Origin of the sequence: Duganella sp. BJB476, assembly GCF_003416895.1 — a bacterium.
GTDB lineage: Bacteria > Pseudomonadota > Gammaproteobacteria > Burkholderiales > Burkholderiaceae_D > Rugamonas.
Genome location: NZ_QVIO01000010.1, coordinates 57,672 through 173,014, shown reverse-complemented (window position 1 = coordinate 173,014; position 115,343 = coordinate 57,672). Strand labels below are relative to the sequence as shown.

Sequence of the window (115,343 nt, the reverse complement as noted above, 5' to 3'; positions counted from 1 at the left end):
TTGCCGCACCGGGTCTATGATGGAACGGGCCAGTGGCGTCGGCACCATCACGTGGCCCTGGCGTTCGAACAGCGGATCGTCGAACAACTGGCGCAGCCGGTTCAGCGCGTGGCTGATGGCGGGCTGGGTCAGGTTCATCTTCAGGCTGGCGCGGGTGATGCTGCCTTCCGCGTAGATCGCCTCGAAGACGATGAACAGGTTGAGATCGACCTTGGATATATGCATGAAATTTATTCGGCTCAATTAAAACTATTCATTTGATGAATTATAGGCCGGACGTTAAGCTGGTGCGTGTTTTGATCTGGAGCTGGAAGAAAATGGGACAAATTTATCTGGTGCGCCACGGGCAGGCTTCGTTCGGCAGCGCCAATTACGACCAGCTGTCGACGCTGGGCTACGAGCAGGCGCGCTTGCTGGGGCAGTGGTATGCCAACAGTCGCCAGTCCTTCCAGCGGGTGGTGGTGGGCGGCATGGCGCGTCATCGCCAGACCGCCGATACCTGCCTGGCCGAGCTGCCGAAAGCCCAGCTGGCCGACACCGAGTGGATCACCGATCCCGGCTTCGCCGAATTCGATCATCTCGAAGTGCTGCGGCGCCATTGTCCGGAAGTGGACGACGCCGTCGCCTTCCATCAGATGCTGGCGCAGCACGAAGAGCCGCAGCGCGCGCTGGAGCATCTGTTCCGCGCCGCCATGCAGCGCTGGATGAGCGGCTGGCATGACGACGACTACAGCGAGACCTGGCCGGAATTCCGCCGCCGCTGCGTGGGCGCGCTGGAACGGCTCGATACCGACAGCAGCAAGCAGGCCACCATCGTGTTCACCTCCGGCGGCGTGATCGCCACGCTGATGCAGCACCTGCTTGGCTTGCAGGACTATCAGGTGATGGAGCTCAGTTGGACATTGGCCAATTGCGCCGTCACCAAGCTGCTGCAACGCCCCGGTCAATTCACACTCAGTTACCTGAACAACTACTCGCACCTGGAATGGCTGGGACAACCCGGCGCCGTCACCTACCGATAAGGACCGCATCATGGATTTCGACTACAGCCCGAAAGTAAAGCAACTCCAGGCCAGGCTGACGGCCTTTATGGACGAGCATATCTATCCGAACGAAGCGCGCTTCCACGCCGAGATCGACGCCAACCGCGTTGCCGGCGACGCCTGGGTGCCGACCGTGGTGATGGAAGAACTCAAGCTCAAGGCGCGCGCGGCGGGCTTGTGGAATCTGTTCCTGCCCGATTCCAAGCACGGCGCCGGCCTGACCAACCTGGAATACGCGCCGCTGTGCGAGATCATGGGCCGCGCCGTGTGGGCGCCGGAAGTGTTCAACTGCTCGGCGCCGGACACCGGCAACATGGAAGTGCTGACCCGCTACGGCACCGAGGCGCAGCAGCGCGAGTGGCTGGAGCCGCTGCTCGATGGCCGCATCCGTTCCTGCTTCGGCATGACCGAGCCGGACGTCGCCTCGTCCGACGCCACCAACATCGCCAGCTCCATCGTGCGTTCCGGCGACGAGTATGTGATCAACGGTCGCAAGTGGTGGTCCTCCGGCGGCAACGACCCGCGCTGCAAGGTCTTCATCTTCATGGGCAAGAGCGATCCGGATAACCCCAACCGCCATGTGCAGCAGTCGATGATACTGGTGCCGCGCGATACGCCGGGCGTCAACGTGCTGCGCCACCTGCCGGTGTTCGGCTTCGACGACGCGCCGCACGGCCACGCCGAAATCGTGTTCGACAACGTCCGCGTGCCGGCCTCCAACCTGCTGCTGGGCGAGGGCCGCGGTTTCGAAATCGCCCAGGGCCGCCTCGGGCCTGGCCGCATCCACCACTGCATGCGTTTGATCGGCCTGGCCGAGCGCGCGCTGGAGCAGATGTGCCGGCGCAGCTTGAGCCGCGTCGCTTTCGGCAAGCCGGTGGCGGAGCAGGGCGTGACGCTGGAGCGCATCGCCGAGTCGCGCATCATGATCGACCAGGCGCGCCTGCTGGTGCTCAACGCCGCCTACATGATGGACACGGTGGGCAACAAGGTCGCGGCCAAGGAGATCGCCATGATCAAGGTGGCGGCGCCGGCGATGGCCTGCAAGGTGATCGACTGGGCGATCCAGGTGCAGGGTGGCGGCGGCATGGCCGATCCTTTCCTGGCCTCGGCCTACGCCGGCGCGCGTTCGCTGCGCCTGGCCGATGGTCCGGACGAAGTGCACCGCAGCCAGATCGGCAAGATGGAGCTGGCCCGCTACAAGGCCCCGCGCAGCCACTGAAGCCGGTGTTAGAATCGCCGCATGGATGACGCCCCGGACCACAACTCGAATGCAGCACCGTTGACGGAAGCGCCGCCGCGCCGCAGCCGGCGCAAAAGCGGCGGCACCACGCTGCGCGACGTCGCCAAGCTGGCGGGCGTGGCGCCGATCACCGCCTCGCGCGCGCTGAACACGCCGAACGCGGTGTCCGACGCCATCCTGCTGCGGGTGCGGGAAGCGGTGGAACAGACCGGCTACGTGCCCAATATGCTGGCCGGCGGCCTGGCCTCGCGCAAGAGCCGCCTGGTGGCGGCGGTGGTTCCCACCATCTCCGGCAACGTGTTCCTGGAGATGGTGCAGTCGCTGACGGCGTCGCTGGCGGCGTCCGGCTACCAGCTGATGCTGGGCCAGTCGGGCTATGAAGACTCGCGCGAGGACGAACTGCTGGAGGCCATCATCGGCCGCCGTCCCGACGGCGTGATACTGACCGGTATCATGCGCTCGCCGCAGGGCCGCCGGCGCCTGCTCACCAGCGGCATCCCGGTGGTGGAGACCTGGGACCTGACGCCCGATCCTATCGACATGCTGATCGGCTTTTCCCACGAAAAGGTGGGGGAGGCGGTGGCGCGCTACCTGCACGCGCGCGGCAAGCGTCGCGTCGCCACGCTGAGCGCCAACGACCAGCGCGCGATGCGCCGCATGAAGGCCTTCTCCGACACCGCCATCGCCCTCGGCATGGCGGCGCCGGGCGAGAGCGCCGTGCCGGGCTGGGTGGTGCCGGCGCCGACCAACGTCGGCCTGGGCCGCAGCGGCCTGCGCGAACTGCTGGCCCGCCATCCCGACATCGACGCGCTGTTCTGCAGCTCGGACATGGTGGCGCTGGGCGTGCTGACCGAAGCCCAGGCCAAGGGCATCGCCGTGCCGGACCGGCTGGCCGTGGTCGGCCTGGGCGATCTGAGCTTCTCGCGCGATTTGCAGCCGGCGCTGACCACCGTGCGCATCGACGGCGCCCGCATCGGCAGCACCGCCGCCCGCTTCATCATCGAACGCTCGCAGGAACGCGAAGTGAGCGACAGCATCCTCGACATCGGCTTCTCCATCATCGAACGCGACAGCGCCTGACGCCTGTTACAAATCGGTTCGCCCCCATTTCTGAAAATTATTGACATCTCCTGGCCACCGGACTAACCTAAGTCATCGTACAACTGGTACCGGTACCATCACACTGGCACCAGAGGCATTTCATAGGGGAGACCCCGTTTAAGCTGATGAAATGGTACGGCGCGGGAGTTCGGTGGTGTGGCCTAAGCTGTTGTTAAACGCCTACACATCGTACAACTGAATGGGATTACGCAGAGCAGTTTTTATCTGTCAATTAGGGGACAATAGTGTTTAACAAAAATTACAAGCATCAAAACATGCATCCAACGACCATGACCACCATCAAGATGACGCCCTTGGCGTCGGCCCTGGCGCTGGCGCTGTTTGCCATGGGCGCCCAGGCGCAGGAGCAATCGAGCGCCAAACCCGGCCAGCTGGAAACCGTGGTGGTGACCGCCAACAAGCGCGTCGAAAAACTGGAAAGCGTGCCGATGGCCATCTCGGTCATGAGCGAGAAGGAAATCCAGCGCACCAACGTCCGCGAGATCGAGGACGTGGTCAACATGATGCCGTCGCTGACCATCAGCTCCGGCACCACCGCCGCCAACAACGCCATCTTCATGCGCGGCATCGGCACCGTCTCGGTCGGCATCGGCGTCGAGTCGGACGTGGCCGTCATCATCGACGACATCCCCATCGCCACCCAGTTCCAGGCCTTCAAGGACCTGGCCGACATCACCCGCATCGAAGTGCTGAAGGGGCCGCAGAGCACGCTGTTCGGCAAATCGGCGGTGGCCGGCGCGATCAACATCGTCACCAAGCCGCTGTCCGGACCGATGGTTTATCGCGGCAGCACCTACCTGACCAGCGACCATGAATGGCGCGTGAACGCCTCGATGGGCGGCCGCATCAACGACCAGTTCGCGATGCGCATCGCCGCCAGCGACACGCGCCTGCCGGGCACCTTCCACAACCTGACCGACGGCCGCGACGTCAACGGCTCGGGCGGCAAGACCTTCCTGGCCAAGCTGCAATGGACGCCGCTGGATAACGTCTCGGTCGACCTGACGCCGCACTACAACTACATGGAAAACACCCGTGGCGTGACCGCCATCAACGGTTTCGTCCTGCGCACCGGCTCGGCCGCGGCGGGCAACCTGGTGTCGACCCCGGTGGGCACGAACGGCGTTTATCTCAACGGCAATCCGCTGCTGCCGGCCGGCACGGTGCTGGCCGGGATCGACGTCAACGATCCGAACAACCGCAACGTGCGCCGCGACTTCCCGACCGGCCTGGTCTCCAGCGACCGTGGCACCGGCCTCAAGCTGACCTACACCTTGCCCAACGATGCGCAGCTGATGTCGATCACCTCGGTGGACAAATACCTGGCCAACGACTTCCGCGACCAGGACTTCGCCGACGTGCCGACCATCGCCGAAACCGGCAAGACCGCGCTGACGCAGGGGAACAACCAGTACGGCACCTACGACATCCGCGCCAAGACGCAGGAGATCCGCTACGTCTCGCCGGACAAGGGCAGCTTCAAGTACGTGGCCGGCCTGTGGCTGGCGCATAACGAGATCTACCGCCACTTCATCCGCGGCTACTGCGTGGCGCCGACGCTGTGCAACGCCAACTCCAACTCCAGCCCGACCAACTACTACACCGACATCTACAACACCAACAAGGCCTTGTTCGGCCAGGCCTCGTGGGAGTTCGCCCCGACCTGGACGCTGGAGGCCGGCTTGCGCAGCAACCAGGAAATCTCGGGCTTCCACTATGCGCGCAACTACTACACCAACCAGGTGGACCGCGCCAGCTTCGTGCCCGGCGCGGTGGGCGTGGACCAGTTCCAGAGCACCGGCAATTCCGACCGGTCCTATACCGGCAAGGTCAGCCTGCAGAAGCAGCTGACGCCGGAGGTGATGGTGTACATGATGGGCGCGACCGGCTACAAGGGCAAGGCGTACGACGTGACGTCCGGCCTGAAGGCGGTGGCGGCGTTCCCGGTGAGCCCGGAGACCAGCCAGACCATGGAGATCGGCGCCAAGGCCAATCTGTTCGACAACCGCATGTCGCTGGCGGCCACGGTGTACAACTCGGAGTTCTTCAACTACCAGCAGAACGTGACCTACGTGCTGCCGAACGATCCGACCATCTACAGCCAGCTCAATTCGATCCCGCGCATCCGCACGCACGGCTTTGAACTCGACGCCAACCTGCTGGCGGCCAAGGACCTGACCATCAACGCGGCGCTGGCGTTCACGCTGCCGACGATCGAGAAGTGGGCCAACGGTCCGTGCTATGCCGACACCACCAACGTCGCGGTCGGCACGACCAAACTGGCGGCCAATGGTTCGATCGCCGGCCAGAACACCAGCTGCTTCCCGATCGCGCCTGGTTCGACCACCGGCGTGCAGAACCTGGACCACAGCACCTTTCCGGGTACGCCGAAGATCAAGCTGAACCTCGGCGCCAACTACGAGTTCCCTGTGCCTGCGCTGCCGGTCAATGGTTTCGTCAACCTCAACGTGCGTTACCAGGACAAGTACTACACCAACATCAACAACGACCCACGTTCGTTCAACGCCGGCTACAGCATTACCGACCTGGGCTTTGGCGTGAAGGACCCGAAGGACCGTTACGGCATCAGCTTCCGGGTGAACAATCTGTTCGACCGCTTCTACATCCCGAACGCCAACGCCAGCGGCCCGACCTTCCGCACCGGCCCGACCGGCACCTCGCCGGCGGTGACGGTCAACAACTGGGTGCCGCCACGTGACGTGTTCCGCTACTTCAGCATCAAGCTGGACGTGAAGTACTAACACCGGGGTCAAGTCTGACATTCGGACACGAGCTCTACCGTAGCAGCCTGCTACTGTAGAGCTCGTGTCCGAATGACAGACTTGACCCTCGATTGTTTTGCGGGCTGTATGCGCATACAGTATAATTCTAGCATGACGCAAACCGCCCAACACGGCTTTATCCTGACTCGCCACTGGCAAGACGCGGACTATGGGACGGAGATCGAATTCTGGCTGGCGACCGACGACGGCCCGAAAAAGATCCGCCTGACCGCCCAGACTTCGGTGGCTTTCGCCGAGGCCCGGCAGCGCTCGGCCATCGAGGCGCTGATCGACGACAAGTCCGGCATCGAGCTGCGCGAGCTGGCGCTGAAGACCTTCGAGCAGGAACCGGTGGTCGGCATCTACGCCTCCCGCTACAAGCAGCTGACCGCGCTGGAACGCACCTTGCGCGAGCACGGCATCAAAATGCTTGAGGCCGATATCCGTCCGCCCGAGCGTTACCTGATGGAGCGCTTCATCACCGCCGCCGTGCAGTTCGAAGGCGGCCGCGTGGAGGGCGCCGGCGTCATCCACAACTGCAAGCTCAAGCCCGCGCCCGAGTACCGCCCCAAGCTGAAAATGGTGTCGCTCGATATCGAGACCAGTGCCTTCGAGGATTTGTATTCGATCGCGCTGGAAGGCTGCGGCCAGCGCCAGGTCTACATGCTGGGCGCGCCGCAGGAGTCGTCGCAAGAGATCGACTTCGACCTGGAATACTGTGCCACGCCGCGCCAGCTGATCGAGAAACTCAACGCCTGGTTCGTGCGCCACGATCCCGATGTGCTGATCGGCTGGAACGTGGTGCAGTTCGACCTGCGCGTGCTGCAAAAAAACGCCGACAAGCACAAGATCCCGCTGGCGCTGGGTCGCGAGCGCAAGACCATCGAGTGGCGCGAGCATCCCGGCAAGCAGGGCTATATGTTCGCGCCGGTGGTCGGCCGCATCGTCCTCGACGGCATCGATGCGCTGAAGGCGGCGTCTTGGACCTTCCCGTCCTTCAGCCTGGAGAACGTGTCGCAGGCCATGCTGGGCGAGGGCAAGGACATCGGCGACGTCTACGACAAGATGGCCGAGATCGAACGCCGCTTCCACGAAGACAAGCCGGCGCTGGCCCACTACAACCTCAAGGACTGCGAGCTGGTCACGCGCATCTTCGACAAGGCCAACCTGCTGGCCTTCATGATCGAGCGCGCCACGGTGACGGGCTTGCAGGCCGACCACCTGGGCGGATCGATCGCCGCCTTCGGCCATCACTACCTGCCGCGCATGCATCGCGAAGGCTATGTGGCGCCCAGCGTGGGCGACGTGTCCGGCGGCGCCTCGCCGGGCGGCTTCGTCATGGACTCCAAGCCCGGCCTGTACGACTCGGTCGTGGTGCTCGATTACAAAAGCCTGTATCCCTCCATCATCCGCACCTTCCTGGTCGATCCGGTCGGCCTGATCGAAGGCGAAAACGCCGCCGACCAGTCGACGGTGGTGGAGGGCGTCAACGGCACCGTGTTCTCGCGAACGCGCCACTGCCTGCCCGAGATCACCACGCAAATCTGGAAGCAGCGCGACGCCGCCAAGCGCGCCAAGAACGAGCCGTTGTCGCAAGCCTTGAAGCTGCTGATGAATTCCTTCTGCGGCGTGCTGGGCGCGACCGAATGCCGTTTCTTCAATCCGCGCCTGGTCTCCTCGGTCACGCTGCGCGGCCACCAGATGATGAAGCAGACCCGCGAGCTGGTCGAGGCGGAAGGCTACGACGTGATCTACGGCGACACCGATTCCATCTTCATCTGGCTGAAAAAGGAATACGCAAACAGCGAGGCGCTGGCCATCAGCGAAGGACTGGCCGGCAAGATCAACACCTGGTGGCGCACCATGCTGATGGAAAAACACGGCCTGGAATGCCATCTCGAAATCGAGTTCGACACGCACTATCAAAAGTTCTTCATGCCGACCATCCGCGGCACGGAGACGGGCAGCAAGAAACGCTACGCCGGCCTGACCATCAACGCCAAGGGCGAAGAAGAGGTCATCTATCGCGGCCTGGAAGTGGCGCGCAGCGACTGGACGCCGCTGGCGCAGCAGTTCCAGCAAGGCCTGTTCACGCGCATCTTCAAGGACGAGCCCTACCAGGAATTCGTGCGCGACTATGCGCGCAAGACCATGTCCGGCGACTACGACGAGCTGCTGGTGTACCGCAAGCGCCTGCGCCAGCGGCTGGACGAATACAAGGTCAACGTGCCGCCGCAAGTGCGCGCCGCGCGTTTGGCCGACGAGTACAATCAGGCGCAGCATCGCCCGCTGCGCTACCAGAACGGCGGCTGGATCAGCTACGTGATGACCACCAGCGGCCCCGAGCCGACCGAAGTGATGCGCTCGAATATCGACTACGAGCACTATCTGACCAAGCAACTGCAGCCGATCGCCGATTCCATCCTGCTGCCGATGCACGACAGTTTTACCAGCCTGACCACGGCGCAAGCCAGCCTTTTCTAAACGGAGATAGCATGAGCGATTTCAAGAAACTGCACGACGGAAGTAAACTGCTGCACCTGCCTAACGCCTGGGACGCCGGCAGCGCAAGATTGTTTGAAAGCCTGGGCGCGCCGGCCATCGCCACCACCAGCGCCGGCGTGGCCTGGGCCGCCGGCTATGCCGACGGCGGCCAGATGCCGGCCGAGGTGGCGATCAACGTCGCCGCCAGCATCGCCCGCGTGTTGACGGTGCCGCTGTCGGTGGATATCGAAAACGGTTATTCGGACGACGCCAGCGCGGTCGCGCAAACCGTGCTGCGCCTGATCGAGGTCGGCGTTGCCGGCATCAACCTGGAAGACGGCAAGGACGCGCCGCAATTGCTGGCCGCGAAAATCACCGCCATCAAGAGGCTGGCGGCGCAGTCGGGCAAGGAGATCTTCATCAACACCCGCACCGACGTTTATCTGAAAGGCCTGGCGCCGGAAGGTGAACGCGTGGCCGAGGTGCTGAAGCGCGCCGCGCTCTACAAGGAAGCCGGCGCCGACAGCCTGTTCGTGCCGGGCATCTGCAAGGTCGACGAGATCAAGGCGGTGGTGGCCGGCGCCGGCTTGCCGGTCAATGTGATGGACTGGCCGGGCGTGCCGTCCGCTGACGAACTGCACCAGTTGGGCGTGCGCCGCCTGAGCGCAGGCTCGGGTATTTCGCAAGCCTTGTGGGCGGTCGCCGCCGGCATGGCCAAGGACTTCCTGGCCACCGGCAGCGCCGGTCCACTGGTTGAAAAAGCGATGCCGTACGGCGACCTGCAAAAGCTGTTTATCGCCTGAGCTGATTACGCCGGTTGACGGCCACCGCTGACGGCGCGGCGGTTGTCGAAGCTGTAGGCGCCGGCGCCGAAGGCCACCACTTGCAGCAGGCCGCCTGCCATGGCGATGTTTTTCAGCAGGTGGATCATCTGGTTCTGGTCGCCCACCGCGTGGTGGAAGGCCAGGCCGGTGACGATGGAAAACGCCGCCAGTCCGGCCGCCACCAGGCGGGTCTGGATACCCAGTGCCAGCAGCAGGCCACCGCCCAATTCGACGGCGATGGCGATCACCAAAGCCAGCATCGGCAACGGCAGGCCGGACGAGGCGATATAGCCCATCGTGGCGGCCGGCGCGGCCAGCTTGCCGATGCCGCTCATGACGAAGATGGTGGCCATCAGGACGCGGCCGATTGCAGGGATGACGGAAGTGTTAGCGTTGTTCATGATATTTCCTTTTCGTGAGTTGGATTACATCAAATTTGCCGAGCGCAGTTGAGTGCCGATGCGTTCGATTTCTGTTTCGCCTTGCGCCAGTGCGGCCTCGCTGGTGTGTACCGAGTAATAGCCTGTGACCAGTTCGTGCGGATGTTTGACCGCCGAGCCGAGCACGAATTCCGTCGCGCCTTCAGCGACGAAGTCGATGGCCTGGCCGCCTTCCTCGAACACCGCCAGCTCGCGGCCGATCACCGCGTCGCCCACGTGCAGCGCACCGTCCGCCACCGCGACCCAGGCCACGTCATGGCCGGCTGGCGGCTGATAGCTCCAGCGTTCGCCATCACGCAGCTTCACGTGCAGATAGGTCAGCGAAGCGCGCGGCTGGATGCGGCTGGCGGCGTCGCCGTAGCTGCCGAGGATCACCCGCGCAGGGCCGCTGCTGGTCACGTGCTCCGCCGCCAGGTACTGGCTGTGCGCCGGACCGTTTTCATCTTCCGGCGGCAGTGCAAGCCACAGCTGGAAGCCGTGCACCGGCACGTTCTCGGCGGGACCGCCGTCGTGCCAGACGCCATTGCCTGCGCTCATCCACTCGACGCCGCCGGTGTGCAGCACGCCTTCGCTGCCGGTGGTTTCGCGGTAAGCCATCGCGCCTTCCATGATGACGGTGGTGGTGGCGATGCCGGAATGCGGATGCATGCCCATCTTGCCGCCACGGCTGGCTTCCATGCGGAAGCGGTCGAGGAAGACGAACGGTTTGATCAACTGGCCCACGTCGCCGGGACTCGCCAGGCGGGTGATGGGGCCGCGGGTGTTGCCTTTGGTGCGGAATGCGATGTTGCGGTTCATTTGCTTGCTCCTTGTTTGTTGCAGTGCATGGAGAGCATCTTAGGTCGGCGCTACCCATCTGAATAGCCTATATAATTGGATGGATAGTATCCAAGGAGTAGATATATGCTTGACGCCATGTCGATGGACCAGCTGCGCACTTTTATCGCCGCAGCGGACGAAGGAAGTTTCTCGGCCGCCGGCCGCAAGCTGCGCCGGGCGCAGTCGGTGGTCAGCACCACGCTGGCCAACCTGGAGCAGCAGGTGGGCTTCGCGCTGTTCGAACGCACCGGCCGCTATCCGCAGCTGACCGAGGCAGGCAGGGCGCTGCTGGAGCAGGCGCGCGCCGCCGTCGGCGGCATGGATGCGTTCAAGGCTAAGGCGCGCACGCTGGCCGAGGGGCTGGAGCCGGAACTGGCGGTGGCCGTCGATGTGATGTTCCCGATCGCCACGCTGACGGCGGCGGTGCAGGCGTTCAAGGCGGAATTTCCCACCACGCCGCTGCGGCTGTACGTGGAAGCGCTGGGGGCGGTGGTGCAGCCGCTGCTCGCCGGCAGTTGCCGGGTGGCGATCATCGGTTCACTGCCGGAAATCCCGCCCGGTTGCGCGGCCGAATTCCTGCTCAGCGTGACGGCGGTGTGCGTGGTGGCGCCATGCCATCCGCTGGCTGCGGCGCCAGGGGAGATTCCGCAAGTGCAAGCCGCGCAGCACGTGCAACTGGTGCTGACCGACCGCTCGACGCTGACGGCCGGCCGCAACTTCGGCGTGGTGGCGGCGCAGACCTGGCGGCTGGCCGACCTCGGCGCCAAGCATGCCTTCCTGCGCGCCGGCCTGGGCTGGGGCTATATGCCGCTGCACATGGTGGAGGAAGACCTGCGCACCGGCAAGCTGGTGCGCATCGCGCTGGAGGCGCATGCGCCGCTGGGGCCGGGCTTCTCGATGCACGCCATCCACATGCGCGACCATCCGCCCGGTCCGGCCGGGCGGTGGTTCGTCAACCAGTTGAAGCTGGCCTAGACGGCAGACTTTCTGCGCGCCGCGACACCGAGCAGGGCAAGTCCGGCCAGCAGCATGCCGTAGGTTTCCGGCTCAGGTACTGCGTTGAGCACGCCTACTTCGAAAGAGGCATTGTGTCCGTTGCCAGCCAGGTTGCTCCACAGAAGCTGTCCTTGGCCGAGTGAGGCGGTCGACGTGCCTTTCCAGTGCAGGGCATCGCCGACTGCGCTGGGGACCCAGCCGGTGTAAGAGCCGTTGGAGTAGTCCAGTAAGGTAGGACCATTATGTCCGCCGCTGCTGGTGTTATAGGAGGTGAATGGACCGATCGGCAATGAACTCGGGTCGCCGACAAAGTTGGTCAGGGGCGTGGGCGTGCCCGCGTGGCCATCGCCAAAGATGAACCAGTTGAAGTTCTGGCCTGCTGCCCAGCTGGAATCGTGGTTGTCCAGTGTCAGGGTGAATTCGTAGGTGTAGGTCGTGCTGCCGGTGATCGAGTAATTCAGGGTGATCGGCGAGGCCTGGGCGGCCAGTGGCAGCGCCAACGTGGCCGCCAGCGAGAGCAGCATTTTGCGGAAGATCGAGTTCATGGGAGGCATATCCTTTAGACGATCATGAGTGTTGTAATATTGATATTTCTCCGCAAGTGTATTTGATAAATGACAAAAATGATATCTTTTTGTCGCCAGCCACTGTAGCAAAAAACAAACATTTTTCCGCCGCCGGTGCTGGCCGCCGGTGACGGCGTTTGTTCTTTTCCGGGCGGTCAAATTTGCTTGATGTTTAAATTATTTCCTCATAGGAGAGCGGCGGCTTTTCGCCCGTTCGCTAACTGTCAGTTACAAGTTTCCACTAGGAATAGCGGTTGATCACTGAGAAACTTGGTTACATTTTCCTTACAATTTAGTGTGGTGTTGTCTTTGACAGACGGGTTCGCCGATCACAGAATCGGCCTCACACCGGCTTATGAAAACGCTAATTTTTAGGCGTTTTCAACCTTGGCAACGTGCTACAGCGCGCGGCCGAACGGACGGTGTGGTGTTAGCGGTATCCCTCTAACCTGTGTGTAAAGGAAAAAACCATGACTTTGAATAAAGCAATGATGGCGTTGTTGCTGTCCCTGGTCGGCGGTGCGGCGATGGCCGTGCCGCATTCCGCGACCGTTGACTTCTCCAAGGGGCTGGAAGGCTGGTGGGGCATGCAGCCCCTCGACGGCAACGGCGGTTCCGGCATCGACACCGGCATGGGCCATGGCGCGCCGGCCCTGCGCACCGTGATCGAAAACTTTGGCGTGACCTGGGGCACCAGCCACAACCAGGCCTTCCTCGGCGATTACACCAAGCTGCCGGGCGTGACCCTGGGCCTGGATATTTCAGCGCAGCAGATCTACTTCTTCAACCGCGAGGTGTCGCGCAACGTGATCGTCGAGCTGCGCGACTACGACAACACGCCTTCCGGCTTGCCGTACACCAGCGTGTTCTACAACCTCGGCAGTATCGATTCGACCAAGGGCTGGCAGCATTTGTCGGTGACTATCGGTGACACCAACTCGACGGTGCTGCCTGCCGGTTGGGGCGGCTACGGCGGCCCCGATGCGCATGGGCCGACGCTACCGGCCGGCCGCACCTTCGCCAGCGTGCTGGCCAGTGTCGATGAGGTCGTGTTCACGACCTTGCAGCCCGGATATCTCTACGGCTACACCAACTTCGACATCGCGATCGACAACGTGAGGATCACCGCCGTGCCGGAACCATCGACTTACGGCATGCTGATCGGCGGCATGGCACTGGTCGGCTGGATGGCGCGCCGCAAAGCGCGGTCGGTGGCGTAAGCCTGTCGGATTTATCTGGATGCCGGCGGCGGCAGTTCCGCATACTCCTTGAGCAGTACGGAAAATTCCCGCACGCCGGCTGAGCCCAGCCAGGTCCACATTTTCTCCACCTGGGCGGTGTGGGCGGCGTAGTAGCTGGCGCTGGCGGCCAGCCAGATGTGGTCGGAAAAAATCGGCTGCGGCAGCCTGACGATGGCGCCCTTGTACTTTTGCGCGATGTAGGCGTCCATGTCGTTCGGCGAGGTGACTGAGACCGCGAAGCCGTCGATTCTGTTGAGCCTGAGCTTCTCGAGATTGCGCGCGATATCGACCGCGCCGCTGTCGATTTTCAGGCCCAGGCCCTGCATGCGGGCCTTGTAGCTCGACCCCAGGGTGATGCCCAGCGGGCGGTTTTGAAAATACCGGGAAGGGTCGGTGGTGGGCGGTATCCGGTCGGCGCTGCGGACGAAGACGATGATGTTCAGCGCCAGCGCGCGCGCAGTGTCCGGTTGATGGTTTTTGTCGAGCGGGAAGACGATGCCGGCGGTGTTCGCGGCGCTGGAGTCCATCGGGGCGAACGCTATTTCGCCGGCGATCAGGGCCGGCTTGATGCGCATCACCGGCAGGCGTTTCAAGTCCGCCTGGCATCCCGTGCTGGCGGCGAAGCGCTGCACCAGTTCCGCCGACGCGCCGGGCTTGGCCGGTACTTCGGCGCCGGTTCCCAGCCAGTATGGAGGCCTTTCCTGGTCAAGGTAGCCTACTCGTACCGGTTCGCAGGCCGCCGCCTCATGGGCCAGCCCGATGCTGATGGCGAAACTCACCGCGAAAATGCCGAATTTCATGAATCGTCCAGATGCCAACAATAATTATTGACAGCATTATGACAGTAGCGATCCTGATACGCGCGCCTGGATGTCAGTCCAGCGACCACACATAGGTCATGGTCGCCCAGACCGGCTCGCCCTGGCCGTCGCTGCCGGCCGGTTTGAACTTGCACTGTGCGAGCGCTTTGCGCGCCGCCTTGTCGAGATCGGGGAAGCCGCTGGACTTCTGTACTTTCGATTCGAGCACCCGGCCGTCATTCCCCACCAGCAGCGCCAGCAGCACCGAGCCGCTTTCGCCGCTCAGGTAGGAATTGGCTGGATATTTGGGCGGCACGCAAGCGCGTGCATCGACGATGACGGCGGTGCGCGGTGCGGCACGGCTGGCGCTGGCGGTATTGGTGCTGGCGGCCGGCGGCGCGCTGGCCCGGCTGGCGTCCGCCACGGGCTTGGCCTCGCTGCGCGCAGGCTCGGCCGCGACCGGACGCTCAGCCTCCCGGACCGCTTCGGGCGCTGGCGCGGGTTTGGCTGCCAGCGCCGGCGCTGGTGGTGCGGCACTCGCCTTTGGCGCTTCAACCGCTTTGGCCGGTTCGGCTGCTTTCGCCGGCAAAGGCGGCTGCTTGGCGGTGGAAGCCTGGGCAGGCACGTCCAGCTTGTGCAGACCCAATCCCATGCTCTTCAACATGGCGGTCAGGCGCTCGTATTCGGAGGCCTTGCTGGCGGGGGCCGGCGCCGGCGGCGCTTTTGGCGCTGCGGCAGGCTTTGGTATCTCGGCCGAGTCCACTCCCAGGCCGGACGGCCCCGACACCTGGATCTCGCGCACGCCCGACGACTTGGTTTTGGCGTCATTGCTCGTGGCCGGAGCCAATGGTTCCGGGGCCGGGGCATACATGGCCGCCTGTTCAAGGCGCATCATCGATTGGTTGTCTTTCCAGACCAACCATAAGACCAGTGCGATGGCCACGAATAAGAAACCGATCAGCAGGGCGGTATTGCGTACGCTGCGGCCTTGCGCGTGCTTGTGGATGAAGGCGAGCCAGGCATCCATGCTTTTCCCTGGCTTGCGAGCCGACGTTCCCGGCGCCGGGCGGCTGGCCCGGCCCGACTCGTCCATGTCAAACGGCGTATAGACGACGGTGGGGTCGCTCAGGTCGACGGTGCTGTGCACGCCGAAATGCATTTCACGGGCGCGCTGCTCGCTCAGGATCTGCAAATCGTACAGTTCCCGTTGATCCGCATCAGACAACACGCTGTACGCGGCGTTCAAGCGCGCCATCATTTGCTCGGCATGATGGTTCCCGCTATTTTTATCGGGGTGATGCTTTTGAGATAGTGAACGATAGGCGGCGCGGATGACCTCTGGGGGGGCGTCGCGCGTGACGTTGAGACTCTCGTAATGGCTGTGAAGTTTTGTCATCGAATATAGCCCAGAGGACCAGGAACTTGCAATTTTGTTCAGTGATGCAAGATACTATATTGAAATCAATGCTGAAACTCAGTTCAGTGCTTAGGTTTTGAAAAAATGGCTTAAATACAACAGTTGTGGAATACACACCTGTCGGCGCCGGTGCTCATCGGCGAAGAATAGTGATATGGGAGGGGCGGGAATTTGGTCGGGGTGAGAGGATTCGAACCTCCGGCCTCTGCGTCCCGAACGCAGCGCTCTACCAGGCTGAGCCACACCCCGACGATGGAATAATTACATCAGAATTTTGCGCATTTTTCAACCGTACACGGGCGACAAGACTTGCTCGTTATCAACCCATTTGTGACTAAATGCCAACGCCTGTCGCACGAATGGCAGGTTTCTTGCTTTGCAAAAAGATCAAGATGGTTAATATAGTTAAATATATTAATACGCATTATTTTGGGGCGGCGCCCTCACTGATATGGGAAGGTCTGGCATGAAGATACGGCAAAAGATGATGTGCAGCTCGGTGGCTGCGGCGATGGCGGTGATGGCGGGCCCGGTGTGGGCACAGACCAAACCGTCCGACGAGATCGAAGTGGTCAAGGTGACTGCGCAAAAGCGCAAGGAAGATCCGGCCAAGGTGGCGATGAGCATCACCGCCGTCACCGGCGCCCAGCTCCAGGCCGAGCATGTGAACGACTTCACCGACCTGACCCGCGTGGTGCCCAACATCTCCTTCACCGCCGCCAGCGGCAACGGCGGCGCCGGTCCCGGCACCGAGAACATCGAGATCCGCGGCATCAGCTCGACCGCCGGCGCGGCCACCGTCGGCATCTACCTGGGCGATGTCTCCATCACCGTCGGCAACGTCTACACCATGGGCACGGTCGAGCCGAAGTTCTTCGACATCGACCGCGTCGAAGTATTGCGCGGGCCGCAGGCCACCTTGTACGGCGCCAGTTCGATGGGCGGCACCATCAAGTTCGTGCCGAACGAGCCGGACCTGAAGGAACGCGAATTCACCACCTACGGCGAGCTGTCCAACACCAAGGGCGGCAGCGGCAACTACGCGGCCAATATGGTGGCCAACTTCCCGCTGATACAGGACGAGCTGGCGCTGCGCATCGGCGTGCAGGCCCAGCACACGGGCGGCTACATCAACCAGGTCGACAGCGACGGCAACGTCCTGGCCAACAACATCAACAAGCTCAGCGACCAGGAAATGCGGGTGGCGCTGAAGTGGAAGCCGATCCGTTCGGTGACGATCACGCCGTCGGTCTATTATCAGAAGGTGGATGCGAAAGACATCGCCGCCTTCAACCTCGACCGGCCTTTCTACCAGGCGCAGAAGCAGGTCCGCGAACCGTCCAAGGATACGCTGCTGACCCCGAGCGTGACCGTCAACTGGGACCTGGGCGCGATGGACCTGACCTCGGCCACCAGCTACTTCGAGCGCAAGTTCGACCGCACGCAGAACGGCTCGGCCTACAACAGCTATTCGCTGTCGACCTTCCTGACCTCGACCGAGGATGGCGGCAAGGCGCCGCCGGAACTGATCGCGGCGATTGCCGGCCTGCCGTCGGCGGTCTACCTGAACAACCAGGTGCGCCAGGTGTCGCAGGAATTCCGCCTCGCTTCGCGGCCCTACGACGCCAGCGTGTCGCCATGGACCTGGCTGGCCGGTACCTACTTCTCCAACCAGCACACCAACATCATCGAGAACGATCCGATCTTCGGCGTGACCGACACCTTCAAAAGCTTCGGCTTCGACATCGCCGACCCGGACCTGCTGCCGGGCGCGCGCCCCGGCCAGTTCCCGAACGATAACTCGTTCGCCGGCGCCTTCCACTTCCGCGAGAAGCAAAGCTCGATCTTCGGCGAGCTCAATTACTACTTCACGCCGACCGTGCACGCCACCGTGGGCGCGCGCTACCTGAAGGCCGATTCCACGCTGGACCAGCGCAACGGCAACTACCTGGCCGGCGCCGGCAACAACAGCAGCGCCGCCTCGTCGTCCAAGGCCTTCACGCCGAAGTACGCGCTGACGTGGGAGGTCAATCCGACCAACACCGTCTACACCAGCGTGGCCAAGGGCTTCCGCCTGGGCGGCAACAACATCTACGTGCCGCCGACCACCTGCTCGCAGGACCTGGAAGCGAATGGCCTGACCAAGGGCCCGGACTCGTATTCGGCCGACAGCCTGTGGAGCTACGAAGTGGGCAGCAAGTCGCGCTTCCTCAACAACCGCGTGACGCTCAACGCCGACGCGTTCTACGTGAAGTGGAAGAACATCCAGCAGGGCGTCTACCTGCCGACCTGCGCCTACACCTACAACGCCAACGCCGGCGACGCCACCAGCAAGGGCTTCGAGTTCGACATCAAGGCCAAGCCGCTGCCGGGCCTGACGCTGACGGCGTCGGCCGGCTACGTCAAGGCCGAGCTGTCCAACGACGAGGGATCGCGCAACGGCGTGGTTGGCGCGGTGGCCGGGGCGCAAGTGCAGGGCGTGCCGAAATATAACGCCGCCTTCAACGCCACCTACAACTTCGCGGCGTTCGGCGACAAGAGCGCGTATGTGATGGGCGGCATGCAGTGGGTGGGCGCCAGCAAGGGCTCGCTCAATCCCGTGCAGACCGACTACGACCGCCCGGCCTACCACAGCACCGACTTCAGCGCCGGCATGTCCTTCGACCGCTACAACGTGAGCGTGTTCATCAAGAACGCCTTCGATACCGACACGGTGATCCAGCATCCGCAGGTGGCGTCCATCGTGCAGGGCTACCGGCTGGCGCCGCGCAGCATAGGCGTGAGCGTGGCGGCGAAGTTTTAAGTGGCGCTGCAGTTCATGCGCTTCGCCGCGTGTTATGCCTTTCTATTCGCTTGGGTGGGGTTCGTGCCGACCGCGTATGCGGAAAGCCAGGGCTTCTTCAAACCAGTCGACGTACGGCCGCACCAGGACCAGTTAGGCGCGATAATCAGGATTACGCGCTTTACTGGTCAGGCAGAACTCCGACGCGGCCATCTGCTGATCAAGGCGGACCGGGTGGTAGTGATCGACTATGCGCGCGGCTATCAGTACATCGCAATCACCGGGATGGATGGCGTGCGGTTTTCCAACGACAGACCAGCGGGTGAACCACCGCAGTGGAGGTCCGATCGTGCCCGCCTAGTGGAAACGGAGCCTGCGCCGGATAGTCCGGCATCGGCAGCCGAAGCCAGGGCACTTCGCAACGGCGTCGGCACCGGTTTTTTCTGGTCGACGCACGGCGAGACAACCGGCAACGTCCATGCGGAGGCCAATTTGACTTATCTGGACGCGAGTGATGATCTTGCAGAACAAGACTATGTTCAATTGGCGAAATTTTATACCACCCTTGCAGGGCAGGGGTGGCACGAGGCTGAGGCCAGTCTCGGCAGCCTGTATTCCAGTGGCTCGGGCGTCCCTCGTAACCATTCCATGGCGGTGAAATGGTATCGTCTTGCGGCAGAGGGCAATGATCCTCGTGCGCAGACGCTATTGGGATACGCCTATGATGTAGGGCGCGGCGTCGCCCAGAATAAGGGCCGGGCGCTTCGGTTGTACTTGCAGGCCGCTGAACAGAACGATCCTCCTGGACAATTCAATGTCGCCTATGCCTATCATCATGGCGACGGAGTGCGCCAGGATTTCGCTGTGGCTGCAAGTTGGTACCGCAAGGCGGCCGAGCAAGGGGACTCGAACGCCGCTCTGGAACTGGGGCAGCTCTACCTATTGGGCGCCGGCGTAGCGCATGATCCGGCTCAGGCAGTACTATGGTTTCGGCAGGCCGCGCAGTGGGGTAATGTGCTGGCGCTGAATCAAATGGGTATCGCTTACGAGAATGGGGCGGGAGTGTCAATGGATTTGACGATAGCTGCGGCTTGGTATCGACGCGGCGCGGACTTGAACGACCCCGACGCCCAATCCAATTTGGCCAATCTGCTGGAAGAAGGTGTGGCAGGCCATGCTGGTAAAACCGAGGCGTACAAATGGTGGCAGATCATCCAGCGAAATGCCGGCGCCAGCGATTCGGCCCGTTCGGACGCGCGGCAAGCATTACTGCGGCTGACGGCTATCATGAGTCCGGGTGAAATAGCGAAAGCGCAAGACGCGTTCAGTGAGTGGCAGCGAAATTTTAAGCGATAATGCTGCCTTTGAATTTCTCGCAAAGGCAGCATCATGAGTATCACGATTTATCATAACAACGCCTGCGGCACTTCGCGCAAGACGCTGGAGGCGATACGCGCCACCGGCGTCGAGCCGGAGATCGTCGATTACGTGAAGAACCCGCCGTCGCGCGAAGCCTTGAAGGCGATGATCGCCAAGGCCGGCCTGACCGCGCGCGCCGCGATGCGCGACAAGGGCGACCTGTACGACGAACTGGGCCTGGCCGACGCCACGCTGTCCGACGACGCGCTGCTGGACGCGATGACGGCCCATCCCATCCTGATCAACCGCCCGTTCGTGGTGACCGACAAAGGCGTGCGCCTGTGTCGTCCGTCCGAGCTGGTGCTGGAACTGCTGTAACGATGAATACGCTGCGCCGGCTAGGTCGGTTGATACTCGCCGTCATGATGGTCCTGGCGCCGGCGGCGCATGCGGTGCCGGTGCCGGAAGGCTGGGACCTGACGTTCAAGGCGCAGCGGGCGGAGGCACCACCGATCCGGCGCGGATGGAACGATACGTTCAATCTCTACCAGCAGATCGACAAGCGCGGCTGGCAGATCCGTTATCTGCTCCAGCAGGTGCCACTGGACAGTCTGGATGCCGCCGTGTTCGTGCAGGGGACGATGCATCGGCAGGGACTGTTCGTCCAGGGCGAGCGCGCGTACTTGATGTTGGAGCGCGGCTACTCGTCGTTCGACGTCCGCCCGGTCAATCCCGACGACGCGCGCCGCCTGATCCGGCAATACGCGCAGCACAACGGGCCGGCGACGATGGCCAACCTGGCCTCGAACGACGCCATACACTGCACCCCCAAGGTCGCCAGCTCGGTGGTCAGCCTGGTCCTGGACGGCAAGGCCAAACAGTATTGGTTGTCGGGCGCGGACTATTGCGAAATTCAGGTTGATCTGCTGGCGCCGCTCAAGGAAATGCTGTGCGGTGGGCACTGCTACGCGAGCAAGATGGTCGACCTCTGGGCCGGAGCGCTTGAGCGCGACATCACGAACCTGCCGGCCACCGGCCCGGTGACGGGCGCGGCGCCGGGCGACGCGCGCACCGGCCTGAGGTCGCGCGCGCCGGTGCTGCAGGACGCCGCCGCCGTATTGCGCGACGGCGGCACGGCCGAGGCCATGTGCTACCAGCTCAATCAGCTGCTGGACTTGCCGTCACCCACGGAAAAGGGGCGCGGGCGCAATTACAAAGATGGCGACGATGCGGAAATCACCGCCGCCATGCTGGCGCTGCTGGGACGGCTCGATGCGAGCTGCACTTACAAGACCGGATCGCCGTTGCTGCATGTGCTGGTCCGGCGCAGCCCGCTCACCGTGATTGAGCTGGCGCTGCAGCGCGGTTTTCCGGTGAACCAGATCGACTATCACACGCCGCTCGACGAGGCGATTTTCGAAAAGCGTGAGGACGTCCAGCAAATACTCAGACAGGCCGGCGGCGTGCAGCACACCACGGCCGGCAAGTAAGCGCGGCCACAAATAAAAACGGCGCCTGAGGCGCCGTTGTCGTTTAGTGCGTGCGGTGGACCGAGAAGTGGGCTAGCTGCAGCAGCGATTCCTTGTAGACGCTGTCGGGCAGGTCGGCGATCGCGGCGGCGGCGCGTTCGGCCGCCGTCACGGCTTGCTGGCGCGTGTAGTCCAGTGCGCCGCTGGTGGTGATCGCCGCCAGGATGGTGTCGAAGTGCTGTTCGTCGCCTTGCTCGATGCAGCTGCGCACCAGCTCGCGCTGTTCCGGCGTGCCGTTTTCCATCAGGTAGATCAGCGGCAGGGTCGGCTTGCCTTCGCGCAGGTCGTCGCCGACGTTCTTGCCGATTTCATTGGCGTCGCCGGCGTAGTCCAGCACGTCGTCGATCAGCTGGAAGGCGGTGCCCAGCGAGCGGCCGTATTCGCCGGCCGCTTCGATCTGCGTGTCGTTGCAGCCGGAGATCAGCGCGCCCAGCTCGGCCGCCGCTTCGAACAGCTTGGCGGTCTTGGAGCGGATCACCTGCAGATAGCGTTCCTGGCTGACGTCCGGGTCGTGCATGTTCAGCAGCTGCAGCACTTCGCCTTCGGCGATGACGTTGGTGGCGTCGGACAGGATCTGCATCACGCGCATATTGTTCAGGCCGACCATCATCTGGAAGGCGCGCGAGTACAGGAAGTCGCCCACCAGCACCGAGGCGGCATTGCCGAACAGGGCGTTGGCGGTGGCGCGGCCGCGGCGCAGCGACGATTCGTCGACCACGTCGTCGTGCAGCAGGGTGGCGGTGTGGATGAACTCCACCACGGCGGCCAGCTCGTGGTGCGCCGTGCCTTTATATGCGTAAGCGTTGGCCACCAGCAGGACCAGCACCGGCCGGATGCGTTTACCGCCGGCGCTGATGATGTATTCAGCAATCTGATTGACGAGACTGACCTCGGAATGCAGTTTCTGGCGGATCACCGTGTTGACCGCGTCCATGTCGGCGGCGATCGTGTGGGCGATATTGTTTTGAGTGGCGTTTTGGGTAGCGGCAGACAAGGCGAACCTGTGCGGTAGACTATGGGTGCCGCGATTATACGTCATGCCCCCGCAGACAGGGGCATTGGGCCCTGTTCATGGCAACATGTTTGCCAAATATGTAACGCATGGACAGCGGCAAAATTGTCGACATACCACGCCCGCTGGCATTTGTGAATAGTTTTTGACGCGAAATCCCATCCCATGTATAATCAGCGGTTCCCCGGTTTCCATGCCTGCCTCGCAAGGGTCTTGCAAGGACATCGGACGAAATTTTCTTAAACATTTGATGAGGTTTCAAATCATGTACGCGGTCATAAAAACCGGTGGCAAACAATACAAAGTTGTCGCTGGCGAAAAACTTAAAGTAGAACAGATACCGGCAGACATTGGTTCCGAACTCACCATCGATCAGGTCCTCGCCGTTGGCGAAGGCGAGAGCATCAAATTTGGTGCTCCTCTGGTTGAGGGTGCAAAGGTACTGGTTACTGTTGTGGCACACGGTCGTCACGATAAAGTGAAGATTTTCAAGATGCGTCGTCGTAAGCACTACCAGAAGCATCAAGGCCATCGCCAAAATTACACCGAAATCCAAATCGTATCGATCAACGGCTAATCGCCGTTTGCCCGAGAATTAGTATCCAAGGAGTCTTAAATGGCACACAAAAAAGGCGGCGGCACAACGCGAAATGGTCGTGACTCAGAATCAAAACGCCTCGGCGTTAAGGTTTACGGCGGTCAATCGATCAATGCTGGTGGCATCATCATTCGTCAACGCGGCACGCCAGTGCGCGCCGGCGAAGGTGTTGGCATGGGCAAAGACCACACCCTGTTCGCTCTGGTGAACGGCAAGGTCAAGTTCGTAGTCAAGGGCGAAGGTTCGAAGCAATTCGTTACCGTCGTTCCAGCGTAAATAACGCTACCCGGCCCGGTGCGCTAGCCGCACGGGTCGTTTTGTAAGGCGCAAGCCTTCAATCGAAAGGCTCTGCCCACGGTAGGGCCTTTTTAGTTTTATGGCGGTACATCATGAAGTTTATCGACGAAGCAAAAATTGAAGTAATCGGTGGTGACGGCGGCAATGGTTGCGCCTCGTTTTGCCGTGAAAAATTCCGCCCGTTCGGCGGCCCTGACGGCGGCGACGGCGGCAAGGGTGGCTCGATCTGGGCCGTAGCGGACCGTAACATCAATACCTTGGTCGATTTCCGCTTCTCCAAAGTCCACCGCGGTAAAGACGGCGAATCCGGCCGCGGCGCCGATTGCTACGGCAAGGGCGCGGACGACATCCATCTGCGCATGCCGGTCGGCACCCTGATCATCGACGATCTGTCCGGCGAGATCCTGGCCGACCTGACCGAACACGGCCAGATCGAACTGCTGGCCAAGGGCGGCGAGGGCGGCTGGGGCAACATCCACTTCAAGACCTCGACCAACCGCGCCCCGCGTCAAAAGACCGAAGGCAAGGAAGGCGAACGCCGCGACATCCGTCTGGAACTGAAGGTGCTGGCCGACGTCGGCCTGCTGGGCATGCCGAACGCCGGCAAGTCGACCTTTATTTCGGCCGTATCGAACGCGCGTCCCAAGATTGCCGATTACCCGTTCACCACCTTGCACCCGAACCTGGGCGTGGTCCGCGTGTCGCACGAGAAGAGCTTTGTGATCGCCGATATTCCCGGCTTGATCGAAGGCGCTTCCGAAGGCGCCGGCCTGGGCCACCAGTTCCTGCGTCACTTGCAGCGCACCGGTCTGCTGCTGCACATCGTCGACCTGGCGCCGTTTGAAACCAACGTCGATCCGGTCAAGGAAGCCAAGGCCCTGGTCAACGAACTGAAAAAGTACGACGAAGCGCTGGTCGACAAGCCGCGCTGGCTGGTGTTGAACAAGCTGGACATGGTGCCGGAAGAAGAGCGCATCAAGCGCGTCAAGGACTTCGTCAAGAAGTTCGGCTTCAAGGGCCCGGTGTTCGAGATCTCCGCGCTGAGCCATGACGGCACGCAGGAGCTGGTCAACGCCATCCAGAAACACCTGGAAGCGAAGCGTCACAGCGAGCAGCGCGCGGAAGAAACCCAGATGACGGAAGAGGCGCGCGGCATCTCCTCCATCGATCCGGACGATCCTCGCTTCAAGATCCTCGACTAAGATCCTCGACTTATCCTCTGCATTACCGGCATAATCAGTTATCAGCTGATTATGCCTTTCCATCTCGGCGCCGTCCTGCCACCGCAGGGCCGGCGACCGTTAGCGGCAAAGCAGGGCAAACCGCCCGCCAAATCACAGCACTGAACCCCATACGCTTGTTTTGAGAACGCTTTTGTAAAGCCCGTGTCCATGAATTCTGTCATCCAAAAAGCTACCCGCATCATCATCAAGGTCGGCTCGTCGCTGGTTACCAACGACGGCCGTGGGCTGGACCACGCCGCCATCGCGCGCTGGGCCGCGCAGATCGCCGGCCTGCGGGCCTTGGGCAAGGAAGTGGTGCTGGTCTCGTCCGGCGCCATCGCCGAAGGCATGTTGCGCCTGGGCTTCGAGCAGCGCCCCACCGACATTCACGAATTGCAGGCCTGCGCCGCCGTCGGCCAGATGGGCCTGGCGCAGATCTATGAAACCAGCTTCCGCGCGCACCAGCTGGGCACGGCGCAAGTGCTGCTGACGCACGCCGACCTGGCCGACCGCGAACGCTACCTGAACGCCCGCTCGACCCTGACCACCTTGCTGCGCCTGGGCGTGGTGCCGATCATCAACGAGAACGACACCGTGGTCACCGATGAAATCAAGTTCGGCGACAACGACACGCTGGGCGCGCTGGTGGCCAACCTGATCGAGGCCGACGCGCTGATCATCCTGACCGACCAGCAAGGCCTGTTCAGCGCCGATCCGCGCAAGGACCCGGCGGCGGTGCTGATCCAACACGGCCGCGCAGGCGATCTGGCGTTGGAGGCGATGGCCGGCGGCGCGGGCAGCAGCCTGGGACGCGGCGGCATGCTGACCAAGATCCTGGCGGCCAAGCGCGCCGCCAAGTCGGGCGCGCATACGGTGATCGCCTATGGCCGCGAAGACAATGTGCTGGGGCGTCTGGCTAGTGGTGAAGCGATCGGCACCGAGCTGGCCGCGCAGACCGGCCACCTGACGGCGCGCAAGCAATGGATGGCAGATCACCTGCACACGGCGGGCCAGGTGGTGCTGGACGCCGGCGCGGTGCAGAAGCTGAGCAAGGAAGGCAAGTCGCTGCTGCCGATCGGCGTGGTGGAAGTGAAGGGCGAGTTCGGACGTGGCGCGGTGATCACCTGCGTCGGCGCGGACGGCGCGCCGGTAGCGCGTGGACTGTCGAACTACACCAGCGCCGAAACGCGCCGCATCATGCGCAAGCCATCGAGCGAGATCGAATCCATCCTGGGCTTCGTCGAAGGCCAGGAACTGATCCACCGAGACAACCTCGTACTGGTTTAAATGCCGTCTGGCGCAGGCGTCTTGCTGCGGTAGTCGCACAAGTCTAGCTGCATGCAGTTCCAGCACTCCGGCTTGCGCGCCTTGCAGGTGTAGCGGCCGTGCAGGATCAGCCAGTGGTGGGCATCCTGTAAAAATTCCTTCGGCACGAATTTGAGCAGCTTCTGTTCGACGATGTCGACGTTCTTGCCCGGCGCCAGGCCGGTGCGGTTGGAGACGCGGAAGATGTGCGTATCCACCGCCATTGTCGGTTCGCCGAAGGCTGTGTTCATCACCACGTTGGCGGTCTTGCGGCCCACGCCCGGCAAGGCTTCCAGCGATTCGCGGTCGCGCGGCACTTCGCCGCCATGCAACTCCACCAGCATCCTGCACGTCGAAATGACGTTCTTGGCCTTGGTCTTGTACAGGCCGATGGTCTGGATGTAGGTCTTCAATTCCTCCTCACCCAGATCCAGTATGGCCTGCGGCGTGTTCGCCACCGGGTACAGCTTGCGCGTGGCCTTGTTGACGCCGACGTCGGTCGCCTGCGCCGACAACAGCACGGCGATCAGCAGTTCAAACGGCGTCGTATATTCAAGTTCGGTTTCAGGCTTGGGATTGGCGGCGCGGAAGCGCACGAACATTTCGTAGCGTTTGGCTGGATTCATTCTTGTTGGTTCTGTTCTTTTTTGAGGCGCGCGCGTTCCATTGCGGCGGCGATGATGGCGCGCTTGCGTTCCTTCTCGGCTTCGCCGGCGGCGTCGGCCGGATCGAGCGCGTGTACCGCCGCCATCTTGGCTTCGGCCTTGGCGGCCAGGCGGGCGTCGTTTTCGTCCTTGTCGCGCTGCAGGCGCAGGGTGCGGAAGTCGTGCCGTTCGCGCGCTGCTTCGGCGTCGGCCTGGCGCCAGGCGGCCCAGCCGGTGGTCTCGGTGACCGGGTACATGACGATGCAGTCGACCGGGCATGGGTTGACGCACAGGTCGCAGCCGGTGCACAGGTCGGGCACGACGGTGTGCATCAGCTTGGCCGCGCCGACGATGGCGTCCACCGGACAGGCCTGGATGCACAGCGTGCAGCCTATGCATAGCGACTCGTCGATGTAGGCCACCGCGCGCGGCCGCTCCAGGCCGTTGACGGGATTGAGCGGAATGACCTTGCGGCCCGTCACCGACGACAGCCGGGCGATGCCTTCCGCGCCGCCGGGTGGGCACTGGTTGATCTCCGCCGCGCCGGCGGCGATCGCTTCCGCATACGGACGGCAGCCGTCGTAGCCGCACTTGGTGCACTGCGTTTGCGGCAGGACGTCTTCGATGCGGTCGGCTAAGGTGGTGGGGGCGGTGGGCTGCACGGCGAACTCATTGCGATAAAACGACATTATCCGATATCTGCACCGCCCGGCGCCAAAAACCTTATTCGGAGCGCGGTTTCGACGGCCACACGCGGCGCACGGTCTGCCGCTCCAGCTCCTCGGCGTGCAGGCTCAGGGCCGGCTTGATCAGGTCGCTGCGGCTGACGATGCCGATCAGCTGGCGCGTGTGCGCGTCGCTGACCACCGGCAAGCGCTCCAGCTGGTGCACCGCCAGCCGCGTCGCCAGCGCGCGGCAGGTCTCGTCGGCCAGCGCGAAGATCGGCACGTTCACGCCGAACAGCTCGTAGACGTGCTGCGCGCCGGCGGCGCGTTCGCTGTCCAGGGCCGCGCGGTCGAGCATGCCGAGCAGCGCGCCGTCGCGCGTGACGGGGAAGGCGCGGTGCCGCTGCGCCGGGCCGAAGTGGCTCAGCAACACGTCGGCGATCGGCGCCTGCCCGTCGATGCTGACGGGGACGGACGTCATGACTTCGGCCACGCTGTGGCGCTCCATCGGATCGATGCCGTATTCGCGGTAGATGTGATGGCCGCGGCGGGCGATCTTTTCGGTCAGGATGGAGCGGTGCATGGTGATCACCGTGAACGCATAAGCCACGGTGGACGTGGCCAGCACCGGCAGCAGGGCATTGACGTCGTGAGTCAGCTCGAAAGCGAACACCACCGCCATCACCGGCGCGCGCATCATGCCGCCCAGCGTGGCGGCCATGAACACCAGCGGCCATACGGCCGGCGAGCCGCCGGGCAGGTAGGGGCCGAGCAGCGCGCCCAGGCCGGCGCCCAGCATCAGCAGCGGCGCCAGCACGCCGCCGGAGGTGCCCGAGCCCAGCGCCAGCAGCCAGATCACGGCCTTGACGAGCAGCAGGGCGGCGATGGCGCTGGCGGCCAGGTGGTTGTTGAGCAGGTCGGCGATGACGTCGTAGCCCACGCCCAGCGCGCGCGGCTGGAAAAAGCCGCCGATGCCGACCGCCAGCCCGCCCAGCGCCGGCCACCACATCCAGTGCAGCGGCAGCTTGTGGAAGCCGTCCTCGACCCGGTACAGCGCGGTCGACAGCAGCCAGGCCAGCGCGCCGCACAACAGCCCGCCGATCAGGCAGGACAGCAGCGCCGACGGCGGCAGCGCTTCGGTATGCAGCGGGAACAGTGGTCCGGCGTCGAGCAGCAGCGGGCGCAGGAAGCCCGCCACCGCGCACGCCACGGCCACCGGCGCCAGGCTGCGCGGGCGCAGTTCGAACAGCAGCAGCTCCACCGCCAGCAGCAGCGCGGCGATCGGCGTGCCGAAGATGGCCGTCATGCCGGCCACGGCGCCGGCCACCAGTAGGGCCTTGCGCTCGGCGCCGCTGAGGTGGAAGTGCTGGGCGATCAGCGAGCCGACCGCGCCGCCGGTCATGATGATGGGCCCCTCGGCGCCGAACGGGCCGCCGCTGCCGATGGCGATGCCCGAGGCCAGCGGCTTGAGAACGGCCACCCTGGGCGACATGGTGCTGCTCTTGAACAGGATGGCCTCGATCGCTTCCGGGATGCCGTGGCCGCGTATCGCCTCGGTGCCGTAGCGCGCGATCAGGCCGATGACCAGGCCGCCGATCACCGGCACCGCGATTACCCAGGCGCCCAGCGTGTGCGCGGCCGGCGAGGTGAACGCGGTCGAGAATTTCTGGAAGAAGAACAGATTGGTGAAGAAGTTGATCGCGTGCAGCAGCAGGTCGGCGGTCACGGTGCTGAGCGCGCCGACCACGGCGGCGATGGCGGCGATCAGCACCAGCCGGGAACTGCCGTCGAAATCGCGGCGGGCGTCGTAGTTATTCATGGTCGTCCTGGCTGAGTTTAGGGATGGTGAAGACGCCGTCCAGCGACAGCAGTTCCGCGCGGTGCAGCTCGGCCAGCTGGCTGAGCATGGCCTCGCCTTCCTTGAGCAAGTGGACTTCGACCCGGCGGCGGTCGCTGCTGCCGGGGCGGCGTTCGACCAGGCCGACGGCCTCGCAGCGCGACACCAGCGCCACCACGCCGTGCGGCTTGGCTTGCAGGCGTTCGGCCAGTTCGCCGACGGTGGCCCAGTCGCGGCCGGGATAGCCCTTGATGTGCAGCAGCAGCAGGTACTGCAGCGGCGTGATGCCTTTGGCCTGCACCACGTCTTCGGAAAAGCGTTCGAAGCGCCGCATCTGGTAGCGGAATTCGGACAGCGCGGCGAAGTCGGACTTGGCGAGCGGAGGCGGGGAGCGTGAGGGCATGGCGGCGGCGCTGAGTATGAAAGCGCACAATATATCACAACATGATATATTTTATCCGGGTAAAAAAAATCCCCGCCGAGGCAGGGATTTTGCGGAGCAGGGGCGCTTAGCCGTGCTTCTTGATGAACTCGGTAATTTTCGGGCACACCACTTCGCGCCAGCGGCGGCCGGAGAAGATGCCGTAGTGGCCGGCTTGCGGCGCCACGAAGTCCTGCTGCATGTCGGCCGGGATGCCGGTGCACAGGTCGTGCGCGGCCTGGGTCTGGCCGGCGCCGGAGATGTCGTCCAGCTCGCCTTCGACGGTGAACAGCGCCACCGTGGTGATGTCCTGCGGACGCACCAGCTTGCCGCCGACCATCCACGTACCCTTGGGCAGCGCGAAGTCCTGGAACACGGTCTTGATCGTGTCCAGGTAGTACTCGGCCGGCATGTCCAGCACGGCGTTGTACTCGTCGTAGAACTTGCGGTGGCTGTCGGCCGGCTCGTCGTCGCCCTCGACCAGGTGCATGTAGAACTCGCGGTGGCTCTGCGCGTGGCGGCCAGGGTTCATGGCGATGAAGCCGGCGTGCTGCAGGAAGCCCGGATAGACCTTGCGGCCGAAGCCCGGATAGTTCGGCGGCACCGCGTAGATCACGGTGTTTTCAAACCACGAGAATTTCTTTTCGGTGGCCAGGTTGTTGACCTGCGTCGGCGAGCGGCGCGGGTCGATCGGGCCGCCCATCATGGTCATGGTCTTCGGCAGCGCCGGATCCTTGGCGGTGGCCATCAGCGAAATCGCCGCCAGCACCGGCACGGTCGGCTGGCAGACGGAAATCACGTGCACGTCCGGGCCCAGCTGGCGGATGAAGTCCTGCACGTAGAAAATGTAGTCGTCCAGGTGGAAGGCGCCTTCCGACAGCGGCACCATGCGCGCATCGGTCCAGTCGGTGATGAAAACGTCGTGGTCATGCAACAGGCCGCGCACGGTGTCGCGCAGCAGCGTCGAATGGTGGCCGGACAGCGGCGCCACCAGCAGCACGGTCGGCTGTTTCAGGGCCTTGGTCTGCTTGGCGTCCAGGTCTTTCTTGAAGTGGATCAGGCGGCAGAAGGCCTTGTTCGACACCACTTCTTCGATGATGCCGATGGTTTCGCCCTTGACTTCGGTGCTGTCGATTTCAAACGCCGGCTTCTCGTAGTCCTTGCCCAGGCGGTACATCAGCTCGTAGCCCGCGGCGATGCGCTGGGCAAATGGCGTGTGCGCCAATGGCGAGACCGGGTTGGTGAACATCTTGGAGGACGCGTCGGCCCATTGCATCAGAGGCGTCAGGAACGAGCGGTGCATTTCGTGCAGGTGGTAGAGCATATTTATTCCTGGAGTCAAGAGCTTGGTGCGATGCACCAATACCTTACATCATAAGCCAAATTATAGAATAATTGTTCGTGACGTAAAGCATTCCAAAGTACCCTCGGGCAAGCCTACGTATTATCCACAATAGGGCCGTGGTCAAATAATAATACCGCCGAACCAATAAAAAAAGCAGCGTTTCCGCTGCTTTTGTGTAGGACACTTGCTGATGCTTAGTCGAAGACCGGGGTTTCGACGCCGAGAACCTTGTGCAGTTTCGGCGAAGTGGTGGTGTATTGCATGTGGATCTTCTTGTCCGGGAAGATGTACGGCGCGGCGCCGAAGGCGGCCAGCGCGGCTTCATGGAAGCCCGACAGGATCAGTTTTTTCTTGCCCGGATAGGTGTTGATGTCGCCCACCGCGAAGATGCCCGGCACGTTGGTCTCGAACTTCTCGGTGTTTTGCACCTTCAGTTGGCGGCGCTCGATGTCCAGGCCCCATTCGGCGATCGGACCCAGCTTCGGCGACAGGCCGAAGAACACCAGCAGCATGTCCAGCGGCACGCGGCGGGTGACGCCGTCGGCGCCGGTCACTTTCAGCTGCGACAGCTTGCCGTCGGCGTCGACTTCATGGCCGGTGGCCTGACCGATGATCAGTTGCATTTCGTATTCATCGCACAAGGCTTTCATCTTGGCGACCGAGGCTGGCGCGGCGCGGAAATCCTCGCGGCGGTGCAGCAGAACCACCGATTCGGCCTTGCCGACGAAATTCAGCGCCCAGTCCAGCGCGGAGTCGCCGCCGCCGCAGATGACCAGGTTCTTGCCTTCGAACTGGGCAGGATCCTTGACCTTGTAGTGCAGCTGCGATCCTTCGAACACTTCGATGCCGTCCACTTTCAGCGTGCGGGCCTGGAACGAGCCGACGCCGGCGGCGATGAAGATGGTCTTGGTGATGAAGGCGGTGCCGGCGCTGGTCTCGACGTCGAAGCGGCCGTCGTCGCGGCGGGCGACCTTGGTCACTTCCTGGCCCAGGTGGAAGGTCGGCTCGAACGGCTCGATCTGCTTGAGCAGGTTGTCGGTCAGTTCCTGGCCGGTGCACGAAGGCACGGCCGGGATGTCGTAGATCGGCTTGTCCGGGTACAGTTCCACGCACTGTCCGCCCACCGCGCCCAGCGAATCGATCACGTGGGCTTTGATTTCCAGCAGGCCGAGTTCGAAGACCTGGAACAGGCCGACCGGGCCGGCGCCGATGATGACGGCATCGGCTTCGATGACGCCAGGGGAGGTGACAGTGCTATTCATACGTGGTTTCCTGTTATTTCAATAATGGTTAGGCAACACTGGGCTGCGCGGCGGCTGTTGCCAGCGGACGCGGAAGGCGCTGCCCCGGGCTGCCTCGCCAGACGGGCGTCTTAGCGTACCAGCAGGTGCAGTTTTTCTTTGACGTCCTTGAACTGGTCCGCTTCCGGCAGCGGAGGGATAGTCTTGGTAATCGAAGGCCAGTTGCGGGCGAGGTCGACGTTAATCTTGATGAATTGCTGCTGGTCGCCAGGCACGTCTTCTTCGGCGAAGATCGCGTTGACCGGGCATTCAGCCACGCACACGGCGCAGTCGATGCACTCGTCAGGGTCGATCGCGAGGAAGTTCGGGCCTTGGCGGAAACAATCTACCGGGCAAACATCGACGCAGTCCGTATAGCGGCAGCTGATGCAAGATTCGGTGACAACGTGGGTCATAACAGTCCTATCAATGTTGGTGTGCAGCGGCGTCGGCGGCGGTGGGATGGCCCGGCTAACCTCAGCAAAGCACTGTATTTTAAGGTAATTCGCTATTTCTCACAAATTGCGCTTATATACAATACATATAAGCAAATGCGTTGTGGCGCGGACTGGCGCGGCTGCGGCGCAACTGGCATCATGGCGCCTTTTCATACAAGAGGATGCCGGATGGCTGATATCAACATCGTCCAGGAGCACCACCTGGCGCTGGAACCGGCCCGCGCGGCCGCCCAGGAAGTGGCCGACAAGCTGGCCGAGCAATTTGATCTGGAATGTGTGTGGGATGGCGATGTGCTGCGTTTCGAGCGCAGCGGCGTCAGCGGATCGCTGACCTTGCTGCCGGAAGAGGCGCGTTTGCATATCGCGCTGGGCTTCCTGTTCAGCGCGTTCTCGTCGCAGATCGAGGCCAAGGTGGCCGACAAGATGCAGCGCGTGTTCACCGCCGCATAACAGCGTGGGGTCAAGTCTGACATTCGGACACGGCCTCTGCTGTAACGTCGTGTTACAGCAGAGGCCGTGTCCGAATGTCAGACTTGACCCCGCGGTTTTATTTGAGACCTTCGATCAGGTCGATGTACTGCTGTTTCGCTTCGTCCAGCGAGGTGCCTTGCAGCGCGGCCCAGGCGTCGAACTTGGCGCGGCCGACGAAATCGGTCATGCCTGGACGGTCGCCGCTGGCGTCGCCCGCCGAACCTTGCTTGAACAGCGCGTAGATTTTCAGCAGCGTCATGTTGTCCGGGCGCTCAGGCAGGTTCTTCGAATCCAGCTGGGCTTGCGCGAATTGCTCTTCTAAACTCATCACTTCTCCTCGGGTAGGTAGGGGGTAGCCGCCATCATACCCGCAGCCGCCGCCAAAACCGCTAGAGGGACTCCTCAAAAACAGAACGGCGGACAGGCCGGTCCGAAGACCTGGCATGTACCGCCGTTTCCGGTGCCCTGGCGGGCACTGGCACTGCGACGCGAACGCCGCGTGCCGAAGCGCCTGCTTACTTCTTCTTCGTCGGGTTGACTGCCGACTTCAGGGTCGCGCCAGCCGAGAATTTTGGAGTTTTCGACGCAGCGATCTTGATCGCTTCGCCGGTTGCAGGATTGCGGCCTTTACGAGCAGCGCGTTTCGCTACGGAGAAGGTGCCGAAGCCGGTGATGCCTACCGTGTCGCCTTTTTTCAGACGCTCGGTGATGATGGCGATCAGAGTATTCACTGCACCGTTGGCGGCAGCAGCGGACACTTCAGTGCGTTTCGCAAATTCTGCAATCAATTCGCCTTTTTTCATTACTACCTCCTTGGTTATTAGAGCGCGCAGATTAGCATAAATATTGTCAAATGTAATGGTTTCTGTACGAAGTAGCCCTTACAGTAGCTGCCGCGCCACGCTGCACTGCAATAAAACCCCCGTGTTTACTGGCGCTACGCGGCGCGCGCGGACCCGCATCGCGCTGCAAAAAGGTTTATGATGGGACGATCCGGGACAGGAATCATGACCTTTTCAGACGAGACTTTGATTGCATATGCCGACGGCGAACTGGACGACGCCTTGCGCCTCGCCGTCGAGTCCGCTATGCGGCGCGACAGCAGCATCGCCCGCCGCGTGGCCCGCCTGCGCGCCGCGCGCGACGAGGTGTACGCCGACCAGGCGCCGTCCGGCGTCGAACTGGGTTCCCATCCGCGCCATGCCAAGGTGGTGCAGCTGGCGGCGGTGCGCGCGCAGCGCGCTGCGCAGCAGCAGGCCGCGCGCAAGGCGGCCAGGCATCAATGGGGCTGGCTGGAATGGAGCGCGCTGGCGCTGGTCATGGTACTGGGCCTGGCGGCCGGCAAATTCGGCCTGGCGCGCTGGCAGCCGGGCTGGTTCAGCGAACCGGCGGTGGCGCCGACCACCGTCGCCAGCCGCAACGGCATGCTGGTCGCGCAGGGCCGGCTGGCCAACGCACTCAGCCAGCAGATGGGCGGCGCCGCGCCGTCGGAGGGCGAGGTGCGGGTGGGGCTGAGTTTTCTATCGAACGAGGGAGGGTACTGCCGCAGCTTTACGCTGGTGGGCCTGAGCCAGGATCTGGTGGGGATAGCCTGCCGCATCAGCGATGAATGGCGGATCCCGGTGCTGGTGCAGAATGCGCGGCCGTTGCCGGCGCCGGGCGCTTACGGCCTGGGCGGCACCGACATGCCGACGGCGCTGCTGGAAGCGATCGACCAGCGCATCGTCGGCGGCATGCTCGACACGCGAGCGGAGCTAGAAGCGCTGCGCAGGAACTGGCAGCGCTAGCGAACGTAATTAAACGCCCAACAGTTCTACATCAAAAATCAGCGTGGCGTTCGGCGGGATCACGCCGCCGGCGCCGCGCGAGCCGTAGCCCAGGTCGGCAGGGATGATCAGCTGGCGCACGCCGCCGATTTTCATGCCTTGCACGCCTTCATCCCAACCACGGATGACCATGCCGGCGCCCAGGGCGAACTCGAATGGATCGTTGCGGTCCTTGCTGGAGTCGAATTTTGCACCCTTGGTGCCGTCGTCGTTGCGCAGCCAACCGGTGTAGTGCACGGTGACGTTCTGGCCGGCTTTGGCGACTTCGCCTTCGCCTTCGGTCAGTTCGATGTATTGCAGGCCGGAGTCGGTGGTAATGGTGGACATGATTTTCCTTCTATGGAGACGTTAAAAGATAGCCCCGAATTGTAGCAGGGCGCCCGCAGCAAGGAATAATTGCGGCATTTGTCTCGTCCCGGCGCAGTTTGCACGTAAAATAAACGTTTTGCTCTTTCAAGCGATTTTTACATGCTCCGTAGTTTCCGCCGTATCGTGCTTTCCTGTGTCTGCGCCGTCACTGCCATCAGCAGCGCGCAGGCCAACGTAGTGGTTGTGCTTAACTCGCGCGACGCCACTGTGCAGCTGCTGGACCAGGACACTTACAAAGACCTGTCCACCTTCCCGGTCGGCAAAGAGCCGCACCACCTGATGTCGACCCCGGATAACAAGTCCCTGATCGTCGCCAGCTCGGTGGGCAACGAACTGATCTTCCTCGATCCGAAGAGCGGCCAAGTCCAGCGCACCATCAAGGACATCCTCGACCCTTACCAGATCGGCTTCTCGCCGGACCAGAAGTGGTTCGTGTCGAACTCGCTGCGCCTGGATCGCGTCGACCTGTACAAATACGACGGCGCCAACCTGACCTTGGCCAAGCGCATCCCGCTGGCCAAGCTGCCCAGCCACATGGCCTTCAACGCCGCCAGCAATATGGTGTTCATCACCCAGCAGGGCAGCGACCAGATCAGCGCCATCGACCTGAGCACGCAGACGCTGAAGTGGACCATGTCGGTCGGCAAGCTGCCGGCCGGTATCGCCATGACGCCGGACGACAAGTACCTGCTGGTCGGCATCATGGGCAGCGATTACGTCGAAGTGATCGACTGGAAAACCCAGAAAACCGTCAAGCGCATCAAGACCGGCCAGGGCGCGCACAACTTCCGCGCCGCCGGCGACGGCCGCCTGACCTATGTGTCGAACCGGGTGTCGAACTCGATTAACATCATCGACCAGAAGACGCTGGAAAACGTCGGCCAGATCAATGTTCCCGGCGGCCCGGACTGCATGGAGATCACCGCCGACGGCAAGACCATGTGGGTCACGCTGCGCTGGATCAAGAAAGTGGCTGTGATCGACCTGGCCACCCGCAAGGTGACCAAGCTGATCCCGGTGGGACGCTCGCCGCACGGCGTGTTCTTCTTCAACTCCGCCCAGCGCATGTAATGAACGCCGCCGCCGCCCTCACTTTGCTGGCGCTGGCGGCTACGCCGGCGGTGCAGGCCGCCGACAGCGCCAAGGCGGCCAACGCGACCAATAGCGACGCGCGCGAGCTCAACGACGCCGCCCGCGCCGCCAATGCCCATGCCCGCAGCCTCAACGGCCCGGCGCGGCGCGCGGCCGAAGCCAAGGCGGCCGGCATCGCCGCTGCAGCCGCCGCCGCCGCGACAGCTGCGTCGGCGGCTCCCGCAGCTTCGGCCGTAGCCGTCGCGTCCGTTGCGGCAGGCGCAGGCGCCAAGCCGCAAGCGGCCGTGCTGCGCCACAGCGCCTGCAAGGGCACCATCTACCTGACTTTCGACACCGGCAGCCAGTCCCAGGCGGCGCTGATCGCGGACACGCTGAACCGTCACCAGATCAAGGCCACCTTCTTCCTGGCCAACGAGAAAACCATCAACGGCGATTACTCGCTGGACCCGTCGTGGTCGGCCTACTGGAAGGCCCGCGTGGCCGAAGGGCATGCGATCGGTTCGCACACCTTCGACCATGATGTGCTGGTCAAGGACGGCGCCGACGGCGCACTGCAGGTCAAGCCGGGCTTCGGCGCGCAGGCCGGCAAGCTGCGCTCGCTGACGCCCGCGCAGTATTGCGAGGAAATCAAGCGCGTCGACCAGCGTTTCGTCGAACTGACCGGCAAGCACCTCGATCCGATCTGGCGCGCGCCGGCCGGCCGCACCACGCCGCGTTCGCTGGCGGCGGCGCAGGCCTGCGGCTACGCGCATGTGGGCTGGGCGCCTGCCGGCTTCTCCGGCGACGAGCTCTCCAGCACGGCCTACCCGAATGCGGTATTGTTGCAGAAGTCCCTGCGCGACTTGCGGGACGGCGACATCTTCGTCGCCCACATGGGCATCTGGTCGCGCAAGGATGCGTGGGCGCCGGCCAACCTGGAGCCGCTGATCAGCGGCCTGGAGCAGAAGGGCTATTGCTTCGCCACGCTGCGCGAGCATCCCGACTATCTTTCACAGTTCAACAAGCACAAATGATGCAATTAATTTCCGACTGGCTGGGCGTGGCCCAAGGCTGGTTGTTCGAGACGGTGATACAGCCGCTGGTGTTCCAGCTCGGCTTCGGCGAATTTATCGAGGAAGCGTTCGAGGGCACCGAGTGGCTGCTGATCGGCATGCTGGAGCTGACCTTGCTGTTCCTGGTGCTGCGTCCGCTGGAGGCGATGATCCCGGTGCACAAGTTCACCGATCCGCACGCCCGCCGGACCGACTTCATCTACACCGTGCTGCACCGCATCGGCCTGTTCTCGGTGCTGATCTTCTTCACGCTCGATCCGATGATGGACAGCGTGGCCGCGATGCTGCGCTTTAAAAGCTTCCAGCCGCTCAACCTGGAGACGCTGTGGCCGGGCATCAGCCCGCTGGGCAGTTTCCTGGTCTACTTCGTGGTGCTGGACTTCTTCGATTACTGGTACCACCGCGCCTCGCACCAGTTCAACTGGTGGTGGGGCTTGCATGGCCTGCACCACAGCCAGCAGAACATGAACCTGTGGAGCGACAACCGCAACCATTTGCTCGATGACCTGCTGCGCGACGTCTACATGGGCGTGATCGCGCTGTGCATCGGCGTCGAGCCGTCGCAGTATGTGATGCTGGTGTCGGTGTCGCGTATCCTGCAAAGCCTGCAGCACGCCAACGTGCGCATCCACTTCGGCCGTGTCGGCGAATGGCTGTTGGTGTCGCCGCGCTACCACCGCATGCACCACGCGATCGGCGTCGGCCATGAATCGCACGGCAAGGGCACGCTGGGCGGCTGCAATTTCGCCGTGCTGCTGCCCATCTGGGACATCATTTTCCGCACCGCCAATTTCACGCCGGCATTTGTCGCCACCGGCATCCGCGACCAGCTGCCGCAGACCGACGCACAGGGCGTCGTCACACCGGGCCGCGAGTACGGCAAGGGTTTCTGGGCGCAGCAATGGCTGGGCCTCAAGCGCATGGTTGAATACGCACGCAAGGATGTAGTCTGATGACGAATGTACTCCGCTCCTGGGGCCGTGCCTTCCTGTCGCAATGGCACGGCAAGATGCTGGCGATGAGCCTGGCGCCTTTCCTGCTGGCGGTTGGCGTGTGGGCCATGGCGCTGTATTTCTGGCTGCAACCGCTGATCGATTTCGTGCATGCGCAATTCTCCGAGCACAACCTGTTCACGCCGGCCGGCAACTTGCTCACTTCGCTGGGGCTGGCCGTGCTGAAAACCGTGATGCCGCCGTTGATCGCCATGCTGCTGTTCCTGCCGCTGATGATACTGACCGCGCTGATCTTCATCGGCGTGATCGCGATGCCGCTGATCGGCCGCCACGTCGGCCTGCGCCACTATCCGCAGCTGGAGCAGCGCAAAGGCGGCAGCCTGGTCGGCAGCGCCATTACCGCGCTGGGCGGCATGGCGATCTTCATCGGCCTGTGGATACTGACCTTGCCGCTGTATTTCTTTCCGCCGCTGGCCATCATCGTGCAGGCGCTGCTGTGGGGCTGGCTGACTTGCCGCGTGATGGTGTACGACGCGCTGGCCGACTACGCCACGGCCGAGGAGCGCCGCCAGATCCTGGCCGAGCACCGCTGGCGTTTGCTGGCGATCGGCGTGATCTCGGGCGCGGCCGGCGCCTTGCCGGGCGCGATCTGGCTGGGCGGCACGGTGCTGGCGGTGGTGTTCTTCCCCTTCCTGGCGGCGGCGTCGATCTGGCTGTACGTGCTGATTTTTATCTTCACCGGCTTGTGGTTTGCGTATTATTGTCTCGATGCGCTGGCGCGCCTGCGCGCCCAGGCTGCCGCTCCGGCGGAAATCACCCTTTAAAGAAAGCAGATAACCATGGCCATCGGTCTCATCATCATCGGCGACGAAATCCTGTCCGGCAGGCGCGTCGACCAGCATTTCCCCAAGGTCGTGCAGATGCTGGCGGCGCGCGGCCTGCAACTGAACTGGGCCGAGATCCTGGCCGACGACCCTGAACGCATCACCGCCACGCTCAAGCGCACCTTCGCCAGCGACGACATCGTGTTCTGCTGCGGCGGGATCGGCGCCACGCCGGACGACCACACCCGCCTGGCCGCCGCCAACGCGCTGGGCCTGCCGCTGGTCATGCATGAGCAGGGCAAGATCAACATCCAGCAGCGCATCCTGCAAATGGGCCAGGACGCCGGCCAGGAGGTGGACCTGAACTCCGCCGAAAACCTGCACCGCCTGAAGATGGCCGAGTTCGCCCAAGGCGCGGCGCTGATTCCTAATCCGTACAACAACATTGCCGGTTTCGCTTTGCACAAACACTACTTCGTGCCGGGCTTCCCGGTGATGGCGTGGCCGATGATCGAGTGGGTGCTGGACAACCACTACGCCGACCTGTTCAACCGCGAACCGCGCCTGGAGCAGTCGGTGCTGGTGTACGAGGCGGCCGAATCGGCGCTGACGCCGCTGATGGTGGCGATCGAAGCGCAGTTCCCGAGGGTGAAGGTATTCAGCCTGCCGAGCGTGGGCGATGCGCAGACGCGCCGCCATATCGAGCTGGGAGTCAAAGGCGAAGCGGTCCAGACAGCCACAGCGTTTATTCAATTGTGCTCCGAGCTCAAGAAGCTCAATGTAGAGTTCAGCAACACTTAGTGTCACACTGTTATCAGAAGGGCCTGGACGGCGTTCTTCCCTCGGGGAGAGCGCCGTTGTTTTTTTGCGAAAAACAAACGGCGCAGTAAAATTATTCTGCGTCCGCGCCGGTTCGCACCCCTCTGATGTGGTGCAATGGAAGCTCGCAAGTCCTAGTAAGTTTTACTGAAACAGCTGACCGGTTTGAATCATATGTTAAGCAATCGTCGTTTCCGCCGGCCCCGTCTTGTTGTTCGCGCAGTGCGCAAATTGCGCGCAGGCGCAGCAGCATTAGGCTATCGCCGTACCCGGCACCTGCGTGTCGTGCCGCCGCCCACTCCCGAGCAAACCGAAGCGCATCTGGCCCAGGCCCAGATGGACGCGCCGCCGCCCACCACACCGCCGAAAAGCAAACGCTCGCGCAACGCTTTCCTGCTGGTGCTGCTGGTCGGCCTGTCGTTCGCGGTCTACTGGGGCATACAGGAAACCCGCACCTCCAGCATGCAGGCGCGCATCTTCACCGACCTGGTCGGCAAGATGACCTACAAGATGGAGCCGGGCGCCAGCAAGGCGATCCGCTTCCCGAAAGACAGCCCGTATGACGAGCGGCTCGGCTACGCCGGCCTGCCGGACTACCTGGGCAAGCTGAGCGCGCGCGACTATCAGGTCAGCGCGCAGGTGCGCATCTCGCCCAAGATGGCCGAGCTGGCTGACATGGGCGTGTTCGCCACCTATCGCGAAAAGACCAAGACCGGCCTGACGATCTACGATTGCCGCGCGCAGCAGCTGTTTGCCGCCAGCTATCCGGAGCGCATCTACAACAAGTTCGAACAGGCGCCGATGGCCTTGATTAACAGCCTGCTGTTCATCGAAAACCGCGAGCTGCTCGACACCAAGTACCCGACCCGCAATCCCGCCGTCGAGTGGGACCGGCTGGGCAAGGCGGTGATAGAAAAAAGCGTGACCTCGGTCGCCGGCGGCCACCGCGCGGCGGGCGGCAGCACGCTGGCCACGCAGATCGAAAAATACCGCCACTCGCCGGAAGGCCGCACCGGTTCCATGAAGGACAAGCTGCAGCAGATGGTCTCGGCCAGCCTGCGCTCTTACCAGGACGGGCCCGACACCACCAAGGCGCGCCGCCGCATCGTTATCGATTACCTGAACACGGTGCCGCTGTCGGCCAAGCCCGGCTACGGCGAAGTGAACGGCATCGGCGACGGCATGTGGGTGTGGTACGGCCGCAGCTTCCCGGACTTCAACCGTCTGCTGGGCGGCAATCTCGACAACCCGGATGCGGAAACCGCGCTGACTTTCAAGGAAGCGCTGAGCCTGATGATCGCGCAACGCCGTCCGAGCTATTACCTGGGCGCCGGCGCGGCCGACCTGGAAGTGCTGGCCAACAGCCACCTGCGCATCCTGGCCCAGGACGGTGTGATCACGCCGGCCATGCGCGACGTGGCCTTGCAGCAGAAATTGCATCCGGCCACCGGCAACGGCCTGGAGTCGGCGCCGGCGATGACGTTTGTGTCGCGCAAGGCCTCCAACGCGATCCGCAACCACCTGGCCAACTTGCTGGGCGACAACCGCATGTACAACCTGGACCGACTGGACCTGAGCGTGGTCAGCACGCTGGACGCGCAGGCGCAGACCGCCGTCACCCAAGTGCTGCGCGACCTGCGCGATCCGGAGAAGGCCAAGGCCGCCGGCCTGACCGGCAAGGGCATGCTGGGCAACGGCGATCCTGCCAACGTGGTGTACAGCTTCACCTTGCTGGAGAAGGGCGAGCAGAACAATCTGCTGCGCCTGCAAACGGATAACTTCGACCAGCCGCTGGACATCAACGAAGGCGCCAAGCTGGACCTGGGCTCGACCGCCAAGCTGCGCACGTTGGTGACCTACCTCGACATCGTCGACATGCTGCACAAGAAGTACGGCGGCATGGATGCTGCGGCGCTCGGCAACGTCCGGGTCGATCCGCAGGACAAGCTGTCGCAATGGGCGCTGGACTACTTCAAGGCGCTGCCATTGGAGAAGGGCGGACGCGAACTGACGCCGATGCTGAACGCGGCCATGGAGCGCAAGTATTCCGGCAATCCGGGCGAGGGCTTCTTCACCGGCGGCGGCCTGCACCACTTCGGCAACTTCTCGAAGGAAGACAACGGCAAGATCCTGACCGTGACCGAGGCGCTGCGCCATTCGACCAACCTGGTGTTCGTGCGCCTGATGCGCGACGTCGCCAAGTACTACATGTTCCAGACGCCGGGTTCGTCGGCATCGCTGCTGGCCGATTCGGACGATCCGCGCCGCGCGCAATACCTGGCGCGCTTCGCCGACAAGGAAGGCAAGGAGTTCCTGGCGCGCTTCTACCTGAAGTACAAGGGCAAGCCTGAGTCCGAGCTGGACAAGATCCTGCTGGCGAATATCCGCAGCACGCCGGTGCGGTTGGCGGTGATTCATCGCACCGTCTATCCGACGGCCAGCCTGCAGCAGTTTGCCGCCTTCCTGAAGGACAACCTGCCGTCGCAGAACGAGGTGCCGGAAGATCGCGTGGCCAAGCTGTACGACCAGTATGCGATCGACAAGTGGTCGCTGGCCGATCGCGGCTACCTGGCCAGCGTACATCCGCTGGAGCTGTGGATGGCTGCTTACATGCGCCTGCACAACGGCGCCACGCTGTCGCAGATGACGGCGGCCAGCGAGCAGGAGCGGCAGGAGGTCTACCAGTGGCTGTTCAAGACCCACCACAAGCATGCGCAGGACAAGCGCATCGTCGGCCTGATCGAGGTGGAAGGCTTCATGGAAATCCACAAGCAGTGGAAGAAGATGGGCTATCCGTTCGAATCGCTGGTGCCGTCGTATGCGACCACCCTGGGCGCGTCGGCCGACCGTCCGGCGGCGCTGGCCGAGATGATGGGGATTATCGTCAACGGCGGCGTGCGCAAGAGCAGCCAGCGCATCAGCTCGTTGCACTTCGCCGAGGGCACGCCGTATGAGACGGTGGTCACCAAGGGCAAGCCGACCGCCAACGAGCAGGTGCTGTCGCCGGAGGTGGCGCGCGTGGTGGCCGATGCGATACGCGGCGTGGTGTCGGATGGCACCGCCAAGCGGGCGCGCATGGCTTTCGTCGGTTCGGACGGCAAGGTGATCCCGGTCGGCGGCAAGACCGGCACCGGCGACCAGCGCTTCGACGTGTATGGCGGTGGCGGACGCCTGATCGAGTCGCGCTATGTGAACCGGTCGGCGACGTTTGTGTTCAATATCGGCGAACGCTTCTTCGGTTCGATGACGGCCTACGTGCACGGGCCGGATTCGAAGCACTACGACTTCACCAGCGCATTGCCGGTGCAGCTGCTGGTGGTGCTGGCGCCCAACCTGATGCCGCTGATCGAGCCGCATCCGATCGCCAAGCCGGGGCCGACGCCACCGGTGATCGTCAAGACCGGCGGCAACGCCACGGCGGCGGTGACGCCGCCGCTGCAGGCTTGCGGAGGTTGATCGGTATCGGGCGTGTTTCCCTTGCATAGTTGCTCATTTGTTGGCAATGTATCAGCCCATGAAACCGATACGCCACCACATGTCCAAAATCCTCAAGTTCACGCAGTTCTCCATGCGGGACTTGTTTGTCGCCGCCGCGCCCACCATCGCCCTGATCGCCGGCGTCTGCCTGCTGGCCTACTGGCTGGTGGACCCGGCGCCGCCGCGCACGGTGCGCTTGGCCACCGGCCAGGAAAACAGCGCCTACGCCGAATTCGGTAAGAAATACGCGGCCGCGCTGGCCAAGCACGGCGTCAAGGTGACGCTGGTGCCGTCCGCCGGCTCCGGCGAAAACCTCAAGCGCCTGAAGGCCGGCGAAGTCGATATCGCCTTCGTCCAAAGCGGCTCCACCAACGAGGAAGCGGCCGAACGCGAAGGCCTGACCTCGCTGGGCAGCCTGTTTGTCGAGCCGCTGTGGCTGTTCCTGCGCGAGACCAAGGGCAAGCCGCCCATCACCCAGCTGACCCAGCTGAAGGGCCTGAAGATCAACTACGGCCCCAAAGGCGCCGGCGCCCCGCGCCTGTTCCGCCAGGTGCTGGAGCTGAACGGCATCGAGAAGGGCGAAGTGGAGCGTTTCTCGCTGGCCAACACGCCGGCCACGGTGGAATTGCTGGAAGGCCGCATCGACGGCCTGGTGTTCACCTCCGCCCCGGAAGCGCCGCTGATCCAGATGCTGCTGCAAACGCCGGGCATCAAGCTGTTCGACTTCAACCAGGCGGAAGCTTACGCCCGCAAGTTGCCCTTCTTGAGCCATGTGGTGCTGCCGCAGGGGATCGTCGACCTCGGCCGCAACATCCCGGCCGAGGACTACAACCTGATCGCCCCGACCGCCACGCTGGTGGCGCGCGACGACCTGCATCCGGCGCTGACCGACCTGTTCGTGCAGGCGGCCAGCAGCATCCACAGCGGCGCCGGCTGGTTCTCGCAGCAGGGCCAGTTCCCGTCGGCCAAATACACCGAGATCCCGGTGGACGCCGAAGCGGCCAAGTTCTACAAGAGCGGCCCGCCGCTGCTGCAACGCTACATGACGTTCTGGCTGGCGAATTTCTTCGACCGCATGTGGGTCGTGGTGGTGGCGCTGGGCGCGTTGATACTGCCGCTGTCCAAGGTGGTGCCGCCGCTGTACGTGTGGCGCATCCGTTCGCGCGTGTACCGCTGGTACGGCCAGCTGCGCGCGGTGGAGCAGGCGGTGGAGGAAGCGCCGGAGGAAACCCGCATGCAGGTCTACGAGAGCCAGCTGGTGCGCCTGAACGAGATCGAGGACCTGGTTAACCAGGTGTCGATCCCGCTATCGTTCGCGGACGGCTTGTACGGCTTGCGCAGCCACATCCAGTTCGTGCGCAAGCGTATCCAGTTCCTGATGGGTGAATCGGCGCCCGCCTCGGATGAGGCGGTGGCGGTTTAAGCCCCGGTCCAGGGCAGCTCGGCCTTGCACCAGCCGCTGACGTTCTTGCGGTGGCCGTGCTCGTCCTTGTCGCCTTCGAAGCCTTCCAGGATGTCGTAGCAGTGCTGGTAGCCGTGTTCGGTGGCCAGCTTGGCGGCGCTGCGCGAGCGCACGCCGGAACGGCACAGGAACAAAATCACCTGGTCCTTGCGCGCCACCGAGTTCAGCTGTTCGATGAACTCATGGTTGGCGATCCCGCCCGGATACAAATTCCACTGCACCGCACCATGTTGGGCTTCCGGTATCGCCACCCGGCCTACCCAGTCGCGCTCGGCATGGGTGCGCACATCGACCAGCTTGACCGCATTGTCGGCGCTGATCAGTTCAAAGGCTTCCTGCGGCGTCACGGCGCCGGCATAGGGCCAGTCTTTGCTGCGGCTGCGGGCCAGCGCAAGAATATCGTCTATTTTGCTCATGTCATGTTCCAGAAATAAGTTTGAGTTTATTATAGGCTTCCTGCGCCCGCACCACACGCAGACGCACCAAAGCCGTGCATTTTTCAGGAATCTTCCAAAAATGCACAAAACAGGTGCAATATCTCGAATACGCACTCAGTTGGTGCGGTGTTGCGTTGCCTCAAATAGTGGCACTTTGGCCTGCTCGTGAATTTTAGATTCATTTTCCCAGCAAGTTCAAAGACGCTATCGACATAAGCTGATGAGTTTTAAGCTGGCACGAATACTGCTTACCAAGAGCGCACGAGTCCCACATTCCTTTAGGAGATACGCATGGCAATGACAGCCGCAGAAGTTCTGAAAATGGTCCAGGAAAACGAAGTCAAATTCGTTGATTTCCGTTTCGCCGACACCCGTGGTAAAGAACAGCACGTCACCGTGCCTGTGTCGCACTTCGACATCGACAAGTTCGAATCGGGCCACGCCTTCGACGGTTCCTCGATCGCCGGCTGGAAAGGCATCGAAGCTTCGGACATGATTCTGCTGCCAGATCCAAACACCGCGAACATCGACCCGTTCATGGAAGAGACCACGCTGTTCATGCAGTGCGACGTCATCGAGCCTGCCGACGGCAAGGGTTACGACCGCGATCCACGCTCCATCGCCAAGCGCGCTGAAGCCTACCTGAAATCGTCCGGCATGGGCGACACCGCCTACTTCGGCCCAGAGCCAGAATTCTTCATCTTCGACAGCGTGCGCTGGAAGATCGACATGTCCGGCTGCTTCGTCAAGATCGATTCCGAAGAAGCATCGTGGACCACCGGCGAAAAGCTGGAAGGCGGCAACACCGGCCACCGTCCGACCGTCAAGGGCGGCTACTTCCCAGTGCCACCAGTGGACAGCTTCCAGGACATGCGTTCGGAAATGTGCCTGATCCTGGAATCGCTGGGCATCCCGGTCGAAGTGCACCACCACGAAGTGGCTGGCGCCGGCCAGAACGAAATCGGCACCAAATTCTCGACCCTGGTCGAGCGCGCCGACTGGACCCAGAACCTGAAATACGTGGTCTGGAACGTGGCCCACAGCTATGGCAAGACCGCCACCTTCATGCCTAAGCCTATCGTTGGCGACAACGGTTCCGGCATGCACGTGCACCAGTCGATCTGGAAAGACGGCGTCAACCTGTTCGCCGGCGACGGCTATGCCGGCCTGTCCGACACCGCGCTGTACTACATCGGCGGCATCATCAAGCACGCCAAGGCACTGAACGCGATCACCAACCCAGGCACCAACTCGTACAAGCGTCTGGTTCCAGGCTACGAAGCTCCAGTGAAACTGGCGTACTCGGCCAAGAACCGTTCGGCTTCGATCCGTATTCCACACGTGGCCAATCCTAAGGGCCGCCGTATCGAAACCCGCTTCCCGGATCCACTGGCTAACGTCTACCTGTGCTTCGCAGCGCTGCTGATGGCTGGTCTGGACGGTATCGCCAACAAGATCCACCCAGGCGAAGCAGCATCGAAAGATCTGTACCACCTGCCGCCGGAAGAAGACGCACTGATCCCAACCGTGTGCGCTTCGCTGGAAGAAGCCCTGGACAACCTGAACAAAGACCGCGAGTTCCTGACCCGTGGCGGCGTGTTCAGCGATTCCATGATCGACGCTTACATCGAACTGAAAATGCAGGACGTCCAGCGCATGCGCATGACGACTCACCCTGCCGAGTTCGACATGTACTACTCGCTGTAATTGCAACGCATCGGCAGCGCCGATGCTTGTAGTGAGGCAAAAAACGCGGGGCGAGCAGAGCTTTCCCCGCGTTTTTCTTTGGATGTTGTATATTCGGGATGGATAGTTTCACCCACGGATTTCGAATGACAACTAGCTTTAAACGATGTGTGTTGCTGGCGCTGCTGGGCTGTGGTGCCGCCCAGGCGCAGATCTACAAGTGCGTCACGCCCAACGGCAGCATCGAGTACACCGACATCAACCGCGGCAGCTATTGCAAGTCCATGGACTTGCCGGGCACCGTGATTCCGGCGCCGCCGCGCCGCCAGGGTACGCCTGCGCGCAGCGGCAACGTGCCGGCGCCGGTCAGCACGCCGGGCGACTTTCCGCGCGTCGACAGCGCCGAACAGCGCTCCCGCGACGCCGACCGCCGCGGCATCCTGGAAGAAGAGCTGAAAAACGAGACGCAAAGACTGGCGGAGCTGCGCAAGGAGTTCAACAACGGCGAGCCGGAACGGCGCGGCGACGAGCGCAACTACGCCAAGTACCAGGAGCGGGTGGCCGCCATGCGCGACAACATCGGCCGCTCGGAAAAGAATATCGAAGCCTTGAAACGTGAGATCGCGAATATCCGATGACGAGTTTACTATGAGCCTTACTAGTCTTAACGCCGGCAAGCACCGCCCGCCCGCGCTGGCGGGCCTGGAGCTGCTGGCTTCGGCCGTGGTGCTGCTGGACGCCGAGGGCCAGTTCGTCTACGCCAACGCGGCCGCCGAGAATCTGCTGGAGAGCTCGCTCAAGGCGCTGTCGCGCCAGACGCTGAGCGCGCAGTTTCTCAACCCCGGCGAGCTCGACAACATCTGCACCCAGGCGCGCGAACACAAGTTCTCCGACCTGCGCCAGGACCTGACGCTGGAGCGGGCCGGGCGCGATCCGCTGCATGTGCACAGCATCGTCTCGGCGCTGGACGAGCCCGCCGGCCACATCCTGATCGAGCTGCGCGAGCACCTGCAGCACCTCAAGCTGGACCGCGAGGAGCGCATCCTCGACCAGAGCCAGGTCAACAAGGAGCTGATCCGCAACCTGGCGCACGAGATCAAGAACCCGCTGGGCGGCATCCGCGGCGCCGCGCAGTTGCTGGAGATGGAGCTGCCGGCGCTGCACGCCGGCCAGCTGCGCGAGTACACCCAGGTCATCATCAAGGAAGCGGACCGGCTGCAAACGCTGGTCGACCGCCTGCTGGCGCCGCACCGCCGGCCGCACATCGTCGGCGACGTCAACATCCACGAAGTGCTGGAGCGCGTGCGCAGCCTGATGCTGGCCGAGTTCCCGTCCGGCCTGACGATCTTGCGCGACTACGACGCCTCCATCCCCGAGTTCCGCGGCGACAAGGAGCAACTGATCCAGACCGTGCTCAACATCGCGCACAACGCCGCCCAGGCGCTGGCCAGCCGCATCGACAACGGCGACGCGGAGATCGTTTTCAAGACGCGCGTGGCGCGCCAGGTTACCTTGGCCAAGGTCCGTTACGGGCTGGCATTAGACTTGCATATCATTGACAATGGACCGGGCATCGCACCCCAGATCCGCGACCGGATTTTCTACCCGCTGGTGTCGGGCAGGGAAGGCGGCAGCGGCTTGGGGCTGACCCTAGCGCAAACCTTTGTGCAGCAGCACATGGGTGTGATCGAGTGCGAGAGCCGGCCTGGATATACGGATTTCCGCATCCTGCTGCCGCTGCCATAAGCCCAGGCAGGCAGGGGCGGGCGCCGAGTCCCTTGATTGACGATCCATATTGCGGGATACACACAACACATGAAGCCAATCTGGATAGTAGACGACGACGAATCGATCCGCTGGGTACTGGAAAAAGCATTGGCCCGGGAAAACCTGGCCACCAAGAGTTTTGCCAACGCGCGCGACGCCATCGCCGCGCTGGAGTTCGAGACGCCGCAGGTGCTGGTGTCCGACATCCGCATGCCGGGCGACTCCGGCCTCGACCTGCTGCAACTGGTGAAGTCGCGCTTCCCCGGCCTGCCGGTCATCATCATCACCGCCTTCTCCGACCTGGATTCCGCCGTCGCGGCCTTCCAGGGCGGTGCCTTCGAATACCTGGCCAAGCCCTTCGACATCGACAAGGCCGTCGAGCTGATCCGCCGCGCGCTGGACGAGAGCCTGCGCGAGACCAGCGTCGAATCGGGCCCGTCGGAAACCCCGGAAATTCTCGGCCAGGCGCCGGCGATGCAGGAAGTGTTCCGCGCCATCGGCCGCCTGTCGCAATCGAATGTGACGGTGCTGATCACCGGCGAATCGGGCTCGGGCAAGGAGCTGGTGGCGCGCGCGCTGCACAAGCACAGCCCGCGCGCGCAGCAGCCCTTCATCGCGCTGAACACGGCGGCGATCCCGAAGGATTTGCTGGAGTCCGAACTGTTCGGCCACGAGCGTGGCGCCTTCACCGGTGCGCAGACCACGCGCCGCGGCCGCTTCGAACAGGCCGAGAACGGTACGCTGTTCCTCGATGAAATCGGCGACATGCCGTTTGATTTGCAGACGCGCCTGCTGCGCGTGCTGTCGGATGGCCACTTCTACCGCGTCGGCGGCCACCAGCCGCTGAAGGCCAATGTGCGCGTGATTACCGCGACCCACCAGAACCTTGAACAGCGCGTGCGCGAAGGCTTGTTCCGTGAAGACTTGTATCACCGCCTCAACGTGATCCGCCTGCGCCTGCCCAGTTTGAGGGAGCGGCGCGAGGACATCCCTATTTTGGTGCGCCACTTCCTGGTGCAGAGCGCCAAGCAGCTGGGCGTGGAAGCCAAGCGCATGAGCGACGCCACGCTGCAATTCCTTAGCGGCCTGGATTTGCCGGGCAATGTGCGCCAGCTGGAAAACCTGTGCAACTGGATCACGGTGATGGCGCCGGGCCAGACGGTGGAAGTGAAGGATTTGCCGCTGGAGCTGACGCAGGAGCAGGGCCACGCGCCGGCGCCGGCCGAGAGCTATGCGCCGATCCAACACCACGGCACGGTGATGGCGATGCCGGTGGCCGACAGTGGTGGCGGCAGCGGTGGCGCCCATGCGTCGGCCGGCGCGCCGGATGCGTGGCTGGGCTTGCTGGAAGCGCAGGCCGCCAGCATGCTCAGCGGCGGACAGCAGGAAGTGATGGCGGTGCTGGGCCGGCAGTTCGAGTCGGCGCTGATACGCACCGCGCTCAAGCACACGCACGGCCGCAAGAACGATGCGGCGGTGCGCCTGGGCATAGGCCGCAACACCATCACCCGCAAGATCGCCGAACTGGGCATCGACGGCGCCAAGGACGATTGATCCGGGCGGCGGCGCGCCGGTTTGAGGTAAGCTCTTGGCTGACGAAGCCAGGAGCTTTTTTTTTATGGAAACAGTATGCTGATTAATTGTGTGGCCTATCAGGACGGCCAGAAGCTGGCCGACATTCCGGTCGAGGAGATCAGCGATTACATCGAGAAGCCGGAGACCTTTGTCTGGGTCGCCCTGCGCGACGCCCAGCCGGACGAACTCTCGATCATGCAGCAGGAGTTCGGCCTGCACGAGCTGGCGGTGGAAGATGCGCGGCGCGGCCACCAGCGCCCCAAGATCGAGGAGTACGGCGATTCGCTGTTCGTGGTGGTCAAGACCATCGAGTGCCGCGACAACGATATCGACGTCGGCGAGGTCGACATCTTCGTCGGCGACAACTACGTGCTGTCGGCGCGCGACAGCCATAGCCAGCAGGGCTTCCTCGGCGTGCGCGCGCGGGCGGAGAAGGAGCCGCACATGCTGCGTCTCGGCCCGGCCTTTGTGCTGTATGCGCTGATGGACGCGGTGGTGGACCGCTACTTCCCGGTGCTGGACATGCTGGAAACGGAACTGGAAAAAATCGAGGAGCTGATCTTCAGCCAGGGCAAGCAGCGCGACAACATCCAGCGGCTGTATGAGCTCAAGCGCAAGGTGACCATCGTGCGCCATGTGGTGTCGCCGCTGATGGAGGCGGTGGGGCGCTTGCATGGCGGCCGCGTGCCGGCCATGTGCCAGGATACGCAGGAATACTTCCGCGATGTGCATGACCATTTGCACCGCATCAGTTCCTCGCTCGACACCATCCGCGACACCATCGCCACGGCGATCCAGGTCAACCTGTCGATGGTGGCGATCGAGGAGAGCGAAGTGAACAAGCGGCTGGCGGCGTGGGCGGCGATCTTCGCGATCTGCACCGCGTTTGCCGGCGTGTGGGGGATGAACTTCAAGGTCATGCCGGAGCTGGAATGGAAGTATGGTTATCCATTCGCGCTGTCGGTGATGGTGGGCGTGTGCCTGTACCTGCACCGGCGCTTCAAGAAAGCCGGTTGGCTATAAAAAAAACGCCCGCGAATGCGGGCGTTTTCATTGGAGCTACTGAGATTACTTGAACTTGTAGCCAGCGGTCACGTAGACGAAGCGGCCACGTGGATCGTACTGGTTGATGTCGTAGCCGGACTGGAACTGATTGGTGACTGCGGTACCAATCGGGTCAGGCTGCTTGTCGAACAGGTTCTTCACGCCCAGCGCCAGGGTCAGGTTCTTGATACCCTTGTAGGTCACGTTGGCATCGTAGATGGCTTCCGACGAGATGAACACTTTGTTGTCGTTCAGGTCGTGGCCAACCTGGTAGCCGCTGCGATAGTTCTGGACCAGGGTGGTCGACCATGGACCTTTGCTCCAGGTGGTCGCCAGCTGATGCTTCCAACGCAGGATCACGCCGCCGTTTTGCGCGCCGATCACCGGGTTGCCGGAACCGTCAACGATGGTGCCGACTTTGTGCGACACGTCGCCGCCTGGGCTGGTCTGGTCGAAGGTATCCATGTAGGTACCATTCAGGTTGGCTTCCAGCTTACCGAAGCTGAAGTTGTCCTTCCAGTTGGCCGTCAGGTCCAGGCCCTGCACGTTGGCGTTGCCGGTGTTGGCCAGCGTCGAACGGATGCTGACGATGTCGTTGCCGTTCAGGGTCACCAGGCCTGCGTAGGCTGGGTCGCCGGCGCGGAAGCGCGACACGATCTCTTGTGCCGACGGCGTCGCCAGGATGTCGCGGATGTTGATGTTGAAGAAGTCAACACCGATGCTGGCGCTCGATACCGGCTGCCATACGGCGCCGAACGAGTACTGCTTCGACTTCTCTGGCTTCAGGTTAGGATTGCCGCCCGACAGAGCATTGACTTGCAGACCGGTTTGCTTGGTCGCTGGGTCGTTGAACTGCTCGGAAGTACCCAGGGTCTGTGGCGTCCACAGGTCGACCAGCGACGGTGCGCGGAAGCCGGTGCCGTACGAACCGCGCAGCAGGAAGGTCTTGGTTGGCTGCCAACGGACATTGCCCTTCCAGTTGGCCGAATTGCCGACGTCGTCGTAATGGTCGTCGCGCACCGCCAGGTTGGCTTCCAGCGTCTTCGTCAGCGGAATGCTCAGTTCGCCGAACGCCGAGTTCACGGTACGGTCGCGGTCGATAGGTACGACCGAGCCGCCCAGGCCGGAGATGTCGCCCGACTGGTAAGCCGCGCTAGGATTGGTGGTGTAGTTCTCTTTGCGCGACTGTGCGCCCAGCGCGTATTGCGGGGTGATGCCGGCGATGGTCCAGAAGTCGCCGGTGATCTTGGCGTCGAAGGAGTCGCTGGTCGATTTTGCTGCCAGGAAGTCGCCGGTGAAGGCTGCGCCTTTCAGCTGGTCGGCCAGGGCGCCGGTTTGCACGCCGCCTGCAGCCCATGGATTCCAGTTGCTGGCGTTGATGATCTTGGCGTAGGCCACTTGCGAGAAGTAGCCGGTGGTCACAGCGCTGTTCAGCTTGGACTCGTTGTGGGTCAGCGCCACTTCGTAGTCGACCGCGCCGATGGTGCCCTTGGCGCCAACGACCACACGCGCCTGCTTGGCGGTGTCGACGTTCTGGCGTGGACCGAAGTCGAACACGCGCGAGGTGATCGACAGCGGTTTGCCGATCAGCGAATCGAAGCCCTGGCTGTGCAGGTAAGGCGCAGCGATCGACTGGTACACCGGGTTGCTAGGGAAGAGCAGCAGTGCCGCGTCCACGCCTTGCTTGGCGAACTCGCCGTCGGTCTCGAAGAAGCTGGCGCGCGCCGGCGAAGCCTGGTAGGTCTGGGTGACTTTGCTCTGCGAGTACAGCACGTCGCCGAACAGCTGGTGGTTCTCGTTCAGCTGGTAGGTCAGGTTGCTGGTGAAGTTGAACAGTTCGCGATCAGGCGTCAGGCCGACGTCCGGGCCGCTGTCGTAGTAGCAGTAAGGCGAACCCTTGGCGCCGCCTTGCAGCGTGCCCATCTTGATGGTGCCGCACTTGTCGCCGATGGCCAGCGGATTGCCGTAGCCCGAACCGCCCGAGCTGAAGCCGGCGTCGGTGCCTTTGCCTGGCGTGAACGAACCCTGGATGTTGCCCAGGCCGGTCGCGGTGCCGTTGTAGTAAGGCAGCTTGGTCGAGGTGGCCGCGTAGTCGCGGTCACGGCCGAACAGGGCCTTTTCTTTTTCGTAGGAGCCGGAAACAACCAGGTTCAGCTTGTCGGTGTTGAAGCCGCCGGTGATCGAGGCTTTGCTGTTCTGGCCGCCGCCGCTTTGCGATGGGGAGCCGTAGCCGCCGGTGATTTCGACGCCGTCGGTCTGCTTGGACAGGATGAAGTTGACCACGCCGGCCACTGCATCGCTACCGTACACGCCGGACGCGCCATCCTTCAGCACTTCGACGCGCTCGATGGCGGCCAGCGGGATGACGTTGACGTTGACGGAGGCGCCGTCACTGCCGGCAAACGCTGCCAGGCGGCGGCCGTTGACCAGCACCAGGGTGCGGGTCGAGCCCAGGCCGCGCAGCGAGATCGACGACAGGCCGCCGGTCGAGGTGCCGGCGCCGGTGGCGTTGCTGGTGCCGCCTGCCGAGGAGAAGGCGGAGATCGACTGCAACAGTTCTTCGGTGCTGGTGGCGCCGGTGCGGGCGATGTCAGCCTTGGTGACCACTTGTACCGGCAGCGAGGTTTCAGCGTCGACACGCTTAACCGACGAACCGGTGATTTCCACGCGTTGTATGACAGGGGTATCCTGTGCAAATACTGGCTGGGCCAGCAGGCCTGCACCGATCAGTGCAGCGCTGCCCGAAAACATCAGGCGCAGTGAACGCGAAATTACAGTTTCCATCATCATTGCTTGAACTCCTAGCGAGGTTACGGCTTAGTACTTTGTCATTGAAAATTTCATAATGAATAGTCCATCAATGGATTATCCAAGGCGGTCATCAGACCACTTGCGCCGGGCAAGGTCAATTGACACTCTGTAACAGAATTGAAATAAACAACACTTTTCACGGTTATTTCAAAAAATAACGACTTATTTACACAAAAATACAAAGTATTTTGTTGTTAATGGCCAATTTGTGATAATCAGGCGTGAAACGTTCAACCAAGTTCATGTGACCCGGGGGTACGATGTGCGATGACAAATTGTTGAACGGACAAGAGGCTGCGCCGCGTCTGTTCGGCGTCGAGGATGGCCGGGCGCTGGCCGAGGCGGCGCTGCGCTCGATCACGGCGTCGACCGCCCGCGCCCGCGGCGACGACTTCCTGCGCATCCTGGTGCGCGACCTGGCGCAGGCGCTCGACGTCACCTATGTGATCGCCGGCCGGGTGATCGTCATGGCCGACGGCCAGGAAGGCATCCGCACGCTGGCGGTGTGGGGCGGCGCCGACTACCTGCCCAACATGGAGTACAGCCTGCTGCACACGCCCTGCCAGGACGTCACCGACCAGAGCATGTGCTTCCATGCCTGCGGCATCCAGGCCGATTATCCCAAGGACACGCTGCTGGTCGACATGCGGGCCGAAAGCTATATCGGCATGCCGATGATCGATACCGAAGGGGGCACGCTGGGCATCCTGTCGGCCATCGACACCAAGCCCATCTCCGAGGACAAGCGCCTGCTGGTGCTGTCGCTGCTGTCGATCTTCGCCGCGCGCGGCGCCGCCGAGCTGCAACACCAGGAGCGAGAGCGGATGCTGGAACACAAGGTACAGCAACGCACCGAAGCCTTGCTGGCGGCGCAGACCACGCTGATCGAGCAGGAAAAGATGGCGGCGCTGGGGGCGTTGGTGGCGGGCGTGGCGCACGAGGTCAACACGCCGATCGGCGTGGCGGTGACGGCGGCGTCCACGCTGAGCAGCTATGCGGCCGAGCTGGTCAAGTGCGTGGGGAGCGAGCGCGTCAGCCGTTCCGAGCTGGTGGCCACGGCCGGGCGCATGCGCGAGGCGGCCTTGCTGGTCGAGCGCAACCTGCTGCGGGCCGCCGATTTGATCGGCAACTTCAAGCAGTTGGCGGTGGACCAGGGCAGCCTGAGTGTCTGCACGGTGGCGCTGCTGGAGCATGCGCAGAGCGTGGTGTCGGCGCACGGCCCGGAGCTGCGCAAGTTCGGCATCGCGGTCGAGCTGGATATCGCGCCGGAGCTGCGGGTGCGGCTGGATCCGGGGCGCTGGTCGCAGGTGCTGTCCAACCTGTTGATGAACAGCGCCAAGCATGCTTATCCGAACGGCGGCCCCGGCCTGGTCAGGCTGAGCGCGCGCATGGAGGCGGACTGGTTGTTGCTGGAGTTTGGCGACGACGGCGTCGGCCTGACGGCGGAAGTGCGGGAGCGCTTGTTCGAGCCCTTCTTCACCACCAAGCGCGGGCAGGGCGGATCGGGACTGGGCATGCACATCGTCTACACCATCATGCACCAGATGGGCGGGCAGGCGACGGTCGAACCCAGCCCGGCCGGCTGCCGCATCAAGCTGCGGCTGCCGGTCCGGGAAACGGATTAAGGCTGCTGGTCGGCGGCCATCGACAGCGCCACCGCTTCCGCCACCTTGATGCCGTCGACGCCGGCCGACAGGATGCCGCCCGCGTAGCCGGCGCCTTCGCCGGCCGGGAACAGGCCGCGCGTGTTCAGGCTTTGCAGGGTGTCGTCGCGGCGCTTGATGCGGATCGGCGACGAGGTGCGCGTCTCCAGCCCGGTCAGCACGGCGTCGTGCTTGAAGTAGCCCTTGACCTGCTTGTCGAAGGCCGGGAAGGCTTCGCGCAGCGCGCTCACGGCGAACTCCGGCAGGATGGTGGCCAGGTCGGTCAGGTGCACGCCCGGCTTGTACGACGGCACCACGCTGCCGAACTCGGTCGAGGCGCGGCCGGCGACAAAGTCGCCCATCAGCTGGCCCGGCGCATTGTAGGTGCCGCCGCCCAGTTCAAACGCCTTCTCTTCCAGCCGGCGCTGGAACTCGATGCCGGCCAGCGGGTGGCCCGGGTAGTCGACTTCCGGCGAGATGCTGACCACGATGGCGCTGTTGGCGTTGCGCTCGTTGCGCGAATACTGGCTCATGCCGTTGGTGACCACGCGGCCCGGCTCGGACGCGGCCGCCACCACCGTGCCGCCCGGGCACATGCAGAAGCTGTACACGGCGCGGCCGTTGGCGGCGTGGTGCACCAGCTTGTAGTCGGCGGCGCCGAGGATGGGGTGGCCGGCGTTGGGGCCGAAGCGGCAGGCGTCGATCAGCGATTGCGGATGCTCGACGCGGAAGCCGATCGAGAACGGCTTGGCCTCGATGTAGACGCCGCGGTTGTACAGCATTTCAAAGGTGTCGCGCGCGCTGTGGCCGACCGCCAGCACCACGTGGTTGGTGACGATCTTCTCGCCGCTTTCCAGCGTCAGGCCGCGCACCTGGCCGCCGTCCGGACCCTGTTCGATCTCGATGTCGACCACCTTGTTTTCAAAGCGGTATTCGCCGCCCATCTGTTCGATGTTGGCGCGCATCTGCTCGACCATCTTGACCAGGCGGAAGGTGCCGATGTGCGGCTTGCTGACGTAGATGATTTCCTCCGGCGCGCCGGCCTTGACGAACTCGGTCAGCACCTTGCGGCCGTAGTGCTTGGGGTCCTTGATCTGGCTGTACAGCTTGCCGTCCGAGAAGGTGCCGGCGCCGCCTTCGCCGAACTGCACGTTCGACTCCGGATTGAGCTCGCGCTTGCGCCAGAAGCCGAAGGTGTCGACGGTGCGCTCGCGCACCTGCTTGCCGCGTTCGAGGATGATGGGACGCAAGCCCATCTGCGCCAGGATCAGCGCCGCGAACAGGCCGCAGGGGCCGGTGCCGATCACCACCGGGCGCGGGTTCTGGTCGTGGCCGGCCAGCTGCTCGCCGTGGGCGACGAATTTATAGGAGGTGTCCGGCGACGGCATCAGGTGGACGTCGTGCTGCAGGCGTTTGAGCAGCGCTGCCTCGTCCTTGACGTCGACGTCGAGCGAATAGATCAGCACGATCGCGGTTTTCTTGCGGGCGTCGTAGCTGCGTTTGAATACCGTGTAGCCGAGCAGGGCGTCGGCGGCGATGTCCAGGCGCGCCAGGATGGCGGCCGGCAGATCCGCCTCGGCGTGGTTCAGCGGGAGTTTGACTTCGTTTAATCGCAACATGGATGGCTTCCTGAGAGGGCGCTGTCTAGGCGCCATGATCGTCGGGCCGGCGCGGCGGCGTGGCGCCCCGGTTCAGCCCGTGAAACCCCGTATTTTACCCGCAATGGCCGCCAATTGCAGCCATGCCGGCTCCGCCAGCCTTTCGAAACGGCGGAAAAATCGCATCGCGCTAAATATAAAATGCCGTAGTGGCACTTGCGGAATATTAAGTTCAGTCGCCGCTTATTCATTGCCTCCTTTGATTATCAAGCAACGGCTATTAATACGCATGCCGGTCTCGCTATTTATATATTCAAAAATTATTTTAAATCGGGCCTTATTCATTCCTGCTATTTTTCCGGCGCATGGGGAATCTTCAGAATTGGAATTATTATTTATAAATAATATAGGTCTAATGGCCTGCGCTATGACTGTCGACAGACATTATTGCTTGCGGATCACTCATATATTCGCAGTGTTGATACTGAGTAATTTTTCACAAATGAAGTATTGGCGGTTTTGTTGTTAAAAGGCGACTGGCACCAAAATGGCCACGCAGCGGTTTTAATGCACTGGCTGGCGTCATTTTGTTTCCTTAAGGAATTTTTCTGTGCGCTGCAGACGGTTAAAAACGCGCTCGCGTGGTCGCATTTGATGTTCTTTGTTCTGGAAAGCCCCGGTTTTCCATTGATTTTCGCCGGTTGCGGCTTGACGGTTGAAAATTTTGGTGTACTTGCTCGCGACACGCCGCAGCAGGACGTGAAATGGCGTTAGTTCGGCGGATTGTTGTTTTTTTGCGATCATTTCGTTATTTGATAGGAAATTAAAAATGTATTTTTGGAAATATTTTCAGGCGGCATGACATGCGATTCGTTGCGATGTTGTACGAACGAGACAATTCACAACGTTAATAAAAATACATTTATCCAAATCTTTAGGCCCGCACTTTGCCGCATCGCACCACGCCGGTGCGCAGAATCTTTCGCCTTCCGTGCGCTGGTCCGGACTGTGTAAGGTTCATTGACAATAGCCGAGTTGCTATGTTTTTATGAACAGCGGAAAAGTTTGGCTTTATTTCATCAACGATGACGCAAGCGCCGATCTTTACCTGGGGCAGAGAAAGTGCAGTTGCCGGTGAATGAATAGTTTTATCCAGACTATTCACAGTCGGTAGAGGTTAAACAAAGAAATGGGTCGTTTTTACTTGCTATCCAAAAGATGCCGTTAAACGTTCTAATAAACACACCAAGGAATACAATATAATGATCAAGGAAACAGTATTGTCTCGCTCGATCCGCGTGATGTTCGTCGGCGGGATTGCGCTGGGTATGCATGCAGCGTCCGCGCAGCAAGCAGCGGACCAGCCTATGCAAAAAGTTGAAGTGACCGGTTCGCGTATCCCTACGCTGAACACCGAGGGCGCCAGCCCCGTGACGGTCCTGAGCGCCAAAGACATCAAGATCGACGGCGTACGCAATGTCGAAGACATGCTCAACAACCTGCCGCAAGTGTTTGCAGCGCAGGGCGCGGCAATCTCCAACGGCGCCTCCGGCACCGCGACCGTCAGCCTGCGTGGCCTGGGTTCGGACCGCACGCTGGTGCTGGTCAACGGCCGTCGTCTGCCGTCCGGCAGCGTCACCAGCACTGCTGCTGACTTGAACGAAATTCCTTCGGCGCTGATCAAACGCGTCGACGTGTTGAGCGGTGGTGCAGGCGCGGTGTACGGCGCGGGCGCGATTGCCGGCGTGGTCAACTTCATCCTCAAAGACAACTTTGAAGGCGTGGAAGTCCAGGTCAACACCAGCGGCTTCAACCACAGCCAGCACAACAGCGTGGCTTACGCCGTGAGCGACCACAACTACCCGTTGCCAGGCAAAGTCGGTCTGGACGGTAAAGAAAAAGACATCAACATCCTGATCGGCGGCAACTTCGCTGACAACAAGGGTAACGCCACCGCGTTCTTCACGTACAAAGAAACCCGCCCTATCCTCGAAGGCGCTCGCGACTACTCGTCGTGCGCACTGGCTGCCGGCAAGACCAAATACACCTGCTCGGGCTCGGCAACGAACGCGCTGGGTATCGTCTCGACCGACACCGCCGACTTCACCAACGCCGACAACAAAGGCACGGCCCGTCCATACAACGGCGCGACCGATGCTTACAACTTTGGCCCGATCAACTACCTGCAGCGTCCATCGCAAGTGTATGGCTTCAACAGCCAGATCCACTACGACATCAACGACAAAGCGCGCATCTACAACGAGTTCAACTTCCACAACTACTCGACCGATGCACAGATCGCTCCGGGCGGCGTGTTCTACGGCGTGCAGACCACGCTGCAGTACGATAACCCGCTGCTGTCGCAGTCGTGGAAAAACGCGCTGGGCCTGACCCCTGGCGGCCCTGGTGTCGACGTCATCGTCGGCAAGCGTAACGTCGAAGGCGGCCCGCGCGTCGATTCGATCAACGATAACTCCTTCCGCGAAGTGCTGGGCGTCAAGGGCGAGATCAACAACTGGACCTACGACGTGTTTGGCCAGTTCGCTCGCGTGAGCCACCAGGAAACCGCCAGCGGCTACTTCTCGGTCGCCAAGATCGGCAATGCGCTGGACGTGATCACCGATCCGAAAACCGGTCTGCCAGTGTGCCGTTCCGGCGGCGCCTGCGTACCGTACAATATGTACACCCTGGGCGGCGTAACCCAGGCCGCGCTGAACTACCTGCAAGTGTCGGGTCACCAGCAAGGCTACACCCAGCAGATCATCTACGGCGGTAACATCGGCAGCGATCTGGGCGTGTACGGCGTGAAATCCCCATGGTCGAGCAACGGCATCGGCGTGGCGTTCGGCGTCGAACACCGCACCGAAAAACTGGTCTTCCAGCCTGACCAGGAAAACATCTCCGGCGACCTGTCCGGTGGTGGCGGTGCCGCGCCTGCGCTGCGCGCCGGCTACACGGTCAAGGAAATCTACGGCGAGGTGCACGTGCCGCTGGTCGAGAAGAAGCCATTCATCGAGAGCCTGGACCTGCAGGGTTCGTATCGCCACTCCGAGTACAGCACCGACAAGGTGGCCAACACCTACGGTCTGGGCATCGACTGGTCGCCGATCCAGAAACTGCGTCTGCGCGGCAGCTACCAGCGTGCGGTGCGCGCTGCAACCATCCAGGATCTGTACAACCCGCAATCGATCGGCAACGGTGGTCCTTCGGACGACCCATGCGCCGGTCCTTCGCCTAGCGCAACCCTGGCTCAGTGCGCCAACACCGGCGTCACCGCTGCACAGTACGGCAACCTGAAGAAAAACTCGGCCAACCAGTACTCGTCCCGCACCGGTGGTAACCCTGATGTGGCGCCGGAAAAAGCCGACACCTTCACCCTGGGTATCGTGGTTGAGCCGATCAAGAACCTGACCATCACGGTCGACGGTTTCCTGATCGACATCAAGGACACCATCAGCGCGGTCGATCCAACCATCGCCCTGAACCAGTGCTTGCAGACTGGTAATCCAGTGTTCTGTAAGCTGGTCAAGCGCGATGCGCTGGGCAGCCTGTGGCTGTCGCCTAACGGTCCGCTGGGCTTCGTGGAAAACACCACGACCAACATCGGTTCGGTCGGCACCTCGGGTATCGACCTGGGCGCAAGCTATCGCTACAAGACCGGCAGCATGGGCACCCTGGACTTCACGATGAACGGCACCTGGCTGCGCAGCATCACCACGGAAAACGTGCCTGGCCTGGGCGAGTATGACTGCAAAGGCCTGTTCGGCCCGACCTGCGGTACGCCTGCTCCTGAATGGCGCCATAAGTTCCGTACCACCTGGGCGACGCCTTATGGCTTCGACGTCTCCGGTACGTGGCGTCACTTCTCGTCGGTCTCTTCCGAGTTCTCGTCCAACGAGAAGCTGCTGAAAAAACCAGTGACCGGCCAGTTCCCACTGGAAGCGAAACTGGGCGAGCGTGACTACTTCGACGTGAACGTGTCCTACCCGATCACCAAGAAGATCACCCTGAGCGGCGGTATCAACAACCTGTTCGACCGCGACCCACCAGTCGTATCGACCAAGTCGACCGCAGCAGCTGGTAGCGCCAACGGCAATACCTACCCACAGGTGTACGACTCGATGGGTCGCTTCCTGTACCTGAACCTGACCGCTCGCTTCTAATCGCGACTGTCGGCTAGCAAAACGGCACGCTACGGCGTGCCGTTTTTTTTCGTCCCGCGCATTGCTCATCCGGCAAAAAAAACGGCACGCCGCAGCGTGCCGTCGGGACCGGATATGGTCGCCTACAGGTCGAAACCGCCTGCTTCGCCGCGGAAGCGATTGATGCCCTCGGTCAGGGCGGTGATCATTTCGCGCTCGACCGGCGTGAGGTGCGGGTGCCAGATGTCGAAAATGAGCACCACGCGCAGCTGCTCGCTATTGTTCCAGGCCTCGTGTTCGATCGTATCGTCGAACACCCAGGCCTGGCCCATCTGCCATTCGCGCGTCTCGTTGCCGACCCGGAAGCCGCACTGGCCCGGCAGGATCAGCGGCAAGTGGGTCACCAGGCGCGCATTGCTGACGCCGACGTGCGGCGGGATGCGGGTCTTGGGCTTGAGCAGGGAGAACATGGCGGTCGGCGTGCGGCCGGGCTGGTCCGGCTGCGGCGCGCCCCCCAGCAAGCCCATGGTGACGGGGCACTGGGCGGCGTTTTCCGGCACCGGCACGCCGTCCTTGAGCAAATGGAAGGCGCTCCAGCGCGGCGAATTGTTCAATTCGGCGAACTGGTTGTGCGGCACGTCGTCGGCATAGGTCAGGTAGGGCGTGAAGCCCTGCTCGGCGTGCAGCACGTTGAGGAATTCGTCGCGGATGGCGTCGGTGCCCGCTTCGATCGCGTCCAGCCAGGGAAACTCGGCGCGCGGGAAGAAGGGGGTCGGCACCAGGCCGGGGTAGTGGTACATCATCGATTGCGATTCATAGCGGACCTTGCGGCCGACCATGATGTCCAGCGCCTCGCGGAAGCGGCTCAGGTTTTCGCCCGCCATCTGCTGGTAGTGCGGTTCCAGGAAATTGTCGAGGAATTTGCCATAGCCGTCGCGGTAGCTGTCGACATACTGGCGCGCGTGGGTGACGGCGGCGCGCAGATCGGGACTGAGCTGTCCCATCGGCGGGGCCACGCTGGCGACGGCGCCGTACACCGAGGCCGACTGGTGGTTCTTGCCCTGGCGCTCCAGCAGGTTGGCGCGCAGGATGAGGGCGATCAGGTCGGTGGGATCGGCCTTCAGGGCGCCGTGGATGGCGGCATCTTCGGCGGCTTCGTCTTTCTGGTGCTGGCAGGCCAGCGCCAGGCTGATCCAGCTTTGCGGATCGGCGGGCGTGGCCTGGACCAGGCGCTCGAAGGCGCGGCGGGCGGCGGCGATGTCGCCGCGGCGCAGCGCGCGCTTGCCCTGCGAGGTCAGCGCCAGCGCGTGGGACGGTTGCAGCGCCAGGATGCGCTCCCACAAGCGTCCGGCTTCGTCGTCCTTGCCTGCCTGGGTAGCCTGGATGGCGGCGGCCTGCAGTGCGGCGATCTCAGCTTGTGCCGTTTGCGGATGGGGCAGGGAGGTGATCATGTCTTGTGATGGCGAGTTGGCAGGGAAACTTTGTTGCCTGCCAAAAAATTATAGCCCGCCCACCCTGCCTCCAGAGGCAATGGCCGCATGAAACTAGATCAAGTGTTGGAATTCCGCATCATTACGTTACATTGCGCCGCACGCCGTTACATGCCTCCCCACAGCCCGCTCAGGATGGCGGCGGCCGACAGGCCGGCGGTCTCGGTGCGCAGGATGCGCGGGCCCATGGTCAGGGGCAGGGCGCCGTGCTGGATCGCCAGGTTTTCCTCGGCGTCGCTGAGGCCGCCCTCGGGGCCGATCACCAGGGTCACCGCCTGCGGGCTCTGGTGGCGCGCCCAGTCGGCCAGCGACTGTTCGGCGCGCGGCGTCAGGATGATGCGGCGGTGCATGTCCTGCTGGGTGATCCACTGCTTGTAGTCTTGCAGCGGCGCCAGCTGGGCCAGGCGGTTGCGGCCACTCTGCTCGGAGGCCGACTCGATGATGCCCTGCCAGTGCGCCATCTTCTTTTCCGCCCGTTCGGCCGACAGCCGCACCACGCAGCGCTGCGCCGCCAGCGGCTGCACGCCCGACACGCCCAGCTCGATGGCCTTTTCAATGATCCAGTCCATCTTGCTGGCCTCGGGCAGGGCCTGGGCCAGGGTGATGCCGAACGGCAGCTCGACCTCGCGCGGCTGGTGCGTCTTGACCTCGACGCTGACATGGCGCTTGCCGATCTCGCTCAGGGTGGCGCTGTATTCGCCGCCTTCGCCGTTGAACAGCGTCACCAGCTCGCCGGGCGCCAGCCGCAGCACCTGGATGTGGTGGGCGACCGCCTCGGGCAGGCTGACGAGCTGGCCGATGGCCAAAGGCTGGGAGATATAAAAGCGGGGCATGCGCGGATCCGGTCGGTTTGAGTTCCGCAATTTTAAATGGTGGACGCCTCGGTCTGGTAAAATAATGGGTTCAGCAAGAGTGCAGCACAGACAGTAATAACGACAGCAGCATCCCATTGCCCCCAGTTTCCATACTTTCGTGATAGACCAACGATGACTTCTACGCTCCCAACCACCCAAATGGCTAACGCGATTCGCGCGCTGGCAATGGACGCCGTCCAGAAGGCCAATTCCGGCCACCCAGGCATGCCGATGGGCATGGCCGAAATCGCCGTTGCGCTGTGGAGTGGCCATTACAGCCACAACCCGGCCAACCCGAAATGGGTGAACCGCGACCGCTTCCTGCTGTCCAATGGCCACGGCTCGATGCTGCACTACGCGCTGCTGCACCTGTCCGGCTACGCCGTGAGCATGGACGACATCAAGTCCTTCCGCCAGATGCATTCGAAAACCCCGGGCCACCCGGAAGTCGACGTCACCCCGGGCGTGGAAACCACCACCGGCCCGCTGGGCCAGGGCATCGCCAACGCGGTCGGCATGGCGCTGTCCGAGTACCTGCTGGCTGCCGAGTTCAACAAGCCCGGCTTTGACGTCGTCAACCACTACACCTACGCCTTCGTCGGCGACGGCTGCCTGATGGAAGGCATCTCGCACGAAGTATGCGCGCTGGCCGGCACCCTGGGCCTGAACAAGCTGATCGCCCTGTACGACGACAACGGCATCTCGATCGACGGCAAGGTCGAAGGCTGGTTCACCGACGACACCCCGGCCCGTTTCGAAGCCTACGGCTGGAACGTGATCCGCGCGGTCGACGGCCATGATGTTGCCGCCGTCTCGGCCGCCATCGCCGCCGCCAAGACTTCCAGCAAGCCGACCCTGATCTGCTGCAAGACCATCATCGGCAAGGGCTCGCCCAACCTGCAAGGCGGCGACAAGGTGCACGGCGCCGCGCTGGGCGACAAGGAAATCGCCGCCGTCCGCGAATACATCGGCTGGAGCGCCGCGCCGTTCGAGATCCCTGCCGACGTCTACGCCGCCTGGGACGCCAAGTCCGCCGGGGCCAAGCTGGAAGCCGACTGGGCCGCGACCTTCGCCGCCTACGGCAAGCAATTCCCGGCCGAAGCCGCTGAACTGAGCCGCCGCATGGCCGGCGACCTGCCAGCCGCGTTCGACGCCACGCTGGCCGCCGGCATCGCCGCCTGCGTCGACAAGAAAGAAAACATCGCCACCCGCAAGGCCAGCCAGAACGCCATCCAGGCGCTGGCGCCGGTGCTGCCGGAATTCCTGGGCGGCTCGGCCGACCTGACCGGCTCCAACCTGACCAACTGGAAAGAGTGCGTCGCACTGCGTTCCGGCAAGCCGGGCAACCACGTCAACTACGGCGTGCGCGAGTTCGGCATGTCGGCGATCATGAACGGCGTCACGCTGCACGGCGGCTACATCCCGTTCGGCGCCACCTTCCTGACCTTCTCGGACTACAGCCGCAACGCGCTGCGCATGGCCGCGCTGATGAAGCTGCGTTCGATCTTCGTGTTCACCCACGATTCGATCGGCCTGGGCGAAGACGGCCCGACCCACCAGTCGGTCGAGCACGTCTCGTCGATGCGCCTGATTCCTAATCTGGACAACTGGCGTCCATGCGACACCGTCGAATCGATGGTCGCATGGGGCGAGGCGGTCAAGCGCAAGAACGGTCCGTCGACCCTGATCTTCTCGCGCCAGAACCTGCCGTACCAGGAACGCAGCGCCCAGCAGATCGCTGATGTGGCCCGCGGCGGCTACGTGCTGAGCGAAGTGGCCGGCGCCAAGGTCACGCTGATCGCCACCGGTTCGGAAGTCGAGCTGGCCGTGGCGGCCGCTTCGGCGCTGGCCGCGGAAGGCATCGCGGCGCGCGTGGTGTCGATGCCGTCGACCGATGTATTTGACCGTCAGGACGCCGCTTACAAGGCCAGCGTGTTGACCAAAGGCTTGCCACGCGTGGCAATCGAAGCCGGCGTGACCGATTTCTGGTACAAATACGTCGGCCTGGAAGGCGCTGTGGTCGGCATCGATACCTTCGGTGAATCGGCCCCGGCAGGCGTGCTGTTCAAGCACTTCGGCTTCACGGTGGAAAACGTCGTGGCGAAAGTCAAATCTGTCATTGCATAATCTATAATTGCTTGTTGCATTACCTATTTTTCTAATCAGGAGCATAGTATGACGATCAAAGTTGCAATCAATGGCTACGGCCGCATCGGCCGCAATGTGCTGCGCGCTTTCTACGAAGGCGGCAAGAAACAAGACATCCAGATCGTTGCGATCAACGACCTGGGCGATGCCAAATCGAACGCCCACCTGACCCGCTACGACACCGCCCACGGCAAGTTCCCAGGCACCGTGACGGTGGACGGCGACAACATGATCGTGAACGGCGACGTGATCCGCGTGTTCGCGCAGCGCAACCCGGCGGAAATCCCATGGGGCGAGCTGGGCGTGGACGTGGTGCTGGAGTGCACCGGCTTCTTCACCACCAAAGAGAAAGCTTCGGCTCACTTGAAGGGCGGCGCCAAGAAAGTCATCATCTCGGCACCGGGCGGCAAGGACGTCGACGCCACCATCGTGTACGGCGTCAACCAGCACGTGCTGAAGGCTACCGACACCGTGATCTCGAACGCATCGTGCACCACCAACTGCCTGGCCCCGCTGGTCAAGCCGCTGAACGACGCCATCGGCGTGGAAACCGGCCTGATGACCACCGTGCACGCCTACACCAACGACCAGGTGCTGTCGGACGTGATGCATGAAGACCTGCGCCGCGCCCGTTCGGCCACCATGAGCATGATCCCGACCAAGACCGGCGCCGCCGCCGCGGTTGGCCTGGTGCTGCCTGAGCTGAACGGCAAGCTGGATGGTTTCGCGATCCGCGTGCCGACCATCAACGTCTCGCTGGTCGACCTGTCGTTCATCGCCAAGCGCGACACGACCGTGGACGAAGTCAATGCGCTGATGAAGGCCGCCGCCGAAGGCGCGCTGAAAGAAGTGCTGACCTACCAGACCGAACCGCTGGTATCGATCGACTTCAACCACAATCCTGCTTCGTCGAACTTCGACTCGACCCTGACCAAAGTGTCGGGCCGTCTGGTGAAAGTATCGTCGTGGTACGACAATGAGTGGGGCTTCTCGAACCGCATGCTGGACACCACCGTTGCACTGATGACCGCGAAGTAAGCTTCCGCGAGTCCAGTAGAGCCTGCCGGCGCAACCCGGCAGGCTTTTTTTATGTGCGTAGAACGATTACAGCGTACCGCGCACGCCCAGGTAGGCGCGGCGGCCGATCGGGTCGTACACGCTGGCGTTGGTTTCCGCGCCGGTGGTATTGCCGTTCAGGCCGGTCAAGATGCGTGGCGCCTTGACGTCAAAGGCGTTGTTGATGCCCAGGTACAGTTCCCAGTTCTTGCGCGGCGACCAGGTGACCTGGAAGTCGTTGATGGTGCGCGAACCGATCATCACCGAATCCGGCGCCAGGTCGTAGGCGTTCAGGAACTGGTCGTCCAGGCGCGAACGGCCGGTGTAGCTGGTGGTCGAGGTGACGCCGAAGTCGCCCCATTTGTAGGCCAGGTTGATGACGGCCTTGTTGCGCGCGAAGCCGACTTCACCCACCGAGTAGTCCTTGTCGGCGCCGGTCTGTGGAATATCCCAGAAGTCCTTCAGGTAGGTGTAGGCGATGTTGGCGCTCAGGCGGCCAGGACCGACTTTGTCGGACCAGGATGCCGTCATGTCCACGCCTTCGGTGGCGGTGCCGCCGCTGTTGCCGGCAACGCTGTCGATGTACTGCAGCGCGCCGGTGCTGATCGAACCGCCGCCCACGCTGCGGCGCGTGATGAATTTGCAGTAATTCTGGTTGCCCTTGTTGTAGCACTGGTCGAGCGTGTAGTCGCGGCCGTTGCTGCTGATCGCGTCCGAGATCTTGATGTTGAAGTAGTCGGCCGTGAAGGTGAACTTGCTCAGCATCGGGATCGAGCGCGGCGTGAGCACCACGCCGACGGTGGTCGAGCGGCCTTTTTCGGCACGCAGGGTGGGATTGCCGATGTTGTAGCCGCTCACGCCCTGGATGTCCGGTTGGGTCAGCGTGAACTGGCCGTTGGCGGCGATGTTGGCCATCACGCCGGTGGCGGCGCGGCAGGCGCTGTCCTTGGCGCCCACCGAGGTCGCGGTCACGCCCAGGCATGGGTCGGTCACGCTCGGGAAGGTCTGCGCCGGCGGCGAGTACAGTTCGCTGATGTTCGGCGCACGGGTCGACAGCGCGCGCGTGCCGCGGAATTTCACGTCCGAAACCGGCTGCCATTCGAAGCCCGCGTTCCAGCTGTTGGTGTTGCCCACGCTCGAATAGTGGCCGTTGCGGAAGGCGCCGTTCAAGGTCAGCGCCTTGGCGAACGGTGCATCCTTCAGCAGCGGGACGCGGGTCTCGACGAAGAACTCGCGCACGTGGAAATCGCCCTCGACGGCGGGAGTGGCATTGCCGGCGTTCAGGCCAGCCTGGGTCAGCGCATCCGGTACCGCGCTGGAGGATTCGCCGCGCCATTCGAAGCCGGCCGCGACGCCGATCTTACCGGCTGGCAGCTCGAAGATCTCGCCGTTGATCGAACCGCCCACCAGTTTCTGGGTCACCGAGGTGGCCAGCGAACCCGGGGCGCTGATGTATTTGAGCGCCTCCGGCGAAATGGTGTTCAGGCCGAACACATTGAGCGGCACGCAACCCTGGGCGCGGGCGTTGGCGTCGGCGCAGATGGCGTCGGTGGTGCTGCCGTTGTGGTTGTCGTCCTTGGTGTCGGTGATCGCGGCCAGTGCGTTGCGCACGTTGAGCACGTTGATCTGGCCGCTCGACGACTGCGCTTCCTTGGTGCGGCCGAAGGCGATGTAGCTATCCCAGTTCCAGTCCTGGATCGTGCCCTTCAGGCCGGTGGCCAGGCGGAAGGTGTCGCGGTCGGCGCCTGCGGTGCGGCTGCCCACTTCGGCCAGGCGGCGGTTGAAGACGTAGTCTTTCAAGCCGTCGCCATCGGTGTCGGTGATGCGGTCGTACAGGTATTGCGGCACCAGCGGGTTGCGCACGGCGACGCCGTTGACCAGGGTGTCGGCCGGGGTCTTGCCGGCGTTGGCCTTGAAGATGTCGATCGACTGCATCGCGAACGGTTCGGTGTTGGTGCGGGTTTTGCTCGACGCGAAATTACCCTCGAAGAAGGCGCTGAGGTTGTCGTTGATCGTGTGGTTGCCGGTGAGGGCGAGCAGGAAGCGCTCGGTCGGCACGGCGATGGCGCGGTAGTACGAGCGGTTGAAGCCGGTGGCCGGGCCGTTGACGCCGTTGCCGTCCCACGGAATGACCTTGCCGTCCTTGTCGTAGGTGTAGCTGCCGGCCTTGCCGCTGACGGGGTCCTTGTCGAAGAAGAAGCGGCCCTGCGGCGCGATACCCGAGTAGCGCGGGCGGGCGGCGATGAAGGCGTCGCCCGCTTCGCCGGTTTCGGTCAGCTTGCTGACCTGGTCGATGGCTGAAACCTCGCGGTCGCGGCTCATCACGGCGCCCTGCTTGGAGTAGCCCAGGTGGCCCATGACGTTGCTGGCGCCGTCGGCGCTGGTGGTGCCGAAGGTCAGCGACAGTTTCTTCTTGAAGTCGTCGCCTTTGCTGCTGCGGCCGGTCTGCGCGTCGACCGACAGGCCGTTGAAGTTGCGCTTCAAAATAATGTTGACCACGCCGGCCACGGCGTCGGAGCCGTAGGTCGCCGAGGCGCCGCCGGTCAGCAGTTCGACGCGTTCGATGAAGTCGGTTGGAATGGTGTTCAGGTCGACTGCGCTGTCGCCCGGCACGCCGGAGACGAAGCGGCGGCCGTTGACCAGCACCAGGGTGCGGGAGTCGCCCAGGTTGCGCAGGTTGATGGTCGAGACGCCGCCGCCGGAGGTCAGGAAGTTGGAGTTGGTGCGGCTCAGCGTCGGCGTGCCCAGGGTCGGGTTTTTCTGCAGCAGTTCTTGCAGGTTGGTGGCGCCGGAGGCGGCGATATCGGCCGACGACAGCAGTTGCAGCGGCGACGGCGAGTCGGCGCCAGGCGCCGCAATGCGTGAACCGGTGATTTCGATTTTTTGTATGGCTGCTTCCTGGGCGTGTGCGGCTTGTAAGCCGAGCGCCAGACCGCCCACGCAGATCATGCGTACCGAACGGGACAACGTTGTTTCCTTGATCATTACCAACTCCTCCAATTTTCATGAGCATTACAAATTGTCGGAAGAACATTTTTTCCGATTTGCTAATGTATTTGGCGAATGGTATTTTTGTAAACAAAAAATGACAAAATAATCAAAAAACCAACGTTGCTGTTCTTTTTACGCTACAAGGTGATGCGCAGGCCCAGATAGTAGCGCCGGCCGATCGCGTCGTAGGTCGAGGTATCGGTTTCGGTGCCGGTCTGGTTGCCGGGCAGGCCGCTGATGACGGGCGGCGCCTTGGCGTTGAACGCGTTGTCGATGCCCAGGTACAGCTGCAGGTATTTCTTCACGTCATAGGTGAACTGGAAATCGTTGTAGGTGCGCGAACCCACGCCCACCGAGCCCGGCGCGATGCTCAAGCTCTTCAGGAACTGGTCGTCCAGCGACACCGGGCCGGTGTAGGTGGCAGTCCAGTTGACGCCGGCCGGCCCCCATTTGTAGGCGAGGTTGAGGCCGGCCCGGTTGCGCGGCGCATTGGTGTTGGCCGCCGTGATCTCGCCGACATCGCTGTTCTTCTCCGCCTCCGGCGTCGCTTTCTGCCACAGCTGGCGCAGCCAGGTCCAGGCCAGGCGGGCGCTCAGGTTGCCGGGGCCGACCTTGTCCGACCACGAGGCCGTGACATCGACGCCCTCGGTGCCGAAGCCGCCGCTGTTGGTGGAGGCGATGTTGCTATATTGAATGGAGCCGGAACTCAGGTTGCCCACGGCGGCGGGACGGCGCGTGATGAAGCTGCAAAACGCCTGGTTGTTCTGGTTATAGCATTGATCCAGCGCATATTGGCGGTCGGTGCTGACGATGGCGTCGGCGATCTTGATGGTGAAATAGTCCAGCGTAAAGGTGAAGCGACGCAACATCGGCACCGAGCGCGGCGTCACCACCAGGCCTATCGTGGTGGAGCGGCCTTTTTCCGCCTTGAGCTTGGGGTTGCCGCTGTTGTAGCCGCTGATGCCCTGCTGGTCGGCCTGATTTAACGTGAATATGCCGCCATGTGCCGCCATATTGGCGGCAACTCCCGGCGCATTGCGGCAATTGACGGCCAGCGCGCTGGTCCCGGAAGACGCCACGCCCTCGCAGGGGTCGACCAGTCCGGTGGGGAAGTCCTGGCTGGGCGCCTGGAACAGTTCGTTGATATTGGGCGCCCGCGTCGATTGCGCGCGCGTGCCGCGCAGCTTGAAGTCGGAGCTGACGCCCCATTCCAGGCCGGCGTTCCAGCTGTAGGTGCTGCCGACGGTGGAATAATCGCCGTGGCGTACCGTGCCGAGGAAGCTCAGCTCGCGGGCGAACGGCCGGTCCTTGAGCAGCGGCACCCTGGTTTCGACAAACACTTCGCGCACCAGGAAGTTGCCGAAGGTGGGGGGCAGGGCGTTGCCGGCATTCAGGCCGGACTGGGTCAGCGGGTCGGGAATCGCGCTGGAATCCTCGCTGCGCCACTCGAAGCCGGCGGCGATGCCGATGCGGCCGGCGGCCAGGCCGGGCACCTCGCCGGTGACCGAGCCGCCCACCAGCTTCTGCGTGATCGCGGTTTCCAGCGAGCCGGGCGCGGTCACGTATTTGAGCGCGGCCGGGGTGATGCTGTTGTAGCCGAAGATGTTGATCGGAACACAACCCTCGGCCACCGCATGCACGTCGCGGCACACCGGCGCGCCGTCCGGGCCGGGGATCGCCTCCAGCGCATTGCGCAAGCTCATCACATTGACCTGGCCGGTGGAGTTCTGCGCCTCCTTGGTCTTGCCGTAGGCCAGGTAAGCTTCATAGCTCCAGTCGTGCACCGTGCCCTTCAGGCCGGTCGCCAGGCGGAAAGTGTCGCGATCCACCGTCGAATGGCGCGGGCCGAACTCGGACAGCCTGCGGGTGAAGAAGTAATCCGGCACGCCGTCGCCGTCGGTATCGCTGATGCGGTCATATAAGTACTGCGGCACCAGCGGGTTCTTGACCAGCACGCCGTTGACCAGGGAGGCGGCCGGCACCTGGCCGCTGGGCTTGTACACCTGGTCCGAGCCCAGGGCGAAGGGTTCGATATTGGTATCGACCTTGGACGAGGCGTAGGTGCCCTCGAAAAACGCGCTGTGCTGGTCGTTGAACGCCCAGTTGCTGTTGGTGGCGAACAGGTAGCGCTCGGTCGGCACGGCGATCAGGCGGTAGGCCGAACGGTTGAAACCAGTGGCGCCGGCGCCGCTGCCGGCCGCGCCATTTTGATTCCACGGGGTAATGTTGTTGTTTTTATCATAGGTGAAATCTTCGCTGTCGCCGAAGAAATGGCCCTGCGGCGCGTAGCCGGAAAAGTTGGGCCGCTTGACCACGAAGGCCAGTTCCGGGTGGCCCTGGGTGATGGCCGAGGTCTGGTCGACGGCCGAGGCCGGACGGTCGCGCGAGTACACCGCGCCCTGTTTCGAGTAGCCGAAATGGCCCATGACATTGCTGGCGCCGTCGGCGCTGGTGGTGCCGAAAGTCAATGCCAGTTTCTTTTTGAAGTCGTCGCCTTCGTTGCTGCGGCCGGTTTGCGCGTCGAATAGCACGCCGTTAAAGTTTTTCTTCAGAATAATATTGATCACGCCGGCGACGGCATCCGAGCCATAAGTGGCGGAGGTGCCACCGGTTAATAATTCCACCCGGTCGATAAAATCCGTGGGAATAGTGTTGAGGTCGACCGCAGTATCTCCGGGCACGCCGGAAACAAAACGCCGTCCGTTAACTAATACCAGCGTGCGTGAATCGCCGAGGTTTCTTAAATTAACCGTGGAAACGCCGGCGCTCGATGTCTGGAAATTGGAATTGGCGCGGCTGATGGTCGGCGTGCCCATTGTCGGATTTTTCTGCAATAAATCCTGCAGATTAGTGGCGCCGGACGCGGCTATATCCACCGAGTTTAATATCTGCAATGGCGAGGGTGATTCCGCCGCCGGCGAAGCGATGCGGGAACCGGTTATCAGCACCTTTTGCATGGGTTCGGCAGTTTCCTGGCTCATTGCGGTTTGCGCGCCTAATGCCGGGCCGACTATGCACAGCAGGCGAATGGCGCGGGAGATCGTGGTTTCATTATTCATTATCCGGCTCCTAGGATGTGTCGCGGTTATTTTGGAATGCCACCGCTTATAGACTGACTAGGCTGCCGAAGAGTTCCCCCGACCGTAAGCTCGTTTCTGGCGTTTACGCGCCAATTTTTGGCATAATCCCAGAATGAAGGCGAAAAAAAACCGGGACATCGTCCCGGTTGTTGCGTCGCGCTACTGCTTTTATTTGTAGATGCCGGAACCGACCAACATCTCGTCGACCTTTTCGATATAGCCGGATTTGGCTTCCACCGCCTTGGTGACCGGATTCGGCCATTTGAAATCCACCCAGCCCTTGCCCTTGGATTTGGCGAGGTCGACCATTTCTTTAATCATCGGTTTTCCTTCATTATCCTTGAGGGTAATCAAAGGTTTGCCGACCATTTTAGGATTATTACCATGGGCCAAAGCGATGCCATTTAAATCGTACACATAAATATACAGGTCGCGGTCATGGAAAGTCGTATTGGCCGGATCGGAAATCGCGGCGAAAGCTTTTTCCTTGCCATCGGATTTAATCAGGGCAACCGCTTTCTTTACCATGGCGACCGCTTCGTCAGGCGTTCCCTTGTCGGCGGCCACAGCGGTCGATGACATTGCAAACATGCTTAAGCTTAACGCTGCGGCACCGATTAATGCTCTCATATCATTTCTCCTTTGAATAAAACGGCGATGGCGCGGGGCGCTCTGATGTTGTGGTTTTCAATATTACTGTAGTTGACGAGTTTAAATCACAACAGCAGCAATTTAACAAAAGCTTCGTTGTTACTTGGCAACATTGTCTTCGAATATAGTGCGCCATAATTCCGTGACCTGGGTCGCGTGGGTGGCCACCAATTGCGGATCGACGCGCGCCAGGTCCTGGCCTTGCAGGCGCAGTTGGTGTTGTAACTTGCGCAACTGGCGATAGGCGTCGCCGACCCGCGCCGCCAGTCCGGCGTCGATCAAACCCAGCTCGCCGCACATTTTCAAAAGTGCAATGTTGCCGTAGTTGGCGGTCAGCTGCGGGTAGGCCGCCGCGTGTTGCAAGACCAGGAACTGGACGATGAACTCGATGTCGATCATGCCGCCCGGATCCTGTTTCAGGTCGAACAACTCGCTGTGATTCGGCTTGGCGTCGACCATGCGTTTCCGCATTGCAATGACTTCCTGCTTCAGCGGACCGTCGGCCGGACGCTCCTTGCGCAGCACCGCCTCGCGGATTTCGTCGAAGCGCAGGCCGATCGTGGCGTCGCCGGCGCAGAAGCGGGCGCGGGTCAGCGCCTGGTGCTCCCATACCCAGGCCGAGCTGCTCTGGTATTTCTCGAACGCCGACACGCTCGACACCAGCATGCCGCTGGCGCCGTCCGGCCGCAGCGCGGTATCGATGTCGAACAGGATGCCGGCCGAGGTGTGCGATGTCATCCAGGTAATAAAACGCTGCGCCAGCTTGGCGTACTGGGCCGGCGCTTCCTGGTCGCTGTCGTCGTACAGGAAGATCACGTCCAGGTCGGACACATAGCCCAGCTCCTTGCCGCCCAGCTTGCCGTAGGCGATCACCGCGAACTGCGGCACCTCGCGGTGGCGCGTGGCCACCATCTGCCAGATCGCCTTGATGGCGGCGGCGACGATGGTGTCGGCCAGCGCCGACAGGTGGTCGGCCAGCTTTTCCACCGTCAGGTCGCCAGCCAGGTCCTGCGCCAGCAGGTGGAACAGCTGGGCGTGGTGGATTTCGCGCAGGATATCCATCTGCCGTTCGGTATCACCGGGCGCCGAGGCCAGCTGTATTTCCAGGTCGGCCGCCAGCGCCACCGGGTCGAACACGGCGTTGCGGACGCGGTCGTCCAGCAGCTCGTCGAGCAGGATGGGGTGCTGGCTGAGGAATTGCGCGGCCCAGCCGCTGGCGTGCACCATGCGGATCACCCGCGCCAGCGTGTGCGGATACTCGGTCAGCAGCGACAGATAGGCCGAGCGGCGCGCGATCGCCTCCAGGAAATCCAGCAGCCGGCCCAGCGTGGCCTGCTGGTTGCCGCCGCTCGATTCCAGCGAGCATTGCACGATCAGCGGCAGCGCCGCGTTGACCAGCCCCAGCAGGCGGTTGCGGCTGGCTTCCGGCAGCGATTGCAGGCGCGGCGCCTGCCAGGTCGCGATCAGGCGCTTGGCCGCGCCCTCGGGATCGTCGAAACCCAGGGCGGTGAAGCGCGACACCATGGCTTCGCGGTTGTCGGGATCGGCGCACTCGTTGCTGGATTGCGGATTGATGTCGTTGTCGCTGCCGCTGGTCTTGTCCGAGAACATTTCATCGAACTGGCCGGCGACGAACTGGCGGTGGGCTTCGATCTGGGTCAGCAGGGTGGCGGTGTCGGGCAAGCCCATCATCTGCGCCACCAGCAGGCGGTCGGCGTCGTTGGCCGGCAGGGTGTGGGTCTGGGCGTCGTCCAGGTATTGCAGGCGATGCTCCAGATTGCGCAGGAAGGTGTAGGAAGCCAGCAGTTGGTAGACGATGGCGTGACTTAGCAGGCCTTTCTCGGCGATGATGCGCAGCGTGGTGCGGGTCGAGCGGTCGCGCAGGGCGGCGTCGCGCCCACCCCGTATCAGCTGGAACACCTGCGCCAGGAACTCGATCTCGCGGATCCCGCCCCGGCCCAGCTTGACGTTGTTGCTGCGGTCCGGGTGCAGCCGCTCCTGGCGGTTGACCTCGGCGCGGATCTGCGCGTGCATATTGCGGATGGCGTCGATCACGCCGAAATCCAGGTAGCGGCGGAACACGAACGGCCGCACGATGGCGTCCAGCGCGGCGATGTCCTCGGCGCGGCCGGTCACGGCGCGCGCCTTGACCCAGGCGTAGCGCTCCCACTCGCGGCCCTGGACGATCAGGTATTGCTCCACCATGCTCAGGCTGGCGGCCAGCGGGCCCGAGCCGCCGTTCGGCCGCAAGGCCATATCGACCCGGAATGTGTAGCCATCTTCCGTTATCTCCGATAAAGCCGCGATCAGCTTCTTGCCCAGCCGGATGAAGAACTCGTGGTTGGACAGGCTGCGCTGGCCCGGCCCGGCGACGGTGTCGCCATCCTCCGGATAGACGAAGATCAGGTCGATATCGGACGATACATTCAGTTCGCCGCCGCCTTGCTTGCCCATGCCGAGCACGATCAGCTCCTGCGGCAGGCCGGAATCGCGGCCGATCGGCGTGCCGTGCGCCGCCGTCATTTCCGCGTAAACCTCGTGCATATGCTGCTGGATGGCGAAATCGGCGAAGCGGGTCATGGCTTCCACCACCTCGGCCAGGTTGGCCTTGCCTTCGAGGTCGCGGCGGATCAGCACGCATACCAGCAGGTTGCGCAGCCGGCGCATGGCGCGCGGCAAGGGCAGCGGCGGGGCGCCCGGGGGCACGTTGGCGGCTTCTTTTGCTAAATAATCAGCAAGATTAATCTGGGCAAGCGATAATTGCGCTAAATCATCAGCCTTGGCGGCGCGGTCGGGAGCGGCGGCCAGCCAGCGCTGGTAAAAACGTGACGCGTTTGGTGCAATCATTGGCAACGTGTTTCCTCAAACAAGTTAGTCGGTAACAGCATGTAAAGCATGTAAAACCGGCGCGGACCCGCCCTAAGCGGCGCTGGTTGGCGCAGGGCTTGCGGTAGAATTGCTGCGCAGGCATAAAAGCTTGAAACCGAGTTTAGCGATTTATTTGACGCATGGCCTGATTTATTAGCTTATTGATGCAAAAACCAGAAGAGGAGACTGTGACAGGCGAGGGCCCTTTGGCTGCGCGCTGGCACCGGCTGCGTGCCGCCTATCGCATCTGTAACCTGGCCAGCCATCATGTGCTGGGCTTCACGCTGAAGCTGTTCCTGCTGCTGTATTTCGCCTTCGCCATCCTGTTCCTGACGCTGCGTTACGTGGTGCTGCCGAATATCGACCACTACAAGGGCGATATCGAGCGCCTGGCCAGCGGCGCGGTCGGCAACCGCGTCACCATTTCCCGCATCTACGCTTCCTGGACCGGCCTGCGTCCCAACCTGTTCCTGGGCGACGTGGTGCTGCACGACCAGCAGGGCCAGCCGGCGCTGATGCTGCCGAGCGTGTCGGCCACCTTGTCGTGGTGGAGCGTGCTGGCCGGCGCCGTGCGCTTCGAATCGCTGGAACTGGTGCGCCCCGAGCTCGACGTGCGGCGCGAAGCCGACGGCCGCCTGCTGGTGGCTGGCATCTACATCGACCCGCACAAGCCCAGCGACGGCCGCGGCGCCGACTGGCTGCTGGCGCAGCGCGAGATTGTCATCCGCGAAGGCCGCCTGCAATGGACCGACCTGCAGCGCAGCGCGCCGCCGCTGGCGCTGGATGGCGTCAACATCCTGCTGCGCAACCAGTGGCTGCATCACCAGCTGGCGCTGAAGGCGACGCCGCCGGCCACGCTGGCCGCACCGCTCGACGTGCGCGCCGACTTCAGCCATCCGGCCTTCGGCGCGCGCGTGTCCAACCTGTCGATGTGGAAGGGCGAGCTGTACGCCGACGTGCGCGGCACCGACCTGCTGGCCTGGAAGCCCTGGCTGGACTTCCCGTTCGAGCTCAACAGCGGCGGCGGTTCGCTGCGCGCCTGGGTCGGCATCGACCAGTCGCGCGTGACCGGCTTCACCGCCGACGTCGGCCTGCGCGACGTTTCCGCCGTGCTCGGCAAGGAACTGCCGCTGCTGGACCTGCGCCAGCTCAGCGGCCGCATCGCCGCCCGCGAAGAGCTGTCCGCCACCGCGCCGCTGGTCAAGAAGGGCGCCGTGCGCCCGCGCTTCGGCGCGCTGGGCCACAGCGTCGAGCTGACCAACCTGACCTTGACCACCAGCGACGGCCTGCTGATGGCGCCGACCTCGCTGTCCGAACACTACACCGTCGCCAGCGGCGCCAAGCCGGAGCGCTATGAAATCCGCGCCCGCCAGCTGGACCTGCAAACCATGGCCGGCCTGGCCGAGCGCCTGCCGCTGAGCGAGCACCAGCGCAAGCTGCTGGCCGATTTTGCGCCGCGCGGCCTGCTGCAAAATTTTTCCGCCGAATGGCAGGGCGCGTATCCGGCCTTGCAGTCCTACCGCGTCAAGGGCGACCTGGTGGGACTGGGCCTGAAGCCGCAGCCGCCGCGCCTGGCGCAGGCCAGGACCGCCAAGTCGCCGGCCAGCGCCGCCTTGCCCGCCATCCCCGGCTTCGACAACCTGACCGGCGCCATCGACGCCACCGAAAAGGGCGGCAGCTTCAGCCTGGCCTCGACCCAGCTGGTGCTGCAGATGCCGGACTACTTCAGCGAACCGTCGATGCCGTTCGACCACCTGAACCTGAAGGCGCGCTGGTCGTTCGAACCGGACAATCAGCTGCTGTTCCAGATCGACAGCATGGACTTCCTGCAAAACGGCCTGAGCGGCACGCTGCAAGGCTCGCACAAGATGCCGCTGGCCGGCAAGGGCGCCGGCAATGTCGACCTGACCGGCACGCTGAACGGCTTCCAGCTGAACCGCATCGACAACTACCTGCCGATGCAGACCCCGCACGACCTGCGCGCCTGGCTGACCGGCGCGCTCGAGGGCGGCGTCGCCAGCGACGTCACGCTGCGCCTGCGCGGCGACCTGGCGCACTTCCCCTTCCATGGCGACAGCGGCGCCGACAAGGCGCGCGGCGAATTCCGCGTGGCCGGCAAGCTGAGCGAGGGCAAGCTCAATTATTCGCCTAGTCACTTCCTGCACGACGGCAGGGAGCTGGGCAAGGATGGCAAGCCGCTGCCGCTGTGGCCGCAGGCCGAGCACATCAAGGGCAGCTTCGTGTTCGACCGCGCCCGCATGGAAATCCGCGGCGACACCGCCACCACCGCCGGCGTCGCGCTGTCCGGCGTGAAGGCGGTGATCCCCGATTTGATGATCCACGATGCGATGCTGGAAATCGACGGCAACGCCGCCGGGCCCATGCAGGAATTCCTCAAGTACATGAGCGTCAGCCCGGTGCTGGAATGGATCTCGCACTTCACCGACGAAACCCAGGCCAGCGGCAACGCCAAGCTGGCGCTGAGCCTGCGCCTGCCGCTGTCGCACCTGATCGACGCCAAGGTGCAGGGCGCGCTGCAACTGGCCAGCAACGACATCACGCTGATGAACGACTTGCCGCCGGTGCAGGCGTCGCAGGGCAAGATCGAGTTCAACGAGCACGGCGTCAACCTGAACCAGTTGTCGGGCAACTTCCTCGGCGGACCGGTCAGCATCACCGGCGGCAGCCAGAAGGACAACGCCATCGTCGTCAAGCTGGCCGGCGCGATGACGGCCGACGGCTTCCGCAAGACCTATCCGATGCCGGCCATGCAGCGCCTGGCCAGCCACTTCTCGGGCGGCACGCGCTACACCGGCACGATCACGGCGCGCGATCACCAGGTGGTGGTGGCGGTGGACTCCACGCTGAACGGCCTCGGCATCGAACTGCCGGCGCCGGTCAGGAAGGCCGCGCCGGATGCGCTGCCGGTGCGCTTCGTGCTCAGCAGCGCGCTGACGCCGGACGCCGCCGGCGCCGTGCATGACGACATGCGCATCGCCCTCGGCAGCAATATCAACGCGCGCTACCAGCGCCAGAAAATCGGCAAGACGCCGTGGAAGTTGGTGCGCGGCGGCATCGGCGTCAACGCGCCGGCGCCGGAGCCGGACAGCGGCATGTCCTTCAACATCAGTCTGCGCGCGCTGAACGTCGACAACTGGCTGGACTTCGGCAGCGAGATCGCCGGCAAGGCCGAGCCGTCCGCAGCACCGTCGGCGGCGGACGCCACCGATGTGGCCCAATATGTGATGCCCGACACCATCGCCGCGCGCGCCAGCGAACTGGTGATCGGCGACCGCAAACTGGAGAACGTGGTGGTTGGCGTCAGCCGCCAGAAATCGGTGTGGCAGGCCAGCGTCGATTCCAGCCAGGCCAACGGCTATGTGACCTGGAGCGAGCCGTCCACCGGCCAGGGCCTGGGCAAGGTGACGGCGCGCCTGTCGTCGCTGGTGATCCAGGAATCGGCGTCTAAGGATGTGCAGGATCTGCTGGACGGCAAGAGCGCGGCCGCCACCATCCCGGCGCTGGACGTGGTGGTCGAGCGCTTCGACCTGTTCAACAAGCAGCTGGGCCGGCTGGAACTGCAGGCGAGCAATGCGCAGTTGCCGAACGCGCGCGAATGGCGCATCGGCAAGCTGTCGCTGGCCAACCCGGATGGCGAGCTCAAGGGCACCGGCAAATGGGTCACCAAGGACGGCGCCCACACCACCAGCCTGAACTTCAATCTCGACATCGCCGACGCCGGCAAGCTGCTGGACCGCTTCGGCTTCGCCGGCACGCTGCGCAACGGCAAGGGCACGCTCAACGGCGACATCGCCTGGAAGGGCTTGCCGTATTCGCTGGACCTGCCCAGCCTGTCCGGCGACATCAAGCTGAACGTGGAAAAAGGCCAGTTCCTGAAGCAGGATCCGGGCGCCGCCAAGCTGCTCGGCGTGCTCAGCCTGCAAGCCTTGCCGCGCCTGCTCAAGCTGGATTTCCACGATGTGTTTTCGGAAGGGCTGGCCTTCGACGGCATCACCGCCAACGCCGCCATCAACCACGGCATCGCCAAGACCGACAACTTGAAAATGCACGGCGTCGCCGCCACCGTGCTGATGGACGGCAGCGCCGACATCGCCAACGAAACCACCAACCTGCATGTGGTGGTGATACCGGAAGTGAATCTGGGCACGGCGCCGCTGGTGTACGCGCTGGCCGTCAATCCTGTGATCGGCCTGGGCAGTTTCCTGGCGCAGCTGTTCCTCAGCGCGCCGGTGATGAAGGCCTTGACCTATCATATGCAGGTCACCGGGCCGTGGAAGGCGCCGGTGGTGACCAAGCTCGATGCCTCCAAAGTGGAACCGCCTGCCAAGGGCGCGCAGTGATCAACTCGTTGAACGGGACAGCCATGAATACAGTCGCCGCAGTACAAATGATTTCCTCGCCGTCCGTGACGGAAAATATCGCCACCGCGCGCCGCCTGGTCAAGCAGGCCGCCGAGGCCGGCGCCACGCTGGTGCTGCTGCCGGAATACTGGGCCATCATGGGTTTGCAGGACAGCGACAAGGTCGCGGTCGCCGAGCCGCTGGGCCAGGGACCGATCCAGGACTTCATGTCCGCGCTGGCGCGCGAGCTGGAGATCTGGCTGATCGGCGGCACCTTGCCGCTGGCGTCCGACGATCCGGAAAAAGTCATCAACACCACGCTGGTCTACAACCCGCAGGGCGAGCACGTGGGCCGCTACGACAAGATCCACCTGTTCGGCTTCACCAAGGGCACCGAGTCGTACAACGAATCGAAGACCATCGTGCCGGGCCAACATGTCGGCGTGTTCGAGGCGCCGTTCGGTAAGGTCGGCATGTCGGTCTGCTACGACCTGCGCTTCCCCGAGCTGTACCGCGCCATGGGGCCGGTGTCGCTGATCGTCGTGCCGGCCGCGTTCACCTACACCACCGGCCATGCGCACTGGGAAATCCTGCTGCGCGCGCGCGCCATCGAAAACCAGTGCTATGTGCTGGCGGCGGCCCAAGGCGGCAACCATCCGAACGGCCGCCGCACCTGGGGCCACAGCATGCTGATCGACCCGTGGGGCGCGGTCAAGGCCGTGCTGGCCGAGGGCGAGGGCGTGGTCCACGGCGACATCGACCTGATGTTCATGGACAGCGTGCGCCAGAGCCTGCCGGCGCTCAAGCACAGAACGATGTAAACGGCGCATGTGAACTCCGCTACAATTGCACCACATTCTTAAAAGACACCATCATGAAGCCATTTGAACCGAATCTGTCCACCCTTGCCGTGGCGCGCGACATCCTGCTGACGCCGTTCGGGCTGGACGAAGCCAAGCTGCTCAAAACGCTGGGCTCGATGTTCACCCACAAGGTCGACTACGCCGACCTGTATTTCCAGTTCACCAAGAACGAAGGCTGGAGCCTGGAAGAGGGCATCGTCAAGACCGGCAGTTTCTCGATCGACCAGGGCGTCGGCGTGCGTGCCGTGTCGGGCGACAAGACCGCCTTCGCCTACTCGGACGATATCTCGGAAGCGGCCCTGATGGATGCGGCCTCGGCCACGCGCACCATCGCTCGCGCCGGCGCCGGCAAGATCAAGGTGGCCAGTGCGATGACGCCGACCGGCGGCCGCTCGCTGTACCTGCCCAACGATCCGCTGGCTTCGCTGGACGCGACCGCCAAGGTCAAGCTGCTGGAGCGCATCGAGAAGATGGCGCGCGCCAAGGATCCGCGCGTGGTGCAGGTGATGGCCAGCCTGGCCGGCGAATACGACGTGGTGCTGGTAGTGCGCAGCGACGGCGTGCTGGCGGCCGACATCCGCCCGCTGGTGCGCGTGTCGCTGACGGTGATCGTCGAGCAGAACGGCCGCCGCGAGATGGGTTCGTCCGGCGGCGGTGGCCGCTACGACTACGGCTACTTCAGCGACGCCCTGCTGGAAGAATACGCGGCCGACGCCGTCAAATCGGCGGTGGTCAACCTGGACGCGCGTCCGGCGCCGGCCGGTCCGATGACCGTCGTGCTGGGACCGGGCTGGCCCGGCATCCTGCTGCACGAAGCGATCGGCCACGGCCTCGAGGGCGACTTCAACCGCAAGGGTTCGTCGACCTTCTCCGGCATGATCGGCGAGCGCGTCGCCGCCAAGGGCGTGACGGTGGTGGACGACGGCACGCTGGCCGACCGCCGCGGCTCGCTCAACATCGACGATGAAGGCAACCCGACCCAGTGCACCACGCTGATCGAGGACGGCATCCTGAAAGGCTACATCCAGGACACCATGAACGCGCGCCTGATGAAGATGCCAGTGACCGGCAACGCCCGCCGCGAATCGTTCGCCCACCTGCCGATGCCGCGCATGACCAACACCTATATGCTGGGCGGCGACAAGGACCCGGCGGAGATTCTGGCCTCGGTCAAGAACGGCCTGTACGCGGTCAACTTCGGCGGCGGCCAGGTCGACATCACCAACGGCAAGTTCGTGTTCTCGGCCAGCGAGGCCTACATGATCGAGGACGGCAAGGTGACCTACCCGGTCAAGGGCGCCACCCTGATCGGCAACGGTCCGGAAGTGCTGAACCGCGTCTCCATGATTGGCAACGACATGCGCCTGGATCCGGGCGTGGGCGTGTGCGGCAAGGAAGGCCAGAGCGTGCCGGTGGGCGTCGGCCAGCCGACGCTGCGCATCGACGGCGTGACCGTCGGCGGCACGGCGTAAGGCGCGGGGCGGCATTAGCTTATAGCCATAAACTACTTGCCAAGCCGTCGGCAATAGCGTTATAGTCATTCCAATACTTTCGGAACACCATCATGACCCGCTTCTTCTTTACCACCTACTTTTACTTTAGCGATTCCAACCTCGAGGCGGTGGAGTAGCGGCCGGTGCACGTAGAAGCAAAGACGAGTTCCTGCAAATTCCTAAAAAACCGCCTCCCGAGGCGGTTTTTTTTTACCCTGACTTTTAGATTCATTACCTGGAGAACAGCATGCCCCGTACCGATGATTTGCGCATCCGCGAAATGAAGGAATTGACACCGCCGTCCCATCTGATCCGCGAATTCGCCTGCACCGAAAACGCCGAGCAGACCGCGGCCGACGCCCGCATCGCGCTGCACCGCATCCTGCACGGCCAGGACGACCGCCTGATGGTGGTGGTCGGCCCGTGTTCGATCCACGATCCCAAGGCGGCGATGGAATACGCGCGCCGCCTGGTGGTGCTGCGCCGCGAACTGGCGGGCGACCTGGAAATCGTCATGCGCGTCTACTTCGAAAAACCGCGCACCACGGTCGGCTGGAAGGGCATGATCAACGACCCGTACATGGACAGCAGCTTCCGCATCAACGACGGCCTGCGCATGGCGCGCGAACTGCTGCGCGACATCAACGAGCTGGGCCTGCCTGCCGGCACCGAATACCTGGACGTGATCAGCCCGCAATACATCGCCGACCTGATCAGCTGGGGCGCGATCGGCGCCCGCACCACCGAATCGCAGGTGCACCGCGAGCTGGCTTCCGGCCTGTCGTGCCCGGTCGGCTTCAAGAACGGCACCGACGGCAACGTCAAGATCGCGGTCGAAGCGATCAAGGCGGCGTCGCAGCCGCACCATTTCCTGTCGGTGACCAAGGGCGGCCACTCGGCCATCGTGTCCACCAACGGCAATGAGGACTGCCACATCATCCTGCGCGGCGGCAAGGCGCCGAACTACGACGCCGCCAGCGTCGACGAAGCCTGCAAGGCGATCGCGGCCCAGGGCCTGGCGGCGCGCCTGATGATCGACGCTTCGCACGCCAACAGCTCGAAGAAGCCGGAAAACCAGGTGCCGGTGTGCGCCGACATCGGCCGCCAGGTGGCGGGCGGCGACAACCGCATCGTCGGCGTGATGGTCGAATCGCATCTGGTGGCGGGCCGCCAGGATCTGGTGCCGGGCAAGGAGCTGACCTACGGCCAGTCCGTCACCGACGGCTGCATCGACTGGGACAGTAGCGTGCAAGTACTGCACGGCCTGGCCGCCGCCGTGCGCCAGCGCCGTCTCGCCACCCAGGCGGCAGAGGCCGCGTCCAAGTAACAAAACCGTAGCGCCGCTACACTCAAGTTCCAAGCGCCCAAAAGAAAGTGGCGATGCGCCGGCCGGGGCCGGGGCATCGCCACTGGGGCTTGCTGCTTAAACTAACTTAGAAGGTGTAGCTGGCGCGGGCGTACAGTGCGCGGCCGACCGGATCCGTGTAGCGTGGATCGTAGCCCTTCTGGAACAGCGTACCCTGGTTCGAGAACGGCGGTTCCTTGTCCAGCAAGTTCTTCACGCCGGCGGTCAGGCTGACGCCCTTGAAGCCGGTGTAGGTGCCCGACAAGTTCCACAGCGAGTACGACGGTACCGAGTTCACGTACTGCGGCGCGATGTCCAGGTTCTGGTCTTTGTAGCCGGACTTGTACGATTGCGCCAGCGTCGCGCTCCAGGTGCCCAGGCGCCAGTTCAGCGCGGCGTTGTGCTTCCAGCGGAACACCGGATTGTTGGCGGCGTAGCGGCCGACGTTCTGGATGAATGGACCGTCGCGCTCGTCCTGGTACTCATACTTGTGGACATAGGTGCCGTCCACGGTCAGCGTGAAGTTGCCGTAGGCGCTAGGGTTCGAACGCAGCGTCAGGCTCATGTCGACGCCGTCGGTGTTGACCTTGCCCAGGTTTTCCTTCAAGTCCAGGATCGCGTACGGCGAGCCGTCCGGATTGCGCAGGAAGCGCGCCTGGTACTTGGCGTAGTCGCCGTAGATGGCTTCTTCCGGCAGCGCGTTGATCTTGTCCTTGAGCTTGATGTTCCAGTAGTCCAGGGCCAGGGTCGCTTGCGGAATCGGCTCGAGCACGATGCCCATCGCGAAGGTCTTGGATTTTTCCGGGCTCAGGTTAGGATTGCCGCCTTGCAGCTTGAACTGTTGCAGGTCGCAATCGCGCAGCGGGTTGGCGATCGGGTTGGTCGACAGCACGCCGCCCGGGCACAGGATAGGATCGTTGTACGAGTTGTTGGTATCGTTCTTCGAACGCGGCGCATTTTTCTCGAACAGCGTCGGTGCGCGGAAGCCGGTCGAGGCCGAACCGCGCAGCAGCACTTGCTTGGTCGGCTGGTAGCGCACGCCCAGTTTCGGGTTGGTGGTGCTGCCGACGTCGCTGTAGTTGTCGTAACGGGCGGCGAACTGCACTTCCAGGTCCTTGATCAGCGGCATGTTGAGCTCGCCGAAGATGGCCTTGATGGTGCGGTCGCCTGCGGTCGACTGCGAACCCGACAGGCCGGAGCTGGCGGCCTGGCCGGCGATGTCGCGGTTGACGAAGAAGTCCGCCTCTTCGCGGCGCAGTTCGGCGCCCACGGCCACCGCCATCTTGCCGCCCGCCATGTCCATCAGCTCGCGGCTGGCCTTGGCGTCGATGCTGGTGTTGCGGGTCTTGCCGTTCTGGACCTGGCCGCGCAGCGCGGTGCTGTCGAGGTAGGTCTTGCCGGCCGCGTCCTGCAGGCCGAACGGGTTCAGGATGCCGTTGGTGACGCCGGCGGCGAAACTGTCGTCGCGCACATAGCCGCCGGTGAAGTATTCGGCCGAGCGGCTTTCGGACAGCGTGAAGCCGGCCTTGTAGTCCCAGTCCTTGTACAGGCCTTCGGCGGCGATGCTCAGGCGGTCAGCCGCGCCCTTGGAATTGATGGTGCGCTGACCGGCTTCGGTCGGACGCCAGTTGACCGACAGCGGGTCGCCCGACAGGCCAGGCATGGCCGGCACGCCGCCCGAATTGCCCGGATAGTATTTGCTCGACTTCGGCAGGATCAGGCCGGTCTGCGGCGGCGGCGCGGTGTGCGACACCACATCGTTTTCCGCGTGCAGGTACTCGATCGAGGCCTGGTGGTTGTTGTTGATCTTGAAGGTGGCCTTGCCGAAGAAGGCGGTCTGCTTTTGCGCCGGCAGATCGTCGATCAGGCGGGTGTAGTCTTCGCGGCAGGTGCCGTTGCTGGCGCGCGGCACCGACAGCGGCGCATCGCAGCCCTTGGCGAAGCCGGGGTTGCCGGTGGCGCCCGAGGTCGGATCGAAGTAGTTGCCCGGATAGGTGGTGCCCGAGGTCAGGTTCAAGCCGCGCTCAGGGATCACGCCGGTCTTGGAGAAGTCGCGCTGCTGCGAGGTCAGGATGTCGAGCTTGTGGTAGTCGAACACGCCGAACACGTTGAAGCCGTCGGCGTCCAGGTCGCCGTAGCCGGTCGACAGGTTCAGGCGGTGCTCGTCGGCGCCGACCTTGCGTGGCGCGACCGCTTCGGCCGTGATGGTGGTGGTCTTGACCGAGCGCTTGGTGATGAAGTTGATCACGCCGCCGATGGCGTCGGTACCGTAGATCGCCGAGGCGCCGTCGCGCAGCACTTCGACGCGTTCCAGGGCCGACACCGGAATGATGTTCAGGTCGACGCTGGCGCCGTCATACGGGTGGTTGGCGATGCGGCGGCCGTTCAGCAGCACCAGGGTTTTGTCGCCGCCCAGGCCGCGCAAGTCGGCGCTGGCCTGGCCGCCGGTAGGCAGGCCGCTGCTGTTGCCGCCGACCACGTTGCCGGAGCTGAAGCTGGAGCTGTTCGACGGGATGCGGTCCAGCACTTCCTGGGCCGTGGTCAAGCCTTGCTTGACGAAGTCGTCCGACTTGAACACGGTCAGCGGGTTGGCCGTTTCCGAGACCAGGCGCTTGATCGACGAACCCGTCACTTCGACGCGCTGCATAGGCTGGTCGGTGGTTTGGGCTTGCGCCAGTGTAGCGATCAGGCCCAGGCCCAGCAGTCCGCCGGCACACACCAGACGCACGGATCGCGCCAATACTGTTTCAACCATCATTATTTCTCTCTCCCATTTGAAAACAATGAACACCAAGTAAGTACTGTCTTTTAGGTCTTATGCAAAGAACCAGATGTTCCTTGCCTCTTCATCAGAGCATCTGCGCGTCTTTACTGTCAACGAGCAAACGTTTATGAATGAACAAAGTTGCGGTGTTTTGGAATGGATGAGTGCCGCATTAAATTTGGGCAGTAAAACGTTCTAATTTGGTGCGGAACGCTTCTCAGTACATAAAACATTGTTTGAATGTTAAAAAGAAGGGATTGTATTGCGGTGGCGTCGCGGGCGTGCAACACGCTGGTGCGCAGGGAGGGGAAGGAAGTACGGGTTAGCCCGGATACTGGACGTTACATTAATGCGACAGTCGAAGCCAGCTTTCATGCAAAAAGCCCCGTCTTCCGAAAAAGACGGGGCTGCAAGGTCATCAGCTTTCAGCCGATGGCCGGGGGCTTAGAACTTGTAGGAACCCACCAGATAGAACTGGCGGCCCAGCGCGTCGGCGTAACGGCCATCGTAGCCGGCCTGGTTGCCGCCACCGGCGTTGCGGATGGTGAACGGCGGGGCGATATCAAACAGGTTCTTGATACCGGCGGTCAGCGTGAACTTCTTGCTGAACGCAATCTTGCTCTGCCAGTCGAAGGTGGTGTACGACGATACCTGGCGCTTGAACGGCACGGTGGCGCCCTGGGTGCCGTCGGCGTTCAGCACGTTGACCACGCTGTCGTCCTCGGTGTACACCTGGTCGGTGTAGCCCGAGTGGTAGTTGGCCGTCAGCGCGTGGGTGTAACGGTCGTTGACGCGCAGCGAGGCGGTCAGCTTCGAGATCCAGCGGAAGGTCACGTCCGAGTAGGAGTTGAAGCGGCCGATGTTCTTCTCGACGCCGCTTTCAGGGGTTTCCTGTTCCGCCTTGGTCATGAAGGTACCGGTCCACTGCACGTTCAGCTTGCCGAACGGGGTGGCGGTCTTGTAGGTGTGATCCCAGTCGATACCCTGGAAGTGCGAGGAAGCCAGGTTGAACGGGGTCAGCGCGGCCGCCAGCACGTTTTGCTTCTGGATCGGGTCGAAGTAGGTGCGCAGCAGGCTGTCATAGAGCTTAGGACTGCCGAACACGGTGTCTTCCGACAGGGTCTGGATCTGGTTGGTCAGCTTGACGTCCCACAGGTCGAAACCGATCGACAGGCTAGGCATCGGTTCCAGGCGGAAGCCGGCGGTGAACTGCTTGGATTCCTCTGGCTTCAGCGAGCCGGCGCCGGTTGCGCCGTTACCACCGGTCAGCAGATTGTATTCCGACGAACCTGGGTTGCACAGCGGGAAGCGCGGATCGGTAGGCGAGGTGATCGGGCAGGCGTGGAACTGCGACGAACCACCGTTGACCAGCGGCTTGACGATGTTGGTCAGCGTCGGCGCCTTGAAGCCGGTGCCGTAGGAACCGCGGATCAGCAGCGACTCGACCGGATTCCAGCGCAGCGCCAGCTTGTAGGTGGCTTTGCTGGCGCTTTCGCCCTGCTTGCCCGGAGCAATCAGATTGCCTGCGGTGTCGAAGTTCTTGTCGTTGGTGACGGCGCTGAAATCATCGTAGCGGGTCGATGCGGTCAGATCCATGTTTTTCATGACCGGCAGCAGCAACTCGGCATACGTGCCCCAGTTCTTGCGGGTGGCGTCGATCGGCAGGGCGCCGGCGCCGCCGCCGACGATGGCGTCGGTGAAGTTAGGCTGCTGCTGGTTCTGGCCTTGCGAGTAAGCGTCCGGCGCTTCCGTGTAGTGCTGCTTGGTGTAGTCGGCGCCGACCGCCAGCTGGGCCATGCCGGCTGGCATGGCGAACAGCTCGCTCGAACCGCTGACCTGGAACACGTCGATCTTCGACTTGGTTTCGCTCAGCACGTTGTGCAGTACGGCCGGAGCCAGCACGCCTTGCGAGGTGCCGGACGGTGCGAACGGATCGAACTGGCCGGAGCTGACCAGCGCGTCGAAGGCGTTCAGGCTCATGTAACCACCGGCAGCCGTGTCCTTCTGGGTGTTTTCCGAGTGGGTGAAGGCGGCGCGGTAGTCGAAGCCCTTGAACGAGCCGTCGACGCCGAAGGCCAGGTGGCGCGCGTCGGTCTTGTATTCGTCGGCGCGGCCGCCGGCGTCCACCAGGCGCAGGTTCATCGCCACGCTGGTGACCGATGCCGGGTCGATGCCCAGGCGGGCCAGGTAAGGCTGGATGGATTTCTTGTACAGCGCGCTGCCGACCGGGATGCCCAGCGGCTGTGCCGGCGGAGCGTACTGGGCGGTGTTGCTGAACGACGAACCCAGCGCTTCAGCGAAGAAGGTGGTGTCGTTGTTGATCTTGTAGTTCAGCGAGCCGAACAGGGAGTCGCGTTTCAGGCCAGGCGTGTCCTGCACGGTGGCGGCGTAGTCGAACAGGCAGCGGTTGCCGACGTTGAACAGGTTGGGGCCGTTGCACTTGCCGGTTTCCAGGAAGTTAGGACCGAACGATTTGCTGGTGGCGGTGCCGGCGGCGTTCTTGTACTTGACGGTGGCGTTGCCCGGAATCGAGTTCGAGCTCAGCTGGTACAGATTGTATTGCTTGCCGTTGTCCATGAACGGGATCACGCCGCTCTTGGAGAAGTCGCGGTCCTTGGCGTACAGCGCGCGGCTTTCGTCGTGGGCGGCCGAGACCAGGATGTTGAAGCCGTCCTTGTCCATGTCGCCCCAGCCTTTGGAGACCGACACGTTGGAGCTCTGTCCACCGCTGCTCTTAGGCGAGTTGAAGGTGCCTTCGACGATCAGGTCGGTCTGGTTCTTCTTCAGGATGAAGTTGACCACGCCGGCAATCGCGTCCGAACCGTACAGCGTGTTGGCGCCGTCGGTCAGGATCTCGACGCGCTCGACCGCTGCCAGTGGGATGCTGGCCAGGTTGACGGTGGAGCCGGAGGTGGCTGGCGCCAGGCGGCGGCCGTTCAACAGCACCAGGGTGTAGCCTTCGCCGATGGCGTGGATCGACGCGGTCTGGATACCACCGCCGCCGCCGTTGACCGACATCGAGGAAGTGGTGAAGCCTTGCATCGAAGGCAGCGTCGCGATCAGGTCGGCCACGCTGCTGGCGCCGCTCTGCTCGATCTGAAGCTTGGACAGGGTCTGGACCGGCAGCGCGCCTTCGGCGGTGATGCGCTTGATGCTGGAGCCGGTGATCTCTACGCGCTGGATCGGTGCGTCCGGCGCGGTCTGAGCAACAGCCGCTTGCATGCCGATCGCCAGGCCACTGGCGCAGATCAGGCGTACAGAACGGGACAATACAGTTTCAACCATCATTATTTTTGCTCCCAATTTAAAACGATGAAACACACGGGTGTGATTTATTTTTTTTATCGGCGATAGTTCGCCGTTCGAAAAAAACACTAACGTTCTTTTCATTTGGTCATCAGATCACCCGGCGACATTTGCTGTCAACGGACAAACTTTCAAATCGATAGCTAAAGGTTATTCTTTACTTGATAACAACAGTGTTCCAAAAATGCCCTGAAAAACGCTCTAATTTGGTGCGTGCGGCAAAAAAAAGGCGCGAAACATTGCGTCACTATCAAAAAAGAAGCGAATATCTTGCGGGTCCGTCGGGCGCGTGCAACAAGTTGGTGCATCGCAACTCCATGAACCTATGTTCATTCTGAAATGCAACGTTACATTTATGCGACAAGCGCCGGCCTGCGGGCAATGGTTGTTAGTTAATAGCTATCGGGCCGCCATTTCAGCTACGGAAGATTTGTTGTATTGTTTCGCCACTTACCAGCGGCTTGAGGAAGCGTATGCAGTGCATTAAATTCGCCGCCGCGGTGGCAGCCGCAACCTGGTGCCTGGCCGCGCCGGCGGCCGGGCCGACGCCGCCCAAGACCCTGCGCTACATCTTGCCGGCCGCCGAAGCGAGCTTCGATCCGGCGCTGGGACGGGATCTCTATACCGGCCACATCACCGAAGCGATCTTCGAGACCCTGTACACCTACGATTACCTCGCGCGACCGGTCAAGCTGGCGCCGGAGACGGCGGCGGCCTTGCCGGAAGTGTCGGCCGACGGCCGCAGCTATCTGATCCGCCTGAAGCCGGGCGTCCATTTCACGCCCGACCCGGCTTTCGGCGGCAAGCCGCGCGAGCTGACTGTGGCCGATTACGTCTACTCGTGGAAGCGGCTGTTCGACCCGAAGCTGGCCTCGCCGAACAGCTGGCTGCTGGAAGGCAAGGTCGTGGGGCTGGACGCGCTGGCCGAGCAGGCCAAAAAGAGCGGCCATTTCGACTACGACGCGCCGGTGCCCGGCTTCGAGCAGGTCGACCGCTACACGCTGCGCATCCACCTGACGCATACCGACTTCAGCTTGGGCATGATCCTGGCCTATGAACCGATGGCGGCGGTGGCGCGCGAAGTGGTGGAGAAATACGGCGACAGCAAGGGCGAGGTGGCCGGCCATCCGGTCGGCACCGGCGTCTACCGTCTGGGGCAGTGGATACGCGGCAGCCGCATCGTGCTCGAAGAGAACCCCGGCCACCTCGCCGAAGTCTGGGACTTCGAACCCAGCGCCGAGGACCGCGCCGACGACGAGCGCATCGTGCGCCAGATGAAGGGCAAGAAGATCCCGCAGATCGGCCGCATCGAGATCAGCATCCAGCTGGAGGACCAGTCGCGCTGGCTATCCTTCACCAGCGGCGAGGCCGACCTGTTCTGGCTGGACGGTCCGCTCTCGCCCAAGGGCCTGGTCGACGGCAAGCTGCGGCCGGAGCTGGCGGCGCGCGGCATCCAGCTGTCGCGCATCGTCGATCCGGTGCTGACCTATTACTACTGGAATATGCGCGACCCGGTGGTGGGCGGCTTCAGCAAGGAGAAGATCGCCCTGCGGCGCGCGATCGCGATGGCGCACGACGTCGACGAGGAAATCCGCCTGGTGCTCAACAGCGAGGCGCGGCGGCTGGAATTCCCGATCCCGCCCGGCGTGGCTGGTCACGATCCCGATTACCAGGGCTTGCTGCGCTACGATCCGGTGCTGGCCAACCAGCTGCTGGACCGCTACGGCTACAAGAAGGGCGCGGACGGCTGGCGCACCCTGCCGGATGGCAAGCCGATGCTGATCCACTACACCTCGCGCAACGAGGCGGCCGGCGTGCTGATGGCCGAGCTGTGGCGCAAGACCTACAACCGGCTCGGCATCCGCATGGAAAACCAGCGCATGATCTTCAGCGACATCCAGCAGGCCGAGCTGCTGTGCAAGCTGCAAACCCGCACCTACCAGTGGATGGTCGACTACCCGGACGGCGATAATTTCATGCAGCTGTTCTACGGCAAGAACATCAACCAGAACAACAACGGCTGCTACCAGGACGCCCAGTTCGACCAGTGGTACGAAGCCAGCCACCGCATGCCGCCGGGACCGCAACGCGACGCACTGTACCGCAAGATGGCGCGGCTGCTGGAAGTGCAGGCGGCGGCCATGCCGGCCTATTCGCGCTACCGCAGCATGCTGGCGCAACCGGGCGTGCTGGGGTATAAGAAGCATCCCATCCTGCATCAGGAATGGAAGTACATCGATATCGAGCGCAAGGATTAGGAATGTTTGCATATATTGTGCGCCGCCTGTGGCAGATGCTGCCGACCATGCTGGGCGTGGTGCTGCTGGTGTTCGTGCTGTTCAACTGGGTGGGCGGCGATCCGGCCTTCATCCTGGCCGGCAAGATGGCCAACGCCGAGAGTATCGCCAACATCCGCCACCAGCTCGGCGTCGATGAGCCGTCCTACGTGCAGCTGTGGATCTTCATCAAGCAGATCGCCACCTTCGATTTCGGCCTGAGCTGGGCGACCGGCGAGCCGGTGTCCCACATCATCGCCACGCGGCTGGGGCCGTCGCTGACGGTGCTGCTGCCGCTGACCTTGCTGGAGACCTTGCTGGGCATCGCGCTGGCGTTGACGGTGGCCTTCGTGCGCGGCTCGCTGACCGACCGCGCGGTGATGATCGCCTGCACCGTCGGCATGTCGATCAGCATTCTGGTGTACATCATCGTGTTCCAGTACGGGCTGGCTTACAAGCTGGGCTTGTTCCCGGTGCAGGGCTGGGGTGAGAGCTTCTGGGAGAATCTGCTGCGCTACGCCACCTTGCCCATCCTGATCGGGCTGGCGGTGTCGATCGCGCCGACCTTGCGGCTGTACCGCAGCTTCGTGCTGGACGAGGTGGGCCAGGACTATGTGCGCACCGCGCGCGCCAAGGGCCTGAGCGAACGCCGCGTGATGTGGGTGCATGTGCTGCGCAACGCGGCCATCCCCATCATCACGCATGTGATGGCCAACCTGCCGGCGCTGCTGATCGGCGCCTTCCTGCTGGAGCGCTTCTTCGGCATTCCCGGCATCGGGCGCGAGGTGATCCTGGCGGTCGAGCGCAGCGACTTCCCGGTGATCAAGGCGATCACGGTCTACGTGGCGGCGGCCACCATGTTGTTCAACCTGCTGACGGACCTGATGTACCAGGCGGTCGATCCGCGGGTGCAGCTGACATGACGGCCGTCGTGCACAACGTCTCGCCCGGACTGTGGCGCCTGGCCTGGCTGCGCCTGCGCGCGGACCGCGTGGCCATGGTGTCGCTGGCCGTGGTGGCGGCCTTCCTGTTGATGCTGGCGCTGTCCGCTAGCGGGCTGATCGTGGCCGATTGGGAGCAAGAGGTCGGCGTCAATTATGCGCCGCCCGGCTTTGTCGGCGCGACGCAGACGGCGCCCGCCGCGCCGGTCCAGGCCGCGCAAGCCTTGCCGGACAATCCCTTCGATCCGCTGGCCGATGACATCCGCGCACTGCGCGCGCAGCTGGCGGCGGGAGGCGAGGGCGATGGCGCAGGGAGGGCGGGCGCAGGAGCACCCGACATGTACGGCGTGGCCGATCCGCTGGCCGACGATCTCGCGCAGCTGCGCGGGCGCGCACGCACGGGTGATGCCGCCGCAGGCCCTGCTGGCGCTGGCCGTCTGGCGACCCTGCCGTTCGGCGGCGACAAATGGGGGCATGACATCATCAAGAAAACCATCAAGGGCGGCGAGACGTCGATCGTGGTCGGGCTGGTGGCGGCCTTGCTGGCGGTCAGCCTGGGCACGCTGTTCGGCGCCTTGTCCGGCTACTTCGGCGGCGTGGTGGACGATCTGTTCAACTGGTTCTACAGCATCTTCACCGCCATCCCGTCGGTGCTGATGATACTGGCCGTGGCCGCCGTGCTGCAGCAGAAGGGCGTGCTGACCATCGTGCTGATCCTCGGCCTGACCGGCTGGACCGGCCCTTACCGCCTGATCCGCGCCGAGTACATCAAGCACAAGGCGCGCGAATACGTGCTGGCCGCCGACGCCATCGGCGCCTCGCACTGGCGCAAGATGTTCACGCACATCTTCCCCAACGTCAGCCACGTGGCGCTGGTGCAGATGTCGATCCTGGTGGTGGGTTTCATCAAGGCCGAGGTCATCCTCAGCTTCCTCGGCTTCGGCGTGCCGGTCGGCGTGGTCTCGTGGGGCAGCATGCTCAACGAAGCGCAGAACGAACTGATACTCGGCCGCTGGTGGCAGCTGACCGCCGCCGCCATCGCCATGGCGCTGCTGGTGACGGCCTTCTCGCTGTTCACCGACGCCCTGCGCGATGCCCTCGATCCCAAGGTGAAATGATGAGCGATAACATCTTGTTGGAGATCACCGGCCTGCGCATTGCCTTCCGTGTCGACCGCCACACCACGGTGGAGGCGGTCAAAGGCGTATCGTTCCAGGTGCCGCGCAACGCCACCGTCGCGCTGGTGGGTGAATCGGGCAGCGGCAAGTCGGTCAGCTCGCTCGCCGTGATGGGCCTGCTGCCGCCGGATACCACCGTCATCGATCCCGCCAGCCGCATCCGCTTCGATGGCCGCGACTTGCTGGCCTTGTCCGCCGACGAACGCCGCGCGCTGTGCGGCAAGGACATCGCGATGATTTTCCAGGAGCCGATGTCGTCGCTGAACCCGGTCTTCACGGTCGGCGCGCAGATAGTCGAGGTGCTGCGCCTGCACATGGGCATGAGCGCGGCCCAGGCCCGCCGCCGCACGCTGGAATTGCTGGACGAAGTCGGCATTCCCGACCCGACCGTCAAGATCGACGCCTATCCCAGCCAAATGTCCGGCGGCCAGCAGCAGCGGGTGATGATCGCCATGGCCATCGCCTGCGAACCCAAGCTGCTGATCGCCGACGAGCCCACCACCGCGCTCGACGTCACGATCCAGAAGCAGATCATGGAGTTGATCGCGCGCCTGCAAAAACGCCACGCGATGGCGGTGCTGTTCATCACCCACGACCTCGGGCTGGTGGCGGAGATCGCCGACCATGTGATCGTCATGCGCCACGGCGAGGTGCGCGAAGCCGGCCCGGCGCAGCAAGTGCTGGAGCAGCCGCAGGATGGCTACACCAAGGCGCTGCTGCACTGCCGTCCCTCGCTGGACGCGCGGCCGTGGCATCTGCCGGTGATCGCCGATTACCTGGCCGACGTCGAACATCAGCGCTTTGCTGGGGGCGACATCGCCGAAGGGCAGGGCGTGACGCCGCTGCACCCGCTGGAGCGCCAGCGCGGCTATCGTCCGGACGACGAGCCGGTGCTGGTGGTGAACAATCTGAGCAAGAGCTTTTACCTGCGCGAGGGCTGGTTCGGCAAGCGCGAGTTCCAGGCCGTGAAGGATGTCTCGTTCACGCTGGCGCGTGGCAAGACCCTGGGCGTCGTGGGGGAATCCGGTTCTGGCAAGACCACCGTCGGCCTGACCTTGCTGCGGCTGCACCAGGCCACCGGCGGCAGCGCCATGTTCGACGGCCGCGACCTGCTGGCGATGCCGGCGCGCGAGTTCCAGGCCTACAAGCGCCGCATTCAGATCATCTTCCAGAACCCGTATGCGTCGCTGAACCCGCGCTTCACGGTGGGGCAGATCCTGCTGGAGCCGATGCGCATCCACCGCATCGGCGCCGACGACCGCGAGCGCACCGCCATCGCCCATGGGCTATTGGAAAAGGTCGGACTGCCCGCATCTGCCTTCCAGCGCTATCCGCACGAGTTTTCCGGCGGCCAGCGGCAGCGCATCGCCATCGCGCGCTGCCTGACGATGAAGCCGGAGATTCTGGTGTGCGACGAATCGGTGTCCGCGCTGGACGTGTCGGTGCAGGCGCAGGTGCTGAACCTGTTGCAGGATTTGCAGGACGAGTTCGGCCTGTCCTACATCTTCATCTCGCACGACCTGTCGGTGGTGAAGTACATCGCCGACCAGGTGATGGTGATGCATCAGGGTTCTGTGGTGGAAATGGCCGATTCGGACCAGTTGTACCGCGACCCCGCGCACCCCTACACGCGCGCGCTGCTGGCGGCGATCCCGCGGCACGGTTAAGCGATTTTTAAGATAAGATATCCGTATGGCGAATTTAATCCTTCTATTGCAAGAGTACGGCGTACTGATCGTGTTTGCGATCGTGCTGGTTGAGCAGATCGGCCTGCCGATTCCCGCGTTTCCGCTGCTGATCGTGGCCGGCGCCTTGTCGGTGGACGGCGACAGCAACTGGCTGGCCGTGCTGTCGGTGAGCGTGGTCGCCTGCCTGATCAGCGACTATTTCTGGTTCCGCGCCGGCCGCTACTACGGCAAGCGCATCCTGCGCCTGCTGTGCAAGATTTCGCTGTCTCCCGATTACTGCGTCAGCCAGACCGAAGACAATTTCAACCGCTGGGGCCCGAAGGCGCTGGTGGTGGCCAAGTTCATTCCCGGTTTCAATACGATCGCGCCGCCGCTGGCCGGCGCCATGGGCACCAGCAACGCCACCTTCCTCGGCTTCAGCATCGCCGGCGGCATCGTCTGGAGCGGCACCGGCATCGCCATCGGCGCCGGGTTCCACACCCAGATCGATCAGGTGCTGGAGATCCTGAGCACGATGGGCACCACCGCGCTGATGGTGCTGGGCGTGTTGCTGTTATTGTTCATCGCCTTTAAATATGTCGAGCGCAAGCGTTTCCGCCAGTCGGTGGAGATCGACCGCGTCACCATCGATGAGCTGAAGAAGTTGCTGGAGCAGGGCAAGGCGCCGGTGCTGGTCGACGCCCGCAGCGTGACGGCGCAGATGCTGGAGCCGGCCGTGCCGGGCGCGTTGCTGTTCAACGGCGGCGAGCCGATTCCGGAACTGATCGCGCTGGACAAGAACCACCACATCATCGTCTATTGCAGCTGCCCGAACGACGTCACCGCCGCCCACGTGGCGAAGGAACTGATCAGCCACGGCTACACCCGCGCCAAGCCGCTGCACGGCGGCCTCGACGCCTGGAACGCCGCCTTCGGCACGCCCCGCGAGGTGGGCGAAGGCAATACGGCCTCGGTCTGAGCCTGCCGCAGCCGCCCGTTTGGGCGGTTTTTTTTACCCAAAACTGGAAGCGCTACCAGTGTTTGCTGCTGCCTCAAAAATCGTAGTCATACTACGCAAAAAAAATTCTAATTTGTAATTTCATGTGGCAAAGCTGCTGCATGTGTACTAAAACTACAAACTTCGCTTGCCTCGCTGAGTGAAAATACCTTAAGCTTAGGCCTCAACTATTTTCGATCTATCATGACAGCTCAGTCCCTCCAAACGCCTCCCTCCCTGACCACTGCATTCCTTGGTGGCCCGCGTCTGCTGGCGGACATCGGCGGTACCAACGCGCGCTTTGCGCTGGAGACCGCCCCGGGCAAGATTGAGGCGATCGAAGTATTGGCTTGTGCCGCATATCCAACCCTGGCCGCCGCCCTGGTTGCCTATCTGGCCTCGCCGACCGTAGCCCAGGCCGGCGTCACCGGCATCCGGAATGGCGCGATTGCTATCGCCAATCCGGTCACCGGCGACATGGTGCGCATGACCAACCACCACTGGGAATTCTCGATCGAAGCACTGCGCCGCGAAGTCAATTTCGACGTCCTGGTCGTCGTCAACGACTTCACCGCGCTGGCGAGCTCGCTGCCGCAGTTGTCCGCCACCCAGAAGCATCAGGTCGGCGGCGGCACCGGCATCGCCGGCACTCCGCTGGGCCTGATCGGCGCCGGCACCGGCCTCGGCGTTTCCGGCCTGATCCCGGGCAAGGATGGCTGGACCGCCTTGTTGAGCGAAGGCGGCCATGTCACCTTCGCGCCGGCCAACGCCACCGAAGTCGCCATCCTGCAATATGCCTGGAAAGAATTCGACCACGTGTCCGCCGAGCGCCTGATGTCCGGCGCCGGCATCGAACTGATCTACCGCGCGCTGGCCGACCACACCGACATGCCGGCCGAAAAGCTGAGCGCCGCCGAAATCTCGCGCCGCGCGCTGGCCGGCGAATGCACGCTGTGCGACGAAGTCATCGAAGCGTTCTGCTGCATGCTGGGCACCGTGGCCGGCAATCTGGCGATCACGCTGGGTGCGCAGGGCGGCATATATATAGGTGGCGGCATCGTTCCGCGCCTGGGCGAGCGTTTCGACCGTTCCGGCTTCCGCGCCCGCTTCGAAGCCAAGGGCCGTTTCTGCCATTACCTGTCCGAAGTGCCGACCTGGGTCATCACCGCCGAGTACCCTGCATTTGTGGGTGTTTCCGCAATCTTGTCGGAAAGACTTGCCGCCGCGTAAGCCAAGTTACATTTCGATGACGGCGAAATGCGCTTTTTGCCGTTTTATCAGGTACAATTCGGCTTGTTGGATGAAATGTCTTTGATCGGTCACGTGTGTTTTCGCCCGAAAACTGCGCTCCCCGGCCACGTTTCACGTAGAAAGCAAGGGCCTCGGCCATTGCCGGCATGTCCCTCTCTCCCGCCTGGCGCACATCGGCCCAGGCGTCGGAAAAACAGCTTCAGTGAGTTATACCAGCAGGCAGCATCATGGATGCCGGCCATTGCCTCACTGAATGTGATTGAATTCTTTCTTGCATGAAAATGCAACCACAAGATTGCTATGGATACAGCAGAGGCTAAAAGAGTCCTCGAAACCGCTTTGCTATGCGCTCGTGAGCCATTGTCGATCCACAGTCTGAAAAAGCTGTTTGTCGAGGTGGATGACCAGGACAGGCCGCGCGGACCCGGAGTTGGTTCCGATACGATCAAGGAACTGCTCGAAGAATTGAGGCTGGACTGGGCCGGCAAGGGCGTCGAAGTGATCAGCCTGTCGACCGGCTGGCGCTTCCAGAGCCGCCCCGAGATGAAGTTGTACCTCGACCGCATGAACCCGGAACGGCCGCCCAAGTACTCGCGGGCGACGCTGGAAACGCTGGCGATCATCGCCTACCGGCAGCCGGTGACGCGGGGCGATATTGAAGAGATACGCGGCGTAGCCGTCAATTCGCAGACGATCAAGATGCTGGAAGACCGTGGCTGGGTAGACGCCATCGGTTACCGCGACGTCGTCGGCCGCCCGGCATTGCTGGGCACCACCAAGCAGTTTTTAGATGATTTGGGCTTGAATTCGCTGTCCCAGCTGCCTCCTTTGCAGCAAATCAGCGATACGCAAGGCGGTGGCCCGGACATGGCTGCGCTGGAAGCGGCCTTGCAGGAAAACTTTGACAAAGCGGCACACAATGCCGCGCAACAAACAGATGGTACGGATAGCGAGTTGCCAGTGGCCGAAGCAGAAGCCGCGACTAGCCCGGAAGCCGGCCACGAAGCACAAACACAACCCGCGCCCGATGTAACGGTTGACGCTGAGCACAACCAAGAAACGAATAATGAACAATCCTAATTCCCCAGAGACAGTCAACGACGTAGTGCCGGCCGAAGTGGCCGCCAAGCCTAAGCGTCGCACCAAAGCCCAGATCGAGGCCGATGCGGCCGCCGCCGCGTCCGGCGATGCGCCAGTCGCCGCCAAGCCTAAGCGCAAGACCAAGGCTGAAGCCGAAGTCGCCGCCGCCGATGCGCCGGCCCCAGTGAAGAAGCCGCGCGCCAAGCCGGCCGCCAAGTCGGCCGAGGCCGTCGAAGCTGCCCCGCAAGCCGCCGCGCCTGCGGCAGCCGAAGCGCCAGCCAAGGCTCCGCGCGCCAAGAAACCAGTTGCAGCGCCAGCCGCAGACGCTGCGTCGGTGGCGCAAGCCGCCCCGGCCGCAGCCTCGGCTCCAGCAGTTGAAGCGCAAGCCGCTCCTGCTGAAGGTGAGCGCGCAGCGCGCGGCCCGCGCGGTCCGCGTGGCCCACGCCAGATGCGCGAACAGCGCGCCGTGCGTGAAGCCATGATGCCTCCGCGTCCTGAACCGGTAGCAGCCGCCGAAGGCGAAGCCGCTCCCGCAGTCGACGGCGCAGCGCCGGCCGAAGGCGGCAAGCCACGCCACGAGCGCGGCCCGCGTCCCGACGGCCAGCGCAACGGCAAGAACGGCAAAGGCAAGAACGGCAAGCCGCAACGCGGCGGTCCGAACGCCGGCGGCGCCAAGCCTAGCGATGCGGATGCCGCATTCTCCTACGTCACCTCGGACGCCTTCGACAGCGACGAGCCGGCCAAGGGCCGCCACGCCGCGCCGAAAGTGGTGCGCCGCGACCTGACCTCGGATGACGACGCGCCGAAGCTGCACAAAGTCCTGGCCGAAGCCGGCTTGGGTTCGCGCCGCGACATGGAAGACCTGATCGTTGCCGGCCGCGTGTCGGTCAACGGCGAGCCGGCCCACATCGGCCAGCGCATCCTGCCGACCGATGCCGTGCGCATCAACGGCAAGCTGATCCAGCGCCGCGTCAGCAAGAAGCCGCCGCGCGTGCTGGTGTACCACAAGCCTGCCGGCGAAATCGTCTCGATGGACGATCCGGAAGGCCGTCCATCGGTGTTCGACCGCCTGCCGACCATGAAGGCCGGCAAATGGCTGGCCGTCGGCCGCCTGGACTTCAACACCGAAGGCCTGCTGCTGTTCACTACCTCCGGTGACCTGGCCAACCGCCTGATGCACCCGCGCTACCACATCGACCGTGAGTACGCGGTGCGTACGCTGGGCGTGCTGGAAGAAGGCATGCGCCAGAAGCTGCTGGCCGGCGTCGAGCTGGAAGACGGCCTGGCGCAGTTCACCAAGATCGCCGACGGCGGCGGCGAGGGCATCAACAAGTGGTACCGCGTGATCATCGGCGAAGGCCGTAACCGCGAAGTGCGCCGCATGTTCGAAGCGATCGGCCTGACCGTGTCGCGCCTGATCCGTACCCGCTACGGCGCGATGAGCCTGCCTAGCAGCCTGAAACGCGGCCGCTGGGAAGAGCTGGAAGAGAACACCGTGCGCGACATGTTGAGCGCATACGGCGTCGACAAGAAGGGCAGCGATGCGCCGGCCGCGCCGCGCGGCAAAGGCCCGCAGCAAGCCAAGCCGGCCCAGAACAAGGGTCCTGAAAAGCGTCCGCAGCGCGGCCGCGACGCCGAGCGCGACGACCGTGATTTCGACGATGATGAAGATGATCACGACGAACCGAACTTCAACCGTGCCGACGTCAGCAATGACAACGCCATGCCATTCGCCAAAGTCCCACGCGGCAATGGCCGTGGCCAGGGCGGTTTCGGTGGCGGCCAGGGTCGTCCGGGTGGCGGTGGCCAGGGTCGTCCAGGTGGCGCCCAGGGTAGCGGTCGTCCAGGTGGTAACGGCCAGGGTCGTCCGGCCGGCGCGCAGACGTCCAGCCGTCCAGGCGGTCGTCCGCAAGGCATCGGCGGTTACGCCGGCGGCCGTCCGCTGGGCGAAGGCCCGGCGCGTCCGCAAGGCCAGGGTGGCCGTCCGCAAGGTCAGGGTCGTCCGCAAGGCGGCCAGGGTGGGCAGGGCGGTCAAGGTGGCCAGGGCGGCGGTCAATCGGCCAAGGGTCCGAGCCGTGGTCCGCGTCAGCCGGATCCGCTGCAAACCACCTTCGGTTTTGGTAACGCCAGCGCGCCGCGCCGCAACCAGCCACCGCGTGGCGGCGCCATCGATCATGGCATGCCGCGCCGCCGCAAGGGTTAAGTCCCGCCGCGTGCAAAACGGGGCGCAAGCCCCTGTTTGTAAGGCTTGTAGCCTTTTATGAATTGTTGTAAGCCTGCTTTTCCGCCCCGTGCGGCATTGCAGCGCAGATCATATAAGGTTATAATAACCAGCCTAGTAAAAGTTCTTCTCGGGTTGCTTCCCTAAGAATGCTTTCATCTGGCTGGTATTACAAGAAGATGGGCAGATGCCCATTTTTTTTTTGGTGAACCGTTTTGAACGGTCTGTTTTTAATAAGTTGGAAACAGGCCTTGATTTGGAGAATTTCTTGCAGCTGCCGGATTTAATTGAAAAGACCGTCGCCGGTCTGGGCTATGAGCTGGTTGATGTCGAACGGGCCGAGCGCGGAGTGCTGCGCGTGTTTATCGATTTCACCGCCGCCGATGCCGAAGAAAAAGGCCCGATTACCGTAGAAGATTGCGCTACGGTCAGTCACCAGCTGTCGCACGTGCTGACGGTCGAGAACGTGAATTACGAGCGTCTCGAAATCTCGTCGCCAGGGCTGGATCGCCCGGTGCGCAAGCTGGAAGATTTCGTGCGCTTTGCCGGTTGCGAAGCAATCGTCAAACTCCGCACCGCAATGCCGGGTACGAACAACCGGAAATCGTTCCAGGGGATTCTGCAAGAACCCCAGGGCGATAATTTGTCGTTGGAATTTGAAGGTACTGATGGTCCGGCGCTGTTGGAGTTTACGCTCGCCGATATGGATAAGGCACGCTTGGTGCCACAGGTGGTTTTTAAGGGACGCAAAGCATGAGTCGCGAAGTTTTGTTATTGGTAGACGCGCTGGCGCGTGAGAAAAACGTCGATAAAGATGTGGTTTTCGGCGCGTTGGAGTTCGCGTTGGCGCAAGCCACGAAGAAACGCTATGAAGGTGAAGTCGATATCCGCGTTTCGATCGACCGCGAGTCGGGTGAGTTCGAATCCTTCCGTCGCTGGCACGTTGTGCCCGACGAGGCTGGCCTGCAACTGCCGGACCAGGAGATTCTGCACTTCGAAGCCAAGGAACAGATTCCGGACATCGAAGTGGATGACCACATCGAAGAGCCTATCGAATCCGTCGAATTCGGCCGCCGCTTTGCGCAAGACACCAAACAGGTCGTCCTGCAGCGCGTGCGTGACGCCGAGCGCGAACAGATCCTGGTGGACTTCCTGGAACGCGGCGACTCGCTCGTCACCGGCACCATCAAGCGCATGGAACGCGGCGACGCGATCGTCGAATCGGGCAAGATCGAAGCCCGCCTGCCACGCGACCAGATGATCCCGAAAGAAAACCTGCGTATCGGTGACCGCGTCCGCGCCTTCATCCTGCGTATCGACCGCAATATGCGCGGCCCGCAAGTGATCCTGTCGCGCACCGCTCCAGACTTCATCATGAAGCTGTTCGAGCTGGAAGTGCCGGAAATCGAGCAAGGCATGCTGGAAATTAAATCGGCGGCACGCGATGCGGGCGTCCGCGCCAAGATCGCCGTGTACACGGCCGACAAGCGCATCGACCCGATCGGTACTTGCGTCGGCATGCGCGGTTCGCGCGTGCAGGCCGTGACCGGTGAGCTGGGCGGCGAACGCGTCGACATCGTGCTGTGGTCCGAAGACCCGGCGCAATTCGTCATCGGCGCGTTGGCTCCGGCCAACGTCTCGTCGATCATGGTTGACGAAGAGAAGCACGCGATGGACGTCGTGGTCGACGAGGAAAACCTGGCGATCGCGATCGGCCGCTCCGGCCAGAACGTGCGCCTGGCTTCCGACCTGACCGGCTGGAAGATCAACATCATGACGGCCGAAGAATCGGCCGACAAGGCAGCCCAGGAAACCGCGGCAGTGCGTGCACTGTTCATGGAAAAACTGGACGTCGATCAGGAAGTCGCCGACATCCTGGTGGAAGAGGGCTTTGCCAGCCTGGAAGAAATCGCTTACGTGCCGATCTCCGAAATGCTGGAAATCGAATCGTTCGACGAAGATACCGTCAACGAACTGCGCACCCGCGCCCGTGACGCCCTGGTCACCGAAGCGATCGCTTCGGAAGAAGGCCTGGAAGGCATGGACGAGGCGCTGGTCGGTCTGGAAGGCATGGACCGCGTCACCGCCGGCAAGCTCGGCCTGGCTGGTATCAAGACTGTAGAAGCATTTGCTGCACTGGCTTACGACGAATTTGGCGCCATCCTGGCCCTGTCCGCCGACCGTGCACGAGAACTGATTAAGAGTGAATTTGAAGATGTGACCGACGATGAGATGAAGTTGGTTGACTCAAAGTACGACGATCGTGCCAAAGGCTTGCAAGCCAAGGCATGGAGTCTTGCCGAATCCGCAAAGGCTTAATTTGAGTATCTTTATCATCTCCGCGACACATAGAAAAGAGGACTGAATGGCGAGTAACAACGTAGCCCAATTTGCCACCGAACTGAAGATGCCTGCAGATTTGCTGCTGACGCAGCTGCGTTCTGCCGGCGTCGAAAAAAGTTCGACGTCAGATCCATTGTCGAAAGATGATAAGGATAAGCTGCTTGATCACTTGCGCCGTACCCACGGTGCATCGGCTGATACCGAAAAGAAGAAGATCACGCTGACGCGCAAAGAAACCACTGAAATCAAGCAGGCCGACGCCAATGGCAAGGCCCGCACGATTCAGGTCGCTGTGAAGAAGGTGCGTACCTTCGTCCAGCGCGACGAGCCGGTTGCCGCCGCGCCGGTGGCGCCTGCCGCCCCGGTGGTGGACGAGGCCGAAGTCGCTCGCCGTGAAGAAGAAGCACGTAAGCAAGCAGAACTGATCGCACGTCAGGAAGCGGAACTGCGCGAGAAGCAGGAGCGCCTGGCCAAGCTGGAATCGGAGAAGGAAGCGCAAGCGAAAGCCACCGCCGCCGCCGAAGCCGAAGCCAAGAAGGAAGCCGACTCCGAAGCGAAGAAAGCCGCCGCCAAGGCTGCTGCCGCCGCGACCGCCACCGCTGCCGGCGCTGCGCCGGTTGTGGCCGACGCCGCCGCCGAAGAGAAGAAGAAAGCCGCTGCCGACGAAGCCAAGAAGAAGGCTGCCGCCGCCGCCAAGGAAGCCGCCGACAAAGCGGCCGCCACCGAGCTGGCACGCAAAGCCGTGGCTGACGAAGTCGCCCAAATCAAGGCCATGATGAACGCGCCGCGTCGCGCCATCAAAGCCCCTGAACCAGCGCCTGCGCCGGTCAAGGCCAAGGTTGCCGAAGGCACGCTGCACAAGCCAGCCACCGGCGCCGTCGCCAAACCGGGCGACAAGCCTGGCGACAAGAAGCCTGTCACCGCGGACAAGAAGTCGATCAAGTCGGCCAATGTCTCGTCGACCTGGCAGGACGACGCCAAGAAACGCGGCGCACCTGGCAGCACCGCCAACAAGGGCCGTGGCAACACCGGTTCCGGTGGCCGTGACGGCTGGCGCAGTGGTGGCAAGGGTGGCGGCCGTCGTGGCTCGCACTCCGATGACCGCGAAACCAATTTCCAGGCGCCGACCGAAGCCGTCATCAAAGACGTCTACGTGCCGGAAACCATCACCGTGGCCGAACTGGCGCACAAGATGTCCGTCAAGGCTTCCGAAGTCATCAAGCAACTGATGAAGCTGGGCCAGATGTGCACCATCAACCAGGTGCTGGACCAGGAAACCGCGATGATTCTGGTCGAGGAAATGGGGCACAAGGCGTTCGCCGCCGAGATGGACGATCCGGAAGCACTGCTGGCCGACCAGGGTGAGCACGCTCACTTCGAATCGCTGCCGCGCGCTCCTGTGGTCACCGTCATGGGTCACGTCGACCACGGCAAGACCTCGCTGCTGGATTACATCCGCCGCGCCAAAGTGGCGTCGGGCGAAGCCGGCGGCATTACCCAGCACATCGGCGCTTACCACGTCGATACGCCGGGCGGCATGATCACCTTCCTCGATACGCCAGGTCACGAAGCCTTTACGGCCATGCGTGCCCGCGGTGCGAAAGCAACCGACATCGTCATCCTGGTGGTGGCGGCCGACGACGGCGTGATGCCGCAAACGAAGGAAGCAATCGCCCACGCGAAAGCGGCCGGCGTGCCTCTGGTTGTCGCGATCAACAAGATCGACAAACCGGGCGGCAACGTTGACCGTGTAACGCAGGAACTGGTTGCCGAACAAGTGGTGCCGGAAGAATACGGTGGCGAATCGCCATTCGTGCCGGTGTCGGCCAAGACCGGCCAGGGCATCGACGCCCTGCTGGAACAGGTGCTGCTGCAAGCCGAAGTGCTGGAGCTGAAAGCCCCGATCGACGCGCCTGCGCGCGGTCTGGTGGTCGAGGGACGTCTGGACAAGGGCAAGGGCCCGGTCGCGACCATCCTGGTGCAATCCGGTACGCTGAAGCGCGGCGACGTGATCCTGGCGGGTTCCTCCTTCGGTCGCGTTCGCGCCATGCTGGACGAGAACGGCAAGGCGATCAACGAAGCCGGTCCTTCGATCCCGGTCGAAATCCAGGGCCTGACCGAAGTGCCGCAAGCCGGTGAAGAAGTCATGGTCATGGCTGACGAGCGTAAAGCCCGTGAGATCGGCCTGTTCCGTCAAGGTAAGTTCCGCGACGTGAAACTGGCCAAGCAGCAAGCCGCGAAGCTGGAAAACATGTTCGACCAGATGGCCGAAGGCGAAGTGAAGAACCTGCCGCTGATCATCAAGACCGACGTGCAGGGTTCGCAGGAAGCGCTGGTCAGCTCGCTGCAGAAACTGTCGACTTCCGAAGTGCGCGTACAGGTTGTGCACGCAGCGGTCGGCGGCATCACCGAATCGGACGTCAACCTGGCGGTCGCCTCGAAAGCGGTCATCATTGGCTTCAACGCCCGTGCCGATGCACAGGCGCGCAAGCTGGCCGAGTCGAACGGCGTGGACATTCGCTACTACAACATCATTTACGATGCGATCGACGAGATCAAATCGGCGTTGTCGGGCATGTTGGCACCGGAGAAGCGCGAAACCGTTATCGGTCAGGTCGAGATTCGCCAGGTCATCCTGGTCTCGAAAGTCGGCGCGATTGCCGGTTGCCTGGTCACCGATGGCGTGGTCAAGCGTTCGTCCTCGGTACGCCTGCTGCGCAACAACATCGTGGTGTGGACCGGCGAGATCGACTCGCTCAAACGCTTCAAGGACGATGCGAAAGAAGTACGCGCCGGCCTGGAGTGCGGTCTGTCGCTGAAGAACTACAACGACATCCAGGTGGGCGACTCCCTGGAAGTGTTCGAAGTTCAGGAAATCGCTCGTACGCTGTAATCAGTTGCGATTAGAGTAGTTTTAACCGGGTGGACGGGAGCATACTTGCTACCGTCCACTTGGCGTTTATGGAAAGCAGTACCGTATATCATGGCTAAACATAGTAAAAACATACCCCAGCGCGGTCAGCGCGTGGCCGACCAGATCCAGCGCGACCTGTCCGAAATCATCGCTTACGAGCTGAAGGACCCGCGCGTCGGCATGATCACCATCACCGAAGTGCAGGTGACCCCGGATTACGCGCACGCCAAGATCTTCTTCACCATGCTGAAAGACAGCAAGGAGCAGGTCAAGAACACCGTCGACGGCCTGTCCGCCGCGGCCGGCTACATGCGTGGCCAGCTGGGCAAGCGCCTGCACATCCACACGCTGCCGATGCTGCACTTCGTGCACGACACCTCGACCGCGCGCGGCATGGAACTGTCCTTGCTGATCGACCAGGCCAACAGCACCCGCTCGCTGGACGACGACCAGGCACCAGCCGAAGAGAACAAGGACGGCGAGTAAGCACGCTGCACCGATGAAGCAAAACCATACTAAAAAAGTCCGCGACCTGGTCGACGGCGTGCTGCTGCTCGACAAGCCGGTCGGCTTCTCCAGCAACGATGCACTGATCAAGGCCAAGCGCGTGCTGAACGCCAAGAAGGCCGGCCACACCGGCACCCTCGACCCGTTCGCCACCGGCCTGCTGCCGCTGTGCTTTGGCGAGGCCACCAAGTTCTCGCAGGACTTGCTGGAAGCCGACAAGACCTACGAAACCACGGTGCACCTGGGCCAGACCACCGACACCGGCGACACCGAGGGCGAAGTCATCGCCAGCCACGACGTCAACGTCACGCTGGAGCAGATCCACGCCGTGCTGGAAAAATTCCGCGGCCCGATCGCGCAAGTGCCGCCGATGTATTCGGCCCTGAAGCGCGACGGCAAGCCGCTGTACGAGTACGCCCGCGCCGGCATCACGCTCGAGCGCGAAGCGCGCAACGTCATCATCCACAAGCTGGAGCTGGTGTCCTACGAGGCGCCGTTCCTGAAGCTGGTGGTCACCTGCAGCAAGGGTACCTACATCCGCGTGCTGGGCCAGGACATCGGCGAAGCACTCGGCTGCGGCGCCCACCTGAACGCGCTGCGCCGCACCCAGGTCGGCGCGCTGACCATGGACGGCATGCTGACCTTGGAGCAGTTGATCGCCCACGAAGCGCCGCTCAGTCTGCTGGCGCCGGTCGATGCCTTGCTGTCCAGTTTCCCGGCGGTGCAGCTGAACGCCGAGCTGGCCAAGCGCTTCCTCAACGGCCAGCGCCTGGCGCTGGGCAAGGAGCCGGTGACAGTGCCGGCGGAAGAAGGCAGGGTCCGCGTCTACCTCGACGACAAGCTGCTCGGCACCGCCATGCTGGGTGAGTACAGCATCCTGGCGCCGGAACGTTTGATCGCCTTTGCCCAACCCTAAGCCCCAATAAAGCAACTCTTTGAAAATAGTCAGGATTTCAGAGGGAGTTGCACCGCAACATGCTATACTACGCGGTTCCAGAAATTGGCCACTCCCGTACGTCATGTACGCACCCGCAGTTTTTCAGCAAATATAACGACCATGTCTACTACAAAACGCGCAATTCGTAATATCGCCATCATCGCCCACGTTGACCACGGTAAAACTACCCTGGTGGATCAACTGCTGCGTCAGTCCGGCACCTTCCGTGAAAACCAAGCGGTCGACACCCGTGTCATGGACTCGAACGACCTCGAAAAGGAGCGCGGCATTACGATTCTGTCGAAGAACTGCGCTGTTGAGTACGAAGGCACCCACATCAACATCGTCGACACCCCAGGCCACGCCGACTTCGGCGGCGAAGTGGAGCGCGTGCTGTCGATGGTGGACTCGGTTCTGCTGCTGATCGATGCGCAGGAAGGCCCGATGCCACAGACCCGCTTCGTGACCCGCAAGGCACTGGCGCTGGGCCTGAAGCCTATCGTCGTCGTCAACAAGGTCGACCGTCCAGGCGCACGTCCTGAGTGGGCGATCAACCAGACTTTCGAACTGTTCGACAAGCTGGGCGCAACCGATGAACAGCTGGACTTCCCGGTCGTCTACGCTTCGGGCCTGAACGGCTACGCCGGCCTGACCGAAGAAGTGCGCGATGGCGACATGAAGCCGCTGTTCGACGCCATCCTGGAACACGTGCCTGTCCGCGACGACAATCCGGAAGGCCCGCTGCAGATGCAAATCACGTCGCTGGACTACTCGTCCTACGTCGGCAAGATCGGCATTGGCCGCGTCAACCGTGGCACCGTCAAGGTCGGCCAGGACGTTCTGGTCATCAATGGCCCAGGCGCTACCCCGATCAAAGGCCGCATCAACCAGGTGTTGAACTTCAAGGGCCTGGAGCGCGTGCTGGTGAACGAAGCTGTCGCCGGCGACATCTGCCTGATCAACGGTATCGACGAAATCGGCATCGGTTCGACGCTGTGCGCGCTGGACACCCCGGATCCGCTGCCGATGCTGACCGTCGACGAGCCTACCCTGACCATGAACTTCATGGTCAACAACTCGCCGCTGGCCGGCCGCGAAGGCAAGTTCGTGACCTCGCGTCAACTGCGCGACCGTCTGGACAAAGAACTGAAAGCCAACGTCGCTCTGCGCGTTGCCGCAACCGACGACGACACCACGTTCGAAGTATCGGGTCGCGGCGAGCTGCACCTGACCATCCTGATCGAAAACATGCGTCGCGAAGGTTTCGAGATGGCCGTATCGCGTCCACGCGTGGTGTTCAAGATGGTTGATGGCGTGCGCCACGAGCCGTTCGAACAACTGAGCGTTGACGTTGAAGAAGCCAACCAGGGCGGCGTGATGGAAGAACTGGGCCGTCGTCGTGGCGACCTGCAGAACATGGAATCCGACGGCAAAGGCCGTGTGCGTCTGGAATACAAGATCCCGGCGCGTGGCCTGATCGGCTTCCAGGGCGAATTCATGACCCTGACCCGCGGTACCGGCCTGATGTCGCACGTGTTCGACGAATACGCGCCAGTGGATAATACCAAGGGCGAACTGGGCGGCCGTCGCAACGGCGTGCTGATCTCGCAGGACGACGGCGCCGCCGTGGCCTACGCGATCTGGAAACTGCAGGATCGCGGCCGTATGTTCGTGGTCCACAACGACCCGGTGTACGAAGGCATGATCATCGGTATCCACTCGCGCGACAACGATCTGGTCGTCAACCCGATCAAGGGCAAGCAGCTGACCAACGTGCGTTCGTCGGGTACCGACGAGGCAGTGCGCCTGGTGCCGCCTATCCAGATGTCGCTGGAATACGCCGTTGAATTCATCGACGACGACGAACTGGTGGAAATCACCCCGAAATCGATCCGTCTGCGCAAGCGCTTCCTGAAAGAGCACGAGCGTAAGAAGGCATCGCGCGAAGCGTAATCCGCTTCCGAGCAATTCAAACCGCCGTTCAGGCGTGAAAGCCGCCCAGTGCAAACTGGGCGGCTTTTTGTCATTTTGGCCCTATGAAAGCGTCGATTTTCGGGAGCGGGTCATCAGAATAAAATTCAGAGGTATAAAAAATTAACATATTTTAACTCGGCAAAAAAACAAATTTAGTTAATATAGTTTCGTAAAATTCGAAATTTCCCTGCCCCGTCATAGGGAGTATTGCACCAAAATGGTGCGTTACATTGTGACATAAAAATAAACGTTGTTTTGTCGTTGAAATTCTGTATGCGCAATTGACACTATTTTGGAGCGCGTGGTTTTATCGATGCTTGAGCTTGCCTTGCCAATCGCAAGCAAGCTTCAACGGGAGCGTCAAACAGGCGTTTCCGTGACTGGAAAAAAGTTGGGGCAAATATAAAACATAGCTGGTGACGGTCGGACGTGCTTACCCACGTACCGGCCGTCAACCAAGCTTTTTTTCAAATCGGAAAATCGGGAAATCACATGTTAAGAAAAACAGTCATCGCTCACGCGTTAACTATCGCCTTTGGCACGGCGGTGGTCATGACCGGCGTGGTCCAGCCGGCCAGGGCGCAGTCGAATGCCACCGGCACCATTTACGGCGTGGTCGACACGCCGGCCGGCGCCACGGTCACGCTGACCAATGTCGATACCGGACTCAAGCGCAGCGTCGGCACCGAGGCGGGCGGCCGCTACCAGGTGACCGCGCTGCCGACCGGCCACTACCGCGTGGAACTGAGCCGCGACGGCAAGGTCGCGCAGAAGGTGGAGGTCGACGTGGTCGCAGGGCAGGGCGCGAATGCCTCGTTCACCGGTTCCCTGCAAACGGTGCAGGTGACCGGCCGCCGCGCCACCATCGACGTCTCCAACACCAACAACGGCGCCATCTTCACGTCCAAGGAGCTGTCCAAGCTGCCGGTGGCGCAGTCGCTGACCGCCATCGCGCTGCTGGCGCCCAACACCACCAAGGGTGATTCGGCCTACGGCAATACCGCCTCCTTCGGCGGCTCGGGCGTGTCGGAAAACGCCTTCTACCTGAACGGCTTCCCGATCACCAATCCGCTGAGCCAGCTGGGCTCGATGGAACTGCCGTTCGGCGCCATCCAGCAAGCGTCGGTGCTGACCGGCGGCTTCGGCGCCGAGTATGGCCGTTCGATCGGCGGCGTGCTGAGCGTCACCACCAAGAGCGGTACCAACACTTGGGAGGGGGGAGCGACCTACAGTCTTGAGCCGGCCAGCACCCGCGCCGCCCGCAAGAACATCAACTACGCCGTAACCGGTGACCCGAACAACGCGGCAACCGATGGCAAGATAGACCTGCGCCGCGACAACCGCAGCATCTCCAACACCCAGTACGGCGCCTATTTGGGCGGCCCGATCATCAAGGACAAGCTGTTCATATTCGTAGCCGGCGACCAGACCATCGGCAAGGATTCCTACGTGGGCTCGAGTTCGGTCACCAACGTGGCGACCATCGAGCAAAGCGGTTGGAACCACAACCGCTCGCAGGAAAACCGCTGGTTGGGCAAGCTGGACTGGAACATCACCGATGACCACCGCCTGGAATTCACCACCGCCGGCGACAGCTACCAGACCCGTTACCAGAAATACGGCTATACGCTGAATCCGAACAATCCTAAAGCTGCCGAACAACTGGACGGCGTGCCGAACAACCAGCTGTACTCGTCGGCCGTGGGCAAGAACCTGGGGCCTACCGATCCGGAGTTCCCGGGCACGCCGGGTTCGACGGTCAACATGCTGAAGTACACCGGCAACATTAGCGATGACCTGGTCATCACTGGCCTGTATGGTGTGTTGAAGAGTCAGCACGGCGTCAGCTACGAGGCGCTGGGCGCGAACACCGGTACCGGCGGCGTGCCGCCAACCGTGTTGTACGGCTCGACCGCCAAGTGGCCTGCGCTCAGTTCCTCGCTCTACCGCAATTACAACGTCTTCCCTGGCTACATCAGCAGCCCCGGCGAAGATGAGGTGAAATCGGGCCGCTTCGACCTTGAGTACAAGCTGAACAACCACACGCTGCGCGCCGGTATCGACGCCAGCAACATCACCTCATCGGCAGCCGGCCAGATCCGTAGCGGCGGCTCGTCGTGGTCGTACAAATACGTGGGCGACAAAAACGTCGGTCAGTCCATCAACCTGTCGGGCGGCCGTCCCGGCAACGTCGCCGACTTTGGCGGCTCGGGCACCGCTGGCTACTATGTGTCGCAATCGATCTTCAACTCGCTGACCTCGGCCTCGTCCAAGCAATCGGCGCAGTACCTGGAAGACCGCTGGCAAGTGCGCAAGGACTTGCTGCTCACGCTGGGCATCCGCAACGACGCCTACAGCAACTCGACCGGCGACGGCGTCAAGTTCCTCGACATGAAGAGCGAAGTGGCGCCGCGCGCCTCGGCTGCCTGGGACGTCTACGGCGACTCCTCGTTCAAGGTCTTCGGCAGCGCCGGCCGCTACTACCTGCAACTGCCGACTCAGGTGGCCGCCCGCGCCGCCAGCCGTTCGACCTACACCACCCAGGAATTCACCTACACCGGCATCGATCCGGCCACCGGCGTGCCGTTGGGCCTGAAAGCGGTCAACATCCCGGTCTCGTCGGATGGCGAATACGGCCAGGCCAAGAACCCGCAGTCGGTGGTGGCTGCCGACCTCAAGCCGAACTACCAGGACGAGCTGACGCTGGGCTTCGAAAAAGCCTACAGTCCTAGCCTGAACTTCGGCGGCAAGGTTACCTACCGTAAGCTGGGCGCCGGTATCGACGACAGCTGCGACACCCGTCCGCTGCTGAAGTTCGCAGCCGACCATGGCATCGACATCCAGAACCAGGGCGCGGTGAACTGCTTCATCTACAACCCTGGCCGCGACGTCACGGTCTGGATCGATGGCAACGATGCGGCCGGCAATCCTGTGGTCACCGGCAAAGGCCAGCTGGCGCACTTCACCGCCGCCGAAATCGGCGAGCCGAAGGCCGAGCGCACCTACGCCGCGCTGGACGTATTCCTGGAGCACCCGGCGCGCAATGGCTGGTATGGCCGCGTGAACTACACGCTGTCGCGCAGCAAAGGCAATATGGAAGGCCAGACCCGTTCCGATACCGGCCAGTCCGACGTCGGCACCTCGGCCGCCTGGGACTTCCCGGAATTCGCGCCGGGCAGCAACGGCCTGCTGCCGAACGACCGCAAGCACCAGCTGAAGATGTATGGCTACTACGAGCTGACGCCTGAGTGGACCGTCGGCGCTTTCGCGCTGATCCAGTCCGGCCGTCCGGTGCTGTGCCTGGGCACCAACGACGCGGCCGACAACGGTTCCGATCCAGCCTATCCGCAGGGCCAGGAGTACTTCGGCCCAGGCTACGGCGCGGAATACTACAACTGCGGCGGCAAGTCCACGCCACGCGGCAGCCTCGGCCGCATGCCGTGGGAAAAGCGCCTGGACCTGAACCTGGCCTACACGCCGCAGTTCATCAAGGGACTGTCGCTGAAGCTGGACGTGTTCAACGTGTTCAACAAGCAAGCGCCGATCACGACCAACGCCACCTATGACGATGGCGACAGCAGCGTGATTTCGTCGACCTACCGCGAAGTGCAGAACTACCAGACGCCGCGTTATGCCAAGTTCACGGTGGAGTACAACCACAAGTTCTAAGCCTGGCATCGTAGTCCGACCCGAAACCGCAGCTCCGGCTGCGGTTTTTTTATGCGTGGGTTTCGTTTGCGTTTTCGTTGTCGCTAGGGTACTTTGACGCATGGCAGCATAAACCGCATGGAGGAAGTGCCGTGAGCGACGACAAGACCAACCCGTGGCCGCAATGGCCCGGCAATCCCTTTGCGCTGGCCCAGCAGGCGACCGATTACTGGGTCGACGCCTGCCAGCGCAGCGTGCTGTTCATGGACGTGCTGCGCCAGCGCGGCGACGAGCGCAACCACCGTCACGAACAGACCGCACCCCATGTGCTGAGTTTTGAATTCACCACCATCGTCGACGGCCGCCACCTGGCGCGCCCGGTCAATTACGGCCTGCTGTACATCACGCCGCCGGACGGCGTGGCTCCCGATCCGCACAAGCGGCCCTTCATCGTGTTCGATCCGCGCGCCGGCCACGGCCCCGGCATCGGCGGCATGAAGCAGGACAGCGAGATCGGCGTGGTGCTCAAGGCCGGCCATCCGTGCTACTTCGTCGGCTTCC

At 62.9% G+C, this 115,343-nt stretch carries 83 protein-coding genes and 1 tRNA gene (2 of these 84 cut by a window edge); 55 read left to right on the top strand and 29 right to left on the bottom strand.

Features of this window, described 5'->3' with window-relative positions:
- Positions 1-225 carry the beginning of a LysR family transcriptional regulator gene (locus D0T21_RS29135; RefSeq protein WP_116993324.1) on the bottom strand. 684 nt of this gene lie to the left of the window's left edge, so only the first 225 of its 909 coding nucleotides appear in the window; the start codon lies at positions 223-225; the stop codon falls past the left edge of the window.
- Positions 226-317: 92 nt separating this feature from the next.
- On the opposite strand from D0T21_RS29135, the gene D0T21_RS29130 reads away from it, so the two are divergent.
- The 6 genes from D0T21_RS29130 to D0T21_RS29105 all read left to right on the top strand — a co-directional run bounded on the left by D0T21_RS29130 (position 318) and on the right by D0T21_RS29105 (position 9,475).
- Positions 318-1,022: a histidine phosphatase family protein gene (locus D0T21_RS29130; RefSeq protein WP_116993325.1), complete on the top strand. Its 705-nt coding sequence runs from the start codon at positions 318-320 to the stop codon at positions 1,020-1,022.
- Positions 1,023-1,032: 10 nt separating this feature from the next.
- A complete protein-coding gene (locus tag D0T21_RS29125) occupies positions 1,033-2,262 on the top strand; it encodes an acyl-CoA dehydrogenase family protein (RefSeq protein WP_116993326.1) in 1,230 nt (409 codons plus the stop codon).
- A 21-nt stretch (positions 2,263-2,283) separates the two neighbouring features.
- Complete coding sequence (locus tag D0T21_RS29120) at positions 2,284-3,363, top strand: LacI family DNA-binding transcriptional regulator (RefSeq protein ID WP_116993327.1); 1,080 nt, start codon at positions 2,284-2,286, stop codon at positions 3,361-3,363.
- Positions 3,364-3,659: 296 nt separating this feature from the next.
- Positions 3,660-6,167 carry a TonB-dependent receptor gene (locus D0T21_RS29115; protein WP_116993328.1) on the top strand — a complete coding sequence of 836 codons (2,508 nt, stop codon included), beginning with the start codon at positions 3,660-3,662 and terminating at the stop codon, positions 6,165-6,167.
- Positions 6,168-6,299: 132 nt separating this feature from the next.
- Positions 6,300-8,672, top strand: coding sequence for a DNA polymerase II (locus tag D0T21_RS29110; RefSeq protein WP_116993329.1), 2,373 nt, complete (start codon positions 6,300-6,302; stop codon positions 8,670-8,672).
- Positions 8,673-8,683: 11 nt separating this feature from the next.
- The gene (locus tag D0T21_RS29105) at positions 8,684-9,475 is read left to right on the top strand and encodes an isocitrate lyase/phosphoenolpyruvate mutase family protein (RefSeq protein WP_116993330.1); all 792 of its coding nucleotides are present in this window, start codon (positions 8,684-8,686) and stop codon (positions 9,473-9,475) included.
- Between the two features lie 5 nt (positions 9,476-9,480).
- Here D0T21_RS29105 and D0T21_RS29100 read toward each other — a convergent pair whose 3' ends face one another.
- Together D0T21_RS29100 and D0T21_RS29095 are read right to left on the bottom strand one after the other, a co-directional pair.
- The gene (locus D0T21_RS29100; RefSeq protein ID WP_116993331.1) at positions 9,481-9,897 is read right to left on the bottom strand and encodes a DoxX family protein; all 417 of its coding nucleotides are present in this window, start codon (positions 9,895-9,897) and stop codon (positions 9,481-9,483) included.
- Positions 9,898-9,921: 24 nt separating this feature from the next.
- The gene (locus D0T21_RS29095) at positions 9,922-10,734 is read right to left on the bottom strand and encodes a pirin family protein (RefSeq protein WP_116993332.1); all 813 of its coding nucleotides are present in this window, start codon (positions 10,732-10,734) and stop codon (positions 9,922-9,924) included.
- 105 nt (positions 10,735-10,839) lie between these two features.
- Here D0T21_RS29095 and D0T21_RS29090 point away from each other — a divergent pair, with 105 nt between their 5' ends.
- Complete coding sequence (locus D0T21_RS29090; RefSeq protein WP_116993333.1) at positions 10,840-11,730, top strand: LysR family transcriptional regulator; 891 nt, start codon at positions 10,840-10,842, stop codon at positions 11,728-11,730.
- Here D0T21_RS29090 and D0T21_RS29085 read toward each other — a convergent pair.
- A complete protein-coding gene (locus D0T21_RS29085) occupies positions 11,727-12,296 on the bottom strand; it encodes a PEP-CTERM sorting domain-containing protein (protein WP_229211680.1) in 570 nt (189 codons plus the stop codon). The two genes, D0T21_RS29090 and D0T21_RS29085, sit on opposite strands and share 4 nt — an antisense overlap.
- A 491-nt stretch (positions 12,297-12,787) precedes the next feature.
- On the opposite strand from D0T21_RS29085, the gene D0T21_RS29080 reads away from it, so the two are divergent.
- Complete coding sequence (locus tag D0T21_RS29080) at positions 12,788-13,537, top strand: PEP-CTERM sorting domain-containing protein (protein ID WP_116993335.1); 750 nt, start codon at positions 12,788-12,790, stop codon at positions 13,535-13,537.
- 11 nt (positions 13,538-13,548) lie between these two features.
- Here the strand turns inward: D0T21_RS29080 and D0T21_RS29075 are convergent, their stop codons facing one another.
- The 3 genes from D0T21_RS29075 to D0T21_RS29065 form a co-directional block, all read right to left on the bottom strand.
- A complete protein-coding gene (locus D0T21_RS29075) occupies positions 13,549-14,358 on the bottom strand; it encodes a hypothetical protein (RefSeq protein ID WP_116993336.1) in 810 nt (269 codons plus the stop codon).
- 73 nt (positions 14,359-14,431) lie between these two features.
- A complete protein-coding gene (locus tag D0T21_RS29070; protein WP_116993337.1) occupies positions 14,432-15,754 on the bottom strand; it encodes a TonB family protein in 1,323 nt (440 codons plus the stop codon).
- Positions 15,755-15,947: 193 nt separating this feature from the next.
- Positions 15,948-16,024 (bottom strand) — tRNA-Pro (locus D0T21_RS29065).
- Positions 16,025-16,241: 217 nt separating this feature from the next.
- Between D0T21_RS29065 and D0T21_RS29060 the strand changes: the two genes are divergently transcribed.
- From D0T21_RS29060 to D0T21_RS29045, 4 genes are read left to right on the top strand one after another with little or no spacing between them, the layout of a single operon-like run.
- Positions 16,242-18,578, top strand: a complete 2,337-nt coding sequence (locus tag D0T21_RS29060) for a TonB-dependent receptor (RefSeq protein ID WP_116993338.1) — start codon at positions 16,242-16,244, stop codon at positions 18,576-18,578.
- Positions 18,579-19,913, top strand: coding sequence for a sel1 repeat family protein (locus tag D0T21_RS29055; protein WP_116993339.1), 1,335 nt, complete (start codon positions 18,579-18,581; stop codon positions 19,911-19,913).
- Between the two features lie 33 nt (positions 19,914-19,946).
- A complete protein-coding gene (gene arsC, locus D0T21_RS29050) occupies positions 19,947-20,294 on the top strand; it encodes an arsenate reductase (glutaredoxin) (protein ID WP_116993340.1) in 348 nt (115 codons plus the stop codon).
- A 2-nt stretch (positions 20,295-20,296) separates the two neighbouring features.
- A complete protein-coding gene (locus tag D0T21_RS29045; protein ID WP_147328207.1) occupies positions 20,297-21,406 on the top strand; it encodes a hypothetical protein in 1,110 nt (369 codons plus the stop codon).
- Between the two features lie 43 nt (positions 21,407-21,449).
- On the opposite strand, the gene ispB is transcribed toward D0T21_RS29045, so the two are convergent.
- A complete protein-coding gene (gene ispB, locus D0T21_RS29040; protein ID WP_116993342.1) occupies positions 21,450-22,439 on the bottom strand; it encodes an octaprenyl diphosphate synthase in 990 nt (329 codons plus the stop codon).
- Positions 22,440-22,722: 283 nt separating this feature from the next.
- Here ispB and rplU point away from each other — a divergent pair, with 283 nt between their 5' ends.
- From rplU to proB, 4 genes are all read left to right on the top strand, one after another.
- Positions 22,723-23,034: a 50S ribosomal protein L21 gene (rplU, locus tag D0T21_RS29035; protein WP_008445658.1), complete on the top strand. Its 312-nt coding sequence runs from the start codon at positions 22,723-22,725 to the stop codon at positions 23,032-23,034.
- Between the two features lie 39 nt (positions 23,035-23,073).
- Complete coding sequence (gene rpmA / locus D0T21_RS29030; protein WP_116993343.1) at positions 23,074-23,331, top strand: 50S ribosomal protein L27; 258 nt, start codon at positions 23,074-23,076, stop codon at positions 23,329-23,331.
- A gap of 113 nt (positions 23,332-23,444) precedes the next feature.
- Positions 23,445-24,554 carry a GTPase ObgE gene (gene obgE / locus D0T21_RS29025; protein ID WP_116993344.1) on the top strand — a complete coding sequence of 370 codons (1,110 nt, stop codon included), beginning with the start codon at positions 23,445-23,447 and terminating at the stop codon, positions 24,552-24,554.
- A 189-nt stretch (positions 24,555-24,743) separates the two neighbouring features.
- Positions 24,744-25,862 carry a glutamate 5-kinase gene (gene proB, locus D0T21_RS29020; RefSeq protein WP_116993345.1) on the top strand — a complete coding sequence of 373 codons (1,119 nt, stop codon included), beginning with the start codon at positions 24,744-24,746 and terminating at the stop codon, positions 25,860-25,862.
- On the opposite strand, the gene nth is transcribed toward proB, so the two are convergent.
- From nth to fdxA, 7 genes are all read right to left on the bottom strand, one after another.
- On the bottom strand, positions 25,859-26,506 hold the full coding sequence (gene nth / locus D0T21_RS29015; protein ID WP_116993346.1) for an endonuclease III: 648 nt from the start codon (positions 26,504-26,506) through the stop codon (positions 25,859-25,861). The genes proB and nth overlap by 4 nt on opposite strands.
- Complete coding sequence (gene rsxB / locus D0T21_RS29010; protein WP_116993347.1) at positions 26,503-27,213, bottom strand: electron transport complex subunit RsxB; 711 nt, start codon at positions 27,211-27,213, stop codon at positions 26,503-26,505. The genes nth and rsxB overlap by 4 nt, the downstream gene beginning before the upstream one ends.
- A gap of 34 nt (positions 27,214-27,247) precedes the next feature.
- Positions 27,248-29,008 carry a chloride channel protein gene (locus D0T21_RS29005; protein ID WP_116993348.1) on the bottom strand — a complete coding sequence of 587 codons (1,761 nt, stop codon included), beginning with the start codon at positions 29,006-29,008 and terminating at the stop codon, positions 27,248-27,250.
- Positions 29,001-29,429, bottom strand: coding sequence for a MarR family winged helix-turn-helix transcriptional regulator (locus tag D0T21_RS29000; protein ID WP_116993440.1), 429 nt, complete (start codon positions 29,427-29,429; stop codon positions 29,001-29,003). The genes D0T21_RS29005 and D0T21_RS29000 overlap by 8 nt, the downstream gene beginning before the upstream one ends.
- 106 nt (positions 29,430-29,535) lie before the next feature.
- A complete protein-coding gene (locus D0T21_RS28995) occupies positions 29,536-30,771 on the bottom strand; it encodes a polyhydroxyalkanoate depolymerase (RefSeq protein WP_116993349.1) in 1,236 nt (411 codons plus the stop codon).
- Positions 30,772-30,986: 215 nt separating this feature from the next.
- Positions 30,987-32,054, bottom strand: a complete 1,068-nt coding sequence (locus D0T21_RS28990; RefSeq protein ID WP_116993350.1) for an NAD(P)/FAD-dependent oxidoreductase — start codon at positions 32,052-32,054, stop codon at positions 30,987-30,989.
- A 110-nt stretch (positions 32,055-32,164) separates the two neighbouring features.
- Positions 32,165-32,488, bottom strand: a complete 324-nt coding sequence (gene fdxA, locus D0T21_RS28985) for a ferredoxin FdxA (RefSeq protein ID WP_008445669.1) — start codon at positions 32,486-32,488, stop codon at positions 32,165-32,167.
- Between the two features lie 210 nt (positions 32,489-32,698).
- Here fdxA and D0T21_RS28980 point away from each other — a divergent pair, with 210 nt between their 5' ends.
- Positions 32,699-32,980, top strand: coding sequence for a polyhydroxyalkanoic acid system family protein (locus D0T21_RS28980; RefSeq protein ID WP_116993351.1), 282 nt, complete (start codon positions 32,699-32,701; stop codon positions 32,978-32,980).
- A gap of 97 nt (positions 32,981-33,077) precedes the next feature.
- On the opposite strand, the gene D0T21_RS28975 is transcribed toward D0T21_RS28980, so the two are convergent.
- Both D0T21_RS28975 and D0T21_RS28970 read right to left on the bottom strand, forming a co-directional pair.
- Positions 33,078-33,329 (bottom strand): acyl-CoA-binding protein, encoded by a 252-nt coding sequence (locus D0T21_RS28975; protein ID WP_020705202.1) that lies wholly within the window; start codon positions 33,327-33,329, stop codon positions 33,078-33,080.
- Positions 33,330-33,516: 187 nt separating this feature from the next.
- Positions 33,517-33,822, bottom strand: coding sequence for an HU family DNA-binding protein (locus tag D0T21_RS28970; RefSeq protein ID WP_328595527.1), 306 nt, complete (start codon positions 33,820-33,822; stop codon positions 33,517-33,519).
- Between the two features lie 186 nt (positions 33,823-34,008).
- On the opposite strand from D0T21_RS28970, the gene D0T21_RS28965 reads away from it, so the two are divergent.
- Positions 34,009-34,788 (top strand): hypothetical protein, encoded by a 780-nt coding sequence (locus tag D0T21_RS28965; protein ID WP_116993352.1) that lies wholly within the window; start codon positions 34,009-34,011, stop codon positions 34,786-34,788.
- Between the two features lie 9 nt (positions 34,789-34,797).
- On the opposite strand, the gene D0T21_RS28960 is transcribed toward D0T21_RS28965, so the two are convergent.
- Complete coding sequence (locus tag D0T21_RS28960) at positions 34,798-35,154, bottom strand: FKBP-type peptidyl-prolyl cis-trans isomerase (protein ID WP_116993353.1); 357 nt, start codon at positions 35,152-35,154, stop codon at positions 34,798-34,800.
- A gap of 141 nt (positions 35,155-35,295) precedes the next feature.
- On the opposite strand from D0T21_RS28960, the gene D0T21_RS28955 reads away from it, so the two are divergent.
- From D0T21_RS28955 to D0T21_RS28925, 7 genes are all read left to right on the top strand, one after another.
- Positions 35,296-36,267 carry a cytochrome D1 domain-containing protein gene (locus D0T21_RS28955; RefSeq protein ID WP_116993354.1) on the top strand — a complete coding sequence of 324 codons (972 nt, stop codon included), beginning with the start codon at positions 35,296-35,298 and terminating at the stop codon, positions 36,265-36,267.
- Positions 36,267-37,301, top strand: coding sequence for a polysaccharide deacetylase family protein (locus tag D0T21_RS28950; protein ID WP_199538607.1), 1,035 nt, complete (start codon positions 36,267-36,269; stop codon positions 37,299-37,301). Before D0T21_RS28955 ends, D0T21_RS28950 begins: the two co-directional genes overlap by 1 nt.
- Complete coding sequence (locus D0T21_RS28945) at positions 37,298-38,293, top strand: sterol desaturase family protein (RefSeq protein WP_116993355.1); 996 nt, start codon at positions 37,298-37,300, stop codon at positions 38,291-38,293. Before D0T21_RS28950 ends, D0T21_RS28945 begins: the two co-directional genes overlap by 4 nt.
- Positions 38,293-39,117, top strand: coding sequence for an EI24 domain-containing protein (locus D0T21_RS28940; protein ID WP_116993356.1), 825 nt, complete (start codon positions 38,293-38,295; stop codon positions 39,115-39,117). Before D0T21_RS28945 ends, D0T21_RS28940 begins: the two co-directional genes overlap by 1 nt.
- Before the next feature lie 15 nt (positions 39,118-39,132).
- Positions 39,133-39,918 carry a molybdopterin-binding protein gene (locus tag D0T21_RS28935; protein ID WP_116993357.1) on the top strand — a complete coding sequence of 262 codons (786 nt, stop codon included), beginning with the start codon at positions 39,133-39,135 and terminating at the stop codon, positions 39,916-39,918.
- A 354-nt stretch (positions 39,919-40,272) separates the two neighbouring features.
- Positions 40,273-43,392 carry a transglycosylase domain-containing protein gene (locus D0T21_RS28930; RefSeq protein ID WP_116993442.1) on the top strand — a complete coding sequence of 1,040 codons (3,120 nt, stop codon included), beginning with the start codon at positions 40,273-40,275 and terminating at the stop codon, positions 43,390-43,392.
- 79 nt (positions 43,393-43,471) lie between these two features.
- Positions 43,472-44,836, top strand: coding sequence for a TAXI family TRAP transporter solute-binding subunit (locus tag D0T21_RS28925; protein ID WP_116993358.1), 1,365 nt, complete (start codon positions 43,472-43,474; stop codon positions 44,834-44,836).
- Here the strand turns inward: D0T21_RS28925 and D0T21_RS28920 are convergent.
- Positions 44,833-45,291: a rhodanese-like domain-containing protein gene (locus tag D0T21_RS28920; protein ID WP_116993359.1), complete on the bottom strand. Its 459-nt coding sequence runs from the start codon at positions 45,289-45,291 to the stop codon at positions 44,833-44,835. The two genes, D0T21_RS28925 and D0T21_RS28920, sit on opposite strands and share 4 nt — an antisense overlap.
- Positions 45,292-45,603: 312 nt before the next feature.
- Between D0T21_RS28920 and glnA the strand changes: the two genes are divergently transcribed.
- The 5 genes from glnA to corA all read left to right on the top strand — a co-directional run bounded on the left by glnA (position 45,604) and on the right by corA (position 51,363).
- Complete coding sequence (glnA, locus tag D0T21_RS28915; protein ID WP_026335076.1) at positions 45,604-47,019, top strand: type I glutamate--ammonia ligase; 1,416 nt, start codon at positions 45,604-45,606, stop codon at positions 47,017-47,019.
- A 125-nt stretch (positions 47,020-47,144) separates the two neighbouring features.
- Complete coding sequence (locus D0T21_RS28910; protein WP_116993360.1) at positions 47,145-47,636, top strand: DUF4124 domain-containing protein; 492 nt, start codon at positions 47,145-47,147, stop codon at positions 47,634-47,636.
- A 10-nt stretch (positions 47,637-47,646) separates the two neighbouring features.
- Positions 47,647-48,744, top strand: a complete 1,098-nt coding sequence (gene glnL / locus D0T21_RS28905; RefSeq protein WP_116993361.1) for a nitrogen regulation protein NR(II) — start codon at positions 47,647-47,649, stop codon at positions 48,742-48,744.
- Between the two features lie 69 nt (positions 48,745-48,813).
- Complete coding sequence (gene ntrC, locus D0T21_RS28900; protein WP_116993362.1) at positions 48,814-50,319, top strand: nitrogen regulation protein NR(I); 1,506 nt, start codon at positions 48,814-48,816, stop codon at positions 50,317-50,319.
- A gap of 75 nt (positions 50,320-50,394) precedes the next feature.
- Entirely contained in the window at positions 50,395-51,363 is a 969-nt protein-coding gene (gene corA, locus D0T21_RS28895; protein WP_116993363.1) for a magnesium/cobalt transporter CorA, read from the top strand.
- A gap of 45 nt (positions 51,364-51,408) precedes the next feature.
- On the opposite strand, the gene D0T21_RS28890 is transcribed toward corA, so the two are convergent.
- Positions 51,409-54,174 carry a TonB-dependent receptor gene (locus D0T21_RS28890; RefSeq protein ID WP_116993364.1) on the bottom strand — a complete coding sequence of 922 codons (2,766 nt, stop codon included), beginning with the start codon at positions 54,172-54,174 and terminating at the stop codon, positions 51,409-51,411.
- A gap of 299 nt (positions 54,175-54,473) precedes the next feature.
- Here D0T21_RS28890 and D0T21_RS28885 point away from each other — a divergent pair, with 299 nt between their 5' ends.
- On the top strand, positions 54,474-55,820 hold the full coding sequence (locus D0T21_RS28885) for a sensor histidine kinase (RefSeq protein WP_229211679.1): 1,347 nt from the start codon (positions 54,474-54,476) through the stop codon (positions 55,818-55,820).
- On the opposite strand, the gene D0T21_RS28880 is transcribed toward D0T21_RS28885, so the two are convergent.
- Complete coding sequence (locus D0T21_RS28880) at positions 55,817-57,457, bottom strand: NAD(P)/FAD-dependent oxidoreductase (protein WP_116993366.1); 1,641 nt, start codon at positions 57,455-57,457, stop codon at positions 55,817-55,819. The genes D0T21_RS28885 and D0T21_RS28880 overlap by 4 nt on opposite strands.
- A gap of 501 nt (positions 57,458-57,958) precedes the next feature.
- On the opposite strand from D0T21_RS28880, the gene D0T21_RS28875 reads away from it, so the two are divergent.
- Complete coding sequence (locus D0T21_RS28875) at positions 57,959-58,210, top strand: hypothetical protein (protein WP_147328206.1); 252 nt, start codon at positions 57,959-57,961, stop codon at positions 58,208-58,210.
- A 506-nt stretch (positions 58,211-58,716) separates the two neighbouring features.
- A complete protein-coding gene (locus D0T21_RS28870; RefSeq protein ID WP_229211678.1) occupies positions 58,717-61,599 on the top strand; it encodes a TonB-dependent receptor domain-containing protein in 2,883 nt (960 codons plus the stop codon).
- 122 nt (positions 61,600-61,721) lie between these two features.
- Here D0T21_RS28870 and D0T21_RS28865 read toward each other — a convergent pair whose 3' ends face one another.
- Both D0T21_RS28865 and D0T21_RS28860 read right to left on the bottom strand, forming a co-directional pair.
- Positions 61,722-63,029, bottom strand: a complete 1,308-nt coding sequence (locus D0T21_RS28865) for an aspartyl/asparaginyl beta-hydroxylase domain-containing protein (protein ID WP_116993368.1) — start codon at positions 63,027-63,029, stop codon at positions 61,722-61,724.
- Positions 63,030-63,175: 146 nt separating this feature from the next.
- A complete protein-coding gene (locus tag D0T21_RS28860; RefSeq protein WP_116993369.1) occupies positions 63,176-63,901 on the bottom strand; it encodes a 16S rRNA (uracil(1498)-N(3))-methyltransferase in 726 nt (241 codons plus the stop codon).
- A 153-nt stretch (positions 63,902-64,054) separates the two neighbouring features.
- On the opposite strand from D0T21_RS28860, the gene tkt reads away from it, so the two are divergent.
- Together tkt and gap are read left to right on the top strand one after the other, a co-directional pair.
- The gene (gene tkt / locus D0T21_RS28855) at positions 64,055-66,049 is read left to right on the top strand and encodes a transketolase (protein ID WP_116993370.1); all 1,995 of its coding nucleotides are present in this window, start codon (positions 64,055-64,057) and stop codon (positions 66,047-66,049) included.
- 48 nt (positions 66,050-66,097) lie between these two features.
- On the top strand, positions 66,098-67,108 hold the full coding sequence (gap, locus tag D0T21_RS28850) for a type I glyceraldehyde-3-phosphate dehydrogenase (protein ID WP_116993371.1): 1,011 nt from the start codon (positions 66,098-66,100) through the stop codon (positions 67,106-67,108).
- A gap of 66 nt (positions 67,109-67,174) precedes the next feature.
- On the opposite strand, the gene D0T21_RS28845 is transcribed toward gap, so the two are convergent.
- From D0T21_RS28845 to glnE, 4 genes are all read right to left on the bottom strand, one after another.
- Positions 67,175-70,111, bottom strand: a complete 2,937-nt coding sequence (locus D0T21_RS28845; protein ID WP_116993372.1) for a TonB-dependent receptor domain-containing protein — start codon at positions 70,109-70,111, stop codon at positions 67,175-67,177.
- A 143-nt stretch (positions 70,112-70,254) separates the two neighbouring features.
- Entirely contained in the window at positions 70,255-73,074 is a 2,820-nt protein-coding gene (locus D0T21_RS28840; protein ID WP_229211685.1) for a TonB-dependent receptor domain-containing protein, read from the bottom strand.
- 291 nt (positions 73,075-73,365) lie between these two features.
- Positions 73,366-73,827 carry a cache domain-containing protein gene (locus D0T21_RS28835; protein ID WP_116993374.1) on the bottom strand — a complete coding sequence of 154 codons (462 nt, stop codon included), beginning with the start codon at positions 73,825-73,827 and terminating at the stop codon, positions 73,366-73,368.
- Between the two features lie 120 nt (positions 73,828-73,947).
- Entirely contained in the window at positions 73,948-76,695 is a 2,748-nt protein-coding gene (glnE, locus tag D0T21_RS28830) for a bifunctional [glutamate--ammonia ligase]-adenylyl-L-tyrosine phosphorylase/[glutamate--ammonia-ligase] adenylyltransferase (protein ID WP_116993375.1), read from the bottom strand.
- A 185-nt stretch (positions 76,696-76,880) separates the two neighbouring features.
- On the opposite strand from glnE, the gene D0T21_RS28825 reads away from it, so the two are divergent.
- The 4 genes from D0T21_RS28825 (at position 76,881) to aroG (ending at position 84,760) form a co-directional block, all read left to right on the top strand.
- A complete protein-coding gene (locus D0T21_RS28825; RefSeq protein WP_199539645.1) occupies positions 76,881-81,077 on the top strand; it encodes a YhdP family protein in 4,197 nt (1,398 codons plus the stop codon).
- A gap of 23 nt (positions 81,078-81,100) precedes the next feature.
- Entirely contained in the window at positions 81,101-81,898 is a 798-nt protein-coding gene (locus D0T21_RS28820) for a carbon-nitrogen hydrolase family protein (RefSeq protein WP_116993377.1), read from the top strand.
- Between the two features lie 53 nt (positions 81,899-81,951).
- Positions 81,952-83,412 carry a metalloprotease TldD gene (gene tldD / locus D0T21_RS28815; RefSeq protein WP_116993378.1) on the top strand — a complete coding sequence of 487 codons (1,461 nt, stop codon included), beginning with the start codon at positions 81,952-81,954 and terminating at the stop codon, positions 83,410-83,412.
- Between the two features lie 268 nt (positions 83,413-83,680).
- Positions 83,681-84,760, top strand: a complete 1,080-nt coding sequence (gene aroG / locus D0T21_RS28810; RefSeq protein WP_116993379.1) for a 3-deoxy-7-phosphoheptulonate synthase AroG — start codon at positions 83,681-83,683, stop codon at positions 84,758-84,760.
- A 106-nt stretch (positions 84,761-84,866) separates the two neighbouring features.
- On the opposite strand, the gene D0T21_RS28805 is transcribed toward aroG, so the two are convergent.
- Entirely contained in the window at positions 84,867-87,506 is a 2,640-nt protein-coding gene (locus D0T21_RS28805) for a TonB-dependent receptor (RefSeq protein ID WP_307720734.1), read from the bottom strand.
- A 480-nt stretch (positions 87,507-87,986) separates the two neighbouring features.
- The gene (locus D0T21_RS28800; RefSeq protein ID WP_229211677.1) at positions 87,987-90,812 is read right to left on the bottom strand and encodes a TonB-dependent receptor domain-containing protein; all 2,826 of its coding nucleotides are present in this window, start codon (positions 90,810-90,812) and stop codon (positions 87,987-87,989) included.
- A gap of 509 nt (positions 90,813-91,321) precedes the next feature.
- Between D0T21_RS28800 and D0T21_RS28795 the strand changes: the two genes are divergently transcribed.
- From D0T21_RS28795 to D0T21_RS28720, 16 genes are all read left to right on the top strand, one after another.
- Positions 91,322-93,106 carry an ABC transporter substrate-binding protein gene (locus tag D0T21_RS28795; RefSeq protein WP_116993381.1) on the top strand — a complete coding sequence of 595 codons (1,785 nt, stop codon included), beginning with the start codon at positions 91,322-91,324 and terminating at the stop codon, positions 93,104-93,106.
- 2 nt (positions 93,107-93,108) lie between these two features.
- Positions 93,109-94,047 (top strand): ABC transporter permease, encoded by a 939-nt coding sequence (locus D0T21_RS28790; protein WP_116993382.1) that lies wholly within the window; start codon positions 93,109-93,111, stop codon positions 94,045-94,047.
- Positions 94,044-95,183 (top strand): ABC transporter permease, encoded by a 1,140-nt coding sequence (locus D0T21_RS28785; protein ID WP_116993383.1) that lies wholly within the window; start codon positions 94,044-94,046, stop codon positions 95,181-95,183. Before D0T21_RS28790 ends, D0T21_RS28785 begins: the two co-directional genes overlap by 4 nt.
- Positions 95,183-96,910: an ABC transporter ATP-binding protein gene (locus D0T21_RS28780; protein ID WP_116993384.1), complete on the top strand. Its 1,728-nt coding sequence runs from the start codon at positions 95,183-95,185 to the stop codon at positions 96,908-96,910. The genes D0T21_RS28785 and D0T21_RS28780 overlap by 1 nt, the downstream gene beginning before the upstream one ends.
- A gap of 25 nt (positions 96,911-96,935) precedes the next feature.
- Positions 96,936-97,889 (top strand): VTT domain-containing protein, encoded by a 954-nt coding sequence (locus tag D0T21_RS28775; RefSeq protein ID WP_116993385.1) that lies wholly within the window; start codon positions 96,936-96,938, stop codon positions 97,887-97,889.
- A gap of 222 nt (positions 97,890-98,111) precedes the next feature.
- Positions 98,112-99,137 (top strand): glucokinase, encoded by a 1,026-nt coding sequence (locus tag D0T21_RS28770; protein ID WP_116993386.1) that lies wholly within the window; start codon positions 98,112-98,114, stop codon positions 99,135-99,137.
- Positions 99,138-99,458: 321 nt separating this feature from the next.
- On the top strand, positions 99,459-100,238 hold the full coding sequence (scpB, locus tag D0T21_RS28765) for an SMC-Scp complex subunit ScpB (RefSeq protein WP_116993387.1): 780 nt from the start codon (positions 99,459-99,461) through the stop codon (positions 100,236-100,238).
- Entirely contained in the window at positions 100,225-102,441 is a 2,217-nt protein-coding gene (locus D0T21_RS28760; RefSeq protein ID WP_116993388.1) for a pseudouridine synthase, read from the top strand. Before scpB ends, D0T21_RS28760 begins: the two co-directional genes overlap by 14 nt.
- A gap of 286 nt (positions 102,442-102,727) precedes the next feature.
- Positions 102,728-103,216, top strand: coding sequence for a ribosome maturation factor RimP (rimP, locus tag D0T21_RS28755; protein WP_026335094.1), 489 nt, complete (start codon positions 102,728-102,730; stop codon positions 103,214-103,216).
- The gene (gene nusA / locus D0T21_RS28750) at positions 103,213-104,778 is read left to right on the top strand and encodes a transcription termination factor NusA (protein ID WP_116993389.1); all 1,566 of its coding nucleotides are present in this window, start codon (positions 103,213-103,215) and stop codon (positions 104,776-104,778) included. The genes rimP and nusA overlap by 4 nt, the downstream gene beginning before the upstream one ends.
- Positions 104,779-104,824: 46 nt before the next feature.
- The gene (gene infB, locus D0T21_RS28745) at positions 104,825-107,695 is read left to right on the top strand and encodes a translation initiation factor IF-2 (RefSeq protein WP_116993390.1); all 2,871 of its coding nucleotides are present in this window, start codon (positions 104,825-104,827) and stop codon (positions 107,693-107,695) included.
- A 90-nt stretch (positions 107,696-107,785) separates the two neighbouring features.
- The gene (gene rbfA / locus D0T21_RS28740; protein WP_116993391.1) at positions 107,786-108,202 is read left to right on the top strand and encodes a 30S ribosome-binding factor RbfA; all 417 of its coding nucleotides are present in this window, start codon (positions 107,786-107,788) and stop codon (positions 108,200-108,202) included.
- A gap of 13 nt (positions 108,203-108,215) precedes the next feature.
- Positions 108,216-109,139: a tRNA pseudouridine(55) synthase TruB gene (gene truB / locus D0T21_RS28735; RefSeq protein ID WP_116993392.1), complete on the top strand. Its 924-nt coding sequence runs from the start codon at positions 108,216-108,218 to the stop codon at positions 109,137-109,139.
- A 141-nt stretch (positions 109,140-109,280) separates the two neighbouring features.
- Positions 109,281-111,113: a translational GTPase TypA gene (gene typA, locus D0T21_RS28730; protein ID WP_116993393.1), complete on the top strand. Its 1,833-nt coding sequence runs from the start codon at positions 109,281-109,283 to the stop codon at positions 111,111-111,113.
- 513 nt (positions 111,114-111,626) lie between these two features.
- Entirely contained in the window at positions 111,627-114,803 is a 3,177-nt protein-coding gene (locus tag D0T21_RS28725; protein WP_116993394.1) for a TonB-dependent receptor, read from the top strand.
- 131 nt (positions 114,804-114,934) lie between these two features.
- Positions 114,935-115,343: the beginning of a DUF3141 domain-containing protein gene (locus tag D0T21_RS28720; protein ID WP_116993395.1), read on the top strand. 1,829 nt of this gene lie beyond the right edge of the window; 409 of the gene's 2,238 nt are visible here — the first part of the coding sequence; it begins with the start codon at positions 114,935-114,937; the stop codon falls past the right edge of the window.

Bases quoted from the DNA above. Each gene is read 5' to 3' on its own strand.
- D0T21_RS28950 (WP_199538607.1), top strand. From the start codon at position 36,267: ATGAACGCCGCCGCCGCCCTCACTTTGCTGGCGCTGGCGGCTACGCCG.
- D0T21_RS28865 (WP_116993368.1), bottom strand. From the start codon at position 63,029: ATGATCACCTCCCTGCCCCATCCGCAAACGGCACAAGCTGAGATCGCC.
- D0T21_RS28990 (WP_116993350.1), bottom strand. From the start codon at position 32,054: ATGAATAGCACTGTCACCTCCCCTGGCGTCATCGAAGCCGATGCCGTC.
- scpB (WP_116993387.1), top strand. From the start codon at position 99,459: ATGGATACAGCAGAGGCTAAAAGAGTCCTCGAAACCGCTTTGCTATGC.
- D0T21_RS28910 (WP_116993360.1), top strand. From the start codon at position 47,145: ATGACAACTAGCTTTAAACGATGTGTGTTGCTGGCGCTGCTGGGCTGT.
- D0T21_RS28835 (WP_116993374.1), bottom strand. From the start codon at position 73,827: ATGAGAGCATTAATCGGTGCCGCAGCGTTAAGCTTAAGCATGTTTGCA.
- D0T21_RS29100 (WP_116993331.1), bottom strand. From the start codon at position 9,897: ATGAACAACGCTAACACTTCCGTCATCCCTGCAATCGGCCGCGTCCTG.
- nth (WP_116993346.1), bottom strand. From the start codon at position 26,506: ATGAATCCAGCCAAACGCTACGAAATGTTCGTGCGCTTCCGCGCCGCC.
- D0T21_RS29095 (WP_116993332.1), bottom strand. From the start codon at position 10,734: ATGAACCGCAACATCGCATTCCGCACCAAAGGCAACACCCGCGGCCCC.
- D0T21_RS28845 (WP_116993372.1), bottom strand. From the start codon at position 70,111: ATGATCAAGGAAACAACGTTGTCCCGTTCGGTACGCATGATCTGCGTG.
- D0T21_RS28945 (WP_116993355.1), top strand. From the start codon at position 37,298: ATGATGCAATTAATTTCCGACTGGCTGGGCGTGGCCCAAGGCTGGTTG.
- D0T21_RS28860 (WP_116993369.1), bottom strand. From the start codon at position 63,901: ATGCCCCGCTTTTATATCTCCCAGCCTTTGGCCATCGGCCAGCTCGTC.
- D0T21_RS29115 (WP_116993328.1), top strand. From the start codon at position 3,660: ATGCATCCAACGACCATGACCACCATCAAGATGACGCCCTTGGCGTCG.
- D0T21_RS28780 (WP_116993384.1), top strand. From the start codon at position 95,183: ATGAGCGATAACATCTTGTTGGAGATCACCGGCCTGCGCATTGCCTTC.
- D0T21_RS28890 (WP_116993364.1), bottom strand. From the start codon at position 54,174: ATGATGATGGAAACTGTAATTTCGCGTTCACTGCGCCTGATGTTTTCG.
- rbfA (WP_116993391.1), top strand. From the start codon at position 107,786: ATGGCTAAACATAGTAAAAACATACCCCAGCGCGGTCAGCGCGTGGCC.
- D0T21_RS29060 (WP_116993338.1), top strand. From the start codon at position 16,242: ATGAAGATACGGCAAAAGATGATGTGCAGCTCGGTGGCTGCGGCGATG.
- glnA (WP_026335076.1), top strand. From the start codon at position 45,604: ATGGCAATGACAGCCGCAGAAGTTCTGAAAATGGTCCAGGAAAACGAA.
- infB (WP_116993390.1), top strand. From the start codon at position 104,825: ATGGCGAGTAACAACGTAGCCCAATTTGCCACCGAACTGAAGATGCCT.
- rpmA (WP_116993343.1), top strand. From the start codon at position 23,074: ATGGCACACAAAAAAGGCGGCGGCACAACGCGAAATGGTCGTGACTCA.
- D0T21_RS28960 (WP_116993353.1), bottom strand. From the start codon at position 35,154: ATGTCCACCATTACCACCGACTCCGGCCTGCAATACATCGAACTGACC.
- D0T21_RS29120 (WP_116993327.1), top strand. From the start codon at position 2,284: ATGGATGACGCCCCGGACCACAACTCGAATGCAGCACCGTTGACGGAA.
- D0T21_RS29000 (WP_116993440.1), bottom strand. From the start codon at position 29,429: ATGCCCTCACGCTCCCCGCCTCCGCTCGCCAAGTCCGACTTCGCCGCG.
- D0T21_RS29085 (WP_229211680.1), bottom strand. From the start codon at position 12,296: ATGAACTCGATCTTCCGCAAAATGCTGCTCTCGCTGGCGGCCACGTTG.
- fdxA (WP_008445669.1), bottom strand. From the start codon at position 32,488: ATGACCCACGTTGTCACCGAATCTTGCATCAGCTGCCGCTATACGGAC.
- D0T21_RS29130 (WP_116993325.1), top strand. From the start codon at position 318: ATGGGACAAATTTATCTGGTGCGCCACGGGCAGGCTTCGTTCGGCAGC.
- obgE (WP_116993344.1), top strand. From the start codon at position 23,445: ATGAAGTTTATCGACGAAGCAAAAATTGAAGTAATCGGTGGTGACGGC.
- tkt (WP_116993370.1), top strand. From the start codon at position 64,055: ATGACTTCTACGCTCCCAACCACCCAAATGGCTAACGCGATTCGCGCG.
- D0T21_RS29005 (WP_116993348.1), bottom strand. From the start codon at position 29,008: ATGAATAACTACGACGCCCGCCGCGATTTCGACGGCAGTTCCCGGCTG.
- D0T21_RS28920 (WP_116993359.1), bottom strand. From the start codon at position 45,291: ATGAGCAAAATAGACGATATTCTTGCGCTGGCCCGCAGCCGCAGCAAA.
- D0T21_RS28880 (WP_116993366.1), bottom strand. From the start codon at position 57,457: ATGTTGCGATTAAACGAAGTCAAACTCCCGCTGAACCACGCCGAGGCG.
- D0T21_RS28925 (WP_116993358.1), top strand. From the start codon at position 43,472: ATGTCCAAAATCCTCAAGTTCACGCAGTTCTCCATGCGGGACTTGTTT.
- D0T21_RS29075 (WP_116993336.1), bottom strand. From the start codon at position 14,358: ATGAAATTCGGCATTTTCGCGGTGAGTTTCGCCATCAGCATCGGGCTG.
- D0T21_RS28840 (WP_229211685.1), bottom strand. From the start codon at position 73,074: ATGCAAAAGGTGCTGATAACCGGTTCCCGCATCGCTTCGCCGGCGGCG.
- D0T21_RS28955 (WP_116993354.1), top strand. From the start codon at position 35,296: ATGCTCCGTAGTTTCCGCCGTATCGTGCTTTCCTGTGTCTGCGCCGTC.
- tldD (WP_116993378.1), top strand. From the start codon at position 81,952: ATGAAGCCATTTGAACCGAATCTGTCCACCCTTGCCGTGGCGCGCGAC.
- glnL (WP_116993361.1), top strand. From the start codon at position 47,647: ATGAGCCTTACTAGTCTTAACGCCGGCAAGCACCGCCCGCCCGCGCTG.
- D0T21_RS28760 (WP_116993388.1), top strand. From the start codon at position 100,225: ATGAACAATCCTAATTCCCCAGAGACAGTCAACGACGTAGTGCCGGCC.
- D0T21_RS29070 (WP_116993337.1), bottom strand. From the start codon at position 15,754: ATGACAAAACTTCACAGCCATTACGAGAGTCTCAACGTCACGCGCGAC.
- D0T21_RS28930 (WP_116993442.1), top strand. From the start codon at position 40,273: ATGGACGCGCCGCCGCCCACCACACCGCCGAAAAGCAAACGCTCGCGC.
- D0T21_RS28935 (WP_116993357.1), top strand. From the start codon at position 39,133: ATGGCCATCGGTCTCATCATCATCGGCGACGAAATCCTGTCCGGCAGG.
- D0T21_RS28795 (WP_116993381.1), top strand. From the start codon at position 91,322: ATGCAGTGCATTAAATTCGCCGCCGCGGTGGCAGCCGCAACCTGGTGC.
- D0T21_RS29110 (WP_116993329.1), top strand. From the start codon at position 6,300: ATGACGCAAACCGCCCAACACGGCTTTATCCTGACTCGCCACTGGCAA.
- D0T21_RS28980 (WP_116993351.1), top strand. From the start codon at position 32,699: ATGGCTGATATCAACATCGTCCAGGAGCACCACCTGGCGCTGGAACCG.
- D0T21_RS28725 (WP_116993394.1), top strand. From the start codon at position 111,627: ATGTTAAGAAAAACAGTCATCGCTCACGCGTTAACTATCGCCTTTGGC.
- rsxB (WP_116993347.1), bottom strand. From the start codon at position 27,213: ATGTCGTTTTATCGCAATGAGTTCGCCGTGCAGCCCACCGCCCCCACC.
- proB (WP_116993345.1), top strand. From the start codon at position 24,744: ATGAATTCTGTCATCCAAAAAGCTACCCGCATCATCATCAAGGTCGGC.
- D0T21_RS29080 (WP_116993335.1), top strand. From the start codon at position 12,788: ATGACTTTGAATAAAGCAATGATGGCGTTGTTGCTGTCCCTGGTCGGC.
- ntrC (WP_116993362.1), top strand. From the start codon at position 48,814: ATGAAGCCAATCTGGATAGTAGACGACGACGAATCGATCCGCTGGGTA.
- nusA (WP_116993389.1), top strand. From the start codon at position 103,213: ATGAGTCGCGAAGTTTTGTTATTGGTAGACGCGCTGGCGCGTGAGAAA.
- D0T21_RS28965 (WP_116993352.1), top strand. From the start codon at position 34,009: ATGACCTTTTCAGACGAGACTTTGATTGCATATGCCGACGGCGAACTG.
- D0T21_RS28940 (WP_116993356.1), top strand. From the start codon at position 38,293: ATGACGAATGTACTCCGCTCCTGGGGCCGTGCCTTCCTGTCGCAATGG.
- arsC (WP_116993340.1), top strand. From the start codon at position 19,947: ATGAGTATCACGATTTATCATAACAACGCCTGCGGCACTTCGCGCAAG.
- D0T21_RS28975 (WP_020705202.1), bottom strand. From the start codon at position 33,329: ATGAGTTTAGAAGAGCAATTCGCGCAAGCCCAGCTGGATTCGAAGAAC.
- truB (WP_116993392.1), top strand. From the start codon at position 108,216: ATGAAGCAAAACCATACTAAAAAAGTCCGCGACCTGGTCGACGGCGTG.
- D0T21_RS28770 (WP_116993386.1), top strand. From the start codon at position 98,112: ATGACAGCTCAGTCCCTCCAAACGCCTCCCTCCCTGACCACTGCATTC.
- D0T21_RS28995 (WP_116993349.1), bottom strand. From the start codon at position 30,771: ATGCTCTACCACCTGCACGAAATGCACCGCTCGTTCCTGACGCCTCTG.
- corA (WP_116993363.1), top strand. From the start codon at position 50,395: ATGCTGATTAATTGTGTGGCCTATCAGGACGGCCAGAAGCTGGCCGAC.
- D0T21_RS29105 (WP_116993330.1), top strand. From the start codon at position 8,684: ATGAGCGATTTCAAGAAACTGCACGACGGAAGTAAACTGCTGCACCTG.
- D0T21_RS28825 (WP_199539645.1), top strand. From the start codon at position 76,881: ATGCAAAAACCAGAAGAGGAGACTGTGACAGGCGAGGGCCCTTTGGCT.
- D0T21_RS29045 (WP_147328207.1), top strand. From the start codon at position 20,297: ATGAATACGCTGCGCCGGCTAGGTCGGTTGATACTCGCCGTCATGATG.
- D0T21_RS28790 (WP_116993382.1), top strand. From the start codon at position 93,109: ATGTTTGCATATATTGTGCGCCGCCTGTGGCAGATGCTGCCGACCATG.
- D0T21_RS28820 (WP_116993377.1), top strand. From the start codon at position 81,101: ATGAATACAGTCGCCGCAGTACAAATGATTTCCTCGCCGTCCGTGACG.
- rplU (WP_008445658.1), top strand. From the start codon at position 22,723: ATGTACGCGGTCATAAAAACCGGTGGCAAACAATACAAAGTTGTCGCT.
- glnE (WP_116993375.1), bottom strand. From the start codon at position 76,695: ATGATTGCACCAAACGCGTCACGTTTTTACCAGCGCTGGCTGGCCGCC.
- D0T21_RS29090 (WP_116993333.1), top strand. From the start codon at position 10,840: ATGCTTGACGCCATGTCGATGGACCAGCTGCGCACTTTTATCGCCGCA.
- typA (WP_116993393.1), top strand. From the start codon at position 109,281: ATGTCTACTACAAAACGCGCAATTCGTAATATCGCCATCATCGCCCAC.
- D0T21_RS29125 (WP_116993326.1), top strand. From the start codon at position 1,033: ATGGATTTCGACTACAGCCCGAAAGTAAAGCAACTCCAGGCCAGGCTG.
- D0T21_RS28775 (WP_116993385.1), top strand. From the start codon at position 96,936: ATGGCGAATTTAATCCTTCTATTGCAAGAGTACGGCGTACTGATCGTG.
- aroG (WP_116993379.1), top strand. From the start codon at position 83,681: ATGCCCCGTACCGATGATTTGCGCATCCGCGAAATGAAGGAATTGACA.
- D0T21_RS28785 (WP_116993383.1), top strand. From the start codon at position 94,044: ATGACGGCCGTCGTGCACAACGTCTCGCCCGGACTGTGGCGCCTGGCC.
- gap (WP_116993371.1), top strand. From the start codon at position 66,098: ATGACGATCAAAGTTGCAATCAATGGCTACGGCCGCATCGGCCGCAAT.